The organism is Vibrio sp. 10N.239.311.G01 (genome assembly GCF_041465805.1).
Classification (GTDB): Bacteria; Pseudomonadota; Gammaproteobacteria; order Enterobacterales; family Vibrionaceae; genus Vibrio; species Vibrio crassostreae_C.
In genome coordinates this window covers 115,344-230,686 of sequence record NZ_JBFSRM010000002.1, presented here as the reverse complement: position 1 = coordinate 230,686, position 115,343 = coordinate 115,344, and the positions used below count along the sequence as shown (strand labels likewise).

At 45.2% G+C, this 115,343-nt stretch carries 98 protein-coding genes and 2 pseudogenes (2 of these 100 cut by a window edge); 58 read left to right on the top strand and 42 right to left on the bottom strand.

Annotation, left to right across the window (positions count from 1 at the left end; genetic code table 11):
* From AB6D06_RS02435 to AB6D06_RS02385, 11 genes are all read right to left on the bottom strand, one after another.
* Positions 1 to 204, bottom strand: partial view of a DUF2878 domain-containing protein gene (locus AB6D06_RS02435; protein WP_017061278.1) — the start only. 318 nt of this gene lie to the left of the window's left edge; the window shows 204 of its 522 coding nt (coding positions 1–204); it begins with the start codon at positions 202 to 204; its stop codon lies off the left edge, out of view.
* Positions 182 to 1,462 (bottom strand): class I SAM-dependent methyltransferase, encoded by a 1,281-nt coding sequence (locus AB6D06_RS02430; protein ID WP_372099600.1) that lies wholly within the window; start codon positions 1,460 to 1,462, stop codon positions 182 to 184. The genes AB6D06_RS02435 and AB6D06_RS02430 overlap by 23 nt, the downstream gene beginning before the upstream one ends.
* Positions 1,463 to 1,567: 105 nt before the next feature.
* Entirely contained in the window at positions 1,568 to 2,374 is an 807-nt protein-coding gene (locus tag AB6D06_RS02425) for a DUF1365 domain-containing protein (RefSeq protein WP_372099601.1), read from the bottom strand.
* Positions 2,371 to 3,642 (bottom strand): NAD(P)/FAD-dependent oxidoreductase, encoded by a 1,272-nt coding sequence (locus AB6D06_RS02420; RefSeq protein WP_102428126.1) that lies wholly within the window; start codon positions 3,640 to 3,642, stop codon positions 2,371 to 2,373. The genes AB6D06_RS02425 and AB6D06_RS02420 overlap by 4 nt, the downstream gene beginning before the upstream one ends.
* A gap of 2 nt (positions 3,643 to 3,644) precedes the next feature.
* Positions 3,645 to 4,376 carry an SDR family NAD(P)-dependent oxidoreductase gene (locus AB6D06_RS02415; RefSeq protein WP_248401642.1) on the bottom strand — a complete coding sequence of 244 codons (732 nt, stop codon included), beginning with the start codon at positions 4,374 to 4,376 and terminating at the stop codon, positions 3,645 to 3,647.
* Complete coding sequence (locus AB6D06_RS02410) at positions 4,376 to 4,807, bottom strand: nuclear transport factor 2 family protein (RefSeq protein WP_017090021.1); 432 nt, start codon at positions 4,805 to 4,807, stop codon at positions 4,376 to 4,378. The genes AB6D06_RS02415 and AB6D06_RS02410 overlap by 1 nt, the downstream gene beginning before the upstream one ends.
* Before the next feature lie 14 nt (positions 4,808 to 4,821).
* Entirely contained in the window at positions 4,822 to 6,237 is a 1,416-nt protein-coding gene (gene phrB, locus AB6D06_RS02405) for a deoxyribodipyrimidine photo-lyase (protein ID WP_065583940.1), read from the bottom strand.
* Positions 6,234 to 7,181, bottom strand: a complete 948-nt coding sequence (locus tag AB6D06_RS02400; RefSeq protein ID WP_017060965.1) for a DUF523 and DUF1722 domain-containing protein — start codon at positions 7,179 to 7,181, stop codon at positions 6,234 to 6,236. Before AB6D06_RS02400 ends, phrB begins: the two co-directional genes overlap by 4 nt.
* Positions 7,182 to 7,355: 174 nt before the next feature.
* On the bottom strand, positions 7,356 to 8,036 hold the full coding sequence (locus tag AB6D06_RS02395) for a ChrR family anti-sigma-E factor (RefSeq protein WP_372109898.1): 681 nt from the start codon (positions 8,034 to 8,036) through the stop codon (positions 7,356 to 7,358).
* Positions 8,029 to 8,676: a sigma-70 family RNA polymerase sigma factor gene (locus AB6D06_RS02390; protein WP_017065085.1), complete on the bottom strand. Its 648-nt coding sequence runs from the start codon at positions 8,674 to 8,676 to the stop codon at positions 8,029 to 8,031. Before AB6D06_RS02390 ends, AB6D06_RS02395 begins: the two co-directional genes overlap by 8 nt.
* A gap of 110 nt (positions 8,677 to 8,786) precedes the next feature.
* Entirely contained in the window at positions 8,787 to 9,407 is a 621-nt protein-coding gene (locus AB6D06_RS02385; protein WP_017065084.1) for an LON peptidase substrate-binding domain-containing protein, read from the bottom strand.
* A gap of 252 nt (positions 9,408 to 9,659) precedes the next feature.
* On the opposite strand from AB6D06_RS02385, the gene AB6D06_RS02380 reads away from it, so the two are divergent.
* On the top strand, positions 9,660 to 10,046 hold the full coding sequence (locus tag AB6D06_RS02380; protein WP_017060969.1) for a tautomerase family protein: 387 nt from the start codon (positions 9,660 to 9,662) through the stop codon (positions 10,044 to 10,046).
* A 127-nt stretch (positions 10,047 to 10,173) separates the two neighbouring features.
* Here AB6D06_RS02380 and AB6D06_RS02375 read toward each other — a convergent pair whose 3' ends face one another.
* Positions 10,174 to 10,971: a DUF4344 domain-containing metallopeptidase gene (locus AB6D06_RS02375; protein ID WP_017060970.1), complete on the bottom strand. Its 798-nt coding sequence runs from the start codon at positions 10,969 to 10,971 to the stop codon at positions 10,174 to 10,176.
* A gap of 326 nt (positions 10,972 to 11,297) precedes the next feature.
* Here AB6D06_RS02375 and AB6D06_RS02370 point away from each other — a divergent pair, with 326 nt between their 5' ends.
* Both AB6D06_RS02370 and gltS read left to right on the top strand, forming a co-directional pair.
* A complete protein-coding gene (locus AB6D06_RS02370; RefSeq protein WP_017060971.1) occupies positions 11,298 to 11,654 on the top strand; it encodes a YibL family ribosome-associated protein in 357 nt (118 codons plus the stop codon).
* Positions 11,655 to 11,970: 316 nt separating this feature from the next.
* Positions 11,971 to 13,197, top strand: a complete 1,227-nt coding sequence (gene gltS / locus AB6D06_RS02365; protein WP_017060972.1) for a sodium/glutamate symporter — start codon at positions 11,971 to 11,973, stop codon at positions 13,195 to 13,197.
* 437 nt (positions 13,198 to 13,634) lie between these two features.
* Here the strand turns inward: gltS and AB6D06_RS02360 are convergent, their stop codons facing one another.
* Together AB6D06_RS02360 and AB6D06_RS02355 are read right to left on the bottom strand one after the other, a co-directional pair.
* Positions 13,635 to 14,291, bottom strand: coding sequence for an NAD(P)H-dependent oxidoreductase (locus tag AB6D06_RS02360; protein ID WP_017061511.1), 657 nt, complete (start codon positions 14,289 to 14,291; stop codon positions 13,635 to 13,637).
* Between the two features lie 291 nt (positions 14,292 to 14,582).
* Positions 14,583 to 15,449 (bottom strand): hypothetical protein, encoded by an 867-nt coding sequence (locus AB6D06_RS02355; RefSeq protein WP_017070219.1) that lies wholly within the window; start codon positions 15,447 to 15,449, stop codon positions 14,583 to 14,585.
* 571 nt (positions 15,450 to 16,020) lie between these two features.
* On the opposite strand from AB6D06_RS02355, the gene AB6D06_RS02350 reads away from it, so the two are divergent.
* The 3 genes from AB6D06_RS02350 (at position 16,021) to AB6D06_RS02340 (ending at position 19,832) form a co-directional block, all read left to right on the top strand.
* Entirely contained in the window at positions 16,021 to 17,913 is a 1,893-nt protein-coding gene (locus AB6D06_RS02350; RefSeq protein WP_017066361.1) for a PTS mannitol transporter subunit IICBA, read from the top strand.
* A 183-nt stretch (positions 17,914 to 18,096) separates the two neighbouring features.
* Positions 18,097 to 19,245: a mannitol-1-phosphate 5-dehydrogenase gene (locus tag AB6D06_RS02345; protein ID WP_009846102.1), complete on the top strand. Its 1,149-nt coding sequence runs from the start codon at positions 18,097 to 18,099 to the stop codon at positions 19,243 to 19,245.
* 50 nt (positions 19,246 to 19,295) lie between these two features.
* Positions 19,296 to 19,832, top strand: coding sequence for an MltR family transcriptional regulator (locus tag AB6D06_RS02340; RefSeq protein WP_198592367.1), 537 nt, complete (start codon positions 19,296 to 19,298; stop codon positions 19,830 to 19,832).
* 261 nt (positions 19,833 to 20,093) lie between these two features.
* Here AB6D06_RS02340 and nagB read toward each other — a convergent pair whose 3' ends face one another.
* Both nagB and AB6D06_RS02330 read right to left on the bottom strand, forming a co-directional pair.
* Entirely contained in the window at positions 20,094 to 20,894 is an 801-nt protein-coding gene (gene nagB, locus AB6D06_RS02335; protein WP_017057618.1) for a glucosamine-6-phosphate deaminase, read from the bottom strand.
* 606 nt (positions 20,895 to 21,500) lie between these two features.
* On the bottom strand, positions 21,501 to 21,854 hold the full coding sequence (locus AB6D06_RS02330) for a DUF413 domain-containing protein (protein ID WP_017061517.1): 354 nt from the start codon (positions 21,852 to 21,854) through the stop codon (positions 21,501 to 21,503).
* Positions 21,855 to 22,008: 154 nt separating this feature from the next.
* On the opposite strand from AB6D06_RS02330, the gene AB6D06_RS02325 reads away from it, so the two are divergent.
* A complete protein-coding gene (locus AB6D06_RS02325) occupies positions 22,009 to 22,899 on the top strand; it encodes a LysR family transcriptional regulator (RefSeq protein ID WP_017061518.1) in 891 nt (296 codons plus the stop codon).
* A 183-nt stretch (positions 22,900 to 23,082) separates the two neighbouring features.
* Here the strand turns inward: AB6D06_RS02325 and AB6D06_RS02320 are convergent, their stop codons facing one another.
* Positions 23,083 to 23,286, bottom strand: coding sequence for a hypothetical protein (locus AB6D06_RS02320; protein ID WP_017061519.1), 204 nt, complete (start codon positions 23,284 to 23,286; stop codon positions 23,083 to 23,085).
* A 236-nt stretch (positions 23,287 to 23,522) separates the two neighbouring features.
* Here AB6D06_RS02320 and AB6D06_RS02315 point away from each other — a divergent pair, with 236 nt between their 5' ends.
* From AB6D06_RS02315 to AB6D06_RS02305, 3 genes are all read left to right on the top strand, one after another.
* A complete protein-coding gene (locus AB6D06_RS02315; RefSeq protein ID WP_372100734.1) occupies positions 23,523 to 24,899 on the top strand; it encodes an AlkA N-terminal domain-containing protein in 1,377 nt (458 codons plus the stop codon).
* A gap of 64 nt (positions 24,900 to 24,963) precedes the next feature.
* The gene (locus AB6D06_RS02310) at positions 24,964 to 25,446 is read left to right on the top strand and encodes a methylated-DNA--[protein]-cysteine S-methyltransferase (protein WP_372109897.1); all 483 of its coding nucleotides are present in this window, start codon (positions 24,964 to 24,966) and stop codon (positions 25,444 to 25,446) included.
* 158 nt (positions 25,447 to 25,604) lie between these two features.
* The gene (locus tag AB6D06_RS02305; protein WP_108189504.1) at positions 25,605 to 25,991 is read left to right on the top strand and encodes a hypothetical protein; all 387 of its coding nucleotides are present in this window, start codon (positions 25,605 to 25,607) and stop codon (positions 25,989 to 25,991) included.
* A gap of 14 nt (positions 25,992 to 26,005) precedes the next feature.
* Here AB6D06_RS02305 and nhaD read toward each other — a convergent pair whose 3' ends face one another.
* The gene (nhaD, locus tag AB6D06_RS02300; RefSeq protein ID WP_372109896.1) at positions 26,006 to 27,445 is read right to left on the bottom strand and encodes a sodium:proton antiporter NhaD; all 1,440 of its coding nucleotides are present in this window, start codon (positions 27,443 to 27,445) and stop codon (positions 26,006 to 26,008) included.
* Positions 27,446 to 27,554: 109 nt separating this feature from the next.
* On the opposite strand from nhaD, the pseudogene AB6D06_RS02295 reads away from it, so the two are divergent.
* The 3 genes and pseudogenes from AB6D06_RS02295 to AB6D06_RS02285 form a co-directional block, all read left to right on the top strand.
* Positions 27,555 to 27,781: pseudogene (locus tag AB6D06_RS02295) on the top strand (YjiH family protein); the annotation flags it as partial.
* Positions 27,782 to 28,561: 780 nt separating this feature from the next.
* Positions 28,562 to 28,948 carry an MAPEG family protein gene (locus AB6D06_RS02290; RefSeq protein WP_004732742.1) on the top strand — a complete coding sequence of 129 codons (387 nt, stop codon included), beginning with the start codon at positions 28,562 to 28,564 and terminating at the stop codon, positions 28,946 to 28,948.
* Between the two features lie 8 nt (positions 28,949 to 28,956).
* Positions 28,957 to 29,487 (top strand): hypothetical protein, encoded by a 531-nt coding sequence (locus AB6D06_RS02285; RefSeq protein ID WP_017094217.1) that lies wholly within the window; start codon positions 28,957 to 28,959, stop codon positions 29,485 to 29,487.
* Between the two features lie 33 nt (positions 29,488 to 29,520).
* Here the strand turns inward: AB6D06_RS02285 and AB6D06_RS02280 are convergent, their stop codons facing one another.
* Together AB6D06_RS02280 and AB6D06_RS02275 are read right to left on the bottom strand one after the other, a co-directional pair.
* Positions 29,521 to 30,156 carry an START domain-containing protein gene (locus tag AB6D06_RS02280; protein WP_280598590.1) on the bottom strand — a complete coding sequence of 212 codons (636 nt, stop codon included), beginning with the start codon at positions 30,154 to 30,156 and terminating at the stop codon, positions 29,521 to 29,523.
* Positions 30,157 to 30,415: 259 nt separating this feature from the next.
* A complete protein-coding gene (locus AB6D06_RS02275; protein ID WP_372109895.1) occupies positions 30,416 to 30,892 on the bottom strand; it encodes a YHS domain-containing (seleno)protein in 477 nt (158 codons plus the stop codon).
* A gap of 110 nt (positions 30,893 to 31,002) precedes the next feature.
* Between AB6D06_RS02275 and AB6D06_RS02270 the strand changes: the two are divergent.
* Both AB6D06_RS02270 and AB6D06_RS02265 read left to right on the top strand, forming a co-directional pair.
* Positions 31,003 to 31,457, top strand: a pseudogene (locus tag AB6D06_RS02270) (AraC family transcriptional regulator).
* Between the two features lie 232 nt (positions 31,458 to 31,689).
* Positions 31,690 to 32,568, top strand: coding sequence for a 6-carboxytetrahydropterin synthase (locus tag AB6D06_RS02265; RefSeq protein ID WP_108110853.1), 879 nt, complete (start codon positions 31,690 to 31,692; stop codon positions 32,566 to 32,568).
* Between the two features lie 125 nt (positions 32,569 to 32,693).
* Here the strand turns inward: AB6D06_RS02265 and AB6D06_RS02260 are convergent, their stop codons facing one another.
* Complete coding sequence (locus tag AB6D06_RS02260) at positions 32,694 to 33,734, bottom strand: acyltransferase (RefSeq protein ID WP_372109894.1); 1,041 nt, start codon at positions 33,732 to 33,734, stop codon at positions 32,694 to 32,696.
* Positions 33,735 to 33,857: 123 nt separating this feature from the next.
* The gene (locus tag AB6D06_RS02255) at positions 33,858 to 34,814 is read right to left on the bottom strand and encodes an AEC family transporter (protein WP_065583559.1); all 957 of its coding nucleotides are present in this window, start codon (positions 34,812 to 34,814) and stop codon (positions 33,858 to 33,860) included.
* Positions 34,815 to 34,975: 161 nt separating this feature from the next.
* On the opposite strand from AB6D06_RS02255, the gene AB6D06_RS02250 reads away from it, so the two are divergent.
* Positions 34,976 to 35,569 carry a TetR/AcrR family transcriptional regulator gene (locus tag AB6D06_RS02250; protein WP_017072389.1) on the top strand — a complete coding sequence of 198 codons (594 nt, stop codon included), beginning with the start codon at positions 34,976 to 34,978 and terminating at the stop codon, positions 35,567 to 35,569.
* A 176-nt stretch (positions 35,570 to 35,745) separates the two neighbouring features.
* On the top strand, positions 35,746 to 36,594 hold the full coding sequence (locus AB6D06_RS02245) for an alpha/beta hydrolase (RefSeq protein ID WP_017061536.1): 849 nt from the start codon (positions 35,746 to 35,748) through the stop codon (positions 36,592 to 36,594).
* A 121-nt stretch (positions 36,595 to 36,715) separates the two neighbouring features.
* Here the strand turns inward: AB6D06_RS02245 and AB6D06_RS02240 are convergent, their stop codons facing one another.
* Both AB6D06_RS02240 and AB6D06_RS02235 read right to left on the bottom strand, forming a co-directional pair.
* Positions 36,716 to 39,256: a glycosyl hydrolase family 18 protein gene (locus AB6D06_RS02240; RefSeq protein WP_372109893.1), complete on the bottom strand. Its 2,541-nt coding sequence runs from the start codon at positions 39,254 to 39,256 to the stop codon at positions 36,716 to 36,718.
* Between the two features lie 398 nt (positions 39,257 to 39,654).
* Positions 39,655 to 40,119: a DUF2850 domain-containing protein gene (locus tag AB6D06_RS02235; protein WP_017065063.1), complete on the bottom strand. Its 465-nt coding sequence runs from the start codon at positions 40,117 to 40,119 to the stop codon at positions 39,655 to 39,657.
* A gap of 307 nt (positions 40,120 to 40,426) precedes the next feature.
* Here AB6D06_RS02235 and AB6D06_RS02230 point away from each other — a divergent pair, with 307 nt between their 5' ends.
* A complete protein-coding gene (locus AB6D06_RS02230) occupies positions 40,427 to 40,708 on the top strand; it encodes a pyrimidine/purine nucleoside phosphorylase (protein ID WP_017057600.1) in 282 nt (93 codons plus the stop codon).
* Positions 40,709 to 40,919: 211 nt separating this feature from the next.
* Here AB6D06_RS02230 and AB6D06_RS02225 read toward each other — a convergent pair whose 3' ends face one another.
* Positions 40,920 to 41,792, bottom strand: a complete 873-nt coding sequence (locus AB6D06_RS02225) for a pirin family protein (protein ID WP_017069674.1) — start codon at positions 41,790 to 41,792, stop codon at positions 40,920 to 40,922.
* A gap of 157 nt (positions 41,793 to 41,949) precedes the next feature.
* Between AB6D06_RS02225 and AB6D06_RS02220 the strand changes: the two genes are divergently transcribed.
* Positions 41,950 to 42,234 (top strand): hypothetical protein, encoded by a 285-nt coding sequence (locus tag AB6D06_RS02220; protein ID WP_017061541.1) that lies wholly within the window; start codon positions 41,950 to 41,952, stop codon positions 42,232 to 42,234.
* 25 nt (positions 42,235 to 42,259) lie between these two features.
* On the opposite strand, the gene AB6D06_RS02215 is transcribed toward AB6D06_RS02220, so the two are convergent.
* Positions 42,260 to 43,450: a GGDEF domain-containing protein gene (locus AB6D06_RS02215; RefSeq protein WP_372109919.1), complete on the bottom strand. Its 1,191-nt coding sequence runs from the start codon at positions 43,448 to 43,450 to the stop codon at positions 42,260 to 42,262.
* A gap of 315 nt (positions 43,451 to 43,765) precedes the next feature.
* Between AB6D06_RS02215 and AB6D06_RS02210 the strand changes: the two genes are divergently transcribed.
* The 6 genes from AB6D06_RS02210 (at position 43,766) to manA (ending at position 51,002) form a co-directional block, all read left to right on the top strand.
* On the top strand, positions 43,766 to 44,104 hold the full coding sequence (locus AB6D06_RS02210; protein ID WP_017061543.1) for a DUF1840 domain-containing protein: 339 nt from the start codon (positions 43,766 to 43,768) through the stop codon (positions 44,102 to 44,104).
* A gap of 405 nt (positions 44,105 to 44,509) precedes the next feature.
* On the top strand, positions 44,510 to 45,904 hold the full coding sequence (gene uhpT / locus AB6D06_RS02205) for a hexose-6-phosphate:phosphate antiporter (RefSeq protein WP_102332288.1): 1,395 nt from the start codon (positions 44,510 to 44,512) through the stop codon (positions 45,902 to 45,904).
* A gap of 147 nt (positions 45,905 to 46,051) precedes the next feature.
* Complete coding sequence (gene uhpA / locus AB6D06_RS02200) at positions 46,052 to 46,660, top strand: transcriptional regulator UhpA (protein ID WP_017061545.1); 609 nt, start codon at positions 46,052 to 46,054, stop codon at positions 46,658 to 46,660.
* Entirely contained in the window at positions 46,660 to 48,156 is a 1,497-nt protein-coding gene (uhpB, locus tag AB6D06_RS02195) for a signal transduction histidine-protein kinase/phosphatase UhpB (protein ID WP_372100715.1), read from the top strand. Before uhpA ends, uhpB begins: the two co-directional genes overlap by 1 nt.
* A gap of 8 nt (positions 48,157 to 48,164) precedes the next feature.
* Positions 48,165 to 49,505, top strand: a complete 1,341-nt coding sequence (locus AB6D06_RS02190) for an MFS transporter (RefSeq protein ID WP_065583566.1) — start codon at positions 48,165 to 48,167, stop codon at positions 49,503 to 49,505.
* A gap of 291 nt (positions 49,506 to 49,796) precedes the next feature.
* On the top strand, positions 49,797 to 51,002 hold the full coding sequence (gene manA, locus AB6D06_RS02185; RefSeq protein WP_372100738.1) for a mannose-6-phosphate isomerase, class I: 1,206 nt from the start codon (positions 49,797 to 49,799) through the stop codon (positions 51,000 to 51,002).
* Here the strand turns inward: manA and AB6D06_RS02180 are convergent.
* The 4 genes from AB6D06_RS02180 to AB6D06_RS02165 all read right to left on the bottom strand — a co-directional run bounded on the left by AB6D06_RS02180 (position 50,999) and on the right by AB6D06_RS02165 (position 54,530).
* Entirely contained in the window at positions 50,999 to 51,523 is a 525-nt protein-coding gene (locus AB6D06_RS02180; RefSeq protein ID WP_372100713.1) for a GNAT family N-acetyltransferase, read from the bottom strand. The genes manA and AB6D06_RS02180 overlap by 4 nt on opposite strands.
* A gap of 96 nt (positions 51,524 to 51,619) precedes the next feature.
* Positions 51,620 to 51,877: a YdcH family protein gene (locus AB6D06_RS02175; RefSeq protein ID WP_009846137.1), complete on the bottom strand. Its 258-nt coding sequence runs from the start codon at positions 51,875 to 51,877 to the stop codon at positions 51,620 to 51,622.
* Positions 51,878 to 52,078: 201 nt separating this feature from the next.
* A complete protein-coding gene (locus AB6D06_RS02170) occupies positions 52,079 to 53,068 on the bottom strand; it encodes a rhodanese-related sulfurtransferase (RefSeq protein WP_017065056.1) in 990 nt (329 codons plus the stop codon).
* A 313-nt stretch (positions 53,069 to 53,381) separates the two neighbouring features.
* Positions 53,382 to 54,530: a PLP-dependent aminotransferase family protein gene (locus AB6D06_RS02165; RefSeq protein WP_372100711.1), complete on the bottom strand. Its 1,149-nt coding sequence runs from the start codon at positions 54,528 to 54,530 to the stop codon at positions 53,382 to 53,384.
* A gap of 115 nt (positions 54,531 to 54,645) precedes the next feature.
* Between AB6D06_RS02165 and AB6D06_RS02160 the strand changes: the two genes are divergently transcribed.
* The 7 genes from AB6D06_RS02160 to AB6D06_RS02130 all read left to right on the top strand — a co-directional run bounded on the left by AB6D06_RS02160 (position 54,646) and on the right by AB6D06_RS02130 (position 62,603).
* The gene (locus AB6D06_RS02160; RefSeq protein WP_017061552.1) at positions 54,646 to 55,515 is read left to right on the top strand and encodes a GyrI-like domain-containing protein; all 870 of its coding nucleotides are present in this window, start codon (positions 54,646 to 54,648) and stop codon (positions 55,513 to 55,515) included.
* A gap of 209 nt (positions 55,516 to 55,724) precedes the next feature.
* Entirely contained in the window at positions 55,725 to 57,062 is a 1,338-nt protein-coding gene (locus AB6D06_RS02155) for an MATE family efflux transporter (protein WP_372109892.1), read from the top strand.
* A 220-nt stretch (positions 57,063 to 57,282) separates the two neighbouring features.
* Positions 57,283 to 58,041: an ATP-binding cassette domain-containing protein gene (locus AB6D06_RS02150; RefSeq protein ID WP_102321379.1), complete on the top strand. Its 759-nt coding sequence runs from the start codon at positions 57,283 to 57,285 to the stop codon at positions 58,039 to 58,041.
* The gene (locus AB6D06_RS02145; protein ID WP_017065049.1) at positions 58,038 to 58,889 is read left to right on the top strand and encodes an ABC transporter ATP-binding protein; all 852 of its coding nucleotides are present in this window, start codon (positions 58,038 to 58,040) and stop codon (positions 58,887 to 58,889) included. The genes AB6D06_RS02150 and AB6D06_RS02145 overlap by 4 nt, the downstream gene beginning before the upstream one ends.
* Positions 58,890 to 58,937: 48 nt before the next feature.
* Positions 58,938 to 60,467, top strand: a complete 1,530-nt coding sequence (locus AB6D06_RS02140) for an ABC transporter substrate-binding protein (protein ID WP_372109891.1) — start codon at positions 58,938 to 58,940, stop codon at positions 60,465 to 60,467.
* Positions 60,468 to 60,471: 4 nt separating this feature from the next.
* Positions 60,472 to 62,208 (top strand): ABC transporter permease subunit, encoded by a 1,737-nt coding sequence (locus AB6D06_RS02135; RefSeq protein WP_050653167.1) that lies wholly within the window; start codon positions 60,472 to 60,474, stop codon positions 62,206 to 62,208.
* Positions 62,209 to 62,360: 152 nt separating this feature from the next.
* Positions 62,361 to 62,603, top strand: coding sequence for a hypothetical protein (locus AB6D06_RS02130; protein WP_017061558.1), 243 nt, complete (start codon positions 62,361 to 62,363; stop codon positions 62,601 to 62,603).
* A 121-nt stretch (positions 62,604 to 62,724) separates the two neighbouring features.
* Here AB6D06_RS02130 and AB6D06_RS02125 read toward each other — a convergent pair whose 3' ends face one another.
* From AB6D06_RS02125 to AB6D06_RS02115, 3 genes are all read right to left on the bottom strand, one after another.
* Complete coding sequence (locus AB6D06_RS02125) at positions 62,725 to 65,580, bottom strand: FAD-binding and (Fe-S)-binding domain-containing protein (protein ID WP_372109890.1); 2,856 nt, start codon at positions 65,578 to 65,580, stop codon at positions 62,725 to 62,727.
* A 441-nt stretch (positions 65,581 to 66,021) separates the two neighbouring features.
* Positions 66,022 to 67,161 (bottom strand): FMN-dependent L-lactate dehydrogenase LldD, encoded by a 1,140-nt coding sequence (gene lldD / locus AB6D06_RS02120; RefSeq protein ID WP_010432610.1) that lies wholly within the window; start codon positions 67,159 to 67,161, stop codon positions 66,022 to 66,024.
* A gap of 204 nt (positions 67,162 to 67,365) precedes the next feature.
* Positions 67,366 to 69,072 (bottom strand): L-lactate permease, encoded by a 1,707-nt coding sequence (locus tag AB6D06_RS02115; protein ID WP_017085042.1) that lies wholly within the window; start codon positions 69,070 to 69,072, stop codon positions 67,366 to 67,368.
* A 247-nt stretch (positions 69,073 to 69,319) separates the two neighbouring features.
* Here AB6D06_RS02115 and AB6D06_RS02110 point away from each other — a divergent pair, with 247 nt between their 5' ends.
* The 11 genes from AB6D06_RS02110 to AB6D06_RS02060 all read left to right on the top strand — a co-directional run bounded on the left by AB6D06_RS02110 (position 69,320) and on the right by AB6D06_RS02060 (position 85,942).
* Positions 69,320 to 70,237, top strand: a complete 918-nt coding sequence (locus AB6D06_RS02110; protein WP_372109889.1) for a LysR family transcriptional regulator — start codon at positions 69,320 to 69,322, stop codon at positions 70,235 to 70,237.
* 11 nt (positions 70,238 to 70,248) lie between these two features.
* Positions 70,249 to 72,309 carry a prolyl oligopeptidase family protein gene (locus AB6D06_RS02105; RefSeq protein ID WP_372109888.1) on the top strand — a complete coding sequence of 687 codons (2,061 nt, stop codon included), beginning with the start codon at positions 70,249 to 70,251 and terminating at the stop codon, positions 72,307 to 72,309.
* Positions 72,310 to 72,682: 373 nt separating this feature from the next.
* Positions 72,683 to 74,023, top strand: coding sequence for a carbohydrate porin (locus AB6D06_RS02100; RefSeq protein ID WP_372109887.1), 1,341 nt, complete (start codon positions 72,683 to 72,685; stop codon positions 74,021 to 74,023).
* Between the two features lie 199 nt (positions 74,024 to 74,222).
* On the top strand, positions 74,223 to 76,241 hold the full coding sequence (locus AB6D06_RS02095) for a methyl-accepting chemotaxis protein (RefSeq protein ID WP_372109886.1): 2,019 nt from the start codon (positions 74,223 to 74,225) through the stop codon (positions 76,239 to 76,241).
* Positions 76,242 to 76,689: 448 nt separating this feature from the next.
* On the top strand, positions 76,690 to 77,697 hold the full coding sequence (locus tag AB6D06_RS02090) for a LacI family DNA-binding transcriptional regulator (RefSeq protein WP_372109885.1): 1,008 nt from the start codon (positions 76,690 to 76,692) through the stop codon (positions 77,695 to 77,697).
* A gap of 18 nt (positions 77,698 to 77,715) precedes the next feature.
* Positions 77,716 to 78,963: an ABC transporter substrate-binding protein gene (locus tag AB6D06_RS02085; RefSeq protein ID WP_372109884.1), complete on the top strand. Its 1,248-nt coding sequence runs from the start codon at positions 77,716 to 77,718 to the stop codon at positions 78,961 to 78,963.
* Between the two features lie 67 nt (positions 78,964 to 79,030).
* On the top strand, positions 79,031 to 80,017 hold the full coding sequence (locus tag AB6D06_RS02080) for a carbohydrate ABC transporter permease (RefSeq protein WP_017061567.1): 987 nt from the start codon (positions 79,031 to 79,033) through the stop codon (positions 80,015 to 80,017).
* Between the two features lie 46 nt (positions 80,018 to 80,063).
* Positions 80,064 to 80,912: a carbohydrate ABC transporter permease gene (locus tag AB6D06_RS02075; RefSeq protein WP_017077012.1), complete on the top strand. Its 849-nt coding sequence runs from the start codon at positions 80,064 to 80,066 to the stop codon at positions 80,910 to 80,912.
* Positions 80,913 to 80,929: 17 nt separating this feature from the next.
* Entirely contained in the window at positions 80,930 to 82,279 is a 1,350-nt protein-coding gene (locus AB6D06_RS02070; RefSeq protein WP_029225479.1) for a GH1 family beta-glucosidase, read from the top strand.
* Positions 82,279 to 83,370 carry an ABC transporter ATP-binding protein gene (locus AB6D06_RS02065; protein WP_009846155.1) on the top strand — a complete coding sequence of 364 codons (1,092 nt, stop codon included), beginning with the start codon at positions 82,279 to 82,281 and terminating at the stop codon, positions 83,368 to 83,370. Before AB6D06_RS02070 ends, AB6D06_RS02065 begins: the two co-directional genes overlap by 1 nt.
* 157 nt (positions 83,371 to 83,527) lie before the next feature.
* Complete coding sequence (locus tag AB6D06_RS02060) at positions 83,528 to 85,942, top strand: GH36-type glycosyl hydrolase domain-containing protein (RefSeq protein ID WP_108112080.1); 2,415 nt, start codon at positions 83,528 to 83,530, stop codon at positions 85,940 to 85,942.
* Positions 85,943 to 86,068: 126 nt separating this feature from the next.
* Here the strand turns inward: AB6D06_RS02060 and AB6D06_RS02055 are convergent, their stop codons facing one another.
* Positions 86,069 to 87,016, bottom strand: coding sequence for an aldose 1-epimerase (locus AB6D06_RS02055; protein ID WP_372109883.1), 948 nt, complete (start codon positions 87,014 to 87,016; stop codon positions 86,069 to 86,071).
* A gap of 64 nt (positions 87,017 to 87,080) precedes the next feature.
* On the opposite strand from AB6D06_RS02055, the gene AB6D06_RS02050 reads away from it, so the two are divergent.
* The 5 genes from AB6D06_RS02050 (at position 87,081) to AB6D06_RS02030 (ending at position 94,227) form a co-directional block, all read left to right on the top strand.
* Positions 87,081 to 90,179, top strand: a complete 3,099-nt coding sequence (locus tag AB6D06_RS02050) for a GH116 family glycosyl hydrolase (RefSeq protein WP_372109882.1) — start codon at positions 87,081 to 87,083, stop codon at positions 90,177 to 90,179.
* A gap of 97 nt (positions 90,180 to 90,276) precedes the next feature.
* Complete coding sequence (locus AB6D06_RS02045) at positions 90,277 to 91,290, top strand: LacI family DNA-binding transcriptional regulator (protein WP_004732795.1); 1,014 nt, start codon at positions 90,277 to 90,279, stop codon at positions 91,288 to 91,290.
* Positions 91,291 to 91,886: 596 nt separating this feature from the next.
* Entirely contained in the window at positions 91,887 to 93,185 is a 1,299-nt protein-coding gene (locus tag AB6D06_RS02040) for an anti-phage deoxyguanosine triphosphatase (RefSeq protein ID WP_102501611.1), read from the top strand.
* A gap of 151 nt (positions 93,186 to 93,336) precedes the next feature.
* Positions 93,337 to 93,813 (top strand): hypothetical protein, encoded by a 477-nt coding sequence (locus AB6D06_RS02035; RefSeq protein WP_102501610.1) that lies wholly within the window; start codon positions 93,337 to 93,339, stop codon positions 93,811 to 93,813.
* Positions 93,814 to 93,918: 105 nt separating this feature from the next.
* The gene (locus AB6D06_RS02030) at positions 93,919 to 94,227 is read left to right on the top strand and encodes a hypothetical protein (protein WP_102501609.1); all 309 of its coding nucleotides are present in this window, start codon (positions 93,919 to 93,921) and stop codon (positions 94,225 to 94,227) included.
* A gap of 259 nt (positions 94,228 to 94,486) precedes the next feature.
* Here the strand turns inward: AB6D06_RS02030 and AB6D06_RS02025 are convergent, their stop codons facing one another.
* Positions 94,487 to 95,389, bottom strand: coding sequence for a LysR family transcriptional regulator (locus AB6D06_RS02025; protein ID WP_017104527.1), 903 nt, complete (start codon positions 95,387 to 95,389; stop codon positions 94,487 to 94,489).
* A gap of 84 nt (positions 95,390 to 95,473) precedes the next feature.
* Between AB6D06_RS02025 and AB6D06_RS02020 the strand changes: the two genes are divergently transcribed.
* Positions 95,474 to 96,397, top strand: a complete 924-nt coding sequence (locus AB6D06_RS02020) for a DMT family transporter (protein WP_017104528.1) — start codon at positions 95,474 to 95,476, stop codon at positions 96,395 to 96,397.
* A 679-nt stretch (positions 96,398 to 97,076) separates the two neighbouring features.
* Here AB6D06_RS02020 and AB6D06_RS02015 read toward each other — a convergent pair.
* Positions 97,077 to 98,705, bottom strand: a complete 1,629-nt coding sequence (locus AB6D06_RS02015; protein ID WP_372057737.1) for an ABC transporter ATP-binding protein — start codon at positions 98,703 to 98,705, stop codon at positions 97,077 to 97,079.
* 12 nt (positions 98,706 to 98,717) lie between these two features.
* The gene (locus tag AB6D06_RS02010) at positions 98,718 to 99,212 is read right to left on the bottom strand and encodes a hypothetical protein (protein ID WP_017068585.1); all 495 of its coding nucleotides are present in this window, start codon (positions 99,210 to 99,212) and stop codon (positions 98,718 to 98,720) included.
* Between the two features lie 240 nt (positions 99,213 to 99,452).
* On the opposite strand from AB6D06_RS02010, the gene AB6D06_RS02005 reads away from it, so the two are divergent.
* A complete protein-coding gene (locus AB6D06_RS02005; protein WP_017061577.1) occupies positions 99,453 to 101,813 on the top strand; it encodes a Lon protease family protein in 2,361 nt (786 codons plus the stop codon).
* Between the two features lie 192 nt (positions 101,814 to 102,005).
* On the opposite strand, the gene AB6D06_RS02000 is transcribed toward AB6D06_RS02005, so the two are convergent.
* Entirely contained in the window at positions 102,006 to 102,752 is a 747-nt protein-coding gene (locus AB6D06_RS02000) for a flagellar brake protein (protein ID WP_017067648.1), read from the bottom strand.
* A gap of 272 nt (positions 102,753 to 103,024) precedes the next feature.
* On the opposite strand from AB6D06_RS02000, the gene AB6D06_RS01995 reads away from it, so the two are divergent.
* The 3 genes from AB6D06_RS01995 to AB6D06_RS01985 are packed head-to-tail and all read left to right on the top strand — an operon-like array spanning position 103,025 to position 105,640.
* Entirely contained in the window at positions 103,025 to 103,309 is a 285-nt protein-coding gene (locus AB6D06_RS01995) for a GNAT family N-acetyltransferase (RefSeq protein ID WP_017065024.1), read from the top strand.
* A gap of 11 nt (positions 103,310 to 103,320) precedes the next feature.
* Positions 103,321 to 104,469, top strand: coding sequence for a phosphotransferase (locus AB6D06_RS01990; RefSeq protein ID WP_372109881.1), 1,149 nt, complete (start codon positions 103,321 to 103,323; stop codon positions 104,467 to 104,469).
* Positions 104,459 to 105,640 carry an MFS transporter gene (locus AB6D06_RS01985; protein ID WP_136974050.1) on the top strand — a complete coding sequence of 394 codons (1,182 nt, stop codon included), beginning with the start codon at positions 104,459 to 104,461 and terminating at the stop codon, positions 105,638 to 105,640. The genes AB6D06_RS01990 and AB6D06_RS01985 overlap by 11 nt, the downstream gene beginning before the upstream one ends.
* Before the next feature lie 108 nt (positions 105,641 to 105,748).
* Here AB6D06_RS01985 and AB6D06_RS01980 read toward each other — a convergent pair whose 3' ends face one another.
* Both AB6D06_RS01980 and AB6D06_RS01975 read right to left on the bottom strand, forming a co-directional pair.
* Entirely contained in the window at positions 105,749 to 106,663 is a 915-nt protein-coding gene (locus tag AB6D06_RS01980; protein WP_372109880.1) for a DMT family transporter, read from the bottom strand.
* A 332-nt stretch (positions 106,664 to 106,995) separates the two neighbouring features.
* Positions 106,996 to 107,889 carry a DMT family transporter gene (locus AB6D06_RS01975; protein ID WP_017067653.1) on the bottom strand — a complete coding sequence of 298 codons (894 nt, stop codon included), beginning with the start codon at positions 107,887 to 107,889 and terminating at the stop codon, positions 106,996 to 106,998.
* Positions 107,890 to 108,012: 123 nt separating this feature from the next.
* Here AB6D06_RS01975 and AB6D06_RS01970 point away from each other — a divergent pair, with 123 nt between their 5' ends.
* The gene (locus AB6D06_RS01970) at positions 108,013 to 108,495 is read left to right on the top strand and encodes a MarR family winged helix-turn-helix transcriptional regulator (protein ID WP_017061583.1); all 483 of its coding nucleotides are present in this window, start codon (positions 108,013 to 108,015) and stop codon (positions 108,493 to 108,495) included.
* A gap of 99 nt (positions 108,496 to 108,594) precedes the next feature.
* Here the strand turns inward: AB6D06_RS01970 and AB6D06_RS01965 are convergent, their stop codons facing one another.
* Both AB6D06_RS01965 and aceB read right to left on the bottom strand, forming a co-directional pair.
* Positions 108,595 to 109,035 (bottom strand): heme-binding protein, encoded by a 441-nt coding sequence (locus AB6D06_RS01965; RefSeq protein WP_008220964.1) that lies wholly within the window; start codon positions 109,033 to 109,035, stop codon positions 108,595 to 108,597.
* A 102-nt stretch (positions 109,036 to 109,137) separates the two neighbouring features.
* Entirely contained in the window at positions 109,138 to 110,763 is a 1,626-nt protein-coding gene (aceB, locus tag AB6D06_RS01960) for a malate synthase A (protein ID WP_372109879.1), read from the bottom strand.
* A gap of 313 nt (positions 110,764 to 111,076) precedes the next feature.
* On the opposite strand from aceB, the gene gcl reads away from it, so the two are divergent.
* The 4 genes from gcl to AB6D06_RS01940 all read left to right on the top strand — a co-directional run.
* A complete protein-coding gene (gene gcl, locus AB6D06_RS01955; RefSeq protein ID WP_372109878.1) occupies positions 111,077 to 112,849 on the top strand; it encodes a glyoxylate carboligase in 1,773 nt (590 codons plus the stop codon).
* Between the two features lie 117 nt (positions 112,850 to 112,966).
* Positions 112,967 to 113,743 (top strand): hydroxypyruvate isomerase, encoded by a 777-nt coding sequence (hyi, locus tag AB6D06_RS01950; RefSeq protein ID WP_372109877.1) that lies wholly within the window; start codon positions 112,967 to 112,969, stop codon positions 113,741 to 113,743.
* 37 nt (positions 113,744 to 113,780) lie between these two features.
* Positions 113,781 to 114,677 (top strand): 2-hydroxy-3-oxopropionate reductase, encoded by an 897-nt coding sequence (locus AB6D06_RS01945; protein WP_372109876.1) that lies wholly within the window; start codon positions 113,781 to 113,783, stop codon positions 114,675 to 114,677.
* A gap of 242 nt (positions 114,678 to 114,919) precedes the next feature.
* On the top strand, positions 114,920 to 115,343 hold the start of the coding sequence (locus AB6D06_RS01940; RefSeq protein ID WP_372109875.1) for a glycerate kinase. The gene runs 887 nt beyond the window's last position; the window shows 424 of its 1,311 coding nt (coding positions 1–424); its start codon is at positions 114,920 to 114,922; its stop codon lies beyond the right edge, outside the window.

Genomic DNA, 115,343 nt, shown 5'->3' with positions numbered 1-115,343 from the left:
GCCGAAGTGGAGTAAGAGGCTATCAAGCAATAGCCCCAATGGTAATAAAATGAGTATCTTCAAATCGCTACTGCGAGTCGGTGATAGAAGGAAGTGAACCACTACAATCAGTGGTGTGACGAACGGGGCTTGCGCGGTAAAGAAAGCACTGCAAACCCAGGTCGCTTGAAACAGTACGAGATTAATAATCCAAAACCGCTTCATCTTTTTCTCCAAAGTAACGAGGTTTTCTTGCGACTACATGGTGAGTGCTGATCACGCGCTCTTTGAATGCGCCTTCACAGTAGCAGAAGTAGAAGGTCCATAAGCGTTTAAACTCTTCTGAATAGCCGAGAGACTCTAGCTCTTCCCAACTATTTTCAAAGGCGATATTCCAATCATTCAGCGTTCGAGCGTAGTGCAGGCCAATGTCATCAATTTCTTGAACCACAAGGTCGGTGCTGGTCGCAAGGTGTTGGGTCATCACTGAAACAGAAGGTAGGCAACCGCCGGGGAAGATGTACTTCTGAATAAAGTCGACACCTTTGCGGTATTTGTCGTAACGGCTGTCAGCAATAGTAATTGCTTGAATCAGCATCTTGCCTGAGGGCTTAAGTAGCGAGGAACATTTTTCAAAGAAGGTTTGTAGATACTCATGTCCGACCGCCTCTATCATCTCGATCGAAACCAACTTGTCATACTCACCAGTGAGATTGCGATAATCCTCTTTGAGCAGGGTGATTTTGTCGGTTAAACCAAGCGCTTTTACTCTCTGTTCAGCAAGTGCATGTTGGGCATCTGAGATCGTGGTAGTGGTGACGTGGCAACCGTAGTGTTGCGCCATGAAGATGGCTAAGCCGCCCCACCCTGTGCCTATCTCGACCACGCTATCTTTCTCAGACAGTTCTAGTCGCTCACAGATGGTTTTCATTTTGTTTTGTTGAGCCTTCGACAAGGTTTCTGCGTCTTCGCTGTAGATTGCGGAAGAGTACAGCATCGAGCTATCTAAGAAGCGCTCATACAGTTCGTTGCCAATGTCGTAGTGGGCGAGAATATTTCGCTTAGAGCCTTGCTCGGTGTTGGCATTCTTACGGCGCAGCAATAGGTTTTTGATGCGAGAAATCCATTGTGTCTTGTCATCAAGCTCATCCAATTGGGCTTGGTTACGAGCCATGATTTGAATCACACGCGTGAGGTTTGGGCTGGTCCATTTACCATCGATATAGGCTTCAGATGCCCCAATGCTGCCATTGATGACCACATCTCTAAAAAAGGTCGCATCATGAATCACGATTCGACCTTTCAATTCAGCTTCTCGATCACCAAATACTGAATGCTGGTCGCGCTCAATGATTTCAAGCGTTGCGAATTGCAGGCTTTCTAACACCTTGAAGATTAAAGCTCGATATTTACAGTTGCTTGAAACAGCAACGGCTTTAGCTTGTTGTTCAATATTGTTGTTTTGTTTGGCAAGCTGTTCCATGTAAACCTCGCTGATAACTCATTCTAATATTTTGTGCCAACTAAGCTGAGTTCAGCTCCTTGATTGGAGTGAACCCAAGCTTCAATTGAGTTCTTTCATGTGCGCTTAAGACGTTGAGTCTGGATGCGCCACAAACGGTACTTTTTTCAGGAATAATTTGAGAGCCTGATAATAAATTCCCATCACGACTTTTATCGTCATCGCCGGAATCTTTAATACCGTTCGTCTAATGTTTGTCTTGGTTACTGACTGCTTCGTCAGGGCTAGTGTCGCATCGAAAAGCTTGTCGTCTCGGCGGCTTTCAATGTGAACTAACGTGCGTTTCGCTGGTGGCTTAATCTTCCAAAAATAAGTCATGTTCAAATCCATGAACGGCGAAACGTGAAACTCTTTTTTTACCTTCAATTCTTGGTGCATGTCGATGAGATAGTAGTGTCTTTCTCGCCAAGGCGTGTTACTCACCTCAGCCAACATGTACTTACAATCTCCAGTCTCGTCATAACAGAAGAAACAGTTGAGTGGGCTGAAGTAGATGCCTAAACAGCGGCACTGAGCCAGCATCGTCACACGGTTTGAATCAGACCAAACCCCACCAAGTTGTTGCACTTTGGAAGCTATACGTTGCTTAAGTGATTTTGGTTCATCCGTGGTGACATTTTCTTTTTTTTCAGCGAGATAATCCGATTCGACAAAGCGAATCGGGTTGTACCAACGAGTTCCGAACAGCGCACTGCGCGCTGTGGTTTGGGGCAGCTCATCAAGATCTAACCCCATCATATACAGCTGATAGCTGAACTCATGAGTGATGTCGCCAAAGCGGCGATGTCTGACGTTACCCCAATAGATACCGCTGAGCTCTTCACTCTTTTCGGATGCGATCCCCATCTCGGGTGTCAGGGTTTGACTGTTCATAGCGCGGAACTCGTACTCAAATCTAAACCGAAGCGTTTGGTCACATCGAGTGCACTGTGGACACCGTCTTCATGGAAGCCGTTATACCAATAAGCGCCAGCAAAGTGCGTCTGGTTTTTGCCACAGATTTGCTCACGCTTGTGCTGAGCTTCGACCGTGTTCGAATTAAGTACCGGGTGATGATAAACAAAGCTGCGAATAATTTTTTCTGGGTCGATGGCTTCGCTTTGATTCAAGGTGACACAGAAGGTGTCTTGGCTTTCGATGCCTTGCAGAATGTTCATGTTGTACGTGACACAGGCAGGTCGTTTACTGTCGCCATCCAACATGTAGTTCCAGCTTGCCCAAGCCAGTTTTCTGTCTGGTAACAAGCGAGTATCGGTGTGCAGAACCACTTCATTGCGGCTGTATGGGATCTCGCCCAGTACCTGTTGCTCTTGTTCTGTTGCATCACCAAGCAAGCGTAAGGCTTGGTCTGAGTGGCAAGCAAAGATTACTTCGTCGAAACCTTGTGCGCTGCCATCTTCAAATTCAATCGTGACGCCTGTTTCTTGGCGAGTCACTTGTTTAATCGATGTATTCAGTGCAACAGTCTTACTTAGGCGTGAAAGGATGATTTCAACATAAGAACGCGATCCCTTTGGTATCACATACCACTGAGGACGGTTCGCGATATCGAGCAATCCATGGTTGTAGAAAAACTGAATGAAGAACTTGAGCTCAAACTCTTCCATTTCTTCCAAGCTTGTCGACCAAATCGCCGCGCCCATCGGTAAGATGTAGTGCTGGCTGAAAAAGTCGGAAAATTGATTATCTCGTAGGAAACTGCCAAGGGTAACGTCTGGTGTGAATTCATTGCTTTCAAACTGAGCCTTACACAGCTTGTTGAACTTGAGAATGTCAGACACTAAAGACCAGAACTGAGGTTTGAAGATGTTGCTCCTCTGCGCGAATAACGAATTAATGCTGTGGCCGTTGTATTCAAACTTGGTCGTCGTGTTGTGGACGCTGAAGCTCATCTCAGTCGGTTGCCTTTCGACATCGAGTTGTTCTAGAAGCTGATTGAAATTCGGGTAGGTTCGATCGTTGAATACGATGAAACCTGTATCTATCGAAAACGCCGAGCCTTGATGTTCAATATCAACGGTCGCGGTGTGCCCCCCAACGTAATCATTCTTTTCGAATACTGTTACGTCGTGGTGCTTATCTAATATATGCGCGCAAGTGAGTCCAGAGATACCTGAACCAATAATGGCGATTTTCTTCATTGTTATACCATCCTTGAAGCGAGTTTTTGCCAAACTGGAGTTGGAAGCATTCTTAGTAGCTTCATCAACATGATGAATCGTCTTGGGAAATCGATTTCACTCTTTCCTTGAGCGATACCATTTACGATTCGCTGAGTTGCGGCCTCACTACTAATAATCATAGGCATAGAGAACGTATTTCGCTCGGTTAATGGCGTTTCAACAAAGCCAGGGTGCACAATTGAGACATGAATGTTGTGCGTTGCCAGATCAACCGAAAGTGTTCTGCCTAAGTAGGTGAGGGCTGCCTTTGAAGCGCCATAAGCCTCGGCTCTTGGCAAAGGTAAAAAGCTGGCGCTGGAGCTGACTAAAACCAAACGGCCGCCGGGCTTGATGTTTTTTAACCAAGCTTTAAGGGCGTAGCCAATTGAAATTAGGTTTATGTTGATGACGCGCTCAAAAAGCTCGGCATCAAAATTCACTGGGTCGTCGATGTACTCACAATCACCCGCATTTAAAATCAGCAGATCGAGCGGCTTGTCTTGGTCGAGTTCTGGGAAGTTGTGGTAATCGGTCAGATCGAAACAGAGCGGTGTAATGGATGAATGCGCGATGTCTGTCTCGTGAGAATCAACCAAGGCTTGCAGCTTGTCTGGGTTACGGCCACAAGCAATCACCTGATGCCCTTGTTGAGCATAATCGATAGCGAGTGATTGGCCGATACCTGAGGTCGCGCCTGTGATCATAATACGCATTATTGGCTCGCTCTCTTTTTGATGGATTTGATGGCGCAGCCCAGAACTGGAATGTGTTCGTACAACATAGAGCCGACATCAAGATAGTCTCTGTGATAGACCACTTGACCGTCGAGCATCTTGAGGTGGCTGTGTCCTTGTACTTCGATTGGCTTTTGCCCATTTAATTGCTTGTGAGCAAACTGCATTGTCCAATACACCGAAGCTTCGTCGTTCACTTCGAAAGTGTGTTCGATATGGAAGTAACAGCTGGTTACTTGGGTGTAGAGGTTCTCGAAGTAGTGCGTAAGCGCCGAAATACCGCTGACATGATGCAGCGGATCTTGGAATTCAATATCAGGGTGATAAACCGTCTTAAGCACGTCGAAATTGTCGGTTCCGAGTTCTCGATACATGTTGAGAAAGTTATCAAGCCATAGAGAGTTATCCATAATATTCACTCTAATTATTTGAAGAAGGCTAAGGCTCTCAATCGTGCTTCTTTATGCTCAACGATGGGTTGCCAGTATTCGCTGTCTATTCCGTTTTTAGCGATAAAGTCATGTGGGAAATGTACATGCTTATCTGGGATATTTTGCAGCTCTGGTATGTACTTACGAATAAAAATTCCTTTTGGATCAAACTTTTCACTCTGAGTGATTGGATTGAAAATTCGGAAGTAAGGTTGAGCATCACAGCCAGTACTTGAAGCCCACTGCCAGCCACCATTGTTGGCACTAAAGTCTCCGTCGATAAGGTGCGACATAAAGAAACGCTCGCCCCAACGCCAGTCAATAAGCAGGTGCTTGGTTAGGAAGCTTGCCACCACCATTCTTAGTCTGTTGTGCATCCAGCCCGTTTCAACCAGTTGACGCATTGCGGCATCAACCAATGGATATCCTGTTTTTCCTTCGCACCAAGCTTTGAAGCTAGGATGATCGTGATACCAATCTAAACCATTGTATTTTTGCTGAAAGTTAGCACCTTTGACCAGTTTAGGGTGGTGGAACATCAAATGCTTATAAAAATCTCGCCAAATCAATTCATTGAGCCAACAAAAGGCCGGTAATTGCGTATCAAATAACAGATCGGGTTGCTGCTGAATCAATTGAATCGCTAACCAACGTGGGCTCACGGCGCCAATCGCTAAATAAGGTGATAGCCCCGATGTTCCTTTAACTGAGGGAATATCTCTCAGACGTGCGTAGTCGTTGACTTTATTGCCTAAGAAATTGGGGATCACATTGCCCAATACATCTTGGCTTAATGGCCAGCGACTCGAATCAACACGCGGAAAATCGAAATCATAGTCAGCAGAGATGGTTAAGGCTTGTAAGTCGTCAGGAAGCTGTGTTTGTGAACGTTCAGCTGACTCGACAGGAGCTGGACTGCAGATGATGCCTTTCACCTGAACTTCTTTTAACCAAGCGTTCTTAAAGGGCGTAAAGACTTTGAACATCTCGCCTTGTTTGTTGAGAACGCTACCGAGTGGCAGCATAACGTCACAATCGCTGATCTTCAGGTTTAGGCCGCTTGAAATCAGCTTTTTATCGCGAGCTTGTTCATCGACCTCTGGTTCAGAGTTAGCGTAGACGCACTTGGCATCAAGCTGCTGGCACAAATCGATGAGCTGTTTGGATTGGTCGTCAAAGTCGCTAGCTTTCAGGTGAAGCAACGTTATCCCGAATTCAGCGAGCTGGGAATCGAGTTGTTTTAGATGACGATAGATGAAATCAGCTTTGATCGGCGCAAGGTGGTGTTGCCGCCACGTTTGAGGCGTTGAAATGAAAACGGCGGTCGTTACGCCGTTTTCAACTGCCGCGACGAGCGCTGGGTTATCGTGAATCCGCAGGTCTCGTCGTATCCATAGTATGTCGCTCAATATCCGTATCTCAGTTTAAGTTCTTGAGGGTGCGGGTTTAGGTAAACCTGTGATTCTAGGTATTCGTTCGGGTATTCCATCAGGTAGTGATTGATCAGTGTCAGTGGCACTAGCAGTGGAACAACGCCCTCTCTGAATGATGCGATCTGGTTGGTCAGCTCTTGCTTGTGAGCGCTACTCAGTTGTTTTTTAAAGTAACCTTGCAAATGATGCAGCGTATTGGCGTGACTGCCTCGATTCGCGTGATGAGACAACGCCGTCATCAAGCCTTCGATGTATTGAGCCGCTAGTTCGTCGATATCTAAATCATTACCCGCTAGCAGTTTGCCTAAGCTTTTGTAACCCTCAACGTGGTGACACATGACTAGATATTTGTGGGCGCTGTGGAACTGAATCAGTTTGTGCTTGGTCACACCTTCATCCACAAGATCGAGCCATTTTTGGTAAGTGAACACTCGAGTCATGAAGTTTTCACGCAAAATGGGATCGTTAAGGCGGCCGTTTTCTTCAACGGGAAGTAACGGGTTGCCGTCCATAATTTGTTGGGTGAACATGCCTATGCCTGTCGATTCAGAGCCGCGACCATGGTGGTGGTACACCTTCACGCGCTCCATGCCGCAGGTTGGGCTTTTTTGACACACAATAAAGCCAGCAATGTGTTGGTTTTTCTTTGAGTAGTTTTGACCGAACTCGATCAGTTCGTTGGTCACATCACCTGAGCCATCAGGGCGAGAAACATGGATGATGTCATCTAGCATTCTTGTTTGACGAATGGTTGGACGAGGGGTTGGAAGACCAACAGCCATCTCTGGGCAAACAGGTTCCAATTCCACGTAGTCTGCTAAGTCGTCTGTACAAAAACGAGAGCGTTTATGACCTGTGTCGAAACGTACTTTATGTCCAGCAACACATGCACTGATACCGATTTTGATTTTCTTTTCCATTGGCCAACTCCTTTGCTCTTGCTCTGAGCTTTTTCTTATAGTTCAACATTGCTAATCGTATTTACAGAGCTGGGTGTGTTTTTACTTTGACACCGTAGTTGTTTTTATTCAGATGTATTGACGATATACAGGATAGCTTTATGCCATCCTGTATATTTATAGCCTGCAACTGGGTTAATAGATATATTTTCCAAGTGGATTGAATAGTTGGCTCACACCTTTTGTGAAGTAAAGCGCATCACTTGAAACGGTTAAACAGACACAACCTTCTTTTGTTGCCGGTTGATGAGTGTGATTGCCATCCAACCAGATGAAGTCACCTTTGTTGTAAACGCCCATTTCGTCTTCGAAACTGCCATCTAGAAGAAGCGTGATCTCGAAGCCTTTGTGTGTGTGGCAAGGCACTTGTCCATCTTTGTCGATGTGCAACAAGCTGGTGTGGTGTGCTTCGTCAGCAAAATCGAGTCTTGCTCGTGAAATTTTGCCTAGGTTCATCCAGTCCTTTCTCGCTACTGAGTTTAGAGCGCGAGGGATTGTGAATGTCGTGTCAGCAACAGTTACTTTCTGAACCTCTGGAGTCACTTCAACAGACTGAGAAGTATCAGCTGTGATTTGCTCTATCGCGTCAAAATCAAAGTCCATGTCGTCCATTGAGAAGCTGTCTAGATCTTCATTTGAGAATACTGGCTCTGCGTCAAAAGCATTATTCGCTGCTACAGCTGTAAGCTGCTTGACTTGTTGTTGGCAGTGTTCACACAGCTCTACATGGCTAGAAACAATCAAAGAAACTGAATCAGCCAACGTGCCATCGACGAAGTCTTTCAAGATTGCCGCGTTTGGGTGATGTTTAATCATGGTCTTGTTCCCCCATGTGAACTTTTAATTTGGCTAAAGCGAGTCTCAGACGTGATTTCACTGTTCCAAGTGGGACGCCAAGTTGCTGAGCGAGTTGCTCTTGAGAGAGCTCTTGAAAGTAAACGCCTTTGACGATGGTTTTCTGAGCGAGAGGCAACTTTTCTATTTGAGTCATTACGTGTCGGCTCATCAAATGGTCACCGAATGGCAAATCTTCGCTTTGAGAGTCGGCTACCATCGCATCGATTGGCCAGATATCGTCGGCTATCGTTTGTTCGGCTTTCGCTTTCACTTTGCGCAACATGTCGAATGCTGCATTACGCATTACCGTGTAGACCCAAGTGGTCGCAGCGCCTTTATCTACATTGTAGAGATGTGCTTTCTTCCAAACATTAGTCATCGTGTCTTGAACTAGCTCGTTTGCAGCAGCTTCGCCACCCAACTTACTGATACCAAAACGCTTGATCTTAGGAGCGAAGAACTTGAACAAACAGGTGAACGCCTGCTTGTCTCGGTCTGTACCAACCAACACCAGCCAGCTCGAGAGCTCTGTCGGTACTTTGTTGTCTGTAGGTACTTTGTTATCGGGAATAATGACATGCTCCTTGCCGTTCCCTGAACTTCTGCTTTCCACTTGCATAGTAACTAACCATCATGCGAATTTGATGGGCACTACGTGAAAGGAGAAAGTCGGGATCACTTTAATTTAAATTAATTTCTACTATACAAAATTATAGTGAAGAAAAGTGCTTATTGCCCCGTAATGATTTGATTCAAAAAAGGAACTAGAGACGGAAAACTGGCTGGCTCAGTAAATTCTGTTTTCTTTTCCAGTGGGATAGGCATCATTTCGAGCAATCGCGCACAGATCCATTGTGGGCTCTCAAAATCAGGAGTGGGATAGAGTGTTCTTATCGAATCGTGGTCGCGAAACAACTGAACCAAAAAAGCGGTAAACACGTTAGGCACTTTATATTCATCGGTAGGCCAGTGAGGCAACAAGCTGAACTTACTTTTAATCAGGTCATCATCGTCTCGAAACGACCCATGCAATTGCACCAACTTTTCGCCTTCGACATCAATTTCTAATATCTGGTCGTCCGACATATTGAAGTCGACGATGGTCACCTTTGTTCCCCAAGAGCTGAGATGATCAGAGTTAGATTTGTCTTGAGTGGCGATAATGAAACCATCGCCCTGCGCTGCGTGAGCGACCATCGCGAGATACTTTGGCTCAAAAATGCGCAGTCTTTGTCTGCCTCCCGGTAAAAGGAAGATGGGGAGGGGAAACACAGCGAGCTCCAGAGAAGACTCTACGGGTGTTTCTGGTTCGGCGTCTGTCCGCGTGGTCTTCCTAGGTGAATTCGGCACATAATACTCCTTAGTTCAGATGTGATTCGAGAAGATATACGCGGGGAGGGTGGTGTTCGATCAATTCGCTTCGGCTTATGTTCGCAAAGGGATAGATATTTTGTTGCACCTGTTCATAAATTCACTGTTTTTACCTTTTTTCATACGCGTCATTATGTAATATATGTACAAATAGTAAGCGAATGGGTAGTCGCCAGACGATGCTTATATCTGACGTTCTTCTATACCTAACATCGCATCAAAGGAATGGTCATGATTGTTATTTATGGTATCAAAGAGTGCTTAAATCCAATTAAGTTGCAGCTCTCTAATGTGTTGCAGCAGTGCTTGAATAGTGAAATGGGTTTACCCGATGACAAGCGAGCACATCGATTTGTGCCATTGGAACGGGATGACTTCTTTTACCCAGAAGGAAGAACAGAAGCCTATACCGTCATTGAGATCAACATGATGGAAGGTCGAGCGGTAAACACCAAAAAGCGTCTAATCAAGAAGATCTTTTCTGAGATTGAAAAGCAGCTCTCTATCTCTCCGATTGATATTGAAATCACCATTAAAGAGCAGCCTTCACATTGTTGGGGTTTTCGAGGGATGACGGGCGATGAAGCACAAGATCTGAAGTACAAAGTGAACGTCTAGGGTTTAAGCTCTTAACTCTTAACTCTTAACTCTTAACACGTAAGACTTAAGCCAATCTATCGAGTGACGGCTTTGGAATTTGATGCCAAAGCCGTTTTCCTAGTTCTCGACACTAACCTTTAAGCATCTAAGCATCGTCACTCTTTTTTAAATACTGATGCCAATTTTCATTGATCACGTCAAAGTGCTCAACGCAGAACTCTTTTCTGTCTTTCAAATAGTCGTTTTCCACTTCATCGAGCAAGTTCTTATAGGCATCGGGATCGCTGCCATACACCAAGCATAACGTGGAGAAGTAACGCTGCAGGTCGAAACTGTGCTCGTCGATGTATTCCCCCAAGTCGTAATACTCTGGGCGGTCTTCTGACTCGAAAGCGAACATGTCTGCAGCGCTGATAGCAGCGTCGGCCCCATGCTCTACGTAGTTAAGCAGTAGCACGGTTGCTAGGTTATCAACCGCATCTTCTTCTTTACCCAATATGGCAATGTTCTGATCTTCGATATACGCATGCCCAGTCTCGTGTAGCAGGGTGTGCAGCAAGGTATCAATAGCGCCGGTTTGCGCAGATTTCCCATACTCTTTTTCGTATTGGTTCTTCTCAAAGTAATTGAGTGACTCAGCGTAAAAGCTGTAAGGGATCAGTACTTGATGGGTTTGTGGATCGTAGAGTGGTCCTTCTTCCCCGCCATATTGAATGGTTAATGGCTTCTCAAACATGAAGAGTTGGTTTGATAGGTCGACCACGGTGTCATTAACGCCACTGCTTTGAATCTCTCGTTTGAGCTGCTCTTCTTCGGTATTTTGCGGTGTAGAGTACTCGACGATTAGGTTACTTTGGGTGGCTTGTTCACTAGATGCATAAGTTGTGGCAAACATTGCACTCAGGGCTAGGCTGCAGGTCAATGTTCGTTTCAATAATGTCATCGGCTATCCTTGTGATTACGTTGCGATTCAGAGTCGTGCTGGGGGTAACAACTCCAAGCTGTGTACCCTGATTTAGTTATTGCGTTAGAGTATAAGTTTAGACGGAATTTTGATGCATCGAGGACTGCAATTTTTGAAGTAGGCGCTATCCTATCAATGAATAATCCGCTTAGAGATTCGCCACAAAGAATAAGTAAGCTGAATGAGCGGTGTCGATGTGATTCGTTTCTATTGGTAATTAACAGATAAATTTCGGTTCAACACAACCCTTGTGCTATACTCCGCGCCCCAATCCGAATTGGCTTGTTTAATCTTAGGAAATTATTATGAGTGTTAAAAACGAACTTCAACAAATTAACAACCGTCTAGACAAGTGTCGCCACAAGTTAGATGCTGCTAAAACTCGTAATGATCGTCCTGTTGTTCGTCAGTTCGAGGAAGAGATTAAGAAGCTAACTAAGAAAATTGCCCAGCTTAAACACAAAGAAAGCTATGATGTGAACCAAGAGCGTAAGTCTCTGGTTGATATGCCATTTAGCCGTGAGATCACTAAGGCTGAGCAAGCGGATATGGGTAAACTTAAAAAGTCTGTTAAAGGACTCGTAATTGTTCACCCAATGACGAAGATCGGTAAAGAACTTCGCATTGAGGTTATGACTGGTTACGCACCGAAAAAATTCTAATTACCAGCGATGGTGATGAAAGAGGAGCTAGAAATAGCTCCTTTTTGCTTTTTTAGGTATTAAGAAAGCAGAGTCAGCGGCATAGATACTCACGCCGTTTTCAACTTTTAGGAGGTGATTGTTGTCACAAATCCTTTTATCTCCTATAAAAGTTAACGTGCTACTAACATGGTACTAAGCGATCGCAGTAATGTGTTCGCTTTTCGAATCCACACTTTCTCTCCAGTTTGTATAAATATAGGTAGAGCAGCACAAATAATTACAGATAAAACTAGACTCATTAGGGAAGATGAGAACGTAAAAAAATAGAGGTTATATGAATCAATTAATTTCAATTGGACCACTAGAATCCTTCCTAATCGCGATTAGTGTTTTGTTTCTAGGTCATTTCGTCAATGCAAAGCTTCCGATTCTCAAAAAGTACAACATTCCAGAGCCCATTGTCGGCGGCTTGATTGTCGCTTTTGCTATTACAGCCCTGCACTTTAACGGCCTTGATCTTGAGTTTTCCTTGCCCCTGCAGAACACGTTTATGTTGATGTTCTTTGCAACGGTCGGTCTTGCGGCGAACTACACGCAGCTGATAAAAGGTGGTGCTAAGGTATTCCTATTCTTAGGGGTAGCGTCGGTTTACATCATTATCCAAAACGGTGTAGGCGTAACCTTAGCTACGGCACTAGGCCTTGAACCCTTGATGGGTTTGATTGCTGGCTCTATCACCCTTTCGGGCGGTCACGGCACAGGCGCGGCTTGGTCTCAAACTTTTGCAGACACGTTTGGCATTGCAAATACGCTAGAAATCGCGATGGCTTCAGCGACCTTTGGTTTGATCATCGGTGGTATTATCGGTAGCCCAGTGGCGCAAAAGCTGATTGATAAAAACCAGCTTGAATCTGAGTACGGCACTGGCACGCAAACACATGAACGCTTCCCTGAACTTGTTACTTACAACGAGTATGAAGAAGACAAAGTGACGGCGAAGAAGGTGATTGAAGTGTTGTTCATCCTTCTTATCTGTATCACGGGTGCGAAGTACCTAGAGCAGTGGGTGGCGACTTTTGAAATTTCTTGGTTGATGATTCCTGACTTCGTTTACGCGTTGTTTATCGGTGTGTTCATCACTAACGTGTTTGAAGTGACTAAGCTGCATAAGACTGACAGCGAAACGGTCGATATTCTTGGTACGGTGTCATTGTCACTGTTCCTAGCAATGGCGCTAATGAGCCTTAAGCTTTGGAACATATTTGACCTTGCGATTCCGTTCTTGGTTATCCTGGCGGTTCAGGCGGTTGTGTTAGGTATCTTCTCTTACTTTGTGACGTTCAAAGTAATGGGTTCTAACTACGACGCAGCGGTTATGGCAGGTGGTCACTGTGGTTTCGGCCTAGGTGCAACACCAACAGCGGTAATGAACATGGGCTCTTTGGTGAACCGTTTTGGTCCTTCACCACAGGCGTTCATGGTGGTGCCAATTGTTGGTGCCTTCTTTATCGATATCGTTAACCTGATTATCCTTCAGGGTTACATCTCGTTTATCGGTTAATGTTCGCCTTTACTTAAACGCAATGTGCTTATCGCACTAAGATGAATACAAGAAAGCCAGTCTGTTGACTGGCTTTTTTTGTTCTTGTTTATCGAGGTTTTCTTGCCTGATACCCCTGCGGTTAGGGCTCTGTCACATCAATAACTAGGGCGTGTTGATCTTTCGAGCTGATTTTTGCAGTGAGTTGCTGGGTATTTATACAAGGCAGAGGCATCGATGTGTAGCTAGCCTACATGAGAAGCCGATAACGCAGTAGAAATGACCAGCAAACGCTGCCCGAAGGGTTCGAGCTGGGCGCCCCCGCAAAAAGCGTTTTACTCTTTGTTGAGGGAGGTTTGCTTAGAATGACTAGGCTACTTCTCCCTCACCGCGATTAAAACGCTTTTGACTAGGCGTCCCCATCCGAACAAAATTTAACCACGAAAGGTCAACACGCCCTAAAGTGTTGTAACGACTTCATCAAGAGCTAGGCGCGCTTTTGGTTTGCCGTAGTTGTAGTCTTCGCCGTCTTTGTGGTAGCCGATAGCTAGAGCTACATCAACAACGTGACCTTCTAGTTCGTCAGCAAACTCTTCGCTGATCATAGCTGCATCTACACCTTCCATAGGTGTTGAAGCGATACCTAGACGAGCTAGTGTGTGCAGTGTGTTACCTAGTGCGATGTAAACTTGAGACTTAGTCCAGTTACCGTTGAAACCTGTTTCGTCTGTGTTCATTTCTGCGAATGCGTAAGCACCTAAGAATTGCTCGTACATTTCAGCTGGTAAGTGACCAGAGCTTACTTCTGTATCAGCACGCTTCGCGAATTTCTCTTTAGTGTACTTAGGATCGTGAGCAAACAGGATCGTGTGTGACGCTTCTTTCGCATGTGGTTGGTTAAACTGGAACATGTTTTCGAAAGTATTGTGGAAGCGTTGTTTTGCTGCGTCACTCTCAATGATGATGAATTTCCAAGGCTGAGAGTTGATAGAAGAAGCTGACAAGCGAAGTGCTTCTTTGATTACTTCCATGTCTTCCGCAGAGATGCGCTTTTCTGCATCGTATTTTTTAGCTGTGTAACGAGTGTTTAGATCAGTAATGATTGGATGAGTCATGTTGAATCCTAATATCTATCAATAATAAATGTTGTAGGGTTTTATGTTCAGTTACGTCAACAATAAACGGATAACCAATTTAAACGAATCTCAATAGATTGAACGTCTAAATAGTTATCGAACATGCCCCAATAAATCGAGTATCTGCGGTAGCTCAAGTCGATGGGTGTAAGATAATAGAAGAATGACTCGGGAAAAATAGCGAACATATCAAATCACTATGGTTAATAATGTCCATAATGATTCAATAAGTGTGATCTTAATGGAGGTGGAATCTCTAGATTCAGTAGCTTAGTACGCTTTGATACCATATTGGCGCAATAATGGCGGAAGTACGCTGTCTAGGTTGGGGATATCTTCTGGCGTGATTTCGATTAAACCAAAACCATGCTCTTCATAGATTTTTCTCGTAGCTTCACGTTTATTTTCGGCGATTGGCGCAGAATCAGTTCCCCAGAACTGGATGTATACTTTGCCACTTGGTAGATAAAAATCGCTGATCACTTCTTTTGATATCGGAAGCGGACGCTCGTACGCATGGACCACTCCTGCCATATAAAGCCAGTTATCAATGATCAGCTCTCCCTTTGATCGAACATAATGCCCGTCTAAGCTTCGGTGCTTCGCCTCAAATTTCTGACGAAAACTGGAGAATGACACATCGGTCGAGTGGCTTTCAGCATCATGCCCTAGGAATTCAACAACAGACTGCTTTAAACGTTTATTGCGAACCAATGAGTCGTGCCATACCACGAATAAGTTTTGAGTCGCTTTGTCTTCTCTTTGTTCACCTCCGGCTTTTAAGCCTGTAGAGGTGACATGCCAACCGTCTTCTTCTTTTGTTATCCAACCAAGCTCGTTGAGCAGTAAGTTGATTTTCTTTGCGCTGAGTTGAAAGGCACTGCCAAGCTGGGTGGCGGTGAGTGTTTTTCCTGAGAATGAGTCCAAATCGATAAGCAGTTTCTCTGGCCAGACAATAAAGACACCAAACTTCTTGTGTTCGACATATTCCCCACCAAAGCTTTCTCCCCGTTCTGTGAGAATCCAACGCTCTTGTGAACGCACTATATAGCCCGCTGTTTTTAGATCGCTAAATAAAGCTTTAGCTTCTATGCCTTTTTGTTTAGCGAGTGCGGATGTGGAAATTTTGTCTGACATAGTCTTTTCTCAAATAGCGGAGTGATCAGCTGATGGGTGTTGGATATATATATGATGCGATAGCGTTGGTAAATACCATATCACATCTATCAATGCTAACTGCAGTTCAGTGGTCTATGTTTTTAGTAGAGCGTTAGGTCTCGTTTTGTATGTTTAGCAAAATGTAGCTCAACCTGTAATTAAATTACAGGTATCGCGATTTTGCTCATCTGGGTGCATATTTTATATACGTGACACGATGTTCTTTTATACGGTTTATATAGATCTTAGATGCTATATTTTATTAAATGTGACTTTAATCACTATTTATTTTTAAGTATTACAAAATGAAATGTGATCTAGATCGTGTGCTGATGATATCTATTCTCATTAATTTGGCTTTGTAATTTAAATTCATGGTGTTTTTGTGATCTAAGGTGTGCTTGTTAACCCGAAAGTGTTTTTCGTGTGTGATGGCTATCACGAAAGTTGGGCTAAGGTGCATTTTGGAAATGTTGTGATACATTTTAATCGACTTTTGAGTACACACTTTCGGTCATTTGACCAACCAATACATTACGGGGTTCTACCTATGTTATCACCAGAAGCAAAGATTAAGGTTCAAAACTTTGGTCGTTTCTTATCCAATATGGTAATGCCAAACATCGGCGCATTTATTGCGTGGGGTTTCATTACTGCACTATTCATCCCAACGGGTTGGTGGCCTAACGAAACGTTAGCATCAATGGTTGGTCCTATGATTACATACCTACTGCCACTATTGATTGGTTACACCGGTGGTAAAATGGTTGGTGGTGACCGCGGTGCGGTAGTGGGCGCTATCACAACAATGGGTGTTATCGTTGGTACTGATATCCCAATGTTCATGGGTGCAATGATTGTAGGTCCACTAGGTGGTATCGCAATTAAGAAATTCGATGAAGCTGTTCACGGTAAAGTGAAGAGTGGTTTCGAAATGCTAGTGAACAACTTCTCTGCGGGTATCATCGGCATGATCTGTGCGATCATCGCGTTCATCGTGATTGGTCCTGCGGTTAAGATTCTGTCTGGCGGACTTGCGGCTGGCGTAAACGCAATGGTAGAAGCGGGTGCACTACCTCTAGCATCTATCTTTGTTGAACCTGCGAAAATCCTATTCCTAAATAACGCAATCAACCACGGTATCTTCTCTCCACTAGGTATCCAGCAATCTGAAGAGATGGGTCGCTCTATCTTCTTCCTAATCGAAGCAAACCCAGGTCCTGGTTTTGGTCTTCTACTTGCTTACATGGTGTTTGGTAAAGGTAGCGCGAAGCAATCTGCTGCTGGTGCATCTATCATCCACTTCCTAGGGGGTATCCACGAAATTTACTTCCCTTACGTTCTAATGAACCCACGTCTAATTCTTGCGGTAATCGCAGGTGGTATGGCGGGTGTATTCACTAACGTAATGTTCGATTCTGGCCTTATCTCTCCAGCATCTCCAGGTTCTATCTTCGCAGTCTTACTGATGACGCCAAAAGGCTCTTACATCGGCGTGATTCTATCTGTTATCGCAGCAACGGCAGTATCGTTTGTTGTAGCGTCAATCCTTCTTAAAACATCAGCGCAAGATGATGAGGAAGATTCACTAGAGAAAGCTTCTGCACAAATGAAAGACATGAAAGCGTCTTCTAAAGGTGCAGCAGCAGAAGCAAACGTAAACCTAGCGGATGTAAAAGCAGTTTATGTAGCGTGTGATGCGGGTATGGGTTCAAGTGCAATGGGTGCAGGTCTACTACGTAAGAAAGTAGCAACAGCTGGCCTAGACATTGAAGTAACCAACTACGCAATCAACAACCTACCGGCTGATTCGCAAATCGTTATTACGCATAAAGACCTAACAGACCGTGCTCGTAGCACTGTGCCAGGTGCGATGCATATGTCTCTAAGCAACTTCCTAGACGGCGGCGTATACGACCAACTAGTTGCGGAGCTTGTCGATGCTCAAAGTGGTGAAGCGAAAGTAGAAGCTCCGGCTCCTGCAGCAGCTCCAGCGCAAGAAGGCAACAAGCTTGCACTCACTGACGACAGCATCTTCCTTGGCCTTAAAGCGACTCAAAAAGAAGACGCAATCAAGTTTGCTGGCGAACAATTAGTAAAACTTGGCAACGTATCACCAGAATACGTAGATGGCATGTTTGCTCGTGAAGAGCTTGTGTCTACTTACCTAGGTGAGTCTATCGCAGTACCACACGGCACAATCGAAGCGAAACAGTACGTACAAAAAACCGGCATCGTTTTCTGTCAGTACCCTGAAGGTATTCAGTGGGGCGAAGATGAAGATGATATCGCGAAGATGGTTATCGGTATTGCCGCACAAGGCGATGAGCACAACATGGTGCTGATGGCGATTACCAATTCACTCGATGATGAAGAAGCTGTGGAATGCCTACAGAACACAACAAACCCTGCTGATGTTCTACGTATTCTCAACGGAAACTAAAAAGCTCTAGTCAAGCTCCTGAGTGAAGGAGGCCGGTATCCCCCTACTGGCCTCATTTTCGGTCTTAATCTTTCTAACAAGATTCAGTCTGAATAGCTTACTGCTTAATGCCTAGGGCACATCGTCAAGGCATGTTGTTGAGCAGTTAGCTATCTAGATTCAAATATTTATAAGGTCAAAATTATGAAAGCGTTACATTTTGGTGCAGGTAATATCGGTCGTGGTTTCATTGGTAAGCTTCTTTCTGATGCTGGTATGAAGGTTACGTTTGCTGACGTAAATGAAACGGTTGTAAATGCGTTAATTGAACGCCAAGAATACCCAGTTAAGATTGTTGGCGAAGAGTGTGTTGTCGAAGTTGTTAAGAACGTGACAGCAGTAAACTCAGCGACAAGCGCAGTAGTAGATTGCATTGCTGAGTCTGATCTTGTGACGACTGCAGTGGGCCCTACGGTTCTTAAAATCATCTCTAAGTCTATCGCTCAAGGCATTGAAAAGCGTGCAGCAGCAAACAACACTGCACCAATGAACATCATCGCGGCAGAGAACATGGTTCGCGGTACTAGCCAATTAAAAGCAGCCGTGTTAGAGCACCTTTCTGATGAAATGAAAGCGTTCACTGAAGAGCACATTGGCTTTGTTGATTCTGCGGTTGACCGTATTGTTCCACCGGCAGAAGCGGGCGAAACAGATCCTCTAGCGGTAACGGTTGAAACGTTCAGCGAGTGGATCGTAGATCAAACACAATTCAAAGGTGAGATTCCAAACATCCCAGGAATGGAATGCACTGATAACCTAATGGCTTTCGTTGAGCGTAAACTGTTCACGCTAAACACAGGTCACTTGGTAACGGCATACCTTGGTGTGCTTGCAGGTCATGAGACTATTAAAGACTCTATCGAAGATGACGTAATCCGCGCTGAAGTAACAGCGACGATGGAAGAGAGTGGTGCGGTTCTGATTAAGCGTTACGGCTTTGATCCAGAAGCACACGCTGCCTACATCCAAAAGATTCTAGGTCGTTTTGCTAACCCGTTCCTACGTGATGAAGTAGACCGAGTTGGTCGTCAGCCAATTCGTAAACTGAGCCCGCAAGACCGCCTAGTTAAGCCTCTAAACGGTACATTAGAGTACGGCCTACCGAATGCTCACCTAGTAAAAGCAATCGCTGCTGCGTTCCATTACAAGAACGAAGACGACCCACAAGCGGTTGAACTTCAAGCAATGTTCGCAGAAAAAGGCTTTGCTGAGACATTAGCGCATTATTCTGAGCTGAATAGTGACTCAGAAGTTGTTAAACTAGCGGAAGAAGCTTATCTAGCATTGAAATGATAAACCATCAAAGTGCCACACCAGTGGCACTTTCTTATTGTCGAGCCGTTATGCCAATACAAACAAGCCATGAAACTGAATTACTCGAAGCCCTTTCGGAAGCTGAGAGTGCTAGCGCTTGCCTAATGGCTGCTTATGATGCATTGGACGACACGGTAGATGCCGTATTAAAAAACATCTTTAAGAAAGACGACACTGCAATTAAGTTCGTTGTCGAGCCACTTCTCAACAGTGGTGGGCCGTTAGGCGAGATCATGATTCGTGCTAAGTTGCTACTCGGGCTTGGCGTGATCAGTAAAGAACTCTACGACGATCTCGAGGTTTTCGTTACCTTGAAAGAGTGGGCGAAAATACAGGGTGAAGACACCAGCTTCACAGAAGTTGATGTGATATTTGAGCTCAACAAGGTGCACGCGATTCAGCGTATTATGCCTATCGAATATGACGCGGAGATGGTGGAAACCATGTCTGGCCCAATGCTTGAAATGTTCTTGGGGCGACATAATCAAAAGGTGAAGTCGACGATCGTATTAGCTATCACTGACATTATCACTACCCTATGCCGAGATAACGCGCTGAGCTCTTAGCTCTAGTTTGCAGCTCTGCTTATCTTGTTTCACATCCTACATAACTTGTAGCTGTTCGTTCGTTTCAATACAAAGATTAAAATGATGGCGGTTTCTCTCGTTGGAGAAATCGCTTTGTTGTTTTTGTGCTTCTAAAAAATATCCGAAATATCTTCCCATTAAATACAAAAGCAGCAGGCACAAAAAAAGCCACATTCAGTGGCTTTTTCTATTCAAGACGCTCTCTTTATAAAAACGCCCTGCTATTCAAGACTATAGGAATTATAGGTCTTGGATGTTCTCAGCTTCTAGCTCTTGGAAGTAGCGTAGAGTCTTAACTTTTAGCTCTTGTTGAGCTGGCTCATCAGCAACGATGATAGCTTTACGGTGCATTTGTAGAGCTGTAACAGTCCACATGTGGTTTACAGAACCTTCGATAGCCATTTGAAGCGCTTGAGCTTTGTTGTGGCCTAGAGAAAGGATCATCACTTCTTCAGCATCTAGAAGAGTAGCAACACCGATAGTTAGTGCGTATTTAGGAACTTGGTTGATGTCGCCATCGAAGAAACGAGAGTTCGCGATACGAGTGTCTTCAGTCAACGTTTTGATACGAGTGCGTGAAGATAGAGAAGAACCTGGTTCGTTGAATGCGATGTGACCGTCGATGCCTACGCCGCCCATGAACAGGTTGATTTTGCCGTATGAACGGATTTTCTCTTCGTATGCTGCACAGTGAGCATCGATATCTTCAGCTTTGCCGTCTAGCAGGTTGATGTTTTCTGCTTGGATATCAACGTGGTTGAAGAAGTTCTCGTGCATGAATGTGCGGTAAGACTCTGGGTGGTTAGGGTCGATGCCAACGTACTCATCCATGTTGAATGTTACAACGTGCTTGAAGCTAACTTCGCCAGCTTTGTAAAGTTCAATTAGCTCAGCGTAAGTAGTTAGAGGTGTGCTACCAGTAGGAAGACCTAGTACAAATGGACGCTCAGCCGTTGGAGCGAACTTGTTGATTGAATCTGCGATATGACGAGCAGCCCATTTACCTACTTTAGCTTTGTTGCTTAATGGAATAAGTCTCATTGATTTTGCCCCTAGAAATAAAATTTTATAGTGTTCTGAAACATTAATTCGCATTATAAAATAAGTTATCCAGTTCCGCTATTGTTTTAGGTCAAGTTTTTGCTTTTTTCGTCGTAACTGTGACTGGAACTCTCAAAATTGCACAATTATTGTATGGATATTTGGTGGCGTTAAACAAGATTAATACGTTTGTCATATACAGCAATGTTGATCTAATTCAGCACCTGAAAGGGTTGGTGTGTTTCTATGCCTTGATACGATTATTGTAATAATGGCATCGCTCGAACCATTGACGAATTTTGGTGCATTAACGTGTTTCGAGTATAAACAAGCGTTGAGCGTATAGTTGAAACTAGAAAAATAATGATGGCAATGGAGCGCTATCGTGATAAAAGACAGGGGCAGGATGAAGAACGATGAATCTCAGTGGGATGAATACCCATAAGATTGAACGAGAGCTGTGTTTTAGTCACGCTATCGCTATGAATTGTATATAAATATTGGTAAAAATGGATAGGTTGGCTAAACTTACCAATTACAAAGAAGATGTGTGTTTGAAGGCAAAAAAAAGCCCAAAGTGATGAGGTATCACTTTGAGCGATTTTACTAATCTTCTAACACTAACTCACTTTCGTATTCTTCCCTAGATACGTCGCCGCGTTTGCAGCCGTTTAGGGTGTGAAAGCGACGGCGTCCACGAGCCAGTTGAATGTACTTCAACCAAACACGCTCTAACTTGGACTTTGCCTTATGAGGGTGAGACAACACTTTAATGAAGTGTTTTTCTTCTGCATTGATTGGTGCTAGTTCACCAGTTTCAAGTGCAAGCATAGTGTCACCAAACAAGGTTAGGATTTCCTCTTCTGAAAGAGTAAAATCACCCGACTTAGCGAACCCTCTCGGGAATTTAATGGTGTCATAAAAACGTTTTTTTCCGTGTCGGAATTCGGTCTCAGACATATCAGCCTCAGTAATGTGGTTAGATAGAAATTAGTGTTTATTGCTCACGCGAAAATATTGTTAAAAGGCTAAAATAGGAAACAAAATGTTTTTGCCTTTACGATAAACAATCCTAGATCGGCTAGTTAGCAGATTTATTACAGAGATGTATTTGATGGATGTGAAAGTATTTAGAACCTTTCTTGAGGTTGCAAGGGTGCGCCATTTTGGGCGTGCAGCTGAAAACTTGTATTTAACACAAGCGGCGGTGAGTGCGCGGATCAAACAGCTTGAAGGCTATTTTGATACTCAGCTCTTCATTCGTGACCGCAATAACATCAAACTCACATCTTCCGGTGAACGTTTGATTGGTTATGCCGAAGTGATGGTGTCCACCCTACAACAAGCCAAATTTGAGCTGTCGTTAGAGAGTGGTAAAGCCTTGCAGTTAACGCTGGGCGGCACGCCGAATATTTGGGATGCGTATCTGCAAAACTGTTTAAGTGTGGTAACCGACTCTTTTGGTGGTTACGGCTTTATGGCAGAGGTGATGGGGCGCGAGCAACTGAACCGTAATTTGTTAGAACGAACCTTAGATATGGCTTTCGCGTTCGATCAGATCAAAGCAGAAGAGCTGAACTGTAAAAAAGTCGCTGACTTGGTTTTGGTGTTGGTATCAACGCAGCAAGATGATCTGGAATCTGTATTTCAACATAAGTATGTTTATGTGGATTGGGGAACGCGCTTTGGTTCTGAACACGCAGAACGTCACCCTAAAGTGCCAGCACCGTACCTACGTACCTCTACAGCCCGTATCGCCCTCGATTTCATTTTAGAGAAAGGCGGCAGTGCGTATCTTCCGGTGTCTCTAGTCGAACCTTTTATCGATTCGGGTCAGCTGCACAAGGTGAAAGGGGTTGAAGACTGGTATCTCCCAATTTATCTGAGCTACCGTAAAAGCAGTACCTCGGTTGATGCGATCATGCAGGTTGAGAAGTTGGTTAATGAGATTGACCCATCGACGGCTTACACATTGCAGCAAGCCGCTGAACAAGCACCTGAGTAACGGCATTCGCGGTAAGCAGTGGCTTTGCTGATTAGATTCAATAAAAAATGGCTCCCAACTAATTGTATAGTTGGGAGCCATTTTTGTTTTAAACCAGAAATGTACTTCTTTTCGGAACTAGAGATCGTTTCTAATTCCATAAATATCGTTTAAGCCTGGTATGTGTAGCCTTTATTAAAAGCCCTATAGGTTCATTAGATTCTCAATAGACTCTTCAAGAGAGTGTGACATGTACGAATGGATTTGATTGCCATCCGTTGCGTCAATCTCGATCATAGAAATCCCGTTGTCCGCTTTGTCTTCAAGAAAGCTTAGAGACTGCTCGACTGATTGACTGGTGAGAACCTGTTGATTTGATAAAACAATACGACATGTGTGTAGAACCATAGCCTTTTCCTTTTTATATTCGATAGGTCTCTGCATCTTGGCGTGCTAAGTACCGATCGTTGACGTTGTGAGAAGAATGTCCTCTCTAGGTTAAATTTAGTCGAATTGAATAAAATTAAAACCCTTTTTTGTGATTTATCTGACCTTCGCTTCCGAAAGTGGCTAGCGACAATGGTGGTTCACGGTAAACTTTTAGGTATCGGATCAAACGCTATGGTAAGTGGTAAGAGTACGGCATGTCGAAAAAGATCAATCACAACAGCAGCTTAACCAGTGAGCAGTGCCATTTGGCTCGATATGCACGAGATGCTCGCTTTGATGGGATGTTTTTTACAGCGGTGAAAACGACAGGAATTTTTTGTCGCCCGATTTGCCCAGCCACACCACCCAAAGAAGAAAATGTCGAATATTTTTCCCATCAAGCTCAAGCATTGAAGGCTGGGTATCGCCCATGCTTACGTTGCCGGCCAGACAGCGCACCTTTTTCTCCAGCTTGGAAAGGTGTTGAAACGACTTTCTTGCGTGCTTTACAGTTGATTGATCATGGTGCGCTGAACTCAGGGTCAATCGTCGACCTTGCAACGCGGTTAGGTATTTCAGACCGTTATTTACGAACCTTATTCGACAATTACATCGGCGTGTCGCCGAAGCAATATAGCCTTTATAGCCAATTGATGTTTGCCAAACAGTTGCTGCACACCAGTAGCATGAGCATTACCGATGTTGGCTTTGCGAGTGGTTTTAATAGCACGCGTCGTTTCAATGATGCCTTTCTAAAAGAGCTTCAGCTCTCGCCAAGCCAAATCCGACGAACAAAGCTAAGTGAAAACCTGAGCAATCATATTCAGCTAGTCTTTCACGGCCCATTAGACTGGAACCATTTGCTGGGTTTCTATCGACGAAGAATGATTGAAGGTGTAGAGGACGTTGGCGAAGATTATTACAAACGCACAGTGAATGTTAATGGGTCAAAGGGTTGGTTCAAGGCCACCTTGGCCAAAGAGAACCGCTTAGATATTGAATTTGAGTTGGAAGATATAAGCCAGTTAAGAAGCTTGATTGCTAACATTCGACGCATGTTCGACCTTGATGTTGATATTGCTAAGGTTGAGGCCTTCTTTACAACCATTGACCCCAACTTAGTGGCTAAGAGTGGCATCCGCATTCCTGGCGTGTGGAGTGCTTGGGAAGCCGGAGTAAGAGCGATTCTCGGGCAGCAAGTTTCGGTAACCGCGGCGATTGGGCAGCTTAACTTGTTGGTCAAAGAACTTTCTGATGCACATGAGAAGGTCTATTTCCCAACACCTAAAAAGATAGCGGAGGCTGATGTCAGCTTCTTAAGAATGCCGGGAAGCCGCAAAGAGACCTTAAAGCGCTTTGCCGAATACATGGTCGACAATGAAGCCGAACATCCTTCTAAGTGGATTGAGCTAAAGGGCATTGGGCCTTGGACGATTCAATACGCGCTACTTCGCGGGTTAAGTGAACCTAATCATCTGTTGGTTGGCGATCTGGTGGTGAAGAAGTTCATTGAGCATCGCCCAGCCATCAATACAGAGAGTGTTTCGCCTTGGGGAAGTTACGCCACGTTCCATTGTTGGAATCAGTCTTAATAGAAAGAGCACCTACAAACATCTGCAACCCACAAACACATGCAGTAGCAGGCTAGGAGATATTATGGCTAACCGATTTACTTATTATGAGAGCCCATTGGGAACCGTGACTTTACAGGCGAACGATGAAGGGCTGCTCGGCCTTTGGTTTGAAACATACACCACTAAGCCAGAACAGTTAGGCGTTCAAGATGCTAGCTTTCCGATCTTTGAATTGGTCGCCGACCAGCTCAACCGTTATTTTGCTGGTGAAGTTATCCAGTTTTCTGTGCCGATCGCAGCTAAGGGCACTCCGTTTCAGCAATCGGTTTGGCAGGCTCTTACTACCATTCCTTATGGAGAAACATGGAGCTATGCACAATTGGCCGACGCGATTGGTAACCCCAAAGCGGTGCGAGCCGTGGGTTTAGCGAATGGAAAAAATCCGGTGTCAGTGATTGTGCCGTGTCACCGTGTGATTGGTAAAAATGGCAAGCTGACCGGGTATGCGGGTGGTGTAGAACGTAAACAGCGCTTATTGGTTATTGAGGGAAGAGAAGAAGATTAAAGAGTCTTTTTCGGAATGTTTGTTGAAAATTGCGTATCAATTATTGGTGAACGTTAAGGGTTCTTAAAGTGTGACTTTGCAATAAAACTGCCGCTTTCTGGAAAATACTTGTTTGGTTGCATATCCTTTAACCATGCTCTCTAGGCAAGGATGCCCAAATGAATAGCCATCATTCACTTATACTCTGCTGCAGTAGCGCACTATTGCTGACGGGTTGTTTAACTGATACCAGCCGACCTTTCGAGCTTCCACAGCTTGCTCTGTTCAAAGGTATGTATGAGAACGTAGATAATGACAGTTATCTACTTTTTGAATCCGGGCAAGTGACTTATCAAACAACGGATAAGTCCGTTACTCGAACCTATCGTGTTGATGATGACTTGATCACCATTGAGTTCAATTCTGGAAGCAGTCGAACTGACTCTAGACTAGTGATGCGCATTCAACAACAGGGCGAGATGCTAACTTGCAACCAATGCCCAGCGATACAATTGAGTAACGTCTGGACACTTGTTGAGAAGCCTTTGAAAGACAAGTCGAATTAGAAAAGATCTCCGAATTAGAAAAGATCGCCATTCAGCCATAGGTGAGCGGCGATACTGACGGCATAGCCAATCATGATCACTGGCATCCATTTTAAGTGTCCAAAGAAGGTGTATTTTCCATGCGCCGCCCCCATCAATGCCACACCTGCTGCACTTCCTATAGATAGCAAGCTACCACCGACGCCCGCGGTTAAGGTGATCAGTAGCCAGTTGCCCATCGACATTTGAGGCTCCATGGATAACACGGCAAACATCACCGGAATGTTATCGACAATAGCCGATAAGATCCCCACCATGACGTTGGCCCAAATTGGATCCCATTGGCTATACATCACGCCCGAGGCTAATTCCAAGTATCCAAGTAAACTCAAGCCACCGACACACATTACGACGCCGTAGAAGAACAGTAACGTGTCCCATTCGGCATGCGAAACTCTTCGAAATACATCGAATGGCACAACAGAACCGAGTCGTTTCAGGGCGCCTTCATCGTTATTGGCGATCGCCACCGCTTTTTTCTTCGCGAGTGAGTTGGGTAAAGTCTTACGTAAGTAATAACCAAAGAACTGCAGGTAGGCGAGTCCCATCATCATCCCCATCACAGGAGGGAAGTGGAGTACGGCATGGAAAGCAACTGCGGTCGCTATTGTCATGATGAACAAAAATACGATTCGCCTTGCACCACGTTTTAATTCAACGTGTTGATGAACCGTGTCGGGCTGAGTCGTGGGTACAAAATAAGACATGATCAACGCAGGGACGAGGTAATTCATCACCGAAGGGATAAACAAAGGAATGAACTCACTAAAACTCACATAACCAGCCTGCCACACCATGAGCGTTGTGATGTCACCGAATGGACTGAACGCGCCGCCAGCATTGGCGGCTATCACGATATTCACACAAGCGAGATTAACGAATTTAGGATTAGAACCAGCAACCTTGAGAACCACGGCGCACATCAATAGAGCTGTCGTGAGGTTGTCGGCAATAGGCGAAATAAAGAAGGCTAGAATACCGGTTATCCAGAACAGAGAGCGGAAATTGAAGCCTTTGCCTACCATCCACGCTTGCAGCGCATCAAACAGTCTTCTCTCTTCCATAGCACTAATGTATGTCATGGCGACGAGCAGAAAGAGTAATAGCTCGGCATATTCCAGCAGGTTGTGTTCGAGCGCTTGTTTAGCGACTTCAACAAGGTTGTGTTCTTGGTAGGTAAAACCAATGATTATCCAGATCAGGCCCGCTGCAAGTAGAACCGGTTTGGATTTTCGGAGTTTTAGGTATTCTTCCATCATCACCACGATGTAGGCGACAACGAAAATGGTCAGGGATAGGTAGCCAGCGAATGAGTTGGTGAGCTTGAGTGGTTCTCCCAACTGAGAAGTGGCAGCACCTGCTACCGAAGAAAAGAGTAACAAAGAGAGAACAGCAGAAAGCTGGATACCTAACATGGATTACGCTCCGAAGTTAATAAGTTATTAACACGGGTAAAAGAGTAGACCTAAATAACCATGTGCAGTGTGATAGATATCTTAATAATTCAATAGATTATAGTGAAAAAGAAAGACGGTGGCGAAAGTATTAGCTTTGATGGATACTCCTGGCAACTCAGGCTTAGCATTGATTGCGTCGCTTCAAAGTACTGATGCTGGCGCGGGGCGATCGTTAACTTCTTCTCTTCAGGTACAGTACTGTTCACCCTTCCAGTTATGGATGGTTCTTTGGCGGTAACTTCGTCAATTGGCCTAGCGGTTGCTGTGATGTTTATCTTCAAGTTTGTTGGTGCAATACATGGGACGTATCATGGGACCAATTGGTATTGAAGGTCGCTATATTCCAGTGATGATCGCGATTTCAGTATTGAATGCGTTTGGTGCGATGTTCTTGATGAATATTATTCTATAACTTTTGTAGAATGACAGTTCTCGAAACTTTTTAGGGTTTATGGTAAATGAATTGCCAATGAGACTTTTCAAACGCTAAAAAAAAAGGAAACCCCGTTTGGCTTTCACCAAACGGGGTCTATTCTTTTCGTAGCCATCCTGCTACTGCGCGTTACTTATCTTTCAATAGGTAACTGGTGCTCCCTGCATCGTTCCTTGACTTGGCTAAATCCTTTAACCTATCCAATTCATCGCCTTCCTAGCGGTGTCCTTGCTAACTCATCATCCTGACAAGCGACTCTATCCTAGAGCAAAACTTCCTTGCTGATAACTCATCCTAAGTCATCAAATCTTCATCCTGAAGATACCTAATCCGTTAGGCTTTTTCCTGTTCCTGCCAACTCCCTGTCGACATGTGTATTAAACACTGCAGAGGCTTTACTCACAATCCACCTCAAGAAATAAATGTACTCACTAACCGAAAGAAATATGCGTGGATTCATACAAAACAAGGGGTTGGGTTTGTATTTTAGGAATTTTCTGCGAAGCTTGATTGTGATCTCTTACGTTCGGTGTGAGAGATCTCTTACAAGTGCTCGGGCGTGATTATCATTTTATCTTGGCGGTTAATGTCGAAAAGATAGAAAAGAACACTGAGTTAAGACAAAACAATAGGGAATTATGATGGTTACAGCACTTTACGCAGCTCTGCTGACGGTAGTAATGATTTGGTTGGCGATTGAAGTTATTAAGCAAAGACGAATCAATCTTGTTGCTCATGCCGATGGCGGTGTTGAGTCGTTACAGATAGCACGTTCGGCACAAAGTAACGCGATGGATTACATCCCAATCACGGTGATTTTGATGGGGTTGCTAGAGATGAATGGGGCTGGTGTGTGGCTTATTCATGTCATTGGTGTGGCGTTTATTCTGGGGCGAGTGATTCACGCTAAAGGGATCTTAGCGAAGAATTTCAAAGGCAGAAAAGTGGGTATGGTGTTAACGCTTATCTGCATGATCTCTTTGATTGTCCTAAACTTAGCTTACCTACCTTTTGATAAAATGTTCTAGGGAGCATTATGGCATTGCGCCTTCCTCCTGCTTGGGCGATTGTCCTTGCAGGGCTAATACTCAACATCATGGCGATTGTCATGTCGAGCTTGGTGTTGGACAAAATTGAAGCGGAGAAATCGGAGTACAACGATCGTAAATACGGTAATGTGTACTCTATACAACTGTCCTGGAATACGATCGAAACCTTAGAGCGTAAGCGTGAAGCGATTCTGATTCACCTTGATAAGCTATCCCCAGAAATCGCTCAACCTGCCACAGTTCTTGATGAAGCGCTTCGCGGACAACTTCGGAGTTGGGTGAGTGACGAGGTGCCGGCCATCTCGTTGGCTAATTTACCTAAGCTTATGATGCTGATAAACAATGCCCAAGAATCGCAACGATCACGAATTGATGACTACTATTTGGATAATCTGACCTTGGTTGAGTTGATCCAAAGGCTTGATGAGAAAATGGCTTTCTATAAGAACATCGCCCTGTTTCTTCAGGTGTTTGGTTTAGCGCTTATCTTAGCTCGCGACCTAGCAAGAAGACCTTAGTCTTTAACCTTATTTACCTATTTACTTGTACCGCTAACGAGACTCACTTGGCAGGTTGGGGTGCTGCTGGCCTTGGTATTTTGGTAGCTGTTCTTTCAGCCCCTTAAACGTGCTCAGCGCACTGCCTATCGATAACTTATTCATCAACCAATTGGGCAAAATACCCCCTGCGTTCGCATATGCGGTGTAGGTAATGTAGGTATTGCCGTTGGTGAGCGGTTGCAGCGTCCAAAGTGCGTCCACATCGTAAATTCGAATGTACCCCGACTCTTTTGCCAAATAATTAGACGCATCCTTTATCGACAAGACAAACTGCCCATCCTCGATGCTGTACTTTGAGTAGGTCACCATATCGCGATCTCTAGCAGGCCAAGGCGCTTTGAATTGGGTATAGACGATGTTTTCTGCCTCAGATATCTGCATCAAGACACGGCTTTGCGACACATTGTCTATCCAGTTTGGCACGTTCTCGCTGTCTTCCAGCAACAGTAAAAAACCGGAGTAAGTGGTGGGCGTTTGCATTTGTGCTCGTATCTCTACTAAGCCTTCACTGTGAGGTCTCTTATCAATGATGATGCCGTCTTCACTTTTGACGAACTGCCATGTAGCTGCATAAGTCAGTGTTGATAAGGCGCAGAGCCCAAGTGCAAAAATCCTAGGTAATATCATTATTCTTCCATAAAAAGAAAAGCTTATCTTCTTGGAGTATAGAATAGAAATGGGCTTGATTCGTGCTAAAGGCTGACGGGTTTTCCTGATTTGAGCAGCGCATCGCCATTTATTGTGGTGATACCAATAGCTGGAGGCTTATTAAGATTTGGAACGTCGAAATGAAAACGGAAGCGTTCGGTCGCTTCCGTTTTTATTAATGGGCAATGGATAAAGGTTAAAGTTACTAGGCTAAAACTTGTAGGTTAAAGCTTATAGACTAAAGCTTATAGGCTTCTACGGTTTTGATCGTCGTCCAGTTGCTGTTGGCGTCTTGGATGAACTCTTGCGTATCTTCCAACCATCGTTTTTGTACAGATTTGTCTAAGTTCAGATACAGCTTTCCATCTTCGACTTTCCATGCGTTAGGGTCGGTCTCAAATTTCTTACCCATAGCCACACCAAAGGCACAATAGCCACCGTATTGAGGTGCATAAGCTTCAGGATTGGTGCGGAACTGATTTCGGTTGTCACTGTTTGCGAACTGATAAATAGCGTTCTTATAAGTAGCAGTGAATTCTGATGAACCTTGAACGGCACCAGCATCAGTAAAGTAAGCCACTGGGTCATAGCCTTTGATCGCGATGTCATTGCTATCAACGCTCATGTCGATGTCTGCTGCCATCAGTGAAAAGCTGGCTCCTAGTAACGCGGCCAATAGAGTGATTTTTTGACTGGTCGATTTCATGTGTGACATATCAAGTTCCTTGTCAGTGTTGGTTATCTTGTTTGAAATAATTTAGCCCACTCGTCCGGTCTATAGAGGGACAAAAGAACTTAAAAGTAAGCGAATCGTTCGGAGGATGCATGGATCTGCTTTCACAACTAATGGAACACTTCTCGATACGTACCGGTGTTTTCTATTCTGGCAATTTGTGCGGAGTGTCGTCATTTAAGCCGCAACAGGGTAAAGAAGGGCATCTTCATGTATTGAGCGCAGGTGAGTTGACCTTGTCTAGTGCGCACACGGAGTACAAGCAACTGTCACAGCCCTGCATTGTTTATCTGCCGAAATGGCGTCACTGGCCGCGATGTCTCGTACTCAGTTTATTGAAGCGTTCAAACGGGAAGTGGGTGAAACGCCGGGAGATTATGTGCAAAAGTGGCGAGTCTCTGTTGCTCAATCTCTGTTATTGCAAAATAAGCCGATCAATTGGGTCGCTGATGAAGTGGGTTACAATAGCTATTCAGGATTCTCACGTGCTTTTCAACATGTTGCCGGAGTGTCGCCGCGCCTTTGGCTAAAGCAAAATGCGTCGTGAAACGGCAGGCAATCCCCACCCGATTTATGGCTATTCGTATCTGGCTGGTCTATGTTTTAGCGGAAATTGTATGTAGTTTGTTCTTTTATCGGAAGAGGGTGTAAAAAGGTGGACTTTATAAGCTCGTTGTAACATCCTGCCCGTCCTATTTTATCTAGACACCAATGAGACGAAGTGCCTGCTGAACATTATTCAGCCTCCCGTATCTCATTAAAGTATTAAGGAGTTCAACTTGAACCTATTTGTAAGAGACCTTACCGTTATCGATTCTTCATACATCTGTGAACACAGAGGGGTCGTAGGAGATAGTTGGATTTTAGATGTCACCATGTCTGGTGAACTTAATGAAATGAGCATGGTGCTGGATTTTAGTAAGGTCAAAAAGCAGATCAAACAGTTGGTTGATCAACATGTTGACCACCGCTTACTGCTGCCAATGAAAAACTCTGCAATCGTGCATCAAGCAAGCAAAGCCGGTTACTCTAAGGTAGATGTGTTGCGCGGTGACAAGAGCCTGCACCTGCACTGCCCTGATGAAGCTTACTGTCTGATTGACGCTGAAGCGATCACCATCGAGAGTGTGACCGCTCATGTTTATGATATTCTTCGCGACAACCTTCCAAGTAACGTCACAGGGTTAGAGATTACCCTTCGCCATGAAAACATTAATGGTGCGTTCTACCACTATACTCACGGTTTGAAAAAGCATGATGGTAACTGCCAGCGCATCGCGCATGGTCACCGTTCTCCAGTAGAAATCGTGGTCGATGGTCAGCGTGACGGGCAACGTGAACAAGCATTTGCTCAGCGTTGGGAAGACATTTATTTAGGTTCTAAAGAAGACCAAGTTTCAGTTTCATCACTTAACCTGAGTGAAAACGCGAACAGTGTTAATGATGAAAGTCACTATGGCTTCCGCTACACCGCGCCACAAGGCGAATTTGAGCTAGCGATTGCTAAGAGTGAGACGGAAATTTTACCGACAGATACCACGGTGGAATTACTTGCTGGCTATATCGCGGATCAAGTTGAACCTAGCCTAGCAGAGAACCAATCACTACAAATCGTCGCTTATGAAGGTGTTGGCAAGGGCGCAATGGCGTTCCGATAACACTCCAGCGAGTGACACAGTCTCATTACTGACATGATGAAATAAAGGCAAGATAATCCGTTATCTTGCCTTTACTTTTTGTGACTCTTTAAAACTGATTTAGCTGATGATGTTAGGCACAAACACTAACGAAGTAGCACGCGTCGCAGTGGTGTTTTTTCGATTCCAACAACCAACCCGAAGCTCAACAATACGGTGCCAAAAAATACCGTAACGTCTTTTGTCAATTCCGTAATGCCTAAGACTCCACAGACATTGAACAGCACGATAATGATCAGCAAATGGCAAACGTAGATGCCTAACATACGATTCGAGATCGCGCGAACCCACGCATAGTCGCCGATGTTTGGATTAGCCAAAAGCCACATAAATACGCCCATTCCCCATAGTGCCGTACCAAACAAGAAATCATTCATGTTGAATCCGACGTCGAACGTGGTGAGCCATGATGCCTCAGCAAAATGAATCAACATGCCTAACACTAATAACACCAACGCTTTGGCTGACGACACCTTCCATTGATTCTGACGAATGAGGAAGCCTAAGTTCACCATTAACGTGCTAAAGAACGGGCCGTTACGAGTAAAGAAAGGTGCGCTCAGGTCGGTTAAGTTCGCGTAGCTGCCCGCTAAAACACCATAGAGGTAAAGCAGAATAGCCGTTGGTAATAGTAGTTTGTCGAGTTTCATTTCGACTATCAAAGCAATGATCAAAACTGCACAAACCAGAGCGGGAATAAACCATAAATGAACCAATCCACCCTCTAAGAAAGAGTTAAGTGGCGTGTTCATTAAGAAACCCCAATAGCCTTCACGTTCACCTAGATAGCCAAACTCTTCTACCTTCGCGAGATTGAATGGCATCACTAAGCAAATGATGCTCCATGCCAACCAAACCTTAAGCAGTGGTTTAGAGTAGTTCAGGACGGTTTCCCATGGCGATGCAGCCAACTTGGGCTGAATAAGGTAACCAGAAATCAGGAAGAAGAGAGGTACCGCAAAACGAGCGGTTTGGTTGAGCACATAACCGATCCAAGGCACTTCATCTATTTGCCAATAAGTGAGTGCCATTTGGCCGTGTAAACCAATGATCGCCAAGATAGCAATCACTCGGCCTAACTCGATACTGGCGATGTGTTGTGAAGGCGTATGTTGAACGGAAGACATATCAGATCTCTTAGTAAAATTTTTACGAAATCTAGCAGCCTTTATGCCCAACCAGTTAGTCCTAAATCAAGGCTTATGACCTTTATTTCAGGGCTTGTGTCGGTTTTTTGAAGCCTGTCGCAGCTATATTAAACCCATTGCGGTGAGTGCAAAAATACCTAGTGTGCAAGTGATAAGAGAAACAACAGTAGTAAGCGCGATGATGTTAGCCGCCAGTGTTGAGTTTCCTCCCATCGCACGAGCCATAACGTAGCTTGCCGCTGCTGTTGGTGCTGCGCTCATCAAGAAGATAAGCCCGAGATCGAGCCCTTCAAATCCTAAGTACCCAGCCGCCAGTGTAATCAGTAACGGTGAGGCAATTAACTTGTAGCTAGAGGCGAACCACGTCGATAACTTTTCTTGTTTGAGCGAGCTGATGTCCAGCGACCCACCGGTACACAGCAGTGCCAAAGGTAACGTCATGTTGGCAAAGTACTGACCAGCATCAGTGACCATTTTTGGGATAGGAATCGAAAGCGCATAGAAGACGACCGCTAAGAAAATAGCGATGATCAATGGGTTCTTGGTAATCGACTTAGCGATCACTTTAATCGCTTTCGCACCAGTGTCTTCGCCTTTGGGTGTCAGTGCAATTACGGCTTGAATGTTATATAGCACGGTTAGGGATGCGACATAGATAGCCGCCAATGCCACGCCTTGGTTACCATAAATATTAGCTACATAGGCGAGGCCGATGATCGCGGTATTAGCGCGGAATCCACCTTGGACAATCACACCTTGATCTTTCGAACCTTTAAATACTAACTTGGTCGAGAAAATCGTGAACAAGAAAAAGATAAAGTTAGCGATGACGCCAAAGGCAACTAACGCGCTACTGGCTGAAAAGTTGTGATTCGATTGAACAATACTCAGAAATAGCATCGCGGGTAGGGTGACTTGAAAGACCACCTTAGATGCGACATCAATGAAATTGTCGTTGATTAAGCCGATTCGTTTGAGCATCACACCAAGAAACAGCATTAAACAGATAGGGCCTGTTACTGACGCCGAAAACGCAAACTGTTCCCAAAGTGTGTTCATTGTTTTTCCTTTGTTAGTCGATTTCAATTTCCTTTGAATACTGTCGCATTTTTCCACAATTCTTTGAGAAGAGAAATTGAATCCCAATAGATAAGTAAAAATCTTTGAAAAAAAGAACGAACGTGCTAAAAATAACGTATCAGATTTATCCTTGGTGAATAATGAGTAAAGGAAAGATAACCAAAGAGTATATTTTGAGTCATGCATTCGCACTTGCGAGTGAAAACGGGCTTGAGAGTTTGACGATTGGCGAATTAGCCAAACAGTGTGGCATGTCTAAGAGTGGCTTGTTTGCACACTTCAACTCTAAAGAAAACCTGCAACTCTCTGTACTCGAGTATTCCAACGCCATATTCACCGAAAGAGTCATCATTCCCGCAAGAGAGCTGGGAGATGGTGATATTGAAGCGAAATTGAAACAGCTGCTCGACAATTGGTTGGGCTGGAACCATTCATTCCAAGGCAGTTGCATGTTTATTGATGCATGGAAAGATGCGGGCAGTGAAACGTCTGTGATTCAGAAAGCACTGCAGAAAACCATTTCAGTGTGGATTGATTACTTGACGATTCAGGTAGCAAAAGCGGTTGAGAGCAAACAGTTCAGAGCCGATTTAGATCCTAAACAGGCAACCTTTGAGTTATACGGCCTCTACTTGAGTGCCAACTTGTTCTACTCGTTACGAGGCCAACAAGCGAGCCACACCCACTTTTGGAGTGGTGTACAGCGCTTAATCGCTAGCTGGAAAGAGGTTTAGCTCGCAAAGCATCTGAGTTTTGTTTAACTAAGGCTTATAAGAAATTTTAAGAGAAGTGGCGGCAAGCAGCCATAAAAAGCGCTATCGCCATTTTTTACACTAACAAATAGCACGGTCGTTCGATTTTTAGGGCCGAGCTCGATCCGCCAATGATGATGGCGATACAAGGAACGGTCATGAGTGACAAAATCTACTTTAATACATCGAACAAATTCAGCTTCAAGCGCAGCTTAATTGGCGCAACAACCAACCTGCATTACATTCTAGCGCCGAGTCATGCGAAGAAAACCGCACGTAAGCTGCTGCTCACGCCAATGCGTACCGAGCAAAAAAATGCCGATCCCCAAGGGCTTATCAAGAGTGAAATCAAAGGTCGTGATGGCGTTATAAAAACCTATTCTTTAGGTACCGGACCTGTTTGGGTGCTGACTCATGGTTGGTCTGGCACTGCGAGTCAGTTTTTCCCTCTGATGGAACATATTGCTGCTAAAGGTTTTACGGCTCTGGCTTACGATCATCCTGCTCATGGTGGCAGCGATGGTGTACATGGTCATATTCCTGCGTTTGTGAACGGTCTTGAAGCGATTCTAGATTCGGTAGGTGAGGTAGCTGGTTTGGTCGGCCACAGCATGGGTACGGCTTCTGCGTTGGAATGTAAGCACGTTAAATTGGAAAACAAGCCATTATTGCTGATTGCACCTGTACTGGATTATCTAGAAAACCTATTTGGCAGCGTTGCGCGTTCTGGCTACTCAATGAAACTGTTCGAGGCGGTAGTTGGAGAAGTCGAAGAGCAGTTTAACTACCCGATTCAGTCTGTTGATCCCTATGGAAAGCTAGCGCTTCGTGAGTCTCAGACGATCATCGTTCATGATGAGCAAGACAAGTTTACTAAGTTTGATGTGTCTCAGCGTGCTGCTAATGAAATGGGTCGCGTTACTTTAATTGCGACTCAAGGACAGGGCCACGGGCGAGTAATGAAGTGCCCACAAGTATTTGAGAGCTTTGATAACTTGATTGGTTAACTTTAACTAATCAAGCCAGTAGAACGCAGGTTAAGAAAACAAACATTAAAAAGGCCAACCAGACATTATCTGGTTGGCCTTGCTTTTAGGTGCTTAGTTGGTGTTTAGCTCAATCCTATTTTTAGTTAGCACAGCTTGCTGGGCCGATCTCTTTCCACACGCCCCATTGGCCTGTCGTTGTTGGATCTTCACCGGTTGTCCACCATTTCGCTTCCCAAACCTTACCGCCTTGAGTCACTTGGTCGCCACCAGTGTAAACCGCGCCTGAATCCCAAGCGTTAGTACACGTACCGCCGCCTGTGGTTTTCTTAAGAACTTTCACTGAAGTAGCTGCTACCGATGTCTCTGTGCCATCGCTGACTGTTACAGAGAAGTTCAGCGTTGTATCTTTCGTGTATTCCGCTGCGACAAAGCTCACTGAAGAACCTTGAACCGTTGCATCAATACCAGCAGGTACATCCCATGTGAAGGTCAATGTGTCTTGGTCTGCATCGCTTGAAGCCGAAGCATCAACCACGACTACATCACCCGCATTAACTTCAGCCGGAGCCGTAACCACTGCTACTGGTGCTGTGTTTACTGGGCCTGTATCTTTAGGGCTTACTGTTACAACAACGGTGTCAGTAGAAGTAGCACCTTCGTTGTCCGTTACCGTTAGGCTGAAGGTTAGTGTTTCTTGCTGAGCGACTTCAACAACATCGAAGCTCGCAACCGCAGCATTAGCGTTCGCCAGTGTTACTGCTGTACCGCCGACTTGAGACCAAGCGTAGCTCGCGATTGTACCGTCGCTGTCTTTTGAAGCGCTGCCATCTAGAGAAACAGAAGCTGGGCCTTCAACCGATTGGTCTGTACCTGCAGCTGCCGTTGGTTTGCGGTTGACAGGATCAGTTGTACCGCCCGCTAGGCCTTCATGCATTGCATTCAGGATGTCGCCGTTATCTGCATCAATTTCCCAAGAGAATAGACCCGCAAGGCCAAGGCTACGAACGTACGCGCCTTTTGCTTTTACAGAGCGATCATCATCAAATGTGATTAGCTGACCTGAAGTGCGGTTCCAAACGTAAGGCGCTTCTGCCATTTCGTCATAGCCATATTCGAAGCCGTTGATGCCTTGGTTATTCGCGCCAAGCATGTTTGCTTTAATGCCTTTGTAATCAATAACGCCATCTTCCCATACGCCTTGCGCAGAGCTGCCTTTCAGTTTGCCGTTACCAACGCCTGTCATAGGGTCGCTCGGATCGGTGAGTGATGATGGTAATACGCCTTCCCAACCACGACCGTACATCGCTGTACCAACCACAAGCTTGTTCGCTGGAACACCTTGCTCAAGCAACAGTTGGATGCCGTTGTCTGTGGTGTAAGCTGGGCCTGTGTATTGTTCGCCATTTTCATCAAGGCCTGTGCCATCACATTGACCAGGACGCATGAAGTTACCGCAGTTTAGTGCTGTTTGGTGACCTAACACGTTGTTCCAACCGCCGTAGAAGTCGTAAGTCATTGCGAAGATGTAATCCATGTATTGGATAGCATCGCCGTAGTTCACGTCTTCAATCTTATCGTGACCAACACCGATCGCAGAAGTGAGCTCGTAAGTACGACCGTTTTCCGCTTCTAGCTCATCTAGCATCACGCGAAGTTCTGCCATCAGTGCAATGTAAGCTGGGCCGTCATTTACAGGATCACCAAGGTCTGGAGCAGCACCGCCACCACCAGGGAATTCCCAATCGATATCCACACCGTCGTAGAATTTCCATGTGTTAAGGAATTTCTTAACAGACGCTACAAAGGTGTCACGGTTGGCTTTAGTTGTGAAATCAAAGAACGGGTCAGACAGCGTCCAGCCACCAATCGATGGGATGATCTTCAAATCAGGATTACGCTGTTTGAGCGCCATCATCATTGCGTAGTTACCCTTGATCGGTGAGCTGTATTCGTGTCCCGCTTGAGGGAAGCTTTTCTGGAAAGCCGCCCAAGGGTCATGAATCACCACTTCGTAATCGTTAACACCCTGACAAGCTGTCATGAGTGCGTTGTAGCTGTTACCGCCTACTGATTTAACTGATTCGTTCGGACCACAAATTGGGATGAAGCCATAAAGGATATGGGTTAAGTTGTCAGCGGGTAGGTTATCAACGGTGTAATCACGGCCGTAAATACCCCACTCTACAAAGTAAGTACCGACTACCGTATTTGGATCTGTGTTGTATGACTTGTTGTTCGGATCCACATTCATCGCAAGTGGCGCTAAGTGTGAGCCATCGGTATCAGCGATCGTGATTTGAGCAGGTGCGCTCTTGCTACAACCTGTTTCATCACACGCTTCGATTTCCATCTCAAATAAGCCGCCTTGGCCATATTCGAATGAAGCTGTGGTTTGGCTGCCAGTGATTGGGCCGGTGGCCACTTTAACGCCATCAAAGTAGATGTTGTACGTGTTTCCTGACGTTCCGCTCCATTGGTTGAACTTAACGTCGACCTTCGCTTGGTCGTGATATTTCACCATCTGGTTGTAGCCAGAGGTGGTTTCCATCGCGAGTTCAATTTTAGAAAATTGCAGGTTGTTGGAACCGTACATGTCGATGCTAGGTGCTGTTGGAGCAGCTAATGCTGTACCAGATAGCGCTAGAGCAATGCTTGCAGCACAGGTATTTATACGAATCATACTATTTCTCTCATTCCTTGAAGATTACGAGAACCCAATGGCCCCATAAACGGCTCCAATCAGTTTTGAAGGAGCTTCCCAGTCAGTATTCGAGGGAGTTTTAATTTCATAACTGAAAATAAATCCGTTTTCGATGGACAACTAAAAAATTGTATCTTGTTACAATTCTGTTGCTTAATGAATGAGAGGCTGAGTCCATGTTTTATAAAATAAAACATCCTTCAGTAGGAAAATCTCACAAGTGAAAATTCACGACATGAAGTTATGAAAAGGTGCGACAAACTATAAGAAAATACTGTGGATTGAAGCTGAATCACAAAGTGAAGTATGTTGAGCGAGCGGGGGCGATCGACGGGTAAACTTGAAGACGAATGCTTATGGCAGTATGGATAAGAGGGTTATCTTTTGAATTGCTCAGCTAAGGAAGCGCGTCGTTGTTGCATGACACTATGGGTATCACCAGTCGCAGTATCTTCGTAGCCTTCTTTAATAAATTGCTGAGATGGTACGCTTGGCTCTAATCGCTTTAAGCGAGGCGAATCGTAAGTACCACTGATGGTGTAAACGGTGGTTCCAGAGCCAGTGTTGATCGTGACGATCTTCCCGTCAAAATCGAATGAGGTAGTGATAAGACGATGATTCATCATCACACCGTTTTCTGAAAGTGTCAGGATGTCGGTGTTGTAAGGTGGCGCCGCAATCTCTATCCATGTGCCATAGACGTTGCTTGGGCTGACAGATTGCTGGTGGGCTTGGTAAGCAAAATAGCCGGCGGTGAGGGCAACCATAAAGCCAGCTAATAGGAAGCCGTAGAGTAACGAGTTGGCAAATAGATCTCTGCTTTTAGTCGGCTTTTTTGCCATTATCTCTTCATTTTTCGACTGATATTGTTTTAGATTCTATTAACTAAAACCTTAGTTTGCAAAAATTGTTCTAAGAGTTAGAAGCAGGATCGAATGTTCTAATAAATGTGGTTGTGTTAATGGTTATTAGCCTTGCTCCTCAGTATTTACGTTATCAATGAAAGCGAATTCCAGAAATGCTTAAGCTATGCGTATTTATTTCTTGTAGGAAAGTCTCGAATTGGTTAAAACAATTATCACCTAAATTTACGCATAGGCTTACTCGGTGAGCTCAATAATTGCAATTTGAAGATAACAAGGAAGTACAATGATTAAAGAAAACACATACTTTGAAGGTGGCGTTAAGTCGTTAGCGTTTAACCAGTCTGGTGCTGATGTGAGTGTTGGTGTAATGGCGGCTGGTGAGTACACTTTTGGTACTGCGGCTCCAGAAAAGATGACCGTTGTTAAAGGTGCTTTGATTGTAAAGCGTGTTGGCGATGATGATTGGACGACATACCAATCTGGTGAGTCTTTTGACGTTGCGGGTGATTCATCATTCGACCTACAGGTAAAAGAAGCGACGGCTTACCTGTGTGAGTACTTGTAATCAGGTCTAAATTTGTTCAGTCAGGGCATCATTTGCCTCTGATTGAATAGAAAAAAACCACGCTCTAGGAGCGTGGTTAAATAAGTGATAGTAACCGGCAGTGGATAGTGTCACTTGTTTTTGTAGTCATCAAATGGATGACCAAATCGTTGTTCGTTGCAAAATCTCTTCAATCTTCAAAGCTCAAAGCTCAAAGCTCAAAGCCAAGACATCAGTAAGTCTCAAACACACCGTTGTTGTAGTCTTGAATTGTCTGTTCAATCTCTTCCATCGAGTTCATGACAAACGGACCATAGTGCACGACAGGTTCATTAATCGGCTGACCAGAAAAAATCAGTACACCTGAATCTTCTAGGCTTTCTAAAGACAACAATTCAGCTTTGGTGAGCAGGGCAAGTTGACTTTGGTTGATGACTTTGTCGCCGATCTTAATACTGCCTCGGTACACATAAGTCATGGCATTGTGATTAACATTAGTCCCTAACGTGACTTTTTGCCCAGAATGAGAGCGCCAATCCGCAACGCTTAATGGCACACCTGTTTTCTGTAATGGACCCTGCGCTCGTAAAGCCTCTGAATCCTTGTCAGTTTGGTTGTGCAGTTCAAACCCTCCGGCAATCACTCTTAACAAACCACTTTGTTCACTTTGATGCTCCGCGATGCTTTCACTTTGGAAATCGTGATACTGAGCTGGCTGCATTTTGTGTGTCGCAGGTTGGTTTATCCAAATCTGAAAACCATGCAGCGCACCTTCTTCCATCATTGGCATTTCGCTGTGAATGACACCACGGCCTGCGGCCATCCATTGAGCGCCACCGCTGCGTAGCTCTCCAACATTCCCCATATGGTCTTTGTGTTGGAAGTGACCTTGGAGCATGTAAGTGAGCGTTTCTATCCCACGGTGAGGATGTGGAGGAAAGCCGCCAACATAGTCTTTGCTTTCATCCGACTTCAGTTCATCAATCATTAAAAATGGAGAGAAACGTGCGTTATTAAAACCTGCGAGTCGTTGGATTTTGACGCCATCACCATCTGAGGTGGCATGTGCTGTAATCACATGATCTACTGCTCTTACATTCGTCATTTTGAAACCCTCATAAACTTGAATAGCTGTAGTTTATGTAATTTGATTTAAAAAGAAGATGGCACAGCGTTGAGTGACTTATTCGAAAATCTTGAACAGGTAACAATATGAAATTATGTCTATACTCAATAGAGAGTATATCGCCAAGGAGGCCGCTATGGCAGTTCAGCAAAAACATGGCGAAAGGCATGGTCGGATAGGTTTTGATAACGACTTTACAACGGAGCAAAGCCAGCGCTTTACAGAGGTTGCAAACAGCGCAGTTAAACGCCGCGTGAAAAAACGTGAGATAGAAGCGCCGTTTATTCAGTCAGCTAAGCAAGCCGCTTTTAAAACCGTGGTGAGGCGACCTAAAGGGAATAACCCAAACCGAACACGTCAAGTCATATGGATTATTATGATCGGGTTAGTGAGTCTTTGGCTTATGTACCTTGCAGGTTAGCAGCGCCGCTCCGTTATAGGAATGGCTAGCGTTGGCGCGTTTTTAATAGCGTAACATTGTTCCCTTCGATCTTCGCTTCAAAGCAATCTTCAAGTTCAGATGAATCCGGTGCTGAGCTAACAAGGCTCGTTGGTAGTTCTTCTATCAGGGTCGATACTGGGTTGTCGTGATAATAAGCATATCGGTTTTTTCCTGAATGCTTGGCAACATACATCGCTTTATCAGCACATCTCGTCAGCTCATGTAATTCTTGGGCATCTTGCGGATACAAAGCAACCCCAACACTTAACGTCAATTCCTTGATTCTCTCGTTTGTTTGGCAGCCGCTTTCGAACAGCCCGCAGATCCTATCTAGAATGCCGTCTAGATCTTTACGAGTTGGCACATCGTAGAGCATCAGAACAAACTCGTCTCCAGCAAAGCGCGCGATGGAATAATCGTATTCATGGCTTTTTCTGTCTCTGGTTCGAATGTTGTTGCTCAAGCGATTGGCAAAATGCTGTAAGACACTGTCTCCCACATCGTGCCCGTAGCTGTCGTTAATGCCTTTAAAGTCATCTATATCCAAAAAGACCAATGCCGTAAGTGATCGCTCACTATCCACGGTGGCTAGTTTTTCTGTCGCCCAGCGTTCAAAGCTCCAACGGTTTGCCAAGCCGGTTAACTGCTCTCTGTAAGCGAGATCTTCAATGCCTTCTTTATACAGGCGTTGAATATAACTGACGGCTTTTGTGTAGTAATAGGCGGATGTGTGGCACACCAAGCTCATGGTAAATAAGCTAAGGAAAAATCTGTGTGTGCTGTTAAATGGTAAAGAAAAATTGTTGGGCATTGCTGTAATCAAGGTGCTGATGAACAGGCAAAACGAGGTGCTGAAGATTATGCCAATTCTGAAATCATTAATGAAAATGACCGCGGCCAGAATTGGGTAGAGCCAGAGGATGCGATCTGGGATGGCGTGACTGTACAAGAATAGGATGACGCCCTGAACTAGAAGAACACCACTCAGAATCAATTCGGAATACTCAGGATTGATGACTTTTCTTACATATAAAGCGTTAGAAATGGCAATGATGGCGAAGCACAATTCGAATATTGACAGCGTGTAATGCTCGCCTTCGAAGTAAGCCCAAGTATAGAAAATGAATAACGCAGCGGCAGTCAGTGAAAAGGAGTGGACAATTTTTTGCTTGCGGGTGGATCGTATGTCCGCCATTTCTTCTAGGTGCCTGCCGACGAGCCTTTTCATGTGATCTGTGCCAAAGTTTTTGATAATGGTGTTAATAGTAGATTAAATAACAAGCTATGCAGAGGCTTAGATGTCTATTTAGTGTGACTACTATCAAGGTTTCATATGAAAGGCTGTTCAATCAATTCCAAATAGTGATGTATATCACCGATGGTGCTGGTCATCTCTAGAAGATTAGATTTAAGCATCAAACTTGTAACCGTTGTTTGATGTTTATCTACTTGCTTTCCAGAGAGTTACTCCACATAGTTTGTAAACGACCAAAATTAAGAAAGGCTCATTATGTTAATTACCTTTAGTTGTAAAGCTCATGCTAGTGTCACGATGTTTGGTGAAGTCGGCCTCCAGTTCATCAAGATGCTTGGGCATAGCGGCTCCATCCCAGGTGCTATGGATGCTTCAGAGGTTCCTCAAGCTCTGGATAATCTACGTGCTGCTATTGCAGCAGAGCAGAGCAAGTCCGTAGAGCATGAAAATACTGATGACGACAATGAAGAAGAGGTGGTTGAAGCGCCTGTTAATATCGGTAGTCGAGCGTTCCCACTGGTTGAATTATTAAAAGCTGCCATCAAAGATGAATGTGAAGTAATGTGGGAAGACGGTAGCGGCAAGCGACTGTAGTACGATTCACGCGAAACGTAACAAGCCTATTGAATCTATTTAATCAGAATGAATGCTGAACCAGTATCGGACACACCATGACCATGGAGTTTTATGGTGATGAACCGATACTGGTGTTTTTTTAGTGAAGTAATCCACTCGTTTCTGTTTATTTACAAGGTTCGTCAGCCCTGAAATGAGTGACTTTTGTTATCGTAATATCAATCCATAACAGACCGTAAACAAAGTGATGCTGTTCACGCTTTCTTGACTCCCAATTCTGAACTAAGAATTTTTCCTAGTTATTCTAAGACCCTCTCTCATGCGGTCGATTTTTAGACTCCTTATTATTTCACGGTCAACTAACAAACAATGTATGGCCGCAATTATGCCGTGCAGACCTCACAATAAATAAGAGAGTTCACAATGTTAAAGTTCCTAGATCAGGTTCGAAAACCGACGCTGGATCTTCCGGTCGAAACTAGAAGAAAAATGTGGTTTAAACCATTCCTACAATCTTACCTCGTCGTGTTCATTGGTTATCTAACCATGTATTTGATCCGTAAGAACTTCAATGTCGCGCAAAACGACATGATTTCTACTTATGGATTATCGATGACGGATCTAGGTCTTATCGGTCTGGGTTTCTCTATCACTTACGGTATCGGTAAAACCGTCGTTTCCTATTATGCCGATGGTAAAAACACCAAGCAGTTCCTGCCATTCATGCTTGTCCTTTCTGGTATTGCCATGTTGGGCTTCAGCTTCAGTATGGGCGGCGGCAGCGCTAGCTTATTCTTGATGGTTGCCTTCTATGCGTTGAGTGGTTTCTTCCAAAGTACCGGCGGTCCTTCAAGCTACTCGACCATCACTAAATGGACGCCTCGTAACAAGCGTGGTTCTTATTTAGGCCTTTGGAATATGTCGCACAACGTGGGTGGCGCAGGTGCCGCTGGTGTTGCTCTGTTTGGAGCTAACTACCTTTTTGATGGCAACGTGATCGGTATGTTCGTGTTCCCATCAATCATTGCGATTGTGGTTGGCTTTATTGGTATGCGCTTTGGTAATGACTCTCCAGAAGCCTATGGTCTAGGTACGGTTGAAGAGTTGTTTGATGAAGAAGTCAGCGAAGAAGATACGGCTGCTGAAGAAAATCAAATGACTAAGAAAGAGATCTTTGTTGAATACATCCTGAAAAACAAAGTGATCTGGTTGCTCTGCTTCGCGAATATCTTCTTATACATTGTTCGTATCGGTATCGATCAATGGTCTACCGTTTATGCGTATCAAGAGCTAGGTCTATCAAAAGAAACCGCGATTTCAGGCTTCACTCTGTTTGAGGTTGGTGCACTGGTCGGTACGTTAATGTGGGGTTATCTGTCAGACCTTGCGAACGGACGCCGTGCTTTGGTTGCTTGTGTATCGCTTGGCCTGATTATCGTTTCGCTAGAGTTCTACCAGCATGCAACCAGTGAGTTCATGTACCTAGCATCACTGTTTGTGCTTGGTTTCCTAGTATTTGGTCCTCAGTTGCTGATTGGTGTTGCTGCAGTAGGTTTCGTGCCTAAGAAAGCAATCAGCGTTGCGGATGGCGTGAAAGGTACATTTGCTTACTTAATTGGTGACAGCTTTGCCAAACTTGGCCTAGGTATGATTGCAGACGGCACACCTATTTTTGGCTTAACGGGTTGGAAAGGCACGTTCGCAGCGCTTGATACGTCAGCTGCCATTTGTATCGTGTTACTGCTATTCGTTGCGGTTGCGGAAGAGAAGAAGATTCGCCACGCTAAGAAAATGCACTTAGCGTCTCAAAGCGCGTAGCGAGTCTCATGTGCTTTATTGGTTTAAAGCACGTGAGATCATACCAATCGTTAGTTCGATTCAGTATCATCTCTATCAATAAACTTAATTTTAGATAGCTCCTGTTGGGGCTATTTTTCTTTCTTACTCTTAATTTTGGTTAATATCATGATTAATGTTGCGCTTGTTGATGACCACGTCATTGTTCGATCTGGCTTTGCTCAATTACTCAGTCTTGAAGCTGATATTACGGTCGTGGGTGAATTCAACTCTGCGGCAGAAGCGCGCCTAGGATTGCCAAGCTGTCACCCTGATGTCGTGATCTTGGATATCTCAATGCAAGATGAAAGTGGCCTGAGCTTATTGGAAGAGATTCCATCTGGCATTGCCAGCATCATGTTGAGCGTTCATGACTCTCCGGCGATGGTTGAGAAGTCATTAGAGTTAGGAGCCAAAGGTTATCTCAGCAAGCGCTGTAGCCCTGATGAGTTAATCCAAGCCGTACACACGAGCGCAAATGGTGGCTGTTATCTCACGCCTGATATCGCCATAAAGCTTGCGACACCCATGAAGAATAAAGCCTCTTTAAATCAGCTCACCCGCAGAGAAAGCGAAGTGTGTCAGTTATTGGCGACAGGGCTCGATGTAAAATCTATTGCCGTAGAGCTAGGGGTTAGCCATAAAACGGTGCATGTACACCGTGCCAATGCGATGGACAAACTCAATGTTAAGAATAATGTCGAGTTAGCGAAACTGTTTACACAAGACCAGTACTAATGCGTTCTTACCTAGCCACCTCCCTGTGTGGGGTTTTTATGGCAGGCTGTGCATGGTTCTGTTTATGGGTTATTGCCTTCTATTTCATTAATGACCCTGAGTTAGCCATTCTGCTTTTCCCGTTTTCACTTCGACTGGGAATGACGCTGCACACTCGTACCCACTATTGGCCTGCCATCTATATTGCAGAGTGGGGACTTGCGATCGCTTTAGCTCTGCTGCTTGATGAACCCCAATGGCTGACGATACTCATCGCCAGTGGATTGAGTATTCCTGCCACGCTAATTGCCAAGCGTTATTATTCTGGTGACCAGAATCGTCACTTGTTAGTGATGGCGAGCTTAATCATGGTCACAGCATTTATTAACGTTGCCGTGGTGGGTTCTCATGTTTCTGCTGTTTACATGGTGTGGTTGGTGAGTATTACTGGCGGACTGATGCTGGTGCCGATGTGTTATCTGGTCTGGAACTATCTATTCCAAAACAAGTGGGCACCATTGAGCTCTTACTTAATCAATAATGTCGTTGAGTTCAAAATCCGTCATATTGCTTTATATAGCGTGTTGTTGGTCGCCAGTATTTTGATACAAACCAGTTTGCCTGATGAGCTAAGGCGCTTTGCCCCGTTCTGTATGGCGATCCCTATTATCTTGCTCGCCGTTCGTTATGGATGGCAAGGTGCTCTGCTTGCAACAATGTTAAATAGTGTCGCGTTGATTGCAGCCCACAGCGGAACATCCAAACTCGAAATTACCGACTTACTCTTGTCTCTATCTGCTCAAACCATCACAGGTATACTGCTTGGTTTAGCGGTTCAAAAGCAGAAAGATCTCAACTCCAAATTGCGAAGTGAACTCTCCAGAAATCAAAACCTTTCACGTCAGTTAGTTACCGCTGAAGAGTCGGTTCGTCGTGATATTGCGCGTGAACTGCATGATGAAATCGGCCAAAACATCACGGCAATTCGTACTCAGGCAAGCATTATTAAACGTGTCGACGCGGCTGAGATGAGCGTTCGCTGTGCGGGTACCATTGAATCATTATCTTTGAATGTTTATGACACCACCAAACGTCTACTTACAAAATTAAGACCTAAGATGCTGGACGATCTGGACCTAAAAGATTCCGTGGAACAGCTTATTCGAGAGATGGAGTTTTCGGATCACGGCGTTGATATTCAGTTAAATTGGCAAGGTGATTACTCGTGTTTGAGTGACACGCTTAAGGTCACTATCTTCAGGCTGTGCCAAGAATCTCTAAACAATGCCTCTAAATACGCCAACGCGAGCGAAATCAGAATTGAACTGCTTTTAGGTGACCAGGCTTATCTTCAGATCACAGATAATGGCATTGGTTTTACAGCGCAAGATCTTCTCAAAGGAATGGGTGTTCGCGGTATGCAAGAGCGTGTTCAGGCGCTCGGCGGCAAGATGACAATCAACGCTAATGGCTCATCTTCGGGTACCAATATCAGCGTTACATTACCTAAAGTGTGAGAACGAATATGTTTGGATTTCTGCGCTCAACAACGTCAGAGAGTGATGCTCTAACTGATGATGAGGTCAATCAGAGTTATCGCTATTGGCGCCTTCACATCATGATAGGAATGTATGTCGGCTATGCGGGTTTTTACTTCACTCGTAAAACCTTTAATTACGCCGCGCCTGCAATGATCACCGATCTAGGTTTGGACAAAGGCGATATCGGCTTAATTGGCACGCTCTTTTATCTTTCTTATGGCTTATCGAAATTTATCTCAGGCACGATATCGGATCGGTCGAACCCTCGTTACTTCATGGGGCTTGGCCTAATCGCGACTGGTCTGATAAACATCGCGTTTGGCTTTTCGAGTTCGTTAGCGGCTTTTATCTCGCTATGGGTACTGAATGCATGGTTCCAAGGTTGGGGCTGGCCATCGTGTTCCAAGTTATTGACGACTTGGTATTCTCGCTCCGAAAGAGGCTTTCGCTGGGCAATCTGGAATACAGCGCACAACGTTGGTGGAGCGCTTATCCCTATTCTTGTGGGTTATCTAACGCTGCAGTTCAGTTGGCGAGCTGGGTTTATCTGGCCGGGTGTGATTGGTGTTTTTATCGGTCTTATTGTCTGCTGGCGCTTACGTGACAAGCCCACCACCATGGGACTTCCGACGGTAGGGAAGTGGCGCAGTGATCACCTGGAATTAGCGCAAGAGAGCCATGGGCAAGGGTTAAGCTATCGAGAGATCCTGAAAACCTATGTGTTCAGCAATAAGTACATTTGGTTGCTCGCCTTTAGTTATGTGTTGGTTTACATCGTAAGAACGGCAGTTAACGACTGGGGCAATTTATACCTCACCGAAGAACACGATTACAGTTTGATCAACGCCAACGCTGCCTTGTCTCTGTTCGAGATAGGAGGTTTTGTTGGTTCACTTGTTGCTGGGTGGGGATCGGATAGGTTGTTTGGTGGCAACCGCGGTCCAATGAACATCTTGTTTGCGATTGGCATCTTCCTTTCGGTTTCGGCTTTATGGCTTATGCCTTTAACCAACTTTGTGTTTCAAGCGGCTGGGCTATTCTGCGTTGGCTTTTTTGTTTTTGGCCCTCAAATGCTTATTGGCATGGCGGCGGCGGAATGTTCACATAAAGACTCTGCCGGGGCGGCGACAGGTTTTGTTGGCTTGTTTGCTTATATGGGAGCAGCACTTTCTGGTTACCCATTAGCGCTCGTTCTAGAAGCTTACGGCTGGAGTGGGTTCTTCATTACCATCTCTACTTGTGCGGCCGTTATTGGCTTGCTGTTACTGCCTTTCCTACAAGCTCAATCACCTCAGAAAAGTGCAGAAGCTCGCTCTGGTTTTTAAGGAACGATAACAAGATAGTCACTAGTGTTTGTATTCAGATGCTTGTATCGCTGCTGTAATCAGTGCGATACAAGCCGCTATCTTATTCTCAGCGCTTTCTACTCGTGATATTCAAATGTGACTATTTTCACGCTTTTCATCGGTCTCACCTGTTTCTAAGAATTTTTCCTATTGCGTCTAAGACCTCATCTCATGTGGGTCCTAGCTGCTCTCTGTAGTCTTTCTAATTATTTACGTTATTAGAAATCAGCTCTCTGAATTATGTTCAAAGGCCTCACTATGGAAAACGCCATGTCACTCAGCCACCTCTCAGAACACTCATTTTTCCCAATGGAAAACACCATCCAAAATTATGCATGGGGGAGCATTTCTTCGATACGTGAACTGTTTGGCTTTCAGAATGAGTCACAAGAGCCGCAAGCGGAAGTTTGGATGGGAGCGCATCCAAAAGGTTGCTCAATGGTTAAGCTTGACCAGCACTTGGTGCCTCTCTCTGAGCTGATTAACAAGAATAAACCGGCCTATCTATCAAGCGATATTGCGCAGGAGTTTGGTGAGCTGCCGTTCTTATTTAAGATCTTAGCGGCAGAAAAGGCGCTGTCGGTTCAGGTGCACCCAAACAAGCGACAAGCTGAAATTGGCTTTGCGAGAGAAGAGCAAGCAAGAATCCCTCTAACCGCAGGGCATCGTAACTATAAAGACTCAAACCACAAGCCTGAATTGGTTTACGCGATCACTGAATACCAAGCGATGAATGGCTTTCGAGAGTTCGATGAAATATTAGGTCTGTTCAGAAAGTTAGATTCGAGCGAGCTGGCTAGTTTGGTTGAACAGTTTGGCAATAACCTTGATTCTCTAGGTTTAGAGACGTTTTTCCGCGATCTATTAACGTTGAATGAACAACGTAAACATCAAGCATTAGAGCAACTTCTGACTTACGCGGCTGCTCATCAAGACCAAGCGGAGTTTGCTTTGGTTATTGAGCTTAGTCATCAGTATCCAAACGATATTGGTCTATTTTGTGTTCTGCTTCTTAACTTGATCACATTGAACCCGGGTGAAGCGATGTATTTGAATGCGAATACTCCGCATGCTTACATTAAGGGAACTGGGCTCGAGATCATGGCAAATTCAGACAACGTTTTGCGAGCAGGTTTAACGCCAAAGCACATTGATGTCGCCGAGTTGGTTGCCTGTACAGAGTTCAAACCGATCCCGTTTGAACGCTTGTTGTTAGCGCCCTCAAAACTGGGTCAATGTGATAGTTATGATATTCCTGTCAGTGATTTTGATTTCAATATCTTTCATCGCCCTCAGCAAGAAGAAGTGATCACAAGCGGTGCTGAAATTTTAATGGCGATAGATGATGATTTAACGTTAATGAGTCAGAAAGGTGAACACCTAACACTCACCAAAGGGCAATCGGTATTTATCCCAGCTTATATTGGTCATTATGTACTGAGCAGTAATGGGCGAGTGGCTAGGGCGTTTAATTAGAGATGGTGTTTGTGGTATAGATTGAGCTCCATCCCCACAAAATCATCATCTCCTTCATCAACAACGTGATAGCCAAGCGATTGATAAAAGTTAATAGCACGAGTATTACTTTTAAAACTCGATAGAGTGACTTGACTAAGTTGCTCTGCCATAGCTTTTTTATGTATGAGAGTCATGACTTGCTTGCCAAGCGAACGGCCTTGGTATTGAGGGAGAATGATCAGCAGATGAATATGGTATGCGTTGTCATAAGGCTTAAAGCAGACGAGTCCTACTCTCTCATTTTCGCGATATATCCAATGAAACCAAGATGGATGGTATTCGTTTAAAAGTCGTAGGCGTTGGAAGTTGTCATCCCAGCCGAAAACGTCATCTACGTGTATGAAAAGACCTTGTTTAACACACGCAAACAGTTCTTCGAATTCAGAATTTGAAACGAGCTGGAGTTGTATATTCTCTTCTTTCATTGCCACTTTTACCGCTTCCTTATCAAACGCCTTTGAATAAGCAAACAGTAACATAATTGAAGAAGCCGAATTAGCTTAGATTTGCGAAGTGATGAAACCAAAAAGCCATGCGTGGTGCATGGCTTAGAATAAAGTATTGGATTGATTTTTCTATACGATCTTAAGTGCGTGGTGGCGCGTGAGCTGTTTGTGTAGCGAGTCTTTTAGCTCCATGCGTTCTACTTTGAGGTTGTGCATGCTGTCGTCATCGATAGGGCTGCCAGAGATTTCTAGCTGACGGATGTCGTAGTCGAGTTGGTGGTATTTCTGCATGTCTGCTTTGAATTTTTCGTCGTCGTGGTTGAGCTGAACAATGTCTAATTTAAGATCTGGGAAATCTAAGATAAAGGCATGGTTTTCATTGAGCATTGGCACTTCCTCTCTAGTCGAATTATTAACAGTATAGAAGTAATTTTTCGAAAGAAATGTGGTTCAAAACACAAAGCCGTAAAGCGATCAAAAAAGGGCGCAAACTCGTGGGATTATCCTCGAAATTGCGCCCTTTTGTATGTATATAGCTAACTATTTATAGTTATATGTTTAGAACTATAAGAGTTTAAAGCAGAAAGTTTACTTTGCTTTCTTACCAGAGCGTTGCTGCTCTTTGTGTGCAAGCTTCTCTTTTTTGCGTTGCTCGATAAGGTGAGCAGCTTCGCCGCCTACGTGGGTTTCGCCACGAGCATTCGACAGTTGAACTTGCTTTTCACGTTCACGGAAACGGGCTTTCTGCTCGTCGCTGTGCTTATCAATACACTTAGGGCAGCTTACGCCTTTCTCGAAGTGTTTAGAGGCTTTGTCTTCGTCAGTGATTGGCAGGCGACACGCGTTACACACATCGTAACCGCTCTTTTCTAGCTGGTGGTTTACTGCAACTCGACCATCAAATACGTAGCAGTCGCCTTCCCACATACTCTCTTCTTCAGGTACCTCTTCTAGGTACTTAAGAATGCCGCCTTCAAGGTGATAAACCTCATCAAAGCCTTGCTCTTTCATGTAGGCTGTTGATTTTTCGCAACGAATACCGCCAGTACAGAACATCGCAACTTTCTTGTGCTTCTTAGGATCAAGGTTGTCTTCAACGTATTGAGGGAATTCACGGAAGGTTTCTGTGTTTGGGTTTACAGCATTTTTGAAGGTGCCGATGTCCACTTCGTAGTCGTTGCGAGTATCAACCAGAATTACATCAGGATCAGAAATCAGAGCGTTCCATTCGTTTGGTTTCACGTAAGTGCCGACAACGTGGCGTGGGTCGATACCCTCAACGCCCATGGTTACGATCTCTTTCTTAAGCTTAACCTTGGTGCGGTTGAATGGTTGTTCTTCGTTGAACGACTCTTTGTAAACAACATCAGCCAAGCGAGAATCTTGTTTGAACCATTGAAGAAGGGCGTCGATCGATTCGCGCTTACCTGCAACGGTACCGTTGATACCTTCACTCGCAAGTAACAAAGTACCGCGGATTTGGTTGGCTTCTAACACGTCAGTGAGTGGCTGGCGAATTTCTTGGTAATCATCAAGTGCTACGAATTTATACAGAGCACATACAACATATTGAGACATGGTTTTTCCTTTCTGCGAGCTGGAACGTAAATCCAGAGCGGTTGCCTTTTATGATACATACTGAGTTTGATTTACTCAGGTTTGCCCATATTGGCTTATTAAAATCCGCCGCAGTATAACCAAGCCAAGGAAGGACAAAAACCAACCAAAAGTAGGGCTATTTAGCATTGTTATTAGTGTGGCTTTTGGACTAAGAAATGCAATGAAACCGTTTTATCTGGTTCGAATTACAACACGTATTCCCAAACCAAAAGGCCCTGCTGTAAAAATACATCAGGGCCTTGGTATTGAATCTGTCTGACTTAATCAGCGATTACGCTTGGTTAAGTACTTCTGCTAAGCGTTTTACCGCTTCCGTCAATTCTTCTGGATTGGCATTAGTGAAGTTTAAGCGGAGTGCGGCTTTCGCTTCATCGGCCTTTGGATAAAATACTGGGCTTGGTACTACCGCTACGCCATTCGATAGCAAGGTTTTCGCCAGTTCGAAGGTGTCGCACTCTGGGATCTCAACCCAAATGAACATTCCGCCATCTACGGCTTTTAACACGCAATCTGCAGGCAGTTGTTGCTCTAGCTCTGAGAACAGCACTTCATAACGAGACTTGTACAGGGTGCGAATGCTTTCCATATGCACGCCAAAGTCTTCATGTTTGAGAAGACCAACAAGCAGTGCTTGCATTGGTACACTTGAGTGTAAATCCGCGCCTTGCTTCACTTTGATCAGTGGTTCAAGGTAGCTGCGTTTTCCTGTTACTGCGCCAATACGTAAACCTGGCGATGCAATCTTAGAGAATGAACGAAGAACGATAGAGTTATCAGGGCAGAACGAAGAAACCAACGGCAGTTCTGTACCTGTGAAACGCAGCTCACGGTATGGTGCATCTTCGATGAATGCCACGTTGTATTTGATACACAGCTCAGCGACTTTTTGACGAGTTTCTGTTGCCCAGCACACACCTGTTGGGTTGTGGAAATCAGGTACGGCATAGAACATCTTCGGTGATTGCTGTGCAAAGCACGTTTCCAGTTCGTCTAGGTTCGGGCCAAATTCAGTTTGAGACACGGTCGCAATGTTTGCTTGAACTAGGCCAAACACCTGCATCGCACCTAAGTAGCTTGGCGCTTCCATCACAACCACATCACCCGGGTCAACATACGCACGCGCAATCAAATCCAAACCTTGCTGAGAGCCAGTACAAATCATTGCTGTGTGTGACTCTGGCAACTGGTAGCTTTGTGTTAGGTGGTCAAGCAACGGGCCGTAACCAGCAGTAGAACCATATTGGAAAACTTCAGGCATGTTCGCTAGGTTTTCTAGCGTTGGCTTCATTAAATCGATTGGGAATGTTTTCTCGTCCGGTAAACCACCGGCCAATGAGATGACATTTGGATCACTTGCGGCTGCGAGGATCTCTCGAATGTATGAAGATTGAATCTGTTGTAATGACTGTGCGATTTCCATGTGTTGTGTCTCGTCGTTTATCGTTTTTATTCTATCGCTTGATATTACACGGCAATTGTAAAAACTAGCGTGTCCGTTTATGCTCTTAAACATGTCCATTTATGCTATTTAAACGATGTCACGTCAACACATATCGCGAATCAATGATGTCCTGTTCCATATTCACCAAGACATCAGTCAGCCTTTGTCTGCCAAAGAGTTATCTGAGATAGCGGCCTATTCAGAACAGCACTTTCATCGCACCTTTAAAAGCGTGGTCGGGGAGTCGTTGCATCAATATATCCGACGCACTCGAATGGAGTATGCAGCCAACCAATTGATGTTTGATACCAGCTCGTCAGTGGTCGAGATCGCCCATAAATGTGGCTTTAGCTCGGTGTCTTCGTTTAGTCGAGCATTTAAAGCGACCTTTAATATGTCTCCGGGCGAGTGGCGTAAACACGATTTACAAGTAGCAGAAAAACCCTATTTGAAAGATCCCGAAGTGGCGGCGGGCTATTTGAATGTGGCGCAGCGAGTATTGCCCGAACCCAAGATCGTTGAAGTGCCTGAACGCATGGCGGCCTATGTTCGACATACGGGTTATAACCGCTCTATTCGCAATGCGTGGTTGATATTGAAAGCGTGGGCGAATTCCGAACAGCGTGATTTTTCGAGCCAATTTGGTTTGCATCACTCAAACCCTGCTTGGGTTGAAATGGATCAGTGTCGTTATGTGGCGTGTATCGCGATTGATGAGCCGATTAAGTATCGTAGCGTAGTTAATCAGATGGTGATTCCGGGCGGCTTACACGCTGTGTTTCGACTAAATGGCCGCTATGGAGAACTGCTACCACAGATCAGTATGGTGTTAGAAAAGTGGCTACCCACATCTGGTTTCAAACAGCGCTCGACTCCCGCGTATGTGCATTATCATCAGAATCATTTTCTCAACACCGATGAAGTGTTCGAACTCGATTTCTACCTTCCCGTGAGCTTTTACTAATCGATGGTTGTGCTGTTTTGTTGAACCAGACTTTGATCTTTTGTTGAGACAAATTAGCACAACCAATAGCAGCCAACGATTCTATGCAGTTGGACTAAGATAAAGATGCTTTGTTGATAATCTACTCTAAGTAAATGATGACAACGTACGGATTAAACGATAGCATTTCATTCTAATTGCAAATAGTTCTTAATATCACTCGATAGAATATGACCATTACCCACAAAGATTATCTGAAAATTGCCTTCCCTTTCATCATCTCAACGGTGACACAGCCTCTACTAGGTGCTGTGGATACCGCTGTTATCGGCCAACTTGGTATTGCTGAACTGATTGGCGGCGTGGCGATCGGCACCATCGTTATGAACACCATGTATTGGTTGTTTGGTTTTTTCCGTGTCAGTACCACGGGCCAAAGTGCGATGGCACTGGGTAAGGGAAACCGCACTGATTTGGCGGGTAGCTTGATGCGTCCGTTTGTGCTGTCTGGTTTAGTGGGTTTGATCTTTATCTTGATACAACCACTCATCTGGCAAGGCGCAATGTGGGTGATAGAGCCTGAAGCCAATGTAGCCGAGCACGCGCATATCTACTTCAGTATTTTGATTTATGGCGCGCCTTTCGTGTTGCTTAACTACACCATTATTGGTTGGTTAATGGGACAGGCGAAAGCCAAAGACGTTCTTTATACACAAGTGTTTGGTAATGTGTTGAACATTGTCTTGGATGCGGTGTTTGTACTTTATTTCGATTTGGGTGTCGCAGGTGTGGCTTACGCAAGTTTGATTGCACAAGTTACCACCTTTGCGATTGGTGTGACCTTGGTGATGAAGACCAGCAATATCTCGGTCTCTGAGTTCCTGCAAGGCTCGAAGATGACCAAGAAAGACCTATCGACAATCATCTCTTCGAATACCGATCTATTGCTTCGCACCATTTGTATCTTGGTGTTCTTCAACATGATGGCGCGTACTGGCTCTAAACTGGGTACCGATGTTCTAGCGGCTAACGCGATCTTGATGCAGGTGACCTTCATTGTCAGCTATATGTTTGACGGCATTGCCAACGCATCAAGTGTATTTGCGGGTAAAGCGGTGGGACAGAAGAATCCTTCAATGTTGGATCGAGTATTAAGGCTTAACTTCCAATGGACGGCAGGTTTCATTGCTGCGCTGACGCTTTTAACCCTGATATTCAAAGACATGATTGTTTTCTTGTTTACCGATATTCCAGCGCTGGTCACGCTGTACCAAGAGATGGCCCCGTGGCTGATTGTGTTCCCGCTAGTGGCTGGCTTTGGCTTAACGGTTTACGGCATCTTTACTGGAACAGGAACCACACGTCCGGTTCGAGATTCTAGTATTGCCACTTTGTTGGTGTTCTTGGCTGTTCAAGCGTTTGCGGTCGGAGCGTGGGGCAATCATGGTTTGTGGTTAGCGTTTACTCTGTTCTATCTTGGGCGTATTGCGTTCCTGTATCCGTTCATCGCACAAGTTAAGCAGAAGTGTTACCCAGTGAAAGATGCAGTGCAGGGTGCCATTAACTAAGCTGCCTAATCGCCATCTTTAATACATTATTAATATTTTATGAAAGCGCTTTACTATTTTTACACGATAAATTTAGAGAGCGCTTTTTTGTATGTAATGACTCACTATAAATGGTCAATAAAATTGTAAGTAAAACGCGATACAGTTCAATGTCCGCTTTTCATCACCTCAGCTAAATGATAAGGTTGTTATGTTATAACATCTATCTATGAGTATCTGCGTGAACACCCCACTTTTGTCTGTTGACCACCTAACGATCAAAACCTCTTCGAGAACCCTTTTCCAAGATATCCACTTCGATGTTTATCGAGGTGAGCTGTTGGCGATCATGGGACCGTCAGGCATTGGTAAGTCGATGCTTTCACGTGCGATTGCGGGTTTTCTGCCAGAAACGGTCGAGGTTGAAGGTCATATTTCTCTGTCTGGTGAAGCGGTATGTGGTTTGCCTATGTTGCAAAGAACTGCCACACAGCGCCCCGCAGTTATCTTCCAAGATGCGCTTCAAGCTTTGAACCCTCTGGTTTCAATAGAAGGTCAACTCTGCCTTGCCTTGACGGGAACTCGCACTAAGCTTAAATCAAAAGAAAAAATTCAAATTACCGAGTTGCTGAATCAACTTGGTTTTCCTAATCCAGAAACCATCTTGCCGTTGTACCCGAGCCAAATTTCGGGTGGGCAACGCCAACGTGTGTGTATTGCGATTGGCTTGCTGAGTAACGCCGATATTATCATCGCCGATGAACCAACCAGTGCGTTAGATCCGGTGACAGAGCAAGAGATACTTAAGCTGATTCGACACAATGTTAAACAGCGTCAAATTGGTGGTTTACTCATCACCCATGACCTGCATAGCGCGTTGGCGTGTGACAAGCTGTTAGTCATCGATGATGGTGGTGTGGTGGCTTACGGTGCACCGAAACATGCACTTGAGTCGAGCTCTCACGCTTTCTGCTGTTCATTGAGAGACTTAATCGAATGAGCTCGACCTTATCACTAAACTCAGAAGCCTCGCCATTAATGCCAGTGACTGATTCAGAAACACAAACACCGATAGAGATTAAGTTCGACAATGTGAGTGTTCACTACTACTCCGTACCAAGTTGGTTGGGTGGTAAAGCGTTCAAAGCGCTACAGAACATAGACCTTAATGTTGAAGACAAAAGCCTAGCAATTGTTGGGCGTTCTGGTGCCGGTAAATCAACGTTAATTGAACTGCTATTTGGCCTTAAAGCGCCAACCGTTGGTCAAATAAACTTGTTCGGTTATTCGCTCCCAATTCGCGATAGCAAAGCGCAAGCAACGGTGTGTCGCTTGATTCAATTGGTGCCTCAAGAGCCCCACACTAGCCTCAACCCTTACTATACCGTTCGACAGATCTTAGCCGAACCTCTAAGTAACTTAGATGTTTCGGGTAATCATGAAGCCATCATTGAAGAGGCGCTTTCAGACGTTGGATTGCCTGCCAGTTTGCTCTTACTGAAACCTAATCAGCTTTCTACAGGTCAAGCTCAACGTGTGGCTATTGCTCGGGCTCTTGTCGTTAGACCCGCAGTGCTGGTGGCCGATGAACCTACTGCCAGCCTTGACCCAGTGAATCGCCAAAGGTTGTTGGACTTGGTTAATTCATTAAAAAAGAAGCGCGATATGCGCCTTATTTTGGTTACTCACGATTTAGGTGCCGCAAAAGCCCTTTGTGAAGAAATACTGGTACTCGACCATGGTGAAATGGTGGAGCACGGACCGACCGATCAAGTGATGAGTAAACCTGCTCATCCTGCGACTCAGATGCTGATCGAGTCTCAGCCTCTTTCGAAATCTACTTGTTAAACACAACCTTATTTATTAAAAAAATACAGCTACAGAGAAAAAATAATTATGCGTTTTAATTCAATCAAACTGGCTTGCACGCTTGCGTTGGCTCTGCCTTTGACGGGCTGTTTTGACTCTCAACCAGGGTCTAGCGATGCCGCAGTAAAATCTGAAATTCGAGTTGCGATGATGCAACCACCAAGAACGGGTTTATCGCCACTTTCTGATGACGCTTTTAAGTTATCTCGTTGGAGCACAGCAGAAACTCTGGTTAACCTGAGCCCAACCTCAGAAGCAGAACCTATGCTAGCAACGGATTGGAAACATCTTGATCCTCTGACTTGGCAGTTCACGATTCGCCAAGGCGTTAAATTCCATGACGGTTCGACATTAACGGCAAACTCTGTAGTGAACTCTCTACAAAAAGCGCTTGAAGCAGCACCTAAGCCGCGCATCCTAGATGGCGTAGAGCTAGAAGTGAAAGCGATGGACAACTACCGTGTAGAGATTAAAACCAGCTTTGATGACCCTCTTCTACCAAGCCGTTTATCAAGCCCTCAATTAGCGATCCTAGCAGCAAGTGCTTATCAAGAAGATGGTCGTGTTAGTCCAATTGGCGCAGGTACTGGCCCGTTTGAGCTGACTGAAATCAACGGCACAACCAGCGCGAAACTGAAACGTTTTGACGGCTACTGGGGCGAAAAAGCGCAAGTAGAATCTGTAATTGCAGAATACGTTCCTAATGGTTTTGCTCGTGCTGCAGCACTGAGAACCGGCACGGCTGACGTCGTTGAAGCGGTACCCGTTTCACAAATCGCGACCATTGATCCGAACCTACTTTACGAAGTGGCAATGCCTCGTACTAATACGCTTTACCTGAACAACAAGTCAGGCGTATTTAGCGATATTGAACTGCGTAAGGTAGCGGCAGCTGCAGTAGACCGTGAGCAGATCGTGAATACTGTTTATGAAAACCACGCGGATATCGCGCAAGGCCTATTAGGTCCTGCACTTGCTTGGGCTGAACCAATTCGACCTGAAGGTCAGGCAGTTGACAAAACGCTAAAAGCGAACGGCGAAAGCATTGTTATTGGTACCTTTACCGACCGTGCAGAGCTTCCAGAAGTGGCAGCGCTACTGAAGCAACAACTTGAAGCGGCTGGTTTCAAGGTTGAGCTGGATATTCGTGAATATGCTCAGATCGAGAACGATGCGCTATCTGGTAAGTTTGACGCGTTTATCCTTTCTCGTGCAACGGTTCTAGATTCGGGTGACCCAGTGGCTTACATGATGAGCGACTTTGGTTGTAAGGGTTCATTCAACCTTGGCCAGTTCTGTTCTCAAGAGGTAGATAAAGCACTGAATCACGCTGACCTACAACCGCTAGGTGCGCTGCGTCACCAAGCGATCATCGAAGCTGAACAAAAAATCCTTAACGATTTCGCGGCTATCCCGCTGCTTCACGAACGTGTGATTCAAGGTGAAAGTGAGCGTGTAAGCAATGTCGTTCGTGACCCAAGTGAACGTCGCTTGGTTGACCAAACTACACAGGTCAAAAAAACGACACAAGTTAACCCGGCAACACAGGCTAACTAAATAAATGTTATCTGCTGAGACTCTGCGTCGAACTCTATTTATCTTGACGCCTTGGCTATCAAGAATCGCCTCACTGATTGTGGTGGTGATTCTTGTTGGTTTGATGCCTGACATTGCAGGCATCGATCCAAGCCAATCTATTCTGCGGGCTAGGGCGGGGCAACAACACCTGCTTACGCCTGAAGCTTTAGCGGCGGTACGCGCTGATCTTCAGCTTGACCGTTCAGCTATTGAGCGCCTGCTCGACTGGGTAGGAAGTGCTTTTTCAGGTGATCTAGGTGAATCATGGATTGATGGTTCCTCGGTTGCATTAAGCATTCAAAAAACAGCATCTACGTCTCTGTTCTTGATGTCTAGCGCACTTGTGATGACTTTCGTACTGTGTGGTGCAGGCTTACTTGCTACCTTACGCAGTTGGAAGAAGGGCAAACTAGGGCAGAGTTACAGCAGTTTAAGCACCGTATTAATATCGTTACCAGAGTATGTGGTGGCCTCGGTATTAATATTGGTGTTTTCTATCTGGTTAGGTTGGCTACCACCGTATGGTTGGCAAGGTTGGCAAGACATATGGCTACCGAGCTTAGCGCTTGCACTGCCTGCAAGTGGCTTGTTTAGTCGCCTACTCAGAGACAGTTTACAACGCGTTCTCAATGAACCTTGGGTGATCACTTGGCTCAGTGCCAACGTTCATTCCAATCAAATTATTCGCTTTGCGCTGAAAAGAGCGCTGAGCAGTCTGATCCCGCAAATCGCGATGATCGTGATTGGCTTAACTGGTGGCGCAGTCGCGGTTGAGCTTATCTTCTCGATCCCTGGTATCGGGCGCATGATTCTTGGTGCAGCCAAGGCGCAAGACTTACCAACGCTGCAAGGCGGCTTATTGGTGTTGCTGCTATTTTCAATTGCCGTGAGCAGCATGAGCTTGTTTGTTCAGCAATTGATTCTTGGCCACAGCCTGAAAAGCGGCAAGCTCATCAGTAGCCACTCTTCGTTTCGTTTTACCCAGAACCGCGCAAAGCGTGTCACTGCTTTTGCGATCTTCTCTTTCCTAATTGCTATCGTTGTATGGGCTGCATTCCGAGACCCATACACTAGCCAATTCGCACGCTTGGCATCACCGAGTTGGCAAGCACCTTTGGGCGCAGATGGCATTGGTCGAGACCTACTGGCGAGAATTGGTTCTGGTATGATTGCGACCTTCCAAGCCGGCATATTGGCAACGTTCTTGAGCTTGGTGACGGGCATCATCATGGGTTTCAACACCCGCTTTAGCCAAGGCCTTATCGAGATCACTAAGGGTATCCCATACATCATTGCAGGCTTGCTTGTTGCAGGTTTAACGGGGATGAATCCGAACAGCGCATTAATCGCGATTGTATTGGTGTCGTGGGCGCCGTTAGCCGCGCACTGCTCAAGCTTGATCGTAGAAGCCAAGGCGCAACCTTATACGCACCTCGCGCCACTATGGGGCACCAGTAAGCTTAGAATCTTCCGTTTCTACTTACTTCCGTATGTATTGCCACCGTTGTTAAGACACGCGATGTTGAGGCTACCGGTTATCACTCTAAGTCTGACCTCGCTGAGCTTCATCGGATTAGGGGCAAAGCCACCAACACCTGAATGGGGTTTGATGATCGCAGAGAACCTTCCATACATTGAGCGCGCGCCATTAGCAGTCATGGGGCCAATTGTTGGGCTGATCTTGTTGGGTGCAGCCATTAACATGATGTTTGATGACTAACGTAAAGATCCGGTCGCTGAGGTTTCTAAATTGACGATCCGATTGGGTATTCGATTTAGCATTTATGTTGTAACCTTAGGCCTGCTTTTTAGAGACGCTTTTTGATCGGCTCGAAAGTTAAACAGGCCCTAGTTCAGTGTAAAGGATTCAACATGTATCTCGTTTTGTATTGCCACAATATTGGTATGACCGACTTTTCTTTCTTTGAGACGGAAGATTTCGATAAGGAAGATGGCTATATCGTGCGAGGCAAATGGCCGAACGAGAAAGCGTTCCGTGATTACTTAACCAAAGAGTTTGGTGACATGAACGAGTTCCAAGTGATCGACTTAATCGCCAAAGGCGCAGAAGCAGAACACTACTCGCCAGAAGAGTTGGTGCGCTTAGCTCAGTAGCCGCTAGCTCAGCAATATCTAGCTCGGTAATACGTTTTAAATCGAATAAACAAATGGCAGCCTGATTGGGCTGCCATTTTTCGTTTTAAGCTAGAGCACGTTGCTCGCAGTATGAGTGGATCTACTGCGCCACTTCGTCCACCAAGTACAAGATTGATTGATACGGAATGCCACTGTGGTGTGATAAACCGATCTCACAGGTTCGGCTGTTACTAAAGCCACGAGTGCAGTTGCTCGGCACTTGTTCCTTGAGTGGGTGTACCGCCGCCTCATTCAGCTCTGGTGTAGTGAAGCCTTTGTCACCTGCCCAACCACAACATTGAATATGCTCTGGAACAATCACCTCTTCGGTACACGCTTTAGCAAGGTTTAACATCGCGCCTTCTAAGCCCATTCGACGAGAGCTACACGTGACATGCAGCATCACGGTTTCTTGTAGCGGCTCAAGCGTCAGATGTTCAAGCAAATATTGATTCACAAACCCTGTTGGCTCTAACACCTCTAATGGCTTGGTGAACTGTTCAATACTGCGTTTAGCACATGGGCTGGTATCCATCAATATTGGGTATTCACCCTGACGACTGGCTTGCCATAGCACTTCTTCCAACTGCTGAGCCTTCGACTGTGCTAAGTCGGTCATTCCTTTGCTGTCGTAAGGCATACCACAGCATTGGTCATCTAGCTTCTTCGGTAGAATTACCTCGAATCCTGCCTTGTTGAGCAAAGACATGGTCACTTCAGTAAGAGGACGTTGGTCGCCCGCATCACTTTGTTGCCCCATGGTTCGACTGGCACACGAAGGGAGGTAAACCACTTTCTTCGCGTTGTTCGATGTTTCGGCTGTCATTGGTGAAGCCGTGAGGGAGTGATTGTTGGATTGCGGCATCTCTGGCATCCAAATCGGTGTCGCGCCTTTGGTCACTGAGCGTAGGCCATTGGTAAGCTTGCCGACCGTGTTGGCGCCCAGAACCTTACTCGCCACTTGGTTGGTTTTGAGGCCAGCCTTGGTCAGCTTAGTGGTGGTCGAGAAATGATCCGCTGTCCACTTAGCGATTGGTGTGAACTTCTCATACTTGGCAACACGAAGCTTCTTCACTAAGTCACCCGTATTAATACCTACCGGACAGCGCTCAGCACACAGGCCTGTTGCCGCGCAGGTATCAATGCCTTGGTATTCAAAGGTTTTCTCTAGTTCGCTTGCTTCTATCTCTTCACCCGCAGCTCGGCGGCGTTGTAACTCGCGGTACAGCACTATACGTTGGCGTGGCGATAGAGTTAAGGTACGAGACGGACAAACAGGCTCACAGAAGCCACACTCGATACAGCGGTCGACAAGGTCATCGGCAGCAGGCATTGGCTTCAAATTGGTGATGTGTGAATTCGGGTTGTCGTTGATGATAACGCCGGGGTTGAGCAGTCTTTCTGGATCAAACAGCGCTTTGATCTGTTGCATCAAGGCATAGCCGTCTTTGCCCCATTCCAATTCGACATAAGGTGCCATATTACGGCCAGTGCCATGTTCTGCTTTCAGGGAACCTTGGTATTTCACCGCGACCAGTTCGGCAACGTCATCCATGAAACCGCCGTAGCGATCGATTTCTGTTTGGCTGTCGAAGCCTTGAGTAAATACAAAGTGCAGGTTGCCTTCAAGGGCGTGACCGAAAATGATCGCTTCGCTGTAGTCGTATTTATCGAACAACTCTTGCAGCTCTCGAATACCGTTAGCCAGGTTTTCAACAGGGAAAGCCACGTCTTCGATGATAACGGTTGTGCCAACTTCACGAACGGCCCCAACTGCTGGGAACATGCCTTTTCGAATGCCCCACAGGGTTGCAACAGTCTTTGGATCGGACGTAAAAGGGACCGATTCAACAATCGTGTAATCAGCCAATGCATCCAAAATTGATTTACATTGTAAATCTAAGTCCTGCTGGGAGCTGGCGTGTGATTCCACCAAAATAGCCGCCGCTTCTAAATCTAGGTTTGGCATAAACGCAGGCATACCCGGTTTATCCGCGACAGAACGTAGCGCCCTGCCGTCCATCAACTCAACGGCTGCAACCGGAGTTTTGGATAATGTAGTTACGGCTTTACTTGCTTGCTCGATGTCGGCAAACACCAATAGCGCTGAAGCTTTGTTCGGGTGTTCAATCACCGTGTTGTAAGTGATCTCGGCTATGAAGCCTAGTGTGCCTTCTGAGCCAATCATCAGGTGTTTTATGATCTCAATTGGGTCGTGGTAATCGACCAATGCATTGAGCGCGTAGCCGGTGGTGTTTTTAAGACGGTATTTGTGGCGGATTCTGTCTGCAAGTTCTTGGTTTGAAGCTGTTTGTTGATGTAACTCAACAATGCCTTCAAACAGTTCTTTGTGCGATTGCTTGAATGCCTCAACACTTGCGTTATCAGCCGTATCAAGCAGGGAGCCATCACTCAATACGATTTTCATGCTTTCAACGGTGCGATACGAGTTTTGCGCAGTACCACAACACATGCCACTGGCGTTGTTCGCGGCAATACCACCGATTTTACAGGTATTGATAGAGGCTGGATCTGGGCCGATTTTACGTTGGTAAGGGGCAAGGTATTTGTTTGCATCAGCGCCAATCACACCCGGTTGAAGGATGATCTGATTGCCGTTATCGACAATTTCATGGCCACGCCAATCATCGGTCAGTGTGATGAGTACCGAGTCTGAAACGGCTTGCCCTGAAAGGCTGGTGCCCGCGGCGCGAAAGGTAAAATGAATACCGAGTTCGCGACAACTTTGAATGGTGAATATAACTTCGTCTAAGTTCTTGAGCCTTAGAACCATTTTCGGCACCAAGCGATAGAAACTCGCATCGGTGCCGTAAGCCAATCGCTTTGCCTCTTGAGTGACAATGCGTTCTGTTTCTATTTTTTGAGCCAGTATCGCTTCAAGCTGCTGATAAGCTTGTGCGTCTATTACTCGCTCATGGGATGTGGTTGTCTCCATCTTTGCTTCCTTGTGCTTCTTATTTGGCACTGTTCAGGGCGTGTTGACCTTTCGTGATTAAATTTTGTTCGAGATAAAAGCGTTTTAATCGCGGCGAGGGGGAAGTAGCCTAGTCACTCTAAGCAAATCCCCCTCAACAAAGAGTAAAACGCTTTTAGCTGAACCCTTCGGGCAGCGTTTGCTGGCCATTTCTACTACGTTATCGGCTTCTTATGTAGGCTAGCTACACATCGACGCCTCTGCCTTGTACAAATACCCAGCAACTCGCTGCAAAAATCAGCTCGAAAGATCAACACGCCCTAGCTTTTTATTTTATTTTCCAGTGCTTAAACGGTGTCACAACGGCAGTGGAATTGCTGTGACACCGATTGAACTTCAGTCGAAGTAGACCAAAGCATTAGTTTGAATCTGAATCTGACCCTAAATCAGAATCGTGGCCGCTTAATCTAGCCCTACCAAAGATTCGCGAGTTAAGTCTTTGATTGTCTTAGCGCCTGTTAATGTCATTGCAACGCGCATCTCTTTGTCATATAGGTCGAGTAGATTCTCAACACCTGCTTGTCCTTGCGCTGCTAACGCGTAAACGAAAGAGCGACCAAGCAAGGTGCAGTCTGCGCCCATCGCCATCATGCGAACTACATCTAAGCCAGTACGAATGCCAGAGTCGACCAGAATCTTGGTGTCGCCTTTTACCGCATCTGCAATCGCAGGCAGTGCTTTAGCACTTGATAGAACACCATCAAGCTGACGACCGCCGTGGTTTGAAACTACGATACCGTCTGCACCAAATCTCACGGCGTCTTTTGCATCTTCTTCATCAAGAATGCCTTTGATGACCATCGGGCCATCCCAGAAATCACGGATCCACTCTAGGTCTTTCCATGAAATCGACGGGTCGAAGTTGTCACCCAACCAACCGATGTAGTCTTCCAGTTTGGTTGGAGAACCTCGGTAAGTAGAGATATTGCCAAGGTCGTGCGGTTTACCAAGTAGGCCAACATCAACAGCCCAGCTAGGATGACGCATAGATTGGAATACTCGGCGTATTGCTGCATTTGGACCGCTCATTCCTGAGTGCATGTCACGGTAGCGAGCGCCAGGTACAGGCATGTCTACCGTAAATACCAGCGTTGTTACGCCTGCCGCTTTGGCACGTTCCAATACGTTCTTCATGAAGCCACGGTCTTTTAGCACGTAAAGTTGGAACCACATTGGGCGTTCAATCTTAGGTGCGACTTCTTCAATCGGACATACCGATACTGTCGACATCGTAAAAGGGATGCCTTTGTTGTCAGCCGCTTTAGCCGCTTGGACTTCGCCACGTCGTGCGTACATGCCTGTTAGGCCAACCGGAGCTAATGCAATCGGCATCGCCAGCTTTTCGCCAAACAACTCGGTTTCCAAATTTAGGTCCGACATGTCATTGAGGACACGCTGCTTGAGCGCGATCTCTGCAAGATCGGCCGTGTTGCGGCGTAGGGTATGTTCTCCGTAAGAACCACCGTCAATGTAGTGGAAAAGAAACGGTGGTAATTTCGCTTTTGCTGCGGCGCGGTAATCAGTCGATGCGGATATGATCATAATTTCAGTCCTAAATTCTTGGGATGTTGCCCTTCTATGAGAGCTTGGCTTGGGCTGCTTGTTGTTCTTAATAAAATGGCGTTAATACCCGGGGTGTTGATGTGTTTTAGTATCCATTCCGAAACTCATCAACTGTCTTATTAGACGGTGTTACAGTCGGGGAATTGAGTATTAACGCCAAGTGCTTTTGTAACGACTTATGGTTTACATAAGTGCGTCTGTCATTTTGAAGCCGTAGATAACCACTAGGCCGATGATTCCGGTCATCACCAAGTAGTAGAACGTTGGGATGATTGTCTTACGTAGTGTTGCGCCTTCGCGTCCTAATAAGCCTACGGTCGCCGATGCGGCTACCACGTTGTGAATCGCAATCATGTTACCTGCTGCAGCACCAACGGCTTGCAGAGCAACAACCACGGCACTAGAGATCGACAGAGTTTGTGCTACTTCGAATTGGAACTGGCTGAACATCATGTTTGAAACGGTGTTTGAACCTGCAATGAAGGCACCTAACGCACCAACCGTGGCACTTAACGCTGGGAATGCGCCGCCGACTAGGTCAGCTGCAAAGTTGGCAGTGGTTACTGGCATACTTGCTAAATCAGCGCCGTTCACACCTGAGTTAATGAAGATACGAACCATTGGGATGGTGAACACCAACACAAAGCCAGCGCCTATTAGAGTCTTGCTCGACTCACCAAAAGCTTTAGCCAGTGGTGTTGCGCTGCGTGATTGCATTAGAACAGCAACCAGTGCGACGAAGACCAAGATACCGCCAGGTAGATACAGAGGCTGAATCGCTGTGCTTACGCCTGTCTCGCCAAGGATGTTGCTGAAAGAAAGGCTAACGCTCTTAAGTAGGCCTTTGAACTCAGGGCTCACACGGCTAGCAACGAGAGTGACAGCGAGCAGCACGTAAGGTGCCCATGCCATCGCCATACTCATTTTCTTATGACCTTGCTTACTGTTTGAATGAGTGTCATCAAGATCGATCTTCAAAGAACCTAGCCATTCTGCTGGCCACTTGTCTTCGCTTTCAAAGTCCCATTTTGATTTAGGTACTAGGAAGCCGCGTTTTGCTGCTGTTACAACAATCGCAAGGCCAACCAAACCACCAATCAGTGATGGGAACTCAGCACCGAGGAAAACACCCGTTAGTGCGTAAGGAATGGTGAAAGCGGCACCTGCGAACAGTGCGAATGGCAGGATATCAAGACCTTCAGTCCAGCTTTTGTTCTTACCGAAGAAGCGAGTCAGCATCATCGCCATCAATACAGGAATCATCACACCAACGCAGGCGTGGATGATTGCAACACTTGATGTGATCTGTTGTAGGTAAGCATCCCATGTTGAACCATTGGCAATCAGGCTTTCACCAATGTTGTGCGTATCCAAACCTTTGTTCACACCAACGATGATAGGTGTACCAACCGCGCCGAACGATACCGGTGTAGATTGGATCATCATGCCCATCAATACCGCAGCCAGCGCTGGGAATCCGATAGCAACCAATAGTGGTGCAGCGATGGCAGCCGGTGTGCCGAAGCCAGATGCGCCCTCAATGAATGAACCAAAACACCAAGCAATGATGATTGCCTGAACACGACGGTCTGCTGATATGTCAGTAAATCCGTTGCGGATGGTGGTGATAGCTCCGGTGTGTTTCAAAGTGTTTAATAAGAAGATGGCGCCAAACACAATCCAGAGAACCGACACGGTAATGCCGAAGCCTTGGAATACTGAAGCCAGCACGCGAGTGCTAGACATATCCCATGCGAATAGGGCGATAGCAACGGTTAATGCAAATGCCACTGGCATCGCTTTTTTTGCAGGCCAGTTAAGGCCAACCAGCAGAATCGCTGCAACAACTATTGGCGAAAAGGCCAATAATGCTAGTAGAGTTTCACTCATGGGTACTTCCTCGTACTTGTTTTCAAACGTTCATGTTTGAAGTGAATAACACGTCATTAGTTTTGTAGGTGTAATCTGAATCTCGAGGATTCAATTGTTGTAATTAGAGTCGCTTTATTTGTAACCGATGTGATTGCAAAAGCTGTTTTTGTAATTGTTTTGTTAATTTGGCGTGAATTTACCCCTTTATTTTTTATTGATATAGGGAAATAATGAAAATAATTAATTCCAAAATTGGCATAATCAAATGCGAGCAGACGATTTGATCCTGTTTTCACAGGTAGTAGAGCTGGGCAGTTTTAGTAAGGTGGCAGAGCAAAATAACCTTACAAATTCGGTAGTTAGTAAGAGAATTGCGCGTTTGGAAGAAGAGATTGGCGTGCAGCTATTATATCGAACCACGCGTAAATTGACGCTTACCGAGGCGGGTAAGGCAATGTTACACGGAGCCAAAAATGTGAAGCAGGCGGCTCAAGAGGCTATGGACGCAGTTTCAGGCTTTGGTGAAAATATTAGTGGTCATATCAAAATGTCAGTGCCTACTATCTCCGGAGATTTGATTCTCGCAGACGCTGTTGCCGAGTTTTGTAATATGCACCCAGGTTTAACGGTCGATATGTCTCTTAACAATCGCTTTGTGGATCTGGTTGATGATGGCCTCGACTTAGTGATTAGAACCGGCTACTTGGAAGACTCCAGCTTAATTGCCCGTCATATCTTGGACTCTCAATGGGTGGTATGTGCTTCTCCGTCTTATATCGCCAAGAATGGTAAGCCGATGCAGCCCAAGGATTTGGTTGAGCACAATTGTCTGCAATACGCTTATCAAACAACGGGTGCCAGTGAGTGGCAATTTCTGCATAGTAAAGATGGCTTTACTGATAACGATAAATACATAGTGCGCGTCTCGGGCTCTTTTTCTACCGATAATGCGACGGCATTAAGAAAAGCCGCGTTGGGCGGTCATGGTGTTGCGTACGTGCCACGTTGTCTGGTGTATCACGATATTCGCAATGGTCAGCTGGTGGACATCTTCCCTGATTTAGTCGGCAAGAAGCTCGGTATTTATGCGGTGTACCCCTTTACGCGCCAGCCACCGAACAAGATTAAGTTATTGATTGAACACATCAGAACACGTTACCTGACGATTTCACATTATTTTTAATAAGGATCACGATGAGCTATTTAAAAGAGTATCAATATCCAGTCACCAACAAACAGATCGTCAGCGATGACTATTTTGATCACATAGTTGAAGACCCTTATCGCTGGTTAGAAGACGACAGAAGCGACGAAACCGCGCAGTGGGTGGCGAGCCAAAATGAAGTCACGTTCAGTTACCTTGCTCAAATTCCGTATCGCGCAGAACTGCGAGAGCGATTAGCAAAAGCGCAAGACTACAAAAAGAGCTCGCAGCCGTTTGTACGAGGAGATTACACCTACTTCTACAAGAACGATGGCTTGCAGAATCACAGTATTCTCTATCGTCAGAAAGAAGGGCAACAAGAAGAAATTTTCCTAGATCCGAATACCTTCTCGGAAGATGGCACTACATCACTGGGTTCGGTGTCGTTTTCTAAAGATTACAGCCTAGTGGCGTACAGTATTTCAGAGGGTGGTAGCGACTGGCGTAAGATCTTTGTGATTGATACCGAGACTAAACAGCAGCTTGAAGCCGAAATCACAGACGCTAAATTTACCGGCATTTCTTGGTTGGGTAATCGTGGCTTTTATTACTCTAGTTACGATAAGCCAGACGGTAGCCAGCTTTCTGCACGTACCGAACAGCACAAACTTTACTTCCATGAGTTGGGTACAGAGCAAGCTAGCGACAAAGTGGTTTTTGGCGAGAACAACGCTGAGCAGCACCGCTATGTATCAGGCTATACCACCGAAGACGACCGTTACTTGATCATTCTAGGTCGAGAGTCGACATCGGGTAACAGGCTGTTCTATATCGATTTAAATTCACCAGAACAATCGCTGAACACGCTGATTGATCATGTGGATAGCGATACGTACCTCATCGATAACCAAGATGAAGTCTTCATTTTATACACCAATCTCGATACGCCTAATGGCAAGGTGGTGAGCTTTGATACTCGCAGTCAACAGTGGCTCGATATCATTCCTGAAAAGCCACAGCCGTTAGATATCAGCACGGGCGGTGGTTACTTGTTTGCTCATTACATGGTCGATGTGGTGTCTAAGATTGAGCAGCTGGATTACCAAGGCAATCTGGTTCGTGAAATCCACTTACCTGGTCTCGGAACGGCCAGCGGCTTAGGTGGAAAAAACGAGCAAACCCAGCTTCATTACACCTTTACCAACTATGTAACGCCGCCAACGATTTTCTCTTTTGATGTTGAATCTGGAAGCTCTGAAATCTACCAACGCTCTGAGTCTCCGTTTGAGTCGGATCAATTTGAGTCTAAACAAGTCTTCTATACCTCGAAGGATGGCACCAAGGTTCCGATGCTTATCTCTTATAAGAAGGGATTAGTGTTAGATGGTAATAATCCAACCATGTTGTACGCCTATGGTGGCTTTAACGTTAGCCTAACCCCTTCCTTCTCGGGAACGGTGGGTAGTTGGCTGGAACTGGGTGGTGTGTATGCAGTGCCGAACTTACGTGGTGGTGGCGAATACGGTAAGGCGTGGCACAAAGCCGGTACACAACAACAAAAACAGAATGTATTTGATGACTTCATTGCTGCTGCAGAGTTCTTAATTGAAGAAAACTACACCAGTAGCGATAAGTTAGCGATCCGCGGCGGTTCTAACGGTGGTTTGTTGGTGGGGGCGTGTATGACACAAAGGCCTGAGTTGTTCCAAGTGGCTTTACCTGCGGTTGGGGTGTTGGACATGTTGCGTTACCACACATTCACGTCTGGTGAAGGCTGGGCGTACGACTACGGTACATCAGCGCAGAACAGAGAGATGTTCGAATATCTGCTTGGCTATTCTCCGGTTCATAATGTGGTGCGTGGCACGGATTACCCTGCGACATTGGTTACTACAGCTGATCACGATGATCGCGTGGTACCTGCTCACTCTTATAAATTCATTGCAGAGCTGCAAGATAAGCATGAAGGCGGAGCGCCCGTGATGATTCGTATCGATGTTAATGCGGGCCATGGTGCTGGAATGCCGCTGAGTAAAGCGATCGATCTCACCGCCGATATCTACGCATTTACTCTGTTCAATATGGGGGTTGCGTCTCTAGATTCACTTTAACGAATGCTTGATTCTAGATAACTGGGTATTTTACTCAGACCAAGAAGCCTCAAAATCTACCTTAGATTTTGAGGCTTTTCATATATATGAAAACCAATCAAAACTGCGTCATATTTCCTTCACTTTCACACACTGTTTTCCGTGATAGCCGCCACCAATACTGATGAAATGAAAGCGATTTCAAGCTGATATCTCACGCAATATCAACCGTAACCTGTTGATCTTAAATCAGTAGTTTTCGTCATGGATATTCTAAAAGTTTCATGGCATTTAGGCTGATTTATCAGTGTGAACAGCAACCAACTTTTCAACGCTTTCATTGCTTAATATTTCCCTGTTCGATGAAAACTCAAAAAAATAATAGGGAATTACAATGCAAAAATTTAAGCTTTTGCCAATAACAGTCGCAGTGGCGGCCTCGCTTGCTTCACTCTCTTCTTTTGCTGCTGATACTAATATCGAAGCATTAGAAAAACGAATTCAAGAGTTAGAATCTAAGGTTGTGGATATTGATTATGTTAATGATCAACAACCCGCAGTTTTAACAGCAGAAACTAAGGTGCCAGATGGCATCGTCTTCTCTGGTTATGCTCGTTACGGCGCTCACTACAAGAGCGGTGATGAGCGTTACGTAGACATCGGTACAACAGGTCGTTCTGTCGGTCGTTTGGGTAACGAAGCTAATGGTGGTGAGGTTCAGCTAGCTAAGCTTTTCCAAGCTGACAATGGTGCGATTTGGGACATCGTATTCATGGCTGACCACTGGGAAGCAGACGCTTGGGCTGACGACGGCGGCCTGAGTATGAAAAAAATGTACGCAGGTGTAACTAACGTATTTGAAAGCCAACCAGAACTTTATATGTGGGCTGGTCGCGACTTCCATCAACGTCCGCAACAAGGTTTGAACGATTACTTCTGGATGACACACGATGGTCAAGGCGCTGGCTTTAACAACCTAGATTTCGACGGCGCTAAGCTAGATATGGGCTTTGTTGGCCAAGTGAAAGGCGGCCTCGTAAATGACAATGGCCGATACGCCGTGACAGCGAAGCTACACAGTATTGACGCAGGTATTGGTAATCTGGATTTTTACGCGAACTACGGTTTTGCATCGAGCGAAGCGGATACGTCTACGACGACTGAGTACGTATACGATCCAGTGACAGATTCAATGCAGCCTGTCGTGACTCAAGGACAAAAAGTCAGTGATGAAACGGCCTACCTAGTAGGTGCAACATTAGGCTTGGGTGAGTCTAACAAGTTGGTTGTTAAGTACGGTGACGGTGCCGATTCATCGGTATATGACCTTAAAGGTGATTACCAGACTTTTTATGCAAGTGTTGAGGGTAGCTACGCTGCATCTGAACAGTTCATCATTGATTACTTAGTGTCTTACAAAGACAACTCTGGCTCAGACTTAGATCGTGAGAATACTGAATACGCGGGTATCGTTCGTCCACAGTACCAATGGGATGATGTTCACTCTACATGGTTAGAAGCTGGCTACGGCATGGTTGATTACGATGATGACGGTGAAGAGAACGCGTGGAAAGTCACTTTGTCTCAAAACGTATCTTTAGGTGGCTTACCTTGGAGTCGTCCAATGCTTCGCTTCTACACAACCGTGGGTGATGTAGAAACGAAAGGCAACACAGTGAAGACAACCAATGTTGATACATTGTCGTTCGGCGCAATGTTTGAAGCTTGGTGGTAATCACAGGTATAGAAAGCGCTGCTCTTTGAATTCGGCATATTTTCAAGGAGCCATGCTTTCAAATATCTATGCTTGTTAAGAGCACGTAATACTGTCCATTTTAGCCCTAAAGGCAGATTGATTAGGGCACGTTTCAATTAACTCCATTCTTGGGCACATTTTTGTGCCCTTTTTTTCGCCACTAGATCAAGGAATAACGATGAGACTTTCTTCCATCGTGTCTCGAGTTTATTTAGGTTTCTTCACGCTGATCGTGATCATGCTTGGTAGCGCATGGTTGAGTATTAGCAGCAACAAGAACATAACCTCACACATCGAAACCATCACTCAACAAGCCACTCCTTTAATGCTCCAATCCTCCACGCTCACCATCCGTTTTTTGGATATTAATCGCAGCACTACTCCCTATTTATCCGCCAACTACATTGATGAGCTCGAACCGCTGAAACAAACCGTTTTGAGTAATATCGAGCGATATCAGCAGCAGTTAAATTGGTTTGATGGCAAGGCTGAATCGGGCTCACCACTTGAACCCATGCTCCAAAATATTGAAGAAGCGGGCGTTGCCACCATCAATAAGATAGAACAGTCCTTAAACTTATACGTCTCTTATTTGGATAGTAAAGATCTCGGTTCGATGGATCAGGAACAATTTCAATCTGTGGTAGGACAACTCAATAACACCTTGGTTAATCAATTGGCGAGTACGAGTTCGGGCAACACGCAAAAAGCGGTAGAAGCCTTGTTGGTTCAGTTGAGTTTGATTGCAGCAGAAGCGAATGAAGCTTTCTCTCTGCAAACTTCATCGGAGGTTCGTGGTGTTGAGCGTCGCCTACAAAGCCGTAAAGAGCGATTCGAACAAGCTGTATCAGACTTGGATAATCTGGACTCATCTTTGCTACGCCGCAGTAAACAGTCTTTATCACTGCTCGCTTCACATGTATTTTCAGCGCAAGGATCTGTGTCAACGCATATGGAAACCGTGAAGCTACATGAGAGCCTTGCTCTGCAAAGAGTGGAGGTCGAACAGCTCATTGATGTGCAGTTAAGCCATTTTGATGAGCTTTCTATGTACGCGGAAGACACGGCTAAACGTTTATATCACGAGTCGATGGACTTCTCTCATCAAGCACTGTTGATGCAGGCCATCATTGCTATTGGGTCGGTTATTATTGCGCTGCTAATCGGGCTGAACATCGCTAAAGGGATTCGCAAGCCAAGTAAATTACTGCAAAGTGCACTAGACCAAGTCGCCAAAAAAGACTTGAGCGTGATGGTTCACTATCAAGCCAATAATGAATTTGGTTTGGTGAGCGATAAAGTCAATTTGGTGATCAGTCACCTGACCCAAATGATTGACAACATGCGCCACTCCTCAACACGTTTAAAGGAAGCTTCCCTAGAGAACCAAAGCACCAGTCGTTCTCTGAGTGAAGCGATGCAAGAACAAACCAATCAAACGGTGATGGTAGCGACAGCGATGGAACAAATTGAGTGCTCAGTGACGGAAATCACTCAGGCGGCCAACCAAACTCTAACGCTAGTGACCGACGCGGTATCCAGTTCCAGTGATGGGCAAAAGACCATGGATAAAAGCGTCGAATTGATGGGCAGCCTAGAAAATAAGCTGGCGGAATCAACGGCGACCATTGGTCAGCTTGAAAGTGAAAGCGCCAGTATTGGGTCCATTCTGGATGTGATATCTGGGATCTCTGAGCAAACCAATCTACTGGCGTTGAATGCGGCAATAGAAGCGGCGCGAGCTGGAGAGCAAGGGCGTGGTTTCTCTGTGGTTGCGGATGAGGTTCGAGTGTTAGCCGCCAAAACCAATGCTTCTACGCAAGAGATACACAACAAGATCGAGCAGTTGCAAACTAGCTCTAAACTGGCGGTTGAACAGATCAATCAGTGCGTGGTGGGTATGGTTCAATGCGTAGAACAAACCGGCGAAGTGAATCACTCGATATCGACGGTGTCTGATCTGCTTAATGAGGTTGAGCAAAGGAGTCATCAAATCGCGACCGCGACGACAGAGCATCAAGTCGTTGCCTCTCAAGTCACTCAAAATATCAGCCAGATACACACCTTGGCTGAAGATAACTCGCAACGTTCCCAAGTGCTTTTTTCCCACGGTCAACAGCTTGAAACCATGTCGCAACAGCAATTCTCATTAACTCAAGAGTTTAAGTTAGCGGAATCATCTAATCACAAAGATTAGAGCCAGTTAATTTCTTCCATGATTTCACGCCCAGCCTTCCGCTGGGCGTTTTCGTATCTGGTTTTTTCTGATGAAAAGGCTTTGAGCTAAAAATTACCGTGAAATGTTCTCATACAATTTCGAAAGGCCATTGAAATAACAAGGTCACTTTCCCCGTGTATATTGCCGTCAGCTGCGGATTCATCATCAAATGACGTTTTCAAAAAATGGATTTAGGCGGACTTGTTTGATCTGACGAACAAGTAACCGAGCGCCATCTTGATCATATGAACAATAATCCCGTGAAACAGTTTCATGGTGTGAAGGTAATCTGTAAGCGCTTTCATGATTTCCACAACTGGCCTTTTTACCTCCAACTTTAGTGTGATGACACTCACTTCAACCAAGACGCCTTTCTTTAATAATCGTTTTGTAAGCGGTTACAAGCTAATGAAGTATCGAGGTTCGAGTGGCAACAATTAAACACGTATCAGAACATGCAGGTGTGTCTCAGGCGACAGTGTCTAGGGTTATTAATGGCACTAGCAGAGTCAGTCATGACAAGAAATTAAAGGTTGAAAAAGCGATCAAGGAGCTGGGTTATCGCCCGAACTCTATCGCTCAAGCCTTAGCTTCAAGTCGTACTGGTAGTGTGGGCGTTGTTGTTCCAGAACTTGGCGGCTCTTTCTATTCAGGCATTTTGCATTGTATAGAAGAGAACCTACGCCGCTTTGGTTACCACGCTGTGGTTACAGCAGGTTCGAATACTGAGCAAGGACAACGTGAGTCTGTGGAGTTTCTGTTGGGGCGTCGTGTTGATGCTTTGATTCTTCACACTCAACTGCTCAGTGATGATTATTTAATTGAATTGGAAGAACAGGGGACCCCTGTGGTTTTAATTAACCGCTTCATCCCAGAAATGGCGATGAGTTGCATTGATATTGATAACGAAGTCGGGGGGCTACTCGCTACTCAACATCTTTTGCAAAAGGGACATACAGATATCGCGTGTATTACCGGGCCTTTAGATAAAGCAGATGCTAGGGGGCGTTTGCAGGGGTATCGAAAGGCCTTGGAAGAGGCGGGTGTGCCATACGATGAAGCATTAGTCTCGGAAGCGGGCTTTACTGAAGATACGGGCATCAGTGCTATGAAGAAGCTGATTAATCGTAAGTGTCATTTCACAGCAGTATTTGCTTCGAATGACCACATGGCATTTGGCGCCTTCGAGGTGTTGCATCAAGAGGGACTATCTGTTCCTAAAGATGTATCACTGGTGGGCTTCGATAACACCATCTTCGCGCGCTATCTGACCCCTAGTTTGACCACCATTAATTTCCCTATTGAAGAGATGAGCGTTGAAGCAGTACAGCTCACTTTACAGAAGCTAAAAAAAATAAAACATGACGTGAACTTTAAATTGCTGCCGACGTTGGTCACTAGAAACTCGGTATCGGATTTACCAGTTACCCTATAAAAATATTAAGGATAGAACATGAAATTTAAGACCTTAGCGCTTTCATGCGCGGTTGCTTTAGGATTAGGTACAACAGCTGTAAATGCAGCAGACAAAGAAATTCGCTTCGACGGTTTCCCTGATTTCGATAGCAGCCTAAAGGTATTACTGCCTGATTTCGAAAAGGAAACGGGTATCAAAGTTGATTACCTTATGAACAACCACGGTGACCACCACACGAAACTCACAACGAACCTTGCAACGGGTTCTGGTGCCGGTGATGTGATTGTTGTCGACGTTGAGAAAATTGGTCCATTTGTTGGATCTGGCGGCCTAGTTAACCTGTCTGAAAACTACGGTGCAGATAAATACGAAGAACGATTCGCACCTTACGCATGGGCACAAGGCAAAGGCGCTGACGGCGATATGTATGGTATCCCTGTCGACCTAGGTCCAGGTGTTATGTACTACCGTACCGACGTATTCGAAAAAGCGGGCATTGATGTAGAAGAAGCAATCAAAGATTGGGATTCATACATCGCTGCTGGTGAAAAACTGAAAGAGCAAAACGTACAACTTATCGCTTCGGCAGCCGACGTGGCACAAGCGATTATCTTCACGACCGTTCCTGAAGGTGAAGGTCTGTACTTCGATAAAGATGGCAATCCAGTGGTGACATCAGAGCGTTTTGTTCACGCTTTTGAAGTAGCAAAAGAGATTCGCGACAAAGGCTTAGACGGACGCATTTTGGCTTGGTCTAACGAATGGTACGAGGGCTTCCGCAACGGCACATTTGCAACTCAACTTTCTGGCGCTTGGCTACTTGGTCACCTAAACAACTGGATCGCTCCTGAAACCAAAGGTAAGTGGGCAGTAGAAAACCTACCTGATGGCATTTACGGCAGCTGGGGTGGTTCGTTCCTATCGATTCCAACTCAATCTGACAACCCAGATGAAGCATGGGCACTTATTGAATACATGACGACGGATCGTGATGTTCAACTTAAGCACTTCGAAACGATTGCGGCTTTCCCTGCGAACGTAACGACATATGACGATGAGCTTTTTCAAGAAGAGATGGAATTCCTAGGTGGACAGAAAGCACGTCTACTATTTGCTGAAGTGGCACAGAACATCAAGCCAGTATCTCCAGCTCAAGGCGACCACGTAGCACGCTCTATAATTTTAGAGAACGCATTGATGGAAGTGCTTGATGAAGGTAAGGACATCGAGACTGCATTGAAAGAGGCAGAGCGTCTAATCAAGCGTCGTACGCGTAATCTTTAATTTGTTATTACTTTGAGTAAGTGAGGAAGCGTGGATAACGCGCTTCCTTTTTTAAGAGGTCGTTACTATGAATCATACAGCGAGCACAACGATAGAACCTGCGGACAAAAGCCTTTTTTCTCGTCTAAATCTGAAAGCGCTTACACCGTATGGATTCCTTCTGCCGTTTCTGATCATTTTTTCTGTATTTGGGATCTTCCCGCTGTTGTTCTCTGTTTATCTGTCGTTCCACGAATGGAACCCAGTACAGGGCATGGATGCAATGGAGTTCGTTGGTTTTGAGAACTATCACATTGCCTTGACTGACCCATGGCTATGGCGTTCATTAAAGAACACATTGTGGCTAGCAATCACATCGGGTGTTGCTCAGCACTTAGTCGCTATTCCAGTGGCTTACATGTTGGTTTCAATGGGTGACCGTATGCGTCACTGGCTAACATCGGCGTACTTCCTACCGTTCATCACATCAACGGTCGCAGCATCACTGATTTTCTTCAACATGTACTCTCCTAACTCAGGAATTATCAACCAAACGTTAATGGCATTGGCCGATAGCACGCTGTTTGGTTGGGCATTTGCTTGGGTTAACGATTTTCAACCAATCCGCTGGTTAGACGATGCCACTATGGTGAAGCCGTCTATTGCGATCATGGTTTTCTGGAAATACACCGGTTTTAATATCGTCCTTTACACCACTGGTTTAATGACGATTCCTAAAGACATTTTAGAAGCTGCACGTATGGATGGTGCGAATGCCTTCCGCCGCTTCTGGAACATCTCACTACCAATGATTCGTCCATTCATCTTCTTTGCAATCACCATGACCATCATCGGTAACCTGCAAATGTTTGAAGAACCGTTCGTACTAACACGTGGTACAGGTGGTACTGGCCAATCTGGTTTAACTATCTCGATGTACCTCTACAAAGTGGGCTGGGAATGGCTAGAAATGGGCACAGCGTCCGCTATCTCGTGGTTACTGTTTGCACTCATCGCGACTTGTACATTGGTTCAATTTTTACTCTTCGGTAAGAAAGGCTTAGGGGAACATTAAGATGTCGACATCAATTAAGACAAATACCTCACCACTAAGTGGACTGATGCCAAGCGAACGCAGCATGTACATTCTGACTAAGATCTTGATGGTCATGTTAGGCATCTTACTGGTTGTTTCAGCGCTGATTACCGTCTTTCCATTTGTATGGTCGGCACTGCTATCAACTCGTGACCGTTCTGAGATTTTCGGTACGGGCATTAGCTTTGCGATTGGTGATAGCTTGGCGATTAACTACGCCAAATTGCTTGAAATCATGCCGTTTTGGAAAGCGATGTTTAACTCGATTTACGTGGCTTTCTTAGGCACCACCATCTCGCTGCTGTTTTGTAGCATGGGTGGCTACGCGTTTGCTGTGTTTAAGTTCCGCGGTAAGAACGTGTTGTTCGGCATGCTGGTTGGCTCAATGGCGATTCCGCCTGTGCTTAGCTTGATCCCTTACTTCATGATCGTGAAATTCTTAGGCTTGTTGGATAACCACATGGCGGTATGGCTACCGTTCACCACGACACCATTTGGTATCTTTTTGATGCGTCAGCACGTGATTGCATCGATTCCAAAAGAGCTACTTGAAGCAGCGAAATTGGATGGTGCTGGTGAGTTCAGAACGTACTGGAGCGTGGTACTGCCACTGATGAAACCAGCACTAGCAACACTGGCTATCGTTCAGTTCGTTTTCTTCTGGAACATGTTTATGCAGCCTCTCGTGGTGCTAAACAATCCAGATAACTATGTGATTACACAAGCACTTCGAAGTGTTCAAGGTATTCCGAATACGCCATGGGGCGCGGTAATGCTAGGTACAACAATTTCTATTTTACCGCTCGTGATTACTTACCTGTTCGCATCGAAACAGATGATCAGTGGTTTAACGTCCGGCGCAGTCAAAGGTTAGGTTTAAGGGTTATAACAATGAATAAATATCAACTTCCAAGTGATTCAAAGTTACGCAGTAAGGAATTTGTATTCGGTGTCGCGACATCTTCATACCAAATTGAAGGCGGCGTTGAAGAGGGCGGTCGTACACCGTCTATCTGGGACACTTTCTGCAAGACGCCGGGCAAGGTCGATAACGGCGACAATGGTGATGTGGCGTGTGACCACTACCACTTATGGAAACAAGATATCGAGATGATTCAAGGCTTAGGCGTTGATGCTTACCGTCTCTCTATTGCATGGCCGCGCATCCTGCCACAAGACGGTGTAGTCAACCAGCAAGGTCTAGAGTTTTACGGTCAGATCATCGATGAGTGTCATGCTCGTGGCATGAAAGTGTATGTGACTTTGTACCACTGGGATCTTCCGCAATACCTTGAAGACAAGGGCGGGTGGTTAAACCGAGAAACGTCTTACAAATTCGCAGAATACGCAGAAGTGGTGAGTAAATACTTTGGTGACAACATCGATGTGTACACCACGCTGAATGAACCGTTTGTGTCTGCATTCCTAGGCTACCGCTGGGGCGAACACGCGCCAGGTATCAAAGGTGAAAAAGAGGGCTACCTAGCGTCTCACCACCTAATGTTGGCACACGGCTTGGCAATGCCGATCCTTCGTAACAATGCGCCTCACGCTAAGCACGGTGTGGTATTTAACGCGACGCCAGCTTACCCGCTGACACCACAAGACCAAGCGGCAGCAGATTACTGCGAAGCGGAGAACTACCACTGGTTCATCGACCCAGTATTGAAAGGCGAGTACCCACAGTTAGTGGTTGAACGCCAAGCGATGAACATGCCGATGATCCTTGAAGGTGATTTAGACATCATCAGCGCACCTGTCGATTACATCGGTATCAACTACTACACACGCAATGTCGCTCGCTTTAATGAGAACGGCGACATTGAATCGGTGAAACAAACAGATGCTGAACACACCTACATTGGCTGGGAAATCAACCCGCAAGGTCTAACCGATTTATTGGTCAGACTGGATGCTCGCTACGAAAATATGCCGCCTATCTACATCACAGAGAACGGTGCTGCAGGTAACGACGAGCGTGTTAATGGACAAGTAATGGACGACCAACGAGTTCGTTATTTCCAAGGTCATATCGAAGCGGTTCACAACGCCGTTGAAGCGGGCGTGAAAGTTGATGGCTACTTCGCTTGGAGCCTGATGGATAACTTTGAGTGGGCATTCGGTTATTGCCAGCGTTTTGGCATTGTCCATGTTGACTACACCACCCAAGAAAGAACATTGAAACAGAGCGCAATTGCGTACAGAAATATGCTTCTAGAGCGCGCTGAGGAGAACAGATAATGGCTAAAGTAGAATTTAAGAACATCAAAAAATCATTCGGTGATGTTGAAGTCGTCAAAGAGTTTGATTTTACGGTTGAAGACGGTGAGTTCGTGGTTTTCCTTGGCCCATCTGGCTGTGGTAAATCGACAACGCTACGCATGCTAGCTGGCCTTGAAAGCATCAGTTCTGGTGACATTGTAGTTGGCGGCAAGCTGATGAATAAAGTCGACGCGAAAGACCGTGATTTAGCGATGGTATTCCAAAGCTACGCACTGTATCCGCACATGACGGTATACGAGAACATCGCATTTGCTCTTAAACTGAAGGGCATGCCAAAAGCAGAAATCGACGTAGAAGTGCTAAAAGCGGCGAAAATGCTAGAGCTTGATCCGCTACTGAACCGTAAGCCAAAAGAGCTTTCTGGTGGTCAGCGTCAGCGTGTAGCAATGGGCCGCGCAATGGTTCGTACGCCGAAGGTTTTCTTGTTTGATGAGCCGTTATCTAACCTAGATGCAAAACTTCGTGGCGTGATGCGTGAAGAGATCAAACACTTACACCGTGAACTTAAAACCACCACGATCTACGTAACCCACGATCAGATCGAAGCGATGACACTGGCGGATCGCATTGTGATCCTGAAAGACGGTTATGTTGCTCAAGTTGGTACACCAACCGAGGTGTTCCAGCGTCCTGCAAACAAGTTTGTCGCGCAATTCATTGGTAACCCGTCAATGAATATGTTGGAAGCAAAACTGATTGAAAAAGAAGGCGAGTACTTCGTTGAAATTGGCGATGTTCATATCCCACTGCCTGAGCGTTTTAAGTCTCTGGCATCTAAGAACCTAGCACTGCATTTTGGTGTACGTCCAACAGACATTCACCTACGTGCCGAGCAAGTTGACCACGACCGCGTGCTGCCATTCCCTGTGAAAATCAAAGACAAGGAATTACTGGGCGCAAGCATTCTTCTGAAAACAGAAATTGGCGGTCAGCCGTTGATGGTTGAAACCCAAGCGGCTGAAGTGGATGTAAAAGATCTGACGCTTTACTTGGATTTGGATGCTTTCCATTTGTTCGATGCTCTGAGTGAGAACTCGCTAGCGAGCTGATTTGCAAGAGCTAGTTATTTTGCAACAGCCAGTTGATCTGCAAGGGCGAGTGAGAGAAGCCTGACTCAAACGGCTAAGTCAGTCATTGAGCTGACACCAACCAACTTACGACAAATTGTTTTGGCTCCTCCTGATTTGGGAGGGGCTAGGGATAGTGATGATGAAATTCGGATATTTTGACGATAAAAACAAAGAATACGTAGCAACCACGCCGTGTACGCCGATCAAATGGTGTAACTATGTCGGCACATTAGATTTCGGTGGCATTGTTGATAGCAACGGTGGCGTGTTGTTGTGTAAGGGCGATCCGGCACTCAACCGCATCACCAAGTACATTGCTCAACTGCCAAACTCAGATTTCAAAGGCTCGACCCTATACCTCAAGGTACGTGATGAAGCGGGCAATGTAGAAGTATTCTCACCGTTCTACACACCCACTCTGAAGCCGCTCGATAAGTTTGAAAATCACACCGGTTTGTCTTACACCACCATCATTGCAGAAGCCGTTGGTGTGCGTTGTGAAGCGACTTTCTTTGTACCAAAAGCTGACCAAGTACTGCTACAAGACATCAAAGTGACCAACATTTCAGACAAAGCACTGCATGTTGATGTGGTACCTGTGTACGAATTCACACACTTCGATGCACTCAAGCAGCTATTAAATGCCGATTGGGTTCCACAAACCATGACGCTTAAAGCGCATCAACAAGAATCGGGTCATACAGTGCTTGAGCAGTACGCCTTCATGAAGCGTGATTATGCGGTGAACCTGATGACAGCGGATCGCACTGCGACTTCTTTTGATGGTGATCGCCAATCGTTCCTAGGTAATTTGGGCTACGGTACATGGGCAGCGCCAGAAGCACTAAACAATGATGAATTAGGCAACACCGAGTGTTTGCGTGGCGACAACATTGGCGCACTGAACCTACGTCTAGGTTGGTTATCTCCAGAGCAGACCGAACGTACGATTGTGCAAATCGCACAAGAACAGAGCCTAGAAGCAGCATTGCCTTTATTGGCTAAATATCGTGACCATCAAGTTGTCGATTCTGCTTTCGCTGAACTGGCTGAACATTGGGATGGTTACCTACAAGCGGTTCAGGTTGAAACGCCAGATCCTGCGATGAACTCGATGCTTAACGTACATAACCCACGTCAGTGTCACACAACCAAAAACTGGTCTCGTTACTTGTCTCTGTATCAGCTTGGCTATGGCGCGCGTGGCATCGGATTCCGAGACTCTTCGCAAGATACGTTGGGCGTGATTACTCACATGCCAGAAGAGGCGCGCGAGTTCATTGAGCGTCTATTGTCTGTTCAGAACACTAACGGTTCTGCGATGCACCAGTTCTTCCCATCAACCATGGAAGCGAACGCGGGTGACTCTCGTGAAGAGGAAGATCGCCCTGATTACTACGGTGATGATCACCTGTGGATCATCTACGCGGTGACGCAATATGTGAAAGAAACGGGCAATGCAGACTTCTTGAATAAAGAGATCCCGTTCTATCAAAAAGACAAAGCGGGCAACCCAGTTGAAACGGGAACGGTTTGGAGCCACCTGTGCCGCGCGATTGAGTTTACTTACACCAATACCGGTGAGCACGGTCTACCGCTATTAGGTTTTGCTGACTGGAATGACACGGTGAACCTGCCAACGGGTGCTGAATCGATGATGGTGGCGAACATGTACGGCAAAGCACTGCTCGACATGTTGGACTTGTGTGAGCTGCGTGGTGAAGCGCAACTGACGGCTAAATTTAAAGATCAGTACCAACAGATGCAGAGCACAGTCAATGAATGCGGCTGGGATGGCGAATGGTTTGTTCGCTACTTTGATGAGCAAGGCTTGCCGATCGGTTCTCATAAAAACGAGCAAGGTCAGATCTACACCAACGGTCAAAGCTGGCCTGTGATCTCTGGTTTCGCGACTCAAGAGCGTGCTACTCAGGCGCTGGATTCGGTTTACAATAAACTAAACACTACCAATGGCATCAAGCTTTCAACACCGGGTTACAACGGCTTTGATCCTCAGCTAGGTGGTGTATCGACTTACCCACCAGGTGCGAAAGAGAACGGCGGTATCTTCTTGCATTCAAACCCATGGGTGATGATCGCAGAAGCGAAAATGGGCAACGGTGAGCGTGCTTACGAGTACTACCGTCAAATCAACCCAGCTTCCAAAAATGATGACATCGATACCTTTGAATCTGAACCTTACTGCTACCCACAAAACATTCTGGGTGACGAGCACAAACAGTTCGGTTTAGGACGTAATGCGTGGCTTTCTGGTACTTCATCTTGGACTTACGTGGCGGGTACGCAGTGGATTCTGGGTGTTCGCCCTGAAGTGGATGGCTTGCTGGTGGACCCATGTATTCCTGCTGAGTGGCCTGAATTCAAAGTCCGTCGTCAGTTCCGTGGTGCGACGTATCATATTCATGTCACGAACCCGAATAACGTATGTAAGGGTGTGGTGGAGATGAAGGTGAATGGTGACCTGATTTCAGGTAACAAAGCGCCAGTGTTTACCTCTGGTGAGCACACCATCGAGGTGATTTTAGGTTAACAAAGAGAAGGGCGCTATGCGCCCTTTATTGCTTCTTTCGTTTGGTTTTCTAGTTTGGCTCTTTCGTTAGCAATGCGTTCTCTGGGGGCTGATTTCGCATACAGCAGTTGCTTTACTTTGCTTTCTTTATGTTGGCTGATAGGTGGCTTGGCATTGCCAAGTAAAGGTTTGAGATTGGTTCGGGCTAAGCGTCAATAAGCCAATCTGGTTATTGAAGGCATCAGCGGGGCAAGTCATTGGTTCTATTGCAATACTTTGCTCGCTAGTTGGCGTGTACAGCTGAACGAATGGGTAGCTTTCATCTTGTTGGTAGCGAATTGCGGCAGACGAATCTGAGCGCGTAAACGCAAGTTGATTGATTGTCTTGGAATCAAATTCAAAGCAATGATTTAAGCTTTGATTGGTGAGTGAATCGTCCAAAGACAAACGGTCAAAAGCGTGCTTTTCACCATTGGGTAGGTCGTTTTCGTGTATGACCTCAGAGCAAGGCGACATAGCGAGTCCACATTGTGCTAGCTCAGTGCCGAGTGAAAAGTAAGGGTGCCAAGCATCACCGAATGGGAAGGCTGAATCACCCAGATTAGAGACGGTCGTTGAGGAAGAGAGTCTACCCGTGATGTCGATAGTTAAGGTTACTTCAAGGTTGAACGCAAACGGGAAAGCAGGATGCAAAGACGACGTTTGATACTGCAACGTCACACTGGCAGATTCTTCAGTGGCTACGCTGTTTGTGATTGAAAAAGGTTGGTTGTAGAGCAGGCCGTGTACGGCGTGATCAGACCAAGGAAAATTAGCTGGGAGTTGATGGTTTTGGTTATCGAAACTGTAACGACCTAAGTTTAAACGGTTTGGAAAAGGGAATAATTTAGCACTGCGGGAAAAGAACGGATGTTGGTTGATCAGTTCATCATAATTCTGATAACCACAAATAAAAGAGAATGGACTGTTATTTACGATATACTTATTAATAACAGAACCAAATCCATTGATTATTTGAAGTTCTATACCATGTTGGTGGTTTATTAATGTGACAGAGTCAATATTTCCAAATTTTTCATTTATAATTTTAAACATGTTGATGTCTCCATTTTTAAAAGATATTAACAAGAAGAAAAAAATATTCAATGGCGGTTTTAAAATGAATAATAAAATTCCATATACGAGCTACTCAGGAAATTCAGAGCACTTGTGTAAAAAAGGTGATGCAGTTGAATTTATTCAACCTTGGTACACGCCAATTTCGACCACGCCAGAAAATACCGGTATGGCAGTCGGCGGAATTGGTAACACATTTACACTCACACCAAACGGCAACACGCCGAACTTCAGCTTTATTCCGGGAATATTTGTCGATTGTTCAGAACAAGTTATTAATTTTAATGATTTTTATGCGTCAGTGATGAATGTGCCAACCATCGACTCGCTGCAAGTTCTTAATGAACAAGAGCTAAGCGTTCACCTGAACTTCTATCCTGCTTTGTTTGATGGCAAAAAGATTGAAAGTAGAGAAATGTCGAATGCGATTAGTCTCATTCAAACAGCATTAAAAAATGGTCGATTCTACCAAGAAAATAAAACTAACTTTACAAAATGGAACGTTGAATTTTCAAATAAGACTCAATTGTTGATTGCAGAAGATTCAGGTTCAACTATTTGTCAATTATATGTAGCCTTAGATTTCTTTAATGGTTTATTAATAAATGATACAACGAGATTATTATCACTCACTGCGGGTGATAATAATGATATGGATAGTATCAGTGGCAGTGATATAGATAGTGTTAATGGCAGGGATATAGAATATCAAGCTTTATATCCACTGGCTGAATATAAATACAGTAGCTTCGACGATATTAATATAAAGCGTAAGGTAGTCTCTCCGATCGTTAAAGAGAACAAACGCCTATGTTCTTTACCGATGCACTGGAATCACTTCGAATTAACCAATAATTCATCGCAACCACGCGTGATTACGCTTGCTCAGCCGCTTCAAAACTTGATTGGCTCAACCTACCAAAAAGGCCGTGATGGTATTCAGGATTCGGCATGTACCTTGTCTCAAAATCCGATTGCTCAGCAGCATGAAGTGGTTAACTTAAAGGGTGAAAGCGGCAGCTTTACGGGTGTTCAATTGTCTAGCCAATCGTCTTATCAGAGCGATATTGAAGGCGAAGTGGTGTTTGGTGTTCAAGCAGATAACCATTTGACTGAATCTGGTAAGGTTTCGATTTCTGTCAAACCAACGCTTTATACCTCTAAGACTGCTCAGCAAACAGAGTTCGCACTGAAAACAGGCCGTACCAACGCGGAATTCCAAACCGGCATTTACACAGGGCGTGAAGCGTTGAGCGCATTGGTGGTGGTTCAGGTTGAATTGGAAGCGGGTGAGTCTGTTGATCTGCGTTTTGCACAGGTGATGGCACACAGCAAAGTCATGCTTAATGGTTGGCACTCAGATAAGGCTTACACGCAATTCTACCCGCAAGTAAAGCCTGCATTACCTATGTTAGAAGACATGTTGCCTAAGCTCGAAACCATTGAGCAGCAGATCGTCGCACAACAAACAACTTTCCTAGAACAAGCTCAAAACAAGATCTCGCAGCCTGAATCGGCACTTCGTTATGCAACGATGGCGATGAACTCATTGTCCTTCCTAGCGGAATCAACGGTATGGGATAAAGAAGATAAATTCTTGGTTAAAGAGTGTGTCGACTACCCATTCTTTAACTCTCTTGATGTGTACTTCTATGGCTCATTCTCGCTGCTTTATTTGCTGCCTGAGCTTGATGGCTGCGTGATGAAAGAATTCTCGAAAGCCATTTTGGCGGAAGACTTTACCGAGCGCCGATACTGGGAATACGAAGCGACGCCTAATGCCGAATTGATTGATGACAAGTACCAAGGTGTGCGTGCCATTCGAGGTGCGGTAATCCACGACTTAGGCAGCCCATTCGACATTCAGCCCGATGCTTACAGTTGGCACAACGTGAAAGAGTGGAAGGACTTAGCGCCGAAATACATTCTGATGGTGTACCGCCATTATCAAAACACCCAAGATCTCTCTGTGGTTAATGAGTGCTGGCAAGCGGTAACTGAAAGCATCGATTTCTTATCGAATTTGATCGCTGAAGGTGACGATTTACCACTAACCCGAGGCACAGACGATACCTTTGATAACCTTGCGTCTCACGGCATCTCTATTTATTGCGCGAGCCTGTGGGTTGCTGGCCTGCAAGCCGCGAGCGAACTTGCACAATTGATGGGTGAAAGCGAGCTAGCTAGCGGTTACTTAACGCGTTCTAAAAAGGCGTTAGCCACGGTTGAGCAAAGCTTGTGGGATGACAAAGAGGGTTACTACCACTTCTTCGTGACGCCAGTTCAAGCCAAGCATTTAACGGGTGAAGGCTACCAAGCACTGGAAACCTTAGGCCTGACTTTGACGGGTGACGCGATTGCTGACAAGAACACGCTCAATGCCTATTTAAATGAAACGGATACCTCTATCAACATCAGTAAGGTATCTCAAAGAGTCTCTAAGAAACGCTTGCTCAGTGAGACCGCGCCTCAAGCCTTTACTCAAGAATACTTAGATTTAGTGCCTGATTCCGATAACAGTTTTGGTGATGCCTTGTTGGCCGACAGTTACCTAAAGCTCATTGGTTTAGAAGGAATTTTCCCACAACAGAACATCCAACGCGCATTGGACTATGTTTATAAGCATAACTTCGAAATTAATAGTCCCAAGTTGGGTGTTTCGAACATGACGCTGGCCGACGGTTCACCACATGAAGCATTCCAGGCTCAAGATGTGTGGATTGGTGTGCAGTTTAGTGTCGCAACGGCGTTGAGTCTGGCAGGTAAAAACCAGCAAGCAGAAACATTGATGGATACCGTGTATACCGCGCTCTATGACTATTCAAAAATTCCATTTGCAGCGCCAGAAGGGTTCAATTGCTCTGTGTCTGTCCATGAGAAAGATCTTATAGAAGCATTTAAATTGACGAAAAATGATGCGAAAAACTGGCTAAGTGTACTTAAATGTCAAAACTGTGTGCTGTCTGACGGTCGTATCAATCCAACATTGACGAAAGATACTGATAGTTTTGTTAAAATGGTGAGCGGTGAAATTCCGTTAGAAAAGCTGGCAGGCTTACACAAATGGTTACTGAGTACTGGCTTGAAATATACGGCTGGTCGTTACTTCAGACCGGGGATGATCTTCGCCTACATGTATTAACTTAATGACACGAGTTTTAACGAAAGCAGTGGTATGCAGGTAGAAACTGATGGGGGGCTTTTGGGCTCCCCAAATGTCACTTGATTAGGGATTCGAGATGCGCACTAAAACAAAAAAAACAACAGTATACGATGTAGCAAGACTGGCTGGTGTTTCTCCCAGCACCGTGTCTCGCTTCCTTAATCGAACCACTTATGTGTCTGACGATAAAAGCCAAAATATTGAGCAAGCCATTAAAGACACGGGCTACAAACCTAACTTCCAAATGCAAGAAAACACCAACCGACGTTCACTCACCATTGGTGTATTGGTGCAACACCCTGACAGCCCTTATACCAGTCGTATTCTCAATGACATGGAGAAAACACTGATCGCTCAAGGTTATTCGTTAGTAATCGCGACAGGGCATTGGCAGAAAAAGTTAGAAATGCACGCGTTGGAGTATCTCGCAAAAAGTAACGTGGATGGCATGATCATCGTGACAGGAAGCATTACTCAGGAAGAAATTGCCAAGTATGCACAAGACATTCCTATCGTGATGGTTGGCTACGATTTTGTTGAGAATAACGTCCGCTCCATCAACATTGATAACGTGTTGGGCGGCTACATGGCAACCTTACATTTACTGCAACAAGGGCATGTGAATATTGCTCATATTAAGGGGCTTTCAAGTCAACCTGATTCGGGAAATCGCTTTGAAGGCTATAAGAAAGCACTTCAAGAGGCGGGTATTAAAGTGATGCCAAAACTCGTTAAACAGGGTGATTTCAGCAGTGAGTCTGGCTACGAGAAAACGGTAGAGTTGATTGAATCTAAGGTTCACTTCTCCGCCTTGTTTGCTGCTAATGACCAAACGGCTTACGGTGCGATTAAGGCGCTGTCTGACCACGGTTATAAAGTGCCAGAAGATGTGTCTGTGATTGGCTTTGATGACTTGCCTACGTCTAAGTATTTCACGCCAGCCCTGACGACGCTGAGACAGCCGATTGAAGAGATTGGTGAGGTGTGTGCTCAGTCGATCTTGAACTTGTTATCTGGCGAGCGGCATGAAGCTCGACTACCACCCATTGATTTAATCGTCAGAGAGTCGACCAAATCATTGTATCGTTAATTTCAAGAAAAGCATCAGGTGGTGTGCCTGTGATGATTCGTATTGATGTCAATGCGAACCATGGTGCAGAAATGCCGCTCAGTAAAGCTATCGATCTCACTGCTTATATTTGCGCGTTCACATTGTTCAATATGGGGCACACAATATGGGGCATGTAAGCTAAAACACTTCTGCCCCAAAACGTGCCAGCATCAACTTTTCCCATAAGAGAAAGCTTTGTTTTGAACAAACTTGAGCTAATGGTAATCAAAAGGCAAGACCTGAACCCATTACGCTTTCAGGAGGATCGTCGTCTCACGATTTAGATCCCGATTGGTCTGTGACCAATCTTCATTACATTGTCAGAGTCGCTACTTTATTTAGCCTCCTAGGTTCATCTGGTGATACAGATGGTTCACTCGTTGAGCGGTGAACAGCGCTTCATACGACTTCACGTCGCACGCCCCAAAGTTTGTTAGCGTTATTGTACTTCAATACTTTTATAATCAAAGATTGCTCAAGCATTATTAATCGGCCAGTAGAGTATCTACTACCTTGATTGTAATGAAACTGCCCCCATATAAATCCTATATCCAGATGAATATAAGGTTTTAATTATGTGGGAAAAACGTTTTAAAGAAGCAGCAGACAGTGGCTTTAAACGAAATGAATACTCTCGGGATCGTGCTCGAATTATTCATTCTGCTTCATTTCGTCGCTTGCAGGGCAAAACACAAGTTCTTGGCCTTGGTGAGAGCGATTTCTATCGTACCCGTTTAACACACTCGCTTGAGGTTGCACAAATCGGTAGTGGTATTGCGGAGTTCCTAAAGACGAAATATCCAGTAAGTGACTATAAGGAAATTTTCGACCTTATTCCTGAACAAAATTTGATTGAGTCTATAGGGTTAGCGCATGACATTGGTCACCCACCTTTTGGTCACGGTGGAGAAGTTGCGCTAAATTACTCTATGCGTAACAGTGCAGGATTCGAAGGAAACGCACAAACGCTACGTATTTGTACAAAATTGGGTGAATATTCGGATGAAGAAGGTCTCAACCTTACTAGACGTACCTTACTTGGTTTAATTAAATACCCGGCATTTCATAATGATGTTGTGAATAAGAGTTTGTATGCAAATACAGACGGGATCAACTTAGACTCATTTAAGCCACCTAAATGTGTCTACGATTGCGATAAAGATCAAGTGAATTGGATTTTGAAGCCTTTCACTAATGACCGTGATCATTTTATGTCTGCAAAATCACAAGAAGGTAAGCACGCAAAGCCTCAATATAAATCTTTTGATTCTAGCATTATGGAGTTAGCTGATGACATCGCTTACGGTGTACATGATTTGGAAGATGCAATTGCATTACGCTTAGTTGAGGAATCAGTGTGGCGTCGAGAGGTTGTTGATAAATTGACAGATTCACTAAACACTTATCCATTAGCAGATAATATTGAAACACTGACTAGTTTGTTGTTCTCTGGCGAGAACAAAACGAGAAAACGAGCTGTTAGTCAATTGGTTAATCACTTCATTAACAATACAGAGGTGAACTCTTTAGGTCAATTCACTCATAAATTGTTAGATTTCCAAGGTGAACTGCTTAGCAAAGCTCGTGAAGAATTAGATATTCTTCAAGAGTTTGTTCAAAACAATGTAATTTTCACACCAGAAGTGCAAACCCTAGAGTACAAAGGACAACAAATGATTGTACAGTTGTTCGATGTCATTTCTAATAATCCTAAGAGACTATTACCTAAAAAATACTATCAAATGTATGTCGAACAAAATAACAACTTGCGTGTTATTAGTGACTATATCGCTGGCACTACAGATGACTATGCAACTCGTCTGTACCATAAGATATTTACACCTTCTTCTGGCTCTATCTTTGACCGTCTCTGATCTAACATGAAAAAGCATTTAAGAGTGATTCCCAAGGCTTGGCAATCCTAGTTCAAGGTTGGGTATAGTGTTTAAGGCGCAATGTTTGGGTGTGGTGGTAGCGTTGCTCACATCACCTTGATGCGGCGTCATGATTAATTCTGGAGGAAATATGCATTCCAAGCAAGAAGTACAAAATATTCTAGAAAAACATGGTTTTGAATTGGGCGATTCAGCTAATGTTGGTGATAGTTACAAGTTGACTCTCGGTAATGGCTGGCAGATATCTGCTTTTTGCGCTTTCGTGGGAAATGTTTTTAGAAACAACCTTGATAAGGATTCATATGAGTACATTCATGTAAGTCTATTTGACTGTGTGGGTACAGAATATGATTTTAAAAGTGCGTCATCTCTAGATGAAAATTTAGAGCGAGTGGTTTCAATTCTTAGAGAACAATCTGTCAATGACGATATCTTGAAATGTGAAAAGTGTGAAAACCTTTATGTAAGCCCTAAAAAACCGCCTGAAGGAAAAAAGTGGAGAGCATTTTTATCTTGTAAAGGAATGATGATTGTGGGCAGTGGACGTAATAAAGGTATTAGGTGTGATGGTACATCCAAAAAAATACCAGCAGTAGTATCAATTTAGTCAAATTGTAAATGATGACTCGTCACTCTATCGTCATAAAAAGTGAAAGTCATAGATATAGTTTAAAGTGTGACATATATATTAATCAATTAAGGAGAACCTGACATGGGAATTGGCTCTAACTGGGGTGTCGAAATTGCGGAAAACGCACACGAAGAAGCACTCTTTGAAGAATCTATTAATGAAGCTGCAATACGCGTTGTTGAGGGAGCAGATAGGCAATCAGCTTTTTCTGGTGCTCAAGAATTGATTGAGGCGCAGCAAGAAGCCATTTCAAATGGGGAATATTCAGAAGATGAGGAGACAAATGTTATCGTTTTTTTTGACTCATCTCTCGAAGGAAGTATGATTTCTCAAGGAAAAAAGGCTCAAGTCGAAGTTATTAAGAATGAGCTTAGAGAACAATTTTCCTAAATATTTATATGTACAAATGTTTAATTAAAGATACTTTTTTTCATTAGAAAAAACGCGCTGGAGTGAAAGTTCTAACGCGTTTTTGTCCAATTATGAGTTAGCCTTTGTAGCTCATTCATTTTGTAGCTCATTCATGACAATCTGTCTGACAGTTCTTGCCCCACAGTTGTTTAAATGACGTGACTATTTAAATTTTATTCAAGCCACTTTTCATTACCAAGTTTAGCAATGAATGTGTGAAAAAATTGACCTAATGGGGTTAATTCGCTTCAAAGCGCTGCATGACAAATTCGATAAATAGGCGTACCCGCATCGGCAGATGATCCCGATCGCGATAGAGCATAAACAGTGTGCGTTCTTTGCTACGCCAGTTGGGCAATACATGGCTCATTTCACCCTGAGCGATCATTGGCAACGCAAAATAATCCGGTACATACCCAATCCCCAAACCCGTCTTTATAGCGTGAGTTAGCATCACAATTTCATCCAATTCCAGTCTGACGTTTTTTTGCGAGTGATAGTTAAATTCTTCGCCACTCTCTTTGTGTATCAGTTGCCATGGTGTCATCGGATTGCAAATGATGGTTGGATGATCGCATAATTTGTCAGGTGTGGTTATTGTCGAAATATCGTAATCAGGATGAGAGCACAAGATGAAGTGAATGTGTTTTAACTGCCGAGCAATCCAGTTATCGACTACTACGTTTCCGACACGAAAAACCACATCCATTCCTTCGGCTTCGATATCAATCAATGAATTTGATAGGTTCAGATCCAGCTTAATATCCGGATACTGAAGTAGGAAATCATAAAAAATCGTGCGCAGAAATTGCGAACCTGCGTTGATTGGCGCGGATATACGAATTTTTCCCTGTGGTTGATGTTTATCTCGATGCAGGTCTTCGTCGATATTATCAAGTTCATCAAATAATAAGGCTGAACGTTGAAAGTATTGCTCGCCAGTACTGGTCAGGACAATACGGTGTGCGTCGCGGTTGAGCAGGCGAAGTTGCAAATCGGCCTCTAACTGACGGATGCGGCGGCTTAAGGTTGAGAGCGGCATACCCAAAGATAGGGCTGCGTCTTTAAAACTGCCTGAACGTGCTACAGCACAAAAACAACGCAGATCGTCTAACGAACAATTAGGTTTCATAAATGGCATTTACCGTCTTATTTTTGCTTGTTTATCTAACTATTGAAATCAATACACTAGGGAACACATTTTGACAAGTCATTCGGAGTGACGATGAAATCTGATTCAACTTTTAAAGCCGCTGTTCTTCTCATCATCTGTACTTTCTTTTGGGGCAGTTGTTTTCCTATTGGTAAGCTCGCATTAAACGAAGTGCACGCGCTGACACTAGTGTTCTGGCGTTTTATAATTGCGGCTTCGTGTCTGGCGATATACCTCAAAGCGGCGCGGATGCCCAAGCTTTACTTGAGTTCGCGGCAATGGTGCTGGGTCATCGCCGTTAGCGTTGTGGGCGTGGGTGGGCTCAATCTTTGCTTATTTACCGGATTAGCTTACACCAGTGCGACAAATGGCTCATTAATCATGGCGCTCAGCCCACTGATGACTTCGCTGATTACGTGTATTGCTCTTCGAACGCTGCCGTCTTTCGCCCAGTGTTTTAGTCTGCTAGTTAGCTTGACCGGCGTACTGATCGTAATCACCAATGGGCATCCGAAAGAACTGCTCTCAATGCAGATCAACCACGGTGATAAACTCATCTTTTGCGGCATGTTGGCTTGGAGTTTGTACACTTACTTCAGTCAGGGTATCAGTCGCTGGATACCTGTTATTTCTTATACTTTTGTCGGTATGCTAAGCGGAGCGGCGGTGATTGGTGCGATGTGTCTGGCATCGCCAGAAGTACTTCCGTTCACTGAGCTTTGGAATAGTAGCGCGTTGGGAGTGTCAGAAGTGGTGTATATCGGAGTGTTTGGTACGGTTGCCGGTTATTTACTGTGGTTAAATGGTGTGCGTCACCTCGGCTCGGCGAATGCTGCACTGTTCTTTAACTTTGTACCGATTTTCTCTGTGCTGACTTCATTTATGCTCGGACAGGCAGTCACTCCGTTACAATTGATCGGCATTGCGATTGTTATTGCAGGCCTACTGCTACCAGGTATTCAAAATTTTAAACGCACGTCGCGAACCTGCACTTAATTTTAAATCAGGGACTTAATCTATCAATATACAAAGGCAGGAGTTCTCTTTTCCTTACCAAAATCTATACGAAATTCTCGAATTATCTGCATCTTGATTGTGTAAGTGGTGCTATCTGAGCGTGAAGTTCTGCTCTAAGCTGTTTAGCTTGAGTTCTAATAATTATAATTTAAATGAAAGCATAAGAATGGTGTTATTTGAGGGCTTTAGATATTGAGGCTTAATTGCTCTCTTGTATTAGAATCAGGTGAGCTATTTTTCGATGGCTTGAAAGTATCGGATAGGGTGTGAACAACACTGGATACTGTCGAGTCGACCACTAAGCGGGTGAGACAGGTTTCATCGAGACAGTAACAATAGAGAACCTGGTACTCTGCACTCATCCGTCTACTTGTTCTTATTGTTGTCCAAAAACGAGTTGAACTAAGCCGCTCTTCGACTACGACGACTACCAGCGAACTCTGTTTAAAGTCCGTTAATTTTAGCAAACCTTCATAATCACTGGCGCGAATCACTGAGTTGATTTTTCATATACGCCAGAAACGAAAAATGTCGCATCCATGCGACATTTCTCTTTTGGCGGCCAAACCAGTTTTGCTATATCCATTCTAGATTTCAATCCATTAGGAGATTATTCAGAATGTAATTATAAGACGCTGTTAATGTTGATTAGTTCCCTTTATGCGGCATTTTTTTTCGATTTATCTTCTAAGTCGAATGACGCAGCGATTAATTTCTTGGTGTAGTTGTTTTTCGGCGCATTGAAAATCTCTTCTGCAGACCCTTCTTCCATTACTTCGCCCTTCTGCATCACCAGTACGCGATCCGACAGTGCTTTCACTACCGAGAGATCGTGGCTGATGAACAGGAAGCCGATATTGTGCTTGGCTTGAATGTCTTTCAGCAGGTCAATCACGGTCAGTTGTACTGAGCGATCGAGTGCTGAAGTCGGTTCATCCAGCAAAATGAAAGAGGGCTCTAGAATCAGTGCGCGAGCAATCGCGATACGTTGTCTTTGCCCGCCAGAGAACTCATGTGGATAACGGTTTATTGAATTCGGCTCTAAGCGAACTTCAATCAATGCTTTGCGCGCTCTTTCTAAACGTTCTTGCTTGGATAGATGAGGTTGATGCACCGTTAAGCCTTCGGTGATGATTTCCCCAACTGTCATGCGTGGTGATAAAGAACCATAAGGATCTTGGAACACCATTTGGACATCTTTCTTGAGCTTGTGACGCTCTTTATCATTTAATAAGCTAACGTCTTGGCCTTTGTAAACAATACGTCCGGTACTCGGCAGCAAGCCGATTAATGCACGTCCAAGGGTTGATTTACCTGAACCAGATTCACCAACAATGCCTAGCGTTTCGCCTTGCTTAAGATTCAACGAAATGCCTTTTACGGCTTCGAAGTACTGGCTTTTACTCTTGATAAAGTGTGATTTCACCAAGAACTGAACTCGGATGTCGTCAGCACACAATAGTTCTGGGGCTGTCGCCTCAACAGGAACCTTAGCGCCTTTCGGAATCGAGTTAATGAGCATTCTTGTGTAATCATGTTTAGGACTATCGAACAAAGATTGAGTCATCCCTTCTTCTACGAGCTCACCTTTACACATCACTAGCACGCGGTCTGCAAAGTGTTTCACCACACCTAAGTCATGGGTGATGAACAAAATTGCCATTCCCATCTTGCCTTGGATCTCTTTGATAAGAGCAAGCACTTCAGCTTGAACCGTTACATCTAATGCAGTTGTAGGCTCGTCAGCAATCAGGATATCCGGTTCATTAATCAGCGCCATTGCGATCATGATGCGTTGCAGCTGACCACCCGAAAATTCGTGAGGGTACTTGGTGTACGACTTTTCTGGCATTGGCAAGTGCACAAGATTAAACAGCTCAATCACTCGCTGTTTGGCTTGAGACTTTGACACTTTACGATGCCACATAATAGCTTCTGCCACTTGAATGCCGACGCGCAGGTATGGGTTCAAAGATGTCATCGGCTCTTGAAAGATCATGCCGATTCTGTCGCCACGAATCGACTGCATTTCTCGTTCAGTCTTGCCAAGTATTGATTGCCCCTCAAATTCTATTTCAGATTGAGCATCAATGATGGCGTTATCAGGGAGCAAACGCATGAGTGCGTTAGAAGAGACTGATTTACCTGAACCTGATTCACCAACAATGGCCAAGGTTTCGCTGGATTTAAGGGTAAAGTTAACCTTTTTCACCGCATCAACGATTCCATCGTTGGTTTTGAAGCTAACGGAGAGGTTATTGACTTTAAGAAGAGCCCGGTCCGACATGATATATCCTTATCAATTTAAGACATTAGGTGAAGATTGAACTTCTGACGTTGTTTTAAGTTGCCCAAAATGGTGATGAGCACGTTGAATTTGTTCTAGTTCGAGCATCCAATGCGAACTGCGCTGAGCGCTGCAAAAAGCGATCAGGTGATTGAGCAAACCTTCGCTCTGCTTTTCCAATAATCCAAAGGTACGTTGAATCAGCTCAGTGTTCTCCAGAGAGATAAATTGCATCAGAGCGTAAGATTGATTCAAGGTATCGAAGGCTTGTTGGTGCTGACCTAATCGGTTGAGTATCTCTGATTGAGCGACGCTCGCGTCTCTTAACCCGGCAAGCAAGCAGGCAAATTGGCAAGGCTTGATATCGCTTTGGTATGCTGCATCTTGGATGTGATGAGGAAGTGAGGTTAGAACATCACCATAAAGGCGTTGTGCTTCTGGCCAGTGACCTTGTTCCATTAACTGTTCAGCTTTTAGGTAGTGCATCCAGCATCGTTCAATTTCCATATCCACATCCTCAATTTATAATATCAGAAAATGTTAATGATATTTATTATCAATTGCAAATTAAAATCATTCACATGTTAAGTTGGTGAATTAAATGACGAGCTATTCCTAAAAATGGCTTAAATTGTGTGTTATTTGTTCAGTTGAACAGCTGTGTAGCGTAAGTCACTAAATTTGTAGGAAATTACATCTACACTGATTTTATCTACACCCAAGTAATGAAGGACTAAGGAGGCGGCGATGGCGATGCAAAGACTCAATACAGAACAGCTGTATCAGGTAGCGGATTTAGATAAGCTACCATGTAAGTCGACCAAAGAACTGGCTCCAATTGACGAAATCGTCGGGCAGGAACGGGCACAAAAAGCCGTTGAGTTCGCGATGTCAATCAAGGAAAAGGGTTACAACATTTATGCGATAGGGCGAAATGGTCTGGGTAAACGCACCATGATCTTGCGCTATCTGAACCGTCACCCTCAAGAAGTGCAGGAGCTTTTTGATTGGTGTTATATCGCGAACTTTGAAGATATTCGTACACCTAAGGTACTGAAATTACCTCGTGGCGTTGGCAGCAGCTTAAAGCAAGATATTGAAAAGCTAATGCGTAAATTGCTGAAAGGTATGCCTCTAGCGTTTGATAACGAGATGTACTTTAGCCGTGCTGATAGGCTTAAAAACCAATTAGCAGCTAAGCAACAAGCCGCGTTAGAAAGCATTAGCCAAGAAGCGAAAGACAAGGGCATTAACCTGACGATCACCACTCAGGGTGATTACCAGTTTGTGGCCATGAATGGGGATGATCTTCATACCGAAGAGAGCTTCGATCTGCTTTCGCCAGAAGAGCAAGACCAGTTCGATAAAACCATTGATGGATTGGAAGTCGGTCTGCGAACCATTTCTCGTGAGTTGACGGAACTTGAAGAAACGTACACTGAGAAAATTCAAAAACTGAATGATGATACGGCGCGAGACGTGATCACGCACTTCATCAAGCAATTGAAGAAGGATTACAGCCAATATCCAGACATTAAAAAGTACCTAACGGCACTGCGTAAAGACATTGTCGACAACGCTGACATCTTCTTAGAAGAGAGCACTGAGCAAGCCGAAGTTGCAACCGCTTCTTTGGATAAGAAAATGCCGCGTCGCTACAAGGTTAACGTGATTGTGAGCCAAAAGGAGGAGACTCTGCCGATCGTGGTGGAAGAGAATCCAAATTATCACTCTCTGTTTGGCTATGTAGAAACGGCAACGTTCAAGGGCACTGTCTTTACAGACTTCTCATTGATTCGTGCAGGTAGCTTACACAGAGCTAACGGTGGCGTATTGCTGATGGATGCGGTGAAGGTACTTGAGCAGCCGTACGTTTGGGAAGGCTTGAAACGAGCGCTGCGTTCACGTCAATTGAGCTTCACTTCATTAGAGAAAGAGGTGACCTTAACGGGCGCGGTATCGCTTGATCCAGAGCCGATTCCATTGGACGTCAAGATCATCCTGTTTGGCGACTACCGAACTTACCAACTGCTGCAACACTACGATGCAGAGTTTGGTGAATTGTTCCGTGTGACGGCCGATTTTGAAGATGAGATGAAGCGTACTCCCGATTCTGAAATGCACTACGCGCGCTTTATTTCGAGTATCGTGCACGACAACAACATGCTGCATTGTGACCGTAAAGCGATCGCTCGCATCATTGAGCACAGCTCTCGTCAGGCGGGTGACCAAGGTAAATTGTCTCTGCACTCTGCTCACATTGCTAATCTGCTTCGTGAATCAAACTACGTGGCGAGAGGCTCAAAATCGAACCTGATTCGTGCAACGCACGTTGACCAAGCGTTATCTAACCAACAGATGCGTGTCGGACGACTGCAAGACAGCGTGATGGAAACCTTCACTAACGGCACAACGCTAATCCATGTTGATGGTCAAGCGGTTGGGCAAGTGAATGCGCTGTCTGTACTCAGCACGACGGATCATATGTTTGGTGCGCCGAACCGAATCACGGCAACCACCGCTTACGGTGATGGTGAAGTGATTGATATTGAAAGAAACGTAGACCTAGGTGGCAGTATTCACTCAAAAGGCGTGATGATCTTGTCGGCTTACCTTTCTTCCGTATTTGGTAAGACAGCCAAAGTCCCGCTCACCACTAACATCACCTTCGAGCAATCGTATGGTGGCGTCGATGGTGACAGTGCGAGTATGGCCGAGTTCTGTGCGGTTGTATCAGCGTTCTCTAAGCAACCAAACCGTCAAGATATCGCAATTACAGGCTCGATGAACCAGTTTGGTGAGTCTCAGCCAATTGGTGGTGTGAACGAGAAAATTGAAGGTTTCTTTGATGTGTGTGAAATCAAAGGGCGTTCAAACGAACAAGGGGTGATCATCCCGCGTTCAAATGTTCACAACCTGATGCTGCGTAGCGATATTGTGAAAGCGGTTGAAAAGGGCGAGTTTAATATCTGGGCGATTGACCATGTAACAGAAGCGATTGAACTGTTCACAGGCAAAGCCGCAGGTGAGGCGAGTGATGAGGGTAGTTATCCAATTGATACTATATTTGGTATCGCCCAAGCTAAACTGAACGCACTGCGCAAATAGTTTGAATATCTAGATACACAGTTTAATAGCTAAGCTAAATAGATAGATAAACAAACAGATAAACAGCTAAAACGCAAAAGCCATCGATTCTAGAGTCGATGGCTTTTTTGATGGTTGAGGTTTAGTTTGCCAGTGAACTAATTGTAATTGGTCAGCTTGCTGTATTCGGTGAAAGTCGCGTGTTAAAAGGCGTTACCCATTTCGTAAGCAAAGCTTGGTGCCATCGAACTTCAGTTTTGCCAACAAGTGTTTGGCGTTAGCTCGGCCAATATCATCAAATTCGACACCGTATCGAGCGTAGTGTGTCGATTTCTGTAGATTGCAGACGATGCCTCGCAATGGCGGAATCAGTGGTCCGTTGTAGTTCTCAGGGGTTATCTCAATAGACACGCGATCGGCAATCTGAATCGCACGAGAGGTTGGTGAGGTAACGAAACGACAACCACTTTTCGATAAGTCTCTTATCTCACAGTTTGCTCGCTGGTCGTTGAAGATGATTCTTGAAGCCAGATTCACTTCATAGCGTGTTTCTTTACGCAGCTGAGTCACTTGCATCGTGCTTGGTGTTGAAAGTACAAGAATAGGGAAGGGTTCACCAATCTTATGGTGAATTTGGCTTCTAAAGTGGATAAGCGCGCCTTCACCTCGTAGAGAATACGCACGAGCGGTCATCCAAAAACCTTCTTGAAAGAAAAAGTTCAGATCTTCATTGGATACCTCGGGAACCTCAACCACAATACAGTTATCACTGTGCGTTCCGATAAACCTGGTGGTGGCGAGAAACTTCGTGCCAACGGGAGTCGAGACATTTAATGTCAGCTCACTGCCGTGCTCAATCATGGCCAGTGCATCAGTGCTATTGATAGTGGAAACGGTGCGATTACGAGGGTCTTGAAGTGCCTGATTATGCTCCAAAGGCTTCTTCAGGGGTGCGTTCATTATATGTTCTCCATGCGCCAACATGCGTCTGTTAGATATTGATAACTTGCTAACAAGGGGTTGTTACGTGCTAGATTTAGTAGGTGTACTAACGCAATTTATAGAGTGCTTTTAATTGGTTTGAATTTTATTTATAACCACACGCTATAATAATATTTTCTTTGATTGTAAGTACTTAGTTTTATTTATATGCACTTGCGTTAGTCTATTACAAGGAATTCATACTTCAAACTTTAATTGTTTGTCGTATCCATTATTTGCAGGAGTTGAGAATGCAGGCAGTTAAATGGGATCAAGATGTGAACCAGATCACGGTTGAGTTAGAACCAGATCAGTTTGCGGTAGTTAAGTATAAAAAGGATGGCGATGTACTGCATATCACCTCAACTCGAATCCCTGATGAACTGCAAGGCAAGGGCTTTGGTAAGGCGATGATGGAGTCGGTATTGCCTGAAATTGAACAAGCGGGCTTCAAAATTGTGCCGGTTTGTAGCTATGTGGTTCACTACATGAATAGGCAGCCACAGTGGTCACACCTTCTATCCGATAAAGCATAACAACGAGTAATATGTCTCAATCAATATCGTCGAATAATCGAGCTCAACCTGAAGCGGGTTCAAGTCAAAATCAGCCAGAGCTTTATCAACAAGAGTTTTATCAAAATGAGCTTTATCAAAAAATAGCGACCTCGCTGGGTTGTCATGAAGGGTTTGATGTCCAAGTGATTCAACGCCTATGGGGTGGATATGGCGAGTTAGTTCGCTTAGTCTTTTCTCAAGAAAGCAGTGCGGAACTCAAGAGTGTGATTGTTAAACATGTCGCGTTGCCAGATAAAGCTGAACACCCAAAGGGTTGGAATACCAAACTCTCTCACCAACGAAAGGTACACTCTTACCAAGTGGAAACAGCTTGGTATCAGTCATTCACCCAACAATGGGATGAGCGCTGCCCTGTACCTGTTGGGCTGCAATGTGAACTAGAAGAGAATGAGTGGCTGATTGTGATGCAAGACTTAGCGGATATAGGTTTTCCGTTAACCTCTCATTTTGATGTTCTTGCTGCTTCTGACTATCAGGCACCTAGTTACACACGAGAAGAGCAAAAACAACGCGATGCTTGCCTTAAATGGCTCGCTAACTTTCACGCAAAGCATATCAATATCAATCAAGAGCAGTTGTCATCATTGTGGCAAGTCGGTACTTACTGGCATCTAGATACACGTCCTGATGAGCTCAATGCCTTGGCTGATTTACCATTGAAGAATCAAGCCAAGCACATCGACCGTTTATTAAAAGAATGTCCATATCAAACCTTAGTCCATGGTGATGCTAAGCTCGCCAATTTTTGTTTTGATTCTGAAAGCGAACGCGCGGCTGCGGTCGATTTCCAATATGTGGGTCACGGCTGTGCGATGAAAGATGTCGCCTTGTTCATGAGCAGCGCGATTAGGCCACAAGATTGCGCAGAGCTTGAATCAGAAGTACTAGGTGCTTACTTCCAGCACTTGAAAGAAGCATTAGCGCACTATCAACCACAGCTTTCATTTGATGAAGTCGAAGCCGCATGGCGACCAATGTTTTACGTGGCATGGTCCGATTTCCAACGCTTCGTAAAAGGTTGGAGCCCAGAGCACTGGAAGATCAACCCTTATACTGAGCAGTTAACCTTACGAGTGCTCACTCAATTAGACGAACAGGAGTCCGTCAATGTTCGATAGAACCGCGAGCTGGAAAACGCCGCAAAACTTCTTATTACTGATTTCGATTGTTGTCCCTATCGCGTTTTCGAGCTGGATGGCTCTGCTTAATAACTTCGTGATTGAGAAAGCGAACTTTGATGGCGCCGATATTGGTTTGTTGCAAAGTGTGCGTGAGATCCCAGGCTTCTTAGCGTTTACCGTGGTGTTTGTTTTAGCCTTCATTCGAGAGCAACGCTTTATGTTGATATCGCTGGCGATGCTGACCGTGGGCACGGCGATAACCGGTTTATTCCCTTCACTCACAGGCTTGTTGCTGACTACGGTTTTGATGTCGACGGGTTTTCACTATTTTGAAACGCTGAAGCAGTCTCTGTCACTGCAATGGTTGAGTAAAGAAGAAGCGCCCGAGATGCTGGGTAAAATGATCTCCGTTGGCGCGTTGGCATCCTTAATCACTTACGGATCTATCTGGGTGATGCTAGAACAGCTCAAGCTCGACTTTGCTTGGGTGTACGGCATTACTGGCGGCATTGGTTTTATTCTGGTTTTGGTGATGACCTTTGGCTTCCCTGAGTTTCAGACCAAAACGCCACAGAATAAGAAGTTGGTGCTGCGAAAGCGTTACTGGCTCTACTACGCGCTAACGTTTATGAGCGGTGCGAGAAGACAAATCTTCACTGTGTTTGCAGGCTTCTTGATGGTAGAGAAGTTTGGTTACTCGGCTGCCGACGTCACATTGTTGTTCTTGGTTAATTACCTATTTAACTTCTTGTTTGCGAAGCGCATTGGTCGATTTATCGGTGTGGTTGGCGAGCGTAAAGCGTTGATCTTCGAGTATGTTGGCTTGATTGGTGTGTTTGTCGGTTATGGTTTGGTGCAAAGCGCGGAATGGGCGGCGGCACTTTACGTGATCGATCACCTGTTCTTTGCATTGGCGCTGGCGATCAAAACTTACTTCCAGAAAATCGCAGACCCGGCAGACATGGCATCAACTGCTGGTGTCTCTTTCACCATCAATCATATTGCAGCGGTCGTTATTCCAGTGGTGTTTGGTGTGATTTGGTTGTCTTCTCCTGCAACGGTTTTCTATATTGGTGCTGCGATGGCGGCGGTTTCTTTGGCGTTGTCTTTAAACATTCCTAAGACACCTGAAGAAGGTAATGAAGTGCGAATGTTTAGCTGGCGTTAATGTTGGTCTCGATATTATGAAATAAGCAAAAAGCTCCAATAGTGATATTGGAGCTTTTTGTTTATGTGGGATATGTATATCTAATCCGCAAAATAGGTTTCACGCGGATCAGTTTCTTACGGTTTTTAATTCGGTACGCAGCTTGAAGATTCCCTTTGGTGCTTTGGTCAGTAAGATGCCGCAAAGTAGAGGAATCATCATTACAAGTGACTGTTCAGGTAGAACCTCACCATTGATGTAGCAAGAGATCAGTAGCGCAACCACTGGGAAGATTAGGAAGCAGATAGACGCTTGGAAAGGTGTCGAAACCTGACCTAATTTAAAGTAAGCCACAATGCCGCCAACACTCGCCACAAAGCCTAGGTAAACCACAGCAGAGATTGAGTCCCAAGTGAAAGATTCAATATTCACGTTTTCACCTATAGCTGATACAGCAAATAAGAATAGAGCTGCAATTAAGCTTGGTACGGCGTTGTAGGTCAGTACTTCAATACCTTTGCAGTGCTTTTGAACCAGCACATACATCACTGCGTGAATCGCAACAGCAAGGCCTAAGCAAACCGTGCCAATTAGGTAGTCATCGCCACCCATCTGCATTTCATTACCAAGGATTAGACATAGGCTCACAACAGCAGCGATCAACCCGAATATCTGGTGCTTCGCTAGTCGTAGACCTAAGAATAAGCCAGACATCAACATCACAGCCACAGGCATGTTGGCGAAGATGATCGACGCTAAACCTGAAGAGATGTATTGCTCGCCATAGATCATCAACGTAAACGGAATCGCGAAATACATCAACGCAACAATAAGCAGCCATTGGCGCTTACCTTTAGGGAACAGCAGTGGTTGGTTGAAGACTTTCGCCAATACTGCAAGCAGAGGTGCTGCAAGTAAAAAGCGCAACGCAGTAGCAAAAATAGGTGGGATAGAATGCAATGCTACTTCCATAGCGAACCAAGTGGTTCCCCAAATTAAGCAAACAGAGACAAAAAGCAAAATAGTTAGCGACTTCGAATTCATGGTGACTACTCATTAATAATTATTTTAAATCATAGGCTTGTAGCGCCTTAATGACGTGGCACAGTATAGAAAGGTAGTCGGAGAAAAGTTTTGTCTTTTTATCTCTAATTTGAGTTTTTTGTGGAAATTAAATCTCTAGTATGATTATTTTATAGAAAATAAATTCGATTTAGATAATTAAAGTAAAGTCATTGTTCTTTGTGAGGTTTAATTTAACTTAAGGAATGGTCAACTCAACGAGTATGGCTGTTGGGTTATTGCTGTTAGCGTAGCAACAAAAAACGCGCCCTCAATGAGGCGCGTTTTTGAACAATACGTTTAAGAGGCTGCGTCTACTGCGTAACAGGCTTGACTTGTTTGGATTGTCTTACCGCAAGGATAAGTTGTGGTAGCAGTGACATCACTATCATGCCGGTCATTAGTGAGTATTGTACTGCAGTGAATGATTCACCCATCAACACCATACCGGTCACGATGCCAGCTACTGGGTTTGCGATGCCACCGAAGGTGAAATCAACCACCGACATACGCTGTAGCAACCATACATACATGCCGTAACCCAGCGCTGTGTTTAGCCCAATAACCCATACGAGTCCCATAGCATTACGAGTATCGAAATGAGTCACGGCATTAATATAAGGCTGCGGATCGATGAATGCATGAACGCCAGACGCGACAGACAAAATCGTACCGCCCAGAATCAGTTGCCATGTTAATACCTTCCACCAGTGCATGCGGTTACCCAGTGACTTGGTAATGCTGCTGCCGATGACAATACACATTATTGCGGCAAACATTGCGCCTAAACCGATTGGGTTCAGAGCAATTTGGCTTGGGTTAAACAGTATCCACGCTAAGGTGATCAAGCCAATACCCGAAAGGGCTTGAATCAGATGCGGGCGCTGTTTTTTCACTACCCAGTGGAAGATCATCGCGAACACCGGCACGGAGATCATGCCCACGCCAGAGATTGCCGAAGGCAGCGTTAGCGCCATCACGAAGATCAAGCCAAAGAAGGTCGCGATATTGATAAGGCCCAGTGTGAAAATGATTTGCCACTCGCCTTTTTTAGGCAGTGTTGGTTTTACTGCTAGCAATAACAAACCAGCAGGTAACGCACGCAAAGCACCCAATAATAATGGTGGCCACTCCTGTAGCGTAAATTGCGTCACTGCATAGGTTGTTCCCCAAAAGAACGCGGGGATCATTGCTAATAATATGTTCATTTAAAATATCTTTACGTTAAGATAACTATTGTGTGAACTGTATACTGAGAACTAGTGGTTGTAAAGTATCTTTATGTTAAACTAGTTTGAAGTAATCAGACTAACAACGGAGCGAGATTGCAAATGGATGCTATCGACCGCGTAGTAGAGCAATGGGCAAAGGAAAAGCCCGAACTAGATACTGAGCCTATGGCAATGATGGGTCGGATTATGCGTATTGCCAAGTATATGGAGACGCAAGTTGCCGAGCTTCATAAAAAATACGACATGAAGCTGGGTGAGTTTGATGTGCTGGCGACGTTGCGACGTTCTGGGAAGCCTTACCGACTGACGCCATCTGAACTGATTGGATCCATGATGCTGACATCTGGCGCGATGACCAATCGCCTTGATAAGCTAGAAGCCAAAGGGCTGATCAGTCGTGAACACAGCAAAGAAGACAGACGCAGCGTGAGTGTCCAGTTAACTAAAGATGGTCTTATTCTGATTGACCAAATGATGACTGAACATGTCGAAATGCAGAAAAAACTGGTTAAATCATTGTCTGCGAGTCAGAAGAAGAACACCAACCAACTTCTGAAAACATGGTTGAGCGCGTACGAGTAGTTTTTCTGATCTTCCTTTAGATTCAATAAAAAACCGAAGCTTAATCGCTTCGGTTTTTTTGTGCTTGTTTAAGAACTTCAAGTACAGCGAATTGGCGAGTTAAGCTTGCAGCATCTCGTCACTGAACAGTTCTGCACAACCAATGCCGTTGATGGCGCAACTTTCGTCGATGTCTGAGATGTCACCGCTGACCCCAATCGCACCAAGTACCGTTTTATCCTTATCTCGAATCAGTAGCCCCCCTGGAACTGGCACCATGTTTCCGTGTGCGAGCACGTTTACGGCGGAGATGAATGCTGGTCGGTTGTCAGCATCTTGGGCGAGTTTTCTAGAGGAACAACCCAGTGCGAGTGCCCCCCACGCTTTAGCGATCGCGATGTCTGGTCGCATCATGCTAGAGCCGTCTTGACGTTGCAGAGAAATGAGCTTGCCACCGCTGTCTAAGACGGCGACCGTCAAAGGTTCTGTGTGGATCTTGTTTCCTGCTTTTAAGGTTCCATCGATGATGGTTAACGCTTGTTGTAGAGTCAAACTTCCCATGTTATCTCCTAGTTTTTCAAGGGGCATACGTACCAAGCTCAGCCAGCCAATCATTACTCTTGTTGTGAATATCATCGACTGGTTCAGCTCGGTACAAGAGTCCTAACTGGACTCTTGTAATAGCCCATAGCTGGGTAAAGTTAGGAAGGCGGCGAACTCTTCGGCTGTAGAAAGTTGATAGAAAAGATCAGCTGTCTCTTCAAATCGACCTGCTGAATAGCGCGAGTCTCCGACTTCATGTTTTATCGTGTCTAGCTCTTGGTAAAGCCAAGAGTGGAATAGTGATTTGGTAAAGGTTTGGCCATCATCGAGTGTTACCCCGTGGTGGATCCACTGCCAGATATTGGCTCTTGAGATCTCAGCAGTCGCGGCATCTTCCATGAGGCCGTAGATAGGCACACAGCCGTAGCCTTGAATCCAAGCTTCGATGTAATACAGCGCGATGCGTATATTCTTACGTACTCCTACTTCGTCGCGACTGCCCTCACAAGGCTTTAGCAACGAGTCTGCATTGATCACATGCTCTGGGCTTTGGAAATCCATTTGGTTTACTTTGCCATCTAAGTGCTTATCAAAGATCGACATTGCCAAATCAACCAGTGCAGGGTGTGCGACCCATGTGCCATCATGTCCGTTCTGAGATTCTCTTTGTTTATCTTCGATAACCTTGGCGGTTACACGTGCCATTTCTTGCGGGTCTTTTGCTGGAATAAAGGCTGACATCCCACCCATTGCTAATGCGCCACGAGCGTGACAAGTGCGCACCAACAGTTGGCTATAGGCGTTGAGGAATTCTTGATCCATGCCGATCCCGTGGCGGTCTGGCAAGATGCGGTCTTTATGGTTTTTCAGCGTTTTGATGTAGCTGAAGATGTAATCCCAACGGCCACAGTTCATCGCTACGATATGATCACGCATGGCGTATAAGATCTCTTCCATTTGGAATACGGCTGGCAGAGTTTCAATCAACACGGTCGCACGAATGGTGCCTTTGGGTACGTGGAAATAGTTTTCGGTGAAGCTGAAAATATCGTCCCACCACTGTGCTTCTTCCATGCTCTCAAGCTTGGGAATGTAGTAGTAAACACCTAAGCCTTGTTTTGCACGTGACTGATAGTTATGGAAAAAGTACAAAGCGAAGTCCATCAAGCAACCGCCGATAGGCTGATTGTTGAATTGAATGGACTGCTCTGGCAAGTGAATGCCTCGTGGGCGTGCGATCAGCAGTGCAGGATCGTCGTTTAATTGGTAACGCTTCTGCTTCTTCTCATCGAAGTAACTAATGGTGCCAAGGTTGGCGTCTCTTAGGTTGATTTGCCCTTCGACCATATTGGCCCAAGTCGGGGAAGACGCATCTTCAAAGCAGCACATGAAGACTTTCGCGCCTGAGTTTAGCGCGTTGATCACCATTTTTCGTTCGATAGGCCCGGTGATCTCTACGCGGCGATCAAGCAGCTCTGGCGGCGGTGTTGCCACTTTCCATTCTTTATTCTGGCGAATGGAAATGGTGTCCTTTCTGAAATTGGGTAACTCACCCTCGTCATATTGAGCTTGTTTTACGTCGCGGTCACTTAGCAGGGTATGACGGCGATCTCCAAACTTATTCACGAGAGCTTCTAAGAATTTTAATGCATCTTTAGACAAGATCTCTTTGTACTCGGAGTTGTCCATCTTCCCAAGTACCTGCATACATTGTACTTCTTCTCTCTCTTTTACGTCATTCATCATTGTTGTCTCCTTTAAACAATACGATGCCATTTTGTATACAAAATGCTCTTTTTAAGGATATTTATATTGTAGGAATTGTAAATAAGCAAACGGTATTTAACATTTATTTATCATTTGATCTTTTTGCAATTTATTTTTACGTAAAGATATTTTATGTAAAGCAATGAATTGTAAGCTTTTCAGGGTTAGTGCTTACTCAAAGCGGCTGTGCGATGTAACAAAATTGTTTCATTTTGGGGTTGATAAATAGCTAGGATGGTTCATAGTACACAAAAGTTAGTTTAATTGTATACAATCTGAACTGGAGGTTCGAATGGCAATTATGAAAGCGATTGAAGCAGCGGTAGAGGTGCTTAAACGTGAAGGTGTAGACATCGCATTTGGTGTTCCCGGCGCAGCAATTAACCCTATGTATGCGGCTATGAAAAAGCTCGGAGGAATCGACCACGTCTTAGCTCGTCACGTAGAGGGTGCATCCCATATGGCTGAAGGGTACACGCGCACTAATCGAGGCAATATAGGTGTGTGTATTGGTACTTCTGGTCCTGCGGGAACGGACATGATCACGGGTCTTTATTCTGCGACTGCAGATTCGATTCCAATTCTATGCATCACAGGCCAAGCGCCACGTGCTCGTCTTCATAAAGAAGATTTCCAAGCGGTCGACATTGAATCTATCGCTAAACCAGTGACTAAGTGGGCGACTACGGTGCTGGAACCTGCACAAGTGCCACGCGCATTCCAAAAAGCCTTTCATTTAATGCGTTCGGGTCGCCCGGGTCCAATCCTGATTGATCTACCGATTGATGTTCAGCTGGCTGAAATTGAATTTGATATCGATACCTATGAACCGCTAGAACCTTATAAGCCACAAGCAACCCGCGCGCAGGTTGAGAAAGCATTAACCATGATGTCTCAATCGGAAAAACCGCTGATTGTATCGGGTGGTGGCGTGATTAATGCTGGCGCGTCCGAATTGTTGCAACAGTTTGCCGAGATCACTGGTGTTCCTGTGATTCCAACCTTAATGGGTTGGGGCTCTATTCCAGATGATCATGAGTTAATGGCAGGCATGGTAGGGCTACAAACGTCTCACCGTTACGGCAACGAAACCATGCTCAACTCTGACTTTGTGTTTGGTGTCGGTAACCGATGGGCAAACCGTCATACCGGCTCTGTCGATGTTTACACCGAAGGCCGTAAGTTTGTACATGTTGACATTGAACCGACCCAAATCGGTCGCGTGTTCTGCCCAGATTTAGGCATTGTCTCTGATGCGAAAGCAGCGCTAGAGCTAATGGTTGAAGTGGCGCAAGAGTGGCGTGATGCTGGAAAATTGCCGAACCGAAATGCTTGGGCAAGCGAGTGTCAGGAACGCAAATCGACCATGCTGCGTAAAACCAATTTCGATGAAGCACCAATGAAACCGATGCGTGTTTATGAAGAGATGAACAAGGCATTTGGCCGTGACACTTGCTATGTGAGCACCATTGGTTTGTCGCAAATCGCTGCGGCTCAGTTCCTGCATGTTTATAAGCCGCGTAACTGGATCAACTGTGGTCAAGCTGGCCCATTGGGTTGGACAACGCCAGCCGCATTAGGCGTACGAGCTGCTGATCCAAATCGCGATATCGTTGCTATCTCTGGTGATTATGATTTCCAATTCATGATCGAAGAACTGGCCGTTGGCGCGCAATTTAACTTGCCATACATTCATGTGTTAGTGAACAACTCGTACTTAGGATTGATTCGCCAAGCACAGCGCCAATTTGATATCGACTATTGTGTACAACTGGCGTTTGATAACCAGAATGCGCCAGAGCTTGAAGGCTACGGTGTTGACCATGTTGCCGTTGTTGAAGGCCTAGGCTGTAAGGCAATTCGAGTTCGTGAACCAGACCAAATTGCCGCTGCGTTTGAGCAAGCTAAAGAGCTGATGAACAAGCATAAGGTACCGGTTGTTGTTGAGTTGATTCTTGAGCGAGTGACCAACATTGCGATGGGCGTTGAGATCAATGCTATTAACGAATTTGAACCGCTTGCCGAAAGCCGCGGCGATGCTCCAACGGCGCTAGCGTACAAGTAATCATTAAGTCATGTGTATCCGTAGAGTTGAGGTTTAGCTCTACGGAAAAGCCTCCAATAGAGCGAGGCTTTACTACAAATAACCAGATTTTCAAAAATAAAGAATAAGGACAGAGTCATGGCAAAATTTACAGCAAACTTGTCAATGTTATTCACGGAAGTTGATTTTATGGACCGCTTTGAAGCCGCCGCAGAAGCGGGCTTTCAAGGTGTGGAATATCTTTTCCCTTACGCCTTTGATGCTCAGGCGATCAAAGCAAAGCTCGACGCTAATAACCTAGAGCAAGTGCTATTTAATTTGCCCGCGGGTGATTGGGACGCTGGCGACCGTGGTATCGCGGTCGACCCTGCACGAGTTGAAGAGTTTCAAGCGGGTGTACCTAAAGCTATCGCTTACGCAAAAGCGCTCGGTTGTACTCAAGTGAATTGCTTGGCCGGGATTGTTCCGCAAGGTGTGACCCAACAAGATGCGCAATCGGCGTTTGTGATTAACCTGCATTACGCGGCGAACGCGCTAGCAGCAGAAGGCATTAGCTTAGTGATAGAAGCGATCAATACCCGTGATATTCCGGGCTTCTTCTTAAACACGACTGAGCAAGCCAAAGCGATCATTAAAGAGGTGGGGAGCGATAACCTTTCTATCCAATACGATATTTATCACATGCAAATTATGGAAGGCGATCTTACGCCGACCATGCAACAAAATATTGGCCAAATCGCACACGTGCAACTGGCGGATAATCCAGGCCGACACGAACCGGGTACCGGAGAAATCAATTACCCATTCGTGCTCAATTATCTTGATGAGCTTGGTTATCAAGGCTGGGTTGGCTGCGAATACAAGCCAAAAACAACGACGACAGAAGGCCTTGGTTGGCTGCACCAGTACCGTTAATTGCGTCTGGTAACCCTCAAACGTTAAGGAGAACAACATGTCTAAAATTGCATTTATCGGAACTGGCATCATGGGTAAACCTATGGCGAGTAACCTTCAAAAAGCAGGTCACGATTTGATTCTGTCGGACCACTTTAATGCAGCACCTGCCGATCTTGTGGCAGCGGGCGCAACGGTCTGTCATTCACCAGCTGAAGCGGCTGAAGCAGCAGATATCGTTATCTTAATGGTGCCGAATACACCACAAGTTGAAGATGTCCTGTTTGGTGACAACGGCGTCGAGAAAGGTCTAACTGCGGGCGGTGCAGCTGGAAAACTGGTTATCGACATGAGTTCGATCTCGCCAATCGCGACCAAAGCAATTGCAGCGCGAATCAATGAAGGTGGTGCTTCATACCTTGATGCACCGGTATCAGGTGGCGAAGTAGGCGCTATTAATGCAGCGCTGACTATCATGGTGGGCGGTGAGCAAGACGCCTTTGATAAAGCACGACCTCTGTTCGAAATCATGGGTAGGAACATCACGCTAGTAGGCGACAACGGTGCGGGTCAAACCTGTAAGGTCGCAAACCAAATCATCGTTGCTCTGAATATCGAAGCCGTGTCTGAGGCGTTAGTATTTGCTTCGAAAGCAGGTGCTGATCCAGCACGCGTACGTCAGGCGCTATTGGGCGGTTTTGCTAACTCTAAGATCTTGGAAGTGCATGGTGAGCGCATGGTTGAAGGCACCTTTGACCCTGGCTTTAGAATCTCACTTCACCAGAAAGACCTGAACTTAGCGCTAACGGGCGCTCAAGAATTGGGTGTCGCACTGCCGAATACGGCTAATGCTCAGGAGTTGTTTGGCGAGTGTGCCGAAATGGGCGGTGAAGGTTGGGACCATTCTGCGCTTATCCAAGCGATTGAGAAACGTTCTGACCACTCGATTCGTTAATCTAGATAACGGTTTGTCCGTTTAGTGGTTAATCAATCAACCGGTTATCCGTTAATTAATTAGGGCTGCTATCGATTCGTAGCCCAACAGTTTGTTTATAAATCGCGTAGTTTCGTCTCCTTTTATACGCGTTCCTGATACGAGGCAGAGGTTGAAGTTGTTCCTTTCCAACTTGATCTTAGCAGGCACCCTTTGGCCTTGTATCGGGGTTCTTTTTTTCTCCGTCAACTAAGGAGTGGCTGATGGACATTGATGCTAAGCAATTTCTGCAATCCCTTTTCTCAAGTGCTGTTAATCAGGCGCTACCTACAAATCACATAGAACCTTTTCTTCCTAAAGACATTTTTTACCGCTCAGCCAACCAAGCTGGGCGTACTGTGGTGATAGGAGCAGGTAAAGCAGCCGCGTCGATGGCCGCCGAGCTGGAAGCGGTTTGGCAGGCAAAGAAACAACAAGACCTTGCACTGCGTGACCTTGAAGGCTTGGTGGTGACTCGTTATGAGCACACCGCCCCTTGCGAACACATTGAGGTGATTGAAGCAGCGCACCCCGTGCCAGATGCGATGGGCTTAGAAGTGAGCCAGCGCATGCTGCAATTGGTGAGTGGCTTGAGCGCTGACGACACGGTTATTTGTCTATTGTCGGGTGGAGGTTCCGCTTTGCTAA

Excerpts from the sequence above, each read along its gene's own strand:
- AB6D06_RS02430 (WP_372099600.1), bottom strand. The coding sequence starts at position 1,462 with ATGGAACAGCTTGCCAAACAAAACAACAATATTGAACAACAAGCTAAA.
- AB6D06_RS02425 (WP_372099601.1), bottom strand. The coding sequence starts at position 2,374 with ATGAACAGTCAAACCCTGACACCCGAGATGGGGATCGCATCCGAAAAG.
- AB6D06_RS02420 (WP_102428126.1), bottom strand. The coding sequence starts at position 3,642 with ATGAAGAAAATCGCCATTATTGGTTCAGGTATCTCTGGACTCACTTGC.
- AB6D06_RS02415 (WP_248401642.1), bottom strand. The coding sequence starts at position 4,376 with ATGCGTATTATGATCACAGGCGCGACCTCAGGTATCGGCCAATCACTC.
- AB6D06_RS02410 (WP_017090021.1), bottom strand. The coding sequence starts at position 4,807 with ATGGATAACTCTCTATGGCTTGATAACTTTCTCAACATGTATCGAGAA.
- AB6D06_RS02400 (WP_017060965.1), bottom strand. The coding sequence starts at position 7,181 with ATGGAAAAGAAAATCAAAATCGGTATCAGTGCATGTGTTGCTGGACAT.
- AB6D06_RS02395 (WP_372109898.1), bottom strand. The coding sequence starts at position 8,036 with ATGATTAAACATCACCCAAACGCGGCAATCTTGAAAGACTTCGTCGAT.
- AB6D06_RS02390 (WP_017065085.1), bottom strand. The coding sequence starts at position 8,676 with ATGCAAGTGGAAAGCAGAAGTTCAGGGAACGGCAAGGAGCATGTCATT.
- AB6D06_RS02380 (WP_017060969.1), top strand. The coding sequence starts at position 9,660 with ATGATTGTTATTTATGGTATCAAAGAGTGCTTAAATCCAATTAAGTTG.
- AB6D06_RS02375 (WP_017060970.1), bottom strand. The coding sequence starts at position 10,971 with ATGACATTATTGAAACGAACATTGACCTGCAGCCTAGCCCTGAGTGCA.
- AB6D06_RS02370 (WP_017060971.1), top strand. The coding sequence starts at position 11,298 with ATGAGTGTTAAAAACGAACTTCAACAAATTAACAACCGTCTAGACAAG.
- gltS (WP_017060972.1), top strand. The coding sequence starts at position 11,971 with ATGAATCAATTAATTTCAATTGGACCACTAGAATCCTTCCTAATCGCG.
- AB6D06_RS02360 (WP_017061511.1), bottom strand. The coding sequence starts at position 14,291 with ATGACTCATCCAATCATTACTGATCTAAACACTCGTTACACAGCTAAA.
- AB6D06_RS02355 (WP_017070219.1), bottom strand. The coding sequence starts at position 15,449 with ATGTCAGACAAAATTTCCACATCCGCACTCGCTAAACAAAAAGGCATA.
- AB6D06_RS02350 (WP_017066361.1), top strand. The coding sequence starts at position 16,021 with ATGTTATCACCAGAAGCAAAGATTAAGGTTCAAAACTTTGGTCGTTTC.
- AB6D06_RS02345 (WP_009846102.1), top strand. The coding sequence starts at position 18,097 with ATGAAAGCGTTACATTTTGGTGCAGGTAATATCGGTCGTGGTTTCATT.
- AB6D06_RS02340 (WP_198592367.1), top strand. The coding sequence starts at position 19,296 with ATGCCAATACAAACAAGCCATGAAACTGAATTACTCGAAGCCCTTTCG.
- nagB (WP_017057618.1), bottom strand. The coding sequence starts at position 20,894 with ATGAGACTTATTCCATTAAGCAACAAAGCTAAAGTAGGTAAATGGGCT.
- AB6D06_RS02330 (WP_017061517.1), bottom strand. The coding sequence starts at position 21,854 with ATGTCTGAGACCGAATTCCGACACGGAAAAAAACGTTTTTATGACACC.
- AB6D06_RS02325 (WP_017061518.1), top strand. The coding sequence starts at position 22,009 with ATGGATGTGAAAGTATTTAGAACCTTTCTTGAGGTTGCAAGGGTGCGC.
- AB6D06_RS02320 (WP_017061519.1), bottom strand. The coding sequence starts at position 23,286 with ATGGTTCTACACACATGTCGTATTGTTTTATCAAATCAACAGGTTCTC.
- AB6D06_RS02315 (WP_372100734.1), top strand. The coding sequence starts at position 23,523 with ATGTCGAAAAAGATCAATCACAACAGCAGCTTAACCAGTGAGCAGTGC.
- AB6D06_RS02310 (WP_372109897.1), top strand. The coding sequence starts at position 24,964 with ATGGCTAACCGATTTACTTATTATGAGAGCCCATTGGGAACCGTGACT.
- AB6D06_RS02305 (WP_108189504.1), top strand. The coding sequence starts at position 25,605 with ATGAATAGCCATCATTCACTTATACTCTGCTGCAGTAGCGCACTATTG.
- nhaD (WP_372109896.1), bottom strand. The coding sequence starts at position 27,445 with ATGTTAGGTATCCAGCTTTCTGCTGTTCTCTCTTTGTTACTCTTTTCT.
- AB6D06_RS02290 (WP_004732742.1), top strand. The coding sequence starts at position 28,562 with ATGGTTACAGCACTTTACGCAGCTCTGCTGACGGTAGTAATGATTTGG.
- AB6D06_RS02285 (WP_017094217.1), top strand. The coding sequence starts at position 28,957 with ATGGCATTGCGCCTTCCTCCTGCTTGGGCGATTGTCCTTGCAGGGCTA.
- AB6D06_RS02280 (WP_280598590.1), bottom strand. The coding sequence starts at position 30,156 with ATGATATTACCTAGGATTTTTGCACTTGGGCTCTGCGCCTTATCAACA.
- AB6D06_RS02275 (WP_372109895.1), bottom strand. The coding sequence starts at position 30,892 with ATGTCACACATGAAATCGACCAGTCAAAAAATCACTCTATTGGCCGCG.
- AB6D06_RS02260 (WP_372109894.1), bottom strand. The coding sequence starts at position 33,734 with ATGTCTTCCGTTCAACATACGCCTTCACAACACATCGCCAGTATCGAG.
- AB6D06_RS02255 (WP_065583559.1), bottom strand. The coding sequence starts at position 34,814 with ATGAACACACTTTGGGAACAGTTTGCGTTTTCGGCGTCAGTAACAGGC.
- AB6D06_RS02250 (WP_017072389.1), top strand. The coding sequence starts at position 34,976 with ATGAGTAAAGGAAAGATAACCAAAGAGTATATTTTGAGTCATGCATTC.
- AB6D06_RS02245 (WP_017061536.1), top strand. The coding sequence starts at position 35,746 with ATGAGTGACAAAATCTACTTTAATACATCGAACAAATTCAGCTTCAAG.
- AB6D06_RS02240 (WP_372109893.1), bottom strand. The coding sequence starts at position 39,256 with ATGATTCGTATAAATACCTGTGCTGCAAGCATTGCTCTAGCGCTATCT.
- AB6D06_RS02235 (WP_017065063.1), bottom strand. The coding sequence starts at position 40,119 with ATGGCAAAAAAGCCGACTAAAAGCAGAGATCTATTTGCCAACTCGTTA.
- AB6D06_RS02230 (WP_017057600.1), top strand. The coding sequence starts at position 40,427 with ATGATTAAAGAAAACACATACTTTGAAGGTGGCGTTAAGTCGTTAGCG.
- AB6D06_RS02225 (WP_017069674.1), bottom strand. The coding sequence starts at position 41,792 with ATGACGAATGTAAGAGCAGTAGATCATGTGATTACAGCACATGCCACC.
- AB6D06_RS02220 (WP_017061541.1), top strand. The coding sequence starts at position 41,950 with ATGGCAGTTCAGCAAAAACATGGCGAAAGGCATGGTCGGATAGGTTTT.
- AB6D06_RS02215 (WP_372109919.1), bottom strand. The coding sequence starts at position 43,450 with ATGGCGGACATACGATCCACCCGCAAGCAAAAAATTGTCCACTCCTTT.
- AB6D06_RS02210 (WP_017061543.1), top strand. The coding sequence starts at position 43,766 with ATGTTAATTACCTTTAGTTGTAAAGCTCATGCTAGTGTCACGATGTTT.
- uhpT (WP_102332288.1), top strand. The coding sequence starts at position 44,510 with ATGTTAAAGTTCCTAGATCAGGTTCGAAAACCGACGCTGGATCTTCCG.
- uhpA (WP_017061545.1), top strand. The coding sequence starts at position 46,052 with ATGATTAATGTTGCGCTTGTTGATGACCACGTCATTGTTCGATCTGGC.
- uhpB (WP_372100715.1), top strand. The coding sequence starts at position 46,660 with ATGCGTTCTTACCTAGCCACCTCCCTGTGTGGGGTTTTTATGGCAGGC.
- AB6D06_RS02190 (WP_065583566.1), top strand. The coding sequence starts at position 48,165 with ATGTTTGGATTTCTGCGCTCAACAACGTCAGAGAGTGATGCTCTAACT.
- manA (WP_372100738.1), top strand. The coding sequence starts at position 49,797 with ATGTCACTCAGCCACCTCTCAGAACACTCATTTTTCCCAATGGAAAAC.
- AB6D06_RS02180 (WP_372100713.1), bottom strand. The coding sequence starts at position 51,523 with ATGTTACTGTTTGCTTATTCAAAGGCGTTTGATAAGGAAGCGGTAAAA.
- AB6D06_RS02175 (WP_009846137.1), bottom strand. The coding sequence starts at position 51,877 with ATGCTCAATGAAAACCATGCCTTTATCTTAGATTTCCCAGATCTTAAA.
- AB6D06_RS02170 (WP_017065056.1), bottom strand. The coding sequence starts at position 53,068 with ATGTCTCAATATGTTGTATGTGCTCTGTATAAATTCGTAGCACTTGAT.
- AB6D06_RS02165 (WP_372100711.1), bottom strand. The coding sequence starts at position 54,530 with ATGGAAATCGCACAGTCATTACAACAGATTCAATCTTCATACATTCGA.
- AB6D06_RS02160 (WP_017061552.1), top strand. The coding sequence starts at position 54,646 with ATGTCACGTCAACACATATCGCGAATCAATGATGTCCTGTTCCATATT.
- AB6D06_RS02155 (WP_372109892.1), top strand. The coding sequence starts at position 55,725 with ATGACCATTACCCACAAAGATTATCTGAAAATTGCCTTCCCTTTCATC.
- AB6D06_RS02145 (WP_017065049.1), top strand. The coding sequence starts at position 58,038 with ATGAGCTCGACCTTATCACTAAACTCAGAAGCCTCGCCATTAATGCCA.
- AB6D06_RS02140 (WP_372109891.1), top strand. The coding sequence starts at position 58,938 with ATGCGTTTTAATTCAATCAAACTGGCTTGCACGCTTGCGTTGGCTCTG.
- AB6D06_RS02135 (WP_050653167.1), top strand. The coding sequence starts at position 60,472 with ATGTTATCTGCTGAGACTCTGCGTCGAACTCTATTTATCTTGACGCCT.
- AB6D06_RS02130 (WP_017061558.1), top strand. The coding sequence starts at position 62,361 with ATGTATCTCGTTTTGTATTGCCACAATATTGGTATGACCGACTTTTCT.
- AB6D06_RS02125 (WP_372109890.1), bottom strand. The coding sequence starts at position 65,580 with ATGGAGACAACCACATCCCATGAGCGAGTAATAGACGCACAAGCTTAT.
- lldD (WP_010432610.1), bottom strand. The coding sequence starts at position 67,161 with ATGATCATATCCGCATCGACTGATTACCGCGCCGCAGCAAAAGCGAAA.
- AB6D06_RS02115 (WP_017085042.1), bottom strand. The coding sequence starts at position 69,072 with ATGAGTGAAACTCTACTAGCATTATTGGCCTTTTCGCCAATAGTTGTT.
- AB6D06_RS02110 (WP_372109889.1), top strand. The coding sequence starts at position 69,320 with ATGCGAGCAGACGATTTGATCCTGTTTTCACAGGTAGTAGAGCTGGGC.
- AB6D06_RS02105 (WP_372109888.1), top strand. The coding sequence starts at position 70,249 with ATGAGCTATTTAAAAGAGTATCAATATCCAGTCACCAACAAACAGATC.
- AB6D06_RS02100 (WP_372109887.1), top strand. The coding sequence starts at position 72,683 with ATGCAAAAATTTAAGCTTTTGCCAATAACAGTCGCAGTGGCGGCCTCG.
- AB6D06_RS02095 (WP_372109886.1), top strand. The coding sequence starts at position 74,223 with ATGAGACTTTCTTCCATCGTGTCTCGAGTTTATTTAGGTTTCTTCACG.
- AB6D06_RS02085 (WP_372109884.1), top strand. The coding sequence starts at position 77,716 with ATGAAATTTAAGACCTTAGCGCTTTCATGCGCGGTTGCTTTAGGATTA.
- AB6D06_RS02080 (WP_017061567.1), top strand. The coding sequence starts at position 79,031 with ATGAATCATACAGCGAGCACAACGATAGAACCTGCGGACAAAAGCCTT.
- AB6D06_RS02075 (WP_017077012.1), top strand. The coding sequence starts at position 80,064 with ATGCCAAGCGAACGCAGCATGTACATTCTGACTAAGATCTTGATGGTC.
- AB6D06_RS02070 (WP_029225479.1), top strand. The coding sequence starts at position 80,930 with ATGAATAAATATCAACTTCCAAGTGATTCAAAGTTACGCAGTAAGGAA.
- AB6D06_RS02065 (WP_009846155.1), top strand. The coding sequence starts at position 82,279 with ATGGCTAAAGTAGAATTTAAGAACATCAAAAAATCATTCGGTGATGTT.
- AB6D06_RS02060 (WP_108112080.1), top strand. The coding sequence starts at position 83,528 with ATGATGAAATTCGGATATTTTGACGATAAAAACAAAGAATACGTAGCA.
- AB6D06_RS02055 (WP_372109883.1), bottom strand. The coding sequence starts at position 87,016 with ATGTTTAAAATTATAAATGAAAAATTTGGAAATATTGACTCTGTCACA.
- AB6D06_RS02050 (WP_372109882.1), top strand. The coding sequence starts at position 87,081 with ATGAATAATAAAATTCCATATACGAGCTACTCAGGAAATTCAGAGCAC.
- AB6D06_RS02045 (WP_004732795.1), top strand. The coding sequence starts at position 90,277 with ATGCGCACTAAAACAAAAAAAACAACAGTATACGATGTAGCAAGACTG.
- AB6D06_RS02040 (WP_102501611.1), top strand. The coding sequence starts at position 91,887 with ATGTGGGAAAAACGTTTTAAAGAAGCAGCAGACAGTGGCTTTAAACGA.
- AB6D06_RS02035 (WP_102501610.1), top strand. The coding sequence starts at position 93,337 with ATGCATTCCAAGCAAGAAGTACAAAATATTCTAGAAAAACATGGTTTT.
- AB6D06_RS02030 (WP_102501609.1), top strand. The coding sequence starts at position 93,919 with ATGGGAATTGGCTCTAACTGGGGTGTCGAAATTGCGGAAAACGCACAC.
- AB6D06_RS02025 (WP_017104527.1), bottom strand. The coding sequence starts at position 95,389 with ATGCCATTTATGAAACCTAATTGTTCGTTAGACGATCTGCGTTGTTTT.
- AB6D06_RS02020 (WP_017104528.1), top strand. The coding sequence starts at position 95,474 with ATGAAATCTGATTCAACTTTTAAAGCCGCTGTTCTTCTCATCATCTGT.
- AB6D06_RS02015 (WP_372057737.1), bottom strand. The coding sequence starts at position 98,705 with ATGTCGGACCGGGCTCTTCTTAAAGTCAATAACCTCTCCGTTAGCTTC.
- AB6D06_RS02010 (WP_017068585.1), bottom strand. The coding sequence starts at position 99,212 with ATGGAAATTGAACGATGCTGGATGCACTACCTAAAAGCTGAACAGTTA.
- AB6D06_RS02005 (WP_017061577.1), top strand. The coding sequence starts at position 99,453 with ATGGCGATGCAAAGACTCAATACAGAACAGCTGTATCAGGTAGCGGAT.
- AB6D06_RS02000 (WP_017067648.1), bottom strand. The coding sequence starts at position 102,752 with ATGAACGCACCCCTGAAGAAGCCTTTGGAGCATAATCAGGCACTTCAA.
- AB6D06_RS01995 (WP_017065024.1), top strand. The coding sequence starts at position 103,025 with ATGCAGGCAGTTAAATGGGATCAAGATGTGAACCAGATCACGGTTGAG.
- AB6D06_RS01990 (WP_372109881.1), top strand. The coding sequence starts at position 103,321 with ATGTCTCAATCAATATCGTCGAATAATCGAGCTCAACCTGAAGCGGGT.
- AB6D06_RS01985 (WP_136974050.1), top strand. The coding sequence starts at position 104,459 with ATGTTCGATAGAACCGCGAGCTGGAAAACGCCGCAAAACTTCTTATTA.
- AB6D06_RS01980 (WP_372109880.1), bottom strand. The coding sequence starts at position 106,663 with ATGAATTCGAAGTCGCTAACTATTTTGCTTTTTGTCTCTGTTTGCTTA.
- AB6D06_RS01975 (WP_017067653.1), bottom strand. The coding sequence starts at position 107,889 with ATGAACATATTATTAGCAATGATCCCCGCGTTCTTTTGGGGAACAACC.
- AB6D06_RS01970 (WP_017061583.1), top strand. The coding sequence starts at position 108,013 with ATGGATGCTATCGACCGCGTAGTAGAGCAATGGGCAAAGGAAAAGCCC.
- AB6D06_RS01965 (WP_008220964.1), bottom strand. The coding sequence starts at position 109,035 with ATGGGAAGTTTGACTCTACAACAAGCGTTAACCATCATCGATGGAACC.
- aceB (WP_372109879.1), bottom strand. The coding sequence starts at position 110,763 with ATGATGAATGACGTAAAAGAGAGAGAAGAAGTACAATGTATGCAGGTA.
- gcl (WP_372109878.1), top strand. The coding sequence starts at position 111,077 with ATGGCAATTATGAAAGCGATTGAAGCAGCGGTAGAGGTGCTTAAACGT.
- hyi (WP_372109877.1), top strand. The coding sequence starts at position 112,967 with ATGGCAAAATTTACAGCAAACTTGTCAATGTTATTCACGGAAGTTGAT.
- AB6D06_RS01945 (WP_372109876.1), top strand. The coding sequence starts at position 113,781 with ATGTCTAAAATTGCATTTATCGGAACTGGCATCATGGGTAAACCTATG.